Below are 108,371 nucleotides of genomic sequence, written 5' to 3'. Positions count from 1 at the left end.
CTCAAGAACGAGCTGCCGCGCGATCACGCCGTCTACATTCACCTGACGCTTTTGCCGTACATTCCAAGTGCCGGCGAGCTCAAGACAAAACCGACGCAGCACTCGGTCAAGGAGCTGCGCTCGATCGGCATCCAGCCGGACATCCTGCTGTGCCGCACCGACCGTGAAATCCCGAAGGAAGAGCGGCGCAAGCTCGGCCTGTTCTGTAACGTGCGCGAGAGCGCCGTGATCGAGGCGCGCGACGTCGACAACATCTACGCCGTGCCGGAGGCCTATCACGCGGCCGGTCTCGACGACGAGGTGCTGGCCGCGTTCGGCATCACGGCGAAGATTCCGCCGGCGCTGCAGAGCTGGAACGTCATCAACGAGCGCGTTCGCAATCCGGAAGGCGCGGTGACGATCGCGATCGTCGGCAAGTACACCGGCATGAAGGACGCCTACAAATCGCTGATCGAGGCGCTCTCGCATGGCGGCATCGCCAACAAGGTGAAGGTCAATCTCGACTGGATCGAGAGCGAGGTGTTCGAGAACGAGGACCCGGCGCCGTTCCTCGAGCACGTCAACGGCATCCTGGTGCCCGGCGGCTTCGGCCAGCGCGGCGCCGAGGGCAAGATCCGCGCGGCGCAGTTCGCGCGCGAGCGTGACGTGCCGTATTTCGGCATCTGCTTCGGCATGCAGATGGCCGTGATCGAGGCCGCGCGCAATCTGGTCGGCATCGAGGAGGCCAACTCGACCGAGTTCGGCCCGACCAACGAGCCGCTGGTCGGCCTGATGACCGAATGGCTGCGCGGCAACGAGCTCGAGAAGCGCTCGCAGAGCGGCGACCTCGGCGGCACCATGCGGCTCGGCGCCTATCCCGCGGCGCTGAACCGCGGCAGCCGCGTCTCGCAGGTCTATGGCGGCGCGACCGAGATCTCGGAGCGGCACCGCCATCGCTACGAGGTCAACACCGCCTACAAGGACCGCCTCGAGCAGCACGGCCTGCGTTTCTCCGGCATGTCGCCCGATGGCGTGCTGCCGGAGATCGTCGAATACGAGGACCATCCCTGGTTCATCGGCGTCCAGTTCCACCCCGAGCTGAAGTCGCGGCCCTTTGAGCCGCACCCGCTGTTTGCGTCGTTCATCGAGGCGGCAGCGAAGCAGAGCCGGCTGATGTAAGCCGCCGTCAACTGCGCCGTCACACGGCGGCGCAGTCCTTGCTGGCCCGGCGTTCCTTCTTGATCGGTGAGACGCCTGCATCGGCCGCGGGGGTGACGTCGCGCGTGATGAGCTTGTATTGCGGGCGTCGCGTCAGCCGGTAGACCGCGGCAGGCGGCACGTTGAGGATGGCGCGATCGACCAGCGTGGCGCGCAGACCGAGCCGGTCGAGGATCGGCCGCGGCACCGGGCAGCGCATGCCGTAGGTGAATTGATAGAATGCGCCATTGGGACGCATGTAGCTGAATGCGCCGCTGACGATCGATATCACCTTGCGCGGCGACATGTTGAGCAGCGGCAGTCCACTGACCACGGCGCCGACCGGCGCGCCGTCGTACAGCCGTTCCGAGGCCAGCCGCGCGGCGTCCATCCACAGCACGCGCGCGCCGGGAAAGCGGAGCTGCAACAGCCGCATGAAATCCGAACCGTATTCGATCAACGTGAGATCCTGTTGGCGCACGCCGCGCTTCAGCAGCTGATAGGTGAAGGCGCCCGTTCCAGGACCGAGCTCCAGCACCGGACCTGTCTTGGCGCTGATGTCGCGCGTGATCAGTTCGGCGAGCGCTGCGCCCGAGGGCGCGATGGCGCCGACGCGGCCGGGGGCTGCCATCCACGCCGTGAAGAAAGACAGGAGATCATGTGCCATTGGGATTCCCAGCAAAATGTCGCCGCGCCTCGACTCGATTGCGTGGCGCGTTCTCTTCTTTGCGGGGCTTGCATTGCGACAACATTGCGCGATGTTGCTGAAGCCCGTTCGAATTGAATCGGAACGGGCTCCAGACTCTGGTCTGACTCGTTTCCTTCACGCGAACCGATGCCCATCCCGGATCAAGTCCGGGACAGACTTCGCTCGAAAACGCGCTGGCATCACGATGCGAACGGTGCCGGCGGTAATGTGAGACGGAAGCTCGCGCCGCCCGTCGGGCCATCGAGCACGGAGACGTGACCGCCATGCAGTCTTGCGATCTCGCGCACCATGTTGAGGCCCAGGCCGGCGCCGCGATCGAGCGGCGCAAGCCGATAGAACGGATCGAAGATCCGGGTGCGCTCATCCTTCGGAATACCGTCACCTTCATCGGTCACGTCGATGGTCGCGGCGCTGCCGACATGGATGGTGATGGTGCCGCGGCGGCCGCCGTGCTGGATGGCGTTCTGCACGAGATTGGTCAGCGCGCGCTCCAGCGCGGCGCGGTCGCCGATCGTTTCGACCCGATCGGCCGATGTATCGAGCGACAATTCGTAGCCGGCCGCGATGGCGAGCGGCGCGAGGTCGGCGGCGACATTGCGCGCGACCGCGACGAGATCGACGCAGCCGAACGGATTGCGGCACTGGTCGAAACGCTGGATGTCGAGCAGCTGCTCGGCGAGCGTCGCAAGCCGTGCCGCATCCTCGAGCAGGCGGGTTTTCTCCGGCCCTGACGGCAGCGACTCCAGCCGCGTGTTGAGGATCGCGATCGGCGTGCGCAATTCATGCGCGGCATCCGCGACGAAGCGCTGATGACGCGAATAGCCGTCGTCGAGCCGCGTCAGCGCATCGTTGACGGCGCTCACCAGCGGCGCGACCTCGAGCGGCAAATGGTCCGCCGACAGCCGGCTGCCACGCTGGCGGAAATCGATCCGGCGGGCTTCGTCGGCCGTGGAGTCGATGCCCGCAAACGCGCGTCGCACTACCATCGGCGTCGCGATGAAGGTGGCGCACGCCATCAGCAACAGGCCGGGCAGGGCGATGGCAAGGAATGCCAGCGTCGTGGCGAGGGCTGTCTTGACGCTCGACGTCGGCCCTTGCGTGGCTGTGAGCACCTGCACGGGGCCGGCGTCGGAATTGACGCGTTTCAGCCGCGCCGGCGGCTTGCGCGGATCGTCCTCGAACATCTGCCAGCCGAGCCTGGCCTGGCTGATCTGGTCGAGTGCATCGCCGATCTTGGCGAATTCGGGCGGCACTGCGCCTTCCGACAGCGAATGGCCTTGCCGGTCGCGCACCAGGAACCAGAGGTCCGGCGTGTTCTCGCGAAGCTGCTTGAGGTCGGCGGTCGGGCGCAACACCAGATTGCCCTGCGCATCGCGCGCGATCGCGTTCTGCACGATGGAGATGACGTGATCCTCGTCGCGCGGAACGATCAGGAAACCGGTGGCGCACAGCGCGCTGATCAGGCAGACGATCAGCATGGCGAGCAGCAGCGCCTGAAGCGTCACCAGCCGCCAGCTCAGCTTTGAGCGCAGGCAGTAGTGATCAGCCTGTTCGCTCATGATACCTGCTTCAGCAGGTAGCCCACGCCGCGGATGCTGTGGATCTCGACGCCGGCATCGGAGTCGGCGAGCTTGCGCCGCAGCCGCGAGACGTGAGCGTCGAGCGCGTTCGACTGAATCTCGTCCTCGAAATTGTAGACAGCTTCCTCCAGCGTCGCGCGCAGCACGGTGCGGCCCATCCGGCGCAGCAGCGTCTCCAGAACCAGCAGCTCGCGTCGCGGCAGCTCGAGCGGGCGGCCATTGACGCTGGCCTCGCGATGGCTGCAATCGAACGCCATCCGGCCGGCCTTGATGATCTCGAACTGCACGCCGGCGGGACGGCGCAGCACGGCGCGCAGCCGCGCCAACAGCTCCTCGACCGCAAACGGCTTGGCCAGATAATCGTCGGCACCGCTGTCGAGGCCGGTGATGCGGTCGGCGAGATCGCCGCGCGCGGTCAGCACGATAATCGGAACGCCGTCGGCCTTGGCGCGCAGCTTCGGGATCAGCGTGAGGCCGTCGCCGTCGGGGAGCTGGCGGTCGAGCAGGACGGCGCCATGCACGTCGGCGGAAATCGCTTCCTCGGCCTCGGCAAGGGTCGGCACATGATCGACGACCATGTCGTAGCCCTTCAGCGCCTGTGACAGCGCCGCCGCCATTTCGGCCTCGTCTTCAACCAGCAGTATCCGCATGTGCTTTTGGGTCCAGTTCCCGTACGGCCGGTTGTAGGGCAAGTAACATTGCAACAACATTGCGGAAATGGCCGCTTGCGATGAGCAGGGGTGCCATGTTGCCGCCCCCTCAAGACAGTCTGGAACCCGCTGGCTATAACCGCCCGCACAACAGGATCTAGGAGGACTGCCAATGATCTACGAGACCCGCGTCTATCGCTGCCTGCCGGGCCGGCTGCCGGCGCTGCTCAAGCGCTTCGAGACCATCACGCTGAAGCTCTGGGACAAGCACGGCATCAGGCAGGCCGGCTTCTTCACGACGCTGGTCGGCGAATCCAACCAGGACCTGACCTATCTGCTGGCCTGGGAATCGCTCGCCGAACGCGAGAAGAAATGGACCGCGTTCGCGACCGATCCGGAATGGATCGCCGCGCGCGCCAAGACCGAGGAGGACGGCCAGATCGTTCTCACCATCGAAAACCAGCTGTTGGTGCCGACCGCGTTCTCAGCGGTGAAGTGACGCAGGCTGCCGTCATTGCGAGCAGAGCGAAGCAATCCATTGGCACCGCATATGCGAGCGATGGAGTGCTTCGTCGCTGTCGCTCCGCGCAACGACGGCAGGCGAGAGGGTGCTTGCACGATTTCGGAATACTGGAAATATATCCCTGATTTGCCCGACGGGTCAAGGTGCCATGTCGAACGCCGGTAGCCGCCAGCGCCTTTGCATGGGGTTGTTTTCGATATTTTGGCCGCGCGGACCTGCGGTGGCGAGTTTCTCGCCGGCGAGGCACAGTGCGCCATCTGCTGTAGCGGGTCCCGTCCGAAATGCCGCGGCGAAACTATTGCGGGCAGCCCGACGTCTGATCGCCCTCGCGGACCATCGGCTTGCCGTTGATGAAGACGCCGTGGCTGCCTGAAGTGGTCTTGCCGCCGCAATGCGTGCGATCGCCCATCACCACGGCCGGCTTGCCGTTGATCAGGACGTTGGGCACGCCCTCGACGAGCGGACCGCCATTGCTGGTGGTGTCGCCGCTGCGCGCGGCCGGCTTGCCGTTGACGGTGACGCCTGCGGCGCCGCCGGTGACGATGCCGGGTTGGCTGCTGGTCTGGGCGTGCGCCAGGCCCGGCATCGCCGATAGGGCGGTCACAGCTCCGATCACAACCGAGATGCGCATTTCGTTCCTCATGGGAATCCGTTCCGCGACAACTTATAGGAGCGGTTGGGGCAGGATTGTGATAGCACGGCGCACCCACGGCGTCAGCGCAACCCCCTCATCGTGCGGGATGGCTTGATCCCTCCGGCGCGGGATTGCATGGTCGCCGGCAAAAGGATGCAGCATTTTGACAAATCAGGTTTCCGCGCCAGCCGCCGCGCCGATCGTTGCCGTCGGATCGGCGAAATTCGGCAATGCCTTGCCGATCTCGATCATCGCCGGTCCCTGCCAGCTCGAGAGCCGCGCGCATGCGCTCGAAGTGGCGTCCGCGCTGAAGGAGATCGCAGCAAGGCTCAAGATCGGTCTGGTGTACAAGACCTCGTTCGACAAGGCGAACCGCACCAGCGCGTCGGCCGCGCGCGGCATCGGGCTGAAGCAGGCGCTGCCGATCTTCGCCGAGATCCGTTCTTCGCTTGGGCTGCCCGTGCTGACCGACGTGCATGAACCCGACCAGTGCGCTGAGGCGGCGCAGGCGGTCGACGTGCTGCAGATCCCGGCCTTCCTGTGCCGGCAGACGGATCTTCTGCTGGCTGCGGCTGCGACCGGCAAGGTCGTCAACGTCAAGAAGGGTCAGTTCCTGGCGCCATGGGACATGGCGAATGTGGTCAGCAAGATCACCGGCGCCGGCAATGCCAATGTGCTGGTCACCGAGCGCGGCGCGTCGTTCGGCTACAATACGCTGGTGTCCGACATGCGCGCGTTGCCGATCCTGGCGCGCACCACCGGTGCGCCTGTGATCTTCGACGCCACCCATTCGGTGCAGCAGCCGGGCGGCAAAGGCACGTCCTCGGGCGGCGAACGCGAATTCGTGCCGGTGCTGGCGCGCGCCGCGGTCGCGGTCGGCGTTGCCGGCGTGTTCATCGAGACCCATCCCGATCCGGATCACGCGCCGTCCGACGGTCCCAACATGGTGCCGCTCCGCGACTTCGAATTCCTCGTCAAGCGGCTGATGCAGTTCGACGCGCTCGCCAAGACAGCAGCCTGATCGGCGGACAACGACATGACCGCAACGAGCGGCATGCCGCCGGCCCTCAACGTCATCACGCTGGCGACCTTCGCGGCGAGCCTGTCGGTGCGCGCTCTCGATCCGGTGCTGCCGCATGTCGCGGAGGATTTTGGCGTCAGCATCGCGACCGCGGCGAGCTTCGCCGCGGTGTTCGCCTTCACCTTCGCTGCGGTCCAGCCGGCGATCGGCGCCGCCGCCGATTTGTTCGGCAAGGCGCGGTTGATGACGATCTGCCTTGGGCTGCTCGGCGTCGCCAACATCCTCGGCGCACTCTCGACCTCGTTTCCGATGTTGTTCGTGACCCGCATCCTCGCCGGCATCGGCTCGGGCGGCGTGTTTCCGGTGGCGCTGTCGCTGACCAGCGATCTCGTCGGTGCCGACAAGCGGCAGCTTGCGATCGGGCGAACGCTCGCAGGCTCGATGACCGGCAATTTGCTCGGCGCCACGGCCTCCGGTCTGATCGGCGATTTCCTCGGCTGGCGCGGTGTGCTCGCCGTGCTCGGCGGCCTCGTGATCATCGTAGCACTGGCGGTTGCGGCCGGCTTCCGCGGCGCTGCGCTGAACCGTCCGCCGCGCACCAGCCTGAAGGCGCTTCGCCACGGCTATCGCACCATCTTCACCAATCCGAACGCGCGGATCTGCTACTCGGCGGTCTTCATCGAGGGCTGCTGCGTGCTCGGGCTGTTTCCCTTCATCGCCTCGTTCCTGTTCGAACTCGGCGAGACCTCGCTCTCGATCGCCGGTATCGTGATCGCAGGCTTTGCGATCGGCGGATTGCTCTACACGCTGACGGTGGCGCGCCTGCTGCCGTTGATCGGCGTGAGGGGCATGATGGTCGTCGGCGCAGCGCTGGTCGGCATCCAGCTGGTCGGCGTCGCCTTCGGGCCGCACTGGAAGCTGCAGATGGCGGGCCTCCTGGTGATGGGCCTCGGCTTCTACATGATCCATGGCTGCCTGCAGGTGTTCGCCAGCGAGCTGTCGGTCGAGGCGCGCGCCACCGCGCTGTCGCTGCACTCGTTCTTCTTCTTCATGGGGCAGACCGTCGGCCCGATCGCCTATGGCTTCGGCCTGCAACATGCCGGCAAGACCGCGACGCTGGTTTCCGCCGCCGCCGTGATGGTCGTGCTTGGCTTCATCTGCGCGAAATTCCTGAAGCAGCGGCGACCGGCCGACGCCGACCTGCGCCCGGACGTCGAGCCCTAGCGATCCCTCAGGTCGTGGACACACAAGCATCAAGGTATCGTGTCGTTCAGTCGCCTTAGTGCTCGCTATTCAAGCAGTCGCTCCAACGAGGCATATTGACCGATGGTCGCGCGCGATAGATGGACCGTAGACCTCGAGTGCCCACGCTGCGGGAGCATCGACGTGGCTATTCTGTCTCAGGCGGATGGCTATGCCTATGTGAGAGGCGATAGCGGTACGCGCGCCGACCATGTGCCAGCCGGCTTCGCGTGCATTGATCCGGAGATCTGCTGCTTTCAGTGTTTGAAATGCCAGGTGCGGATACCGTGACATCGAATGTCGCCGCAAAGCGGCTTCAACGGTGGTGTTGGCTTCGAAAGAAACATCCGTCGGTGTTCAGACCGGATGTCCACCGCATCGCTTTTGATCGTGGCCCTATCGCTGCCAGCCGGATCGGCGTATGCTTTCCGCATCGCCGCCCGGCCCGTGGCTTCTATCGGTGATGAGAACGCCGGTTGCGCTTTCGCCCCACTCAGGGAGCAGCGCAGCCAAATGATCAGTTTACCTCACATTTCAGTATATTTTTCCTGCGAGAGCTGTGGCGCCACATATGAGGCCTCACAGGATCGCAATGATCGCAGTGGAAAGTTTCACTGCGTTCACTGCGCCAGATTGGTGCATCAATGGTCGGGCACTTTTAGCTATTTGGGCTGGCGATTGTTCCGCACGTCCGCCGAGCTGTCATGATCGGTCATTGCATCCTTTGTGATGACACGCGCTGGGTCTGTGAGACTCACGAGGATCAGCCATGGACAGGTCCCGACGCCTGCACGTGTTGTGGGGCCGGGTCGCCATGTCCTCATTGCCATATGCCTGAAGGCGAGGCGCGGCTGCCGCGAGGCTTTCGCAACATGTTCGACAACGGAGCCGCGTCATGAAAGGCCGTACATCCTGATCTCTCGCGCATTGGATCTCATGCCGGACCGTGGCAACCAATTGGCGTCCAGGTGACGCCTGTGCGCAATCGCCCACTATTGGTCAGCCGTAACCTGCCGGAGGTGCATCCCGACGTCGGCGAGGCTGTACGGCTTGGGAATGAAATGACCGCCGGCCGGGAGGTCGTCGAGGGTTACGTCAGTGGCTGACGTGGCAATGATCGCAATCGGCGGCCAACGATGGCGAACGACATGCGCAAGCCTCAAGCCGTCAATCGAGCCGGGCATCTGGATATCGGTGAAAATCACCCGAATGTCGTCACGCGCTTCAAGAATCGTTATCGCGTCGTCGGCGTTCCTGGCTTCAATGGCGTGGAACCCAGCTTCCTCGACCATGTCGGCGGCCTGCATGCGGATCAGAAAATCGTCTTCGACGACCAGAACAGCCGAGCGTGTCATTGAATGTGCAAGCCCGGCTGTGATTTGCGTGGGACGCAAATTGACCTAGGCTAATCCGGCAGTGGCGGCTCAGTTCCTGTTGATTGCTCAACAATGTCGCTGTCGATCGCCGAGAGGCTTGCGGCTGCACATGAATTCACGTCGGCCTCCAAGTCGTCTTCCGAAAATAAGCGGACGTGGCGAATTCGTGGGTGCTCGGCTTAACCGCGCCCGCGATAAGTCGCGACGCCCTGATCGGGAACCCAGAGACCCTTCGGCAGCCGGCCGGTCTGGAAGAACACGTCGATCGGAATGCCGCCGCGCGGATACCAGTAGCCGCCGATGCGCAGCCATTTCGGCTTGATCTCGTCTGATATCCGCCGGCCGATCATGACCGTGCAATCCTCATGGAATGCGCCGTGGTTGCGGAAGCTCGCGGCGAACAGCTTCAGCGATTTGGATTCCAAGAGCCAGCGGCCCGGCACGTAGTCGATCACCAGATGCGCGAAATCCGGTTGGCCCGTCACCGGGCAGATCGAGGTGAATTCAGGCACGGTGAAGCGTACCAGATAATCGGTGCCAGCCTGCGGATTGGGCACGCGGTCGAGCCGCGCCTTTTCCGGCGCGTCGGGCCATTCCACCGCACGGCCGAGTTGCAGGCCGGGGGAGGTCGTTGATTTGCTGGATTTCTTCGCCATTCGGGGTCTCCGGGGGGTCTCCTAGCCTATGATCGGGCGTCCGTCACCCGGCCTTTTCCCCCTCGATGCATTGCGCTAGAAGCACCGCCATCCGACCCCCTCACTGCCACAAGAGGTACTCATGACTGACATCGTCGACATCATCGGCCGCGAAATCCTGGATAGCCGCGGCAACCCCACGGTCGAGGTCGATGTGGTGCTGGAGGATGGGTCAATCGGCCGTGCGGCGGTGCCGTCGGGCGCGTCCACCGGCGCCCATGAGGCAGTGGAACTGCGCGACGGCGACAAGTCGCGCTATCTTGGCAAGGGCGTGGAAAAGGCGGTTGCCGCCGTCAACGGCGAGATCTTCGAGGCGCTCAGCGACCAGGCCGTCGAGGAGCAGGTCGCGATCGACCAGATCATGATCGAGCTAGACGGCACACCGAACAAGAGCCGGTTAGGGGCCAACGCCATCCTCGGCGTGTCGCTGGCCTGCGCCAAGGCCGCCGCCGAATCCTTCGACATGCCGCTGTATCGTTACGTCGGCGGCACCTCGGCGCGGACGCTGCCGGTGCCGATGATGAACATCATCAATGGCGGCGTGCATGCCGACAACCCGATCGACTTCCAGGAATTCATGATCCTGCCGGTCGGCGCCACGTCGTTCGCCGAGGCGCTGCGTTGCGGTTCGGAAATCTTCCACACGCTGCGCGGCGAGCTGAAGAAGGCCGGCCACAACACCAATGTCGGCGACGAGGGCGGCTTCGCACCGAACCTGCCGTCGGCCGACGCCGCGCTTGAGTTCGTCATGAACGCGATCGGCAAGGCCGGCTACAAAGCGGGCGACGACGTCGTGCTCGGCCTCGACTGCGCCTCCACCGAATTCTTCAAGGAAGGCGCCTACGTCTATGGCGGCGAGAACAAGACCCGCTCGCGTTCGGAGCAGGTGAAGTATCTCGCCGATCTCGTCGCCCGCTATCCGATCGTCACCATCGAGGACGGCATGTCGGAAGACGACATGGACGGCTGGAAGGAGCTGACGGACGCGATCGGCAAGAAGTGCCAGCTGGTCGGCGACGATTTGTTCGTCACCAACGTCACGCGGCTTGCCGACGGCATCAAGAACGGTCGAGGCAATTCGATCCTGGTCAAGGTCAACCAGATCGGCACGCTGACCGAGACGCTTGCGGCGATCGAGATGGCCTACAAGGCCGGCTACACCGCCGTGATGTCGCATCGCTCCGGCGAGACCGAGGACTCCACGATCGCCGACCTCGCGGTCGCCACCAATTGCGGGCAGATCAAGACCGGCTCGCTGGCGCGCTCCGACCGCACCGCCAAGTACAACCAGCTGCTGCGCATCGAGCAGCAGCTCGGCACGCAGGCGAAATACGCAGGCAGGGCGGCCTTGAAGGCGCTGGCCTAGCGCCCCAACTGATCGGGACTGAACAAGACGCAAAAAAGGGAGGTCGGGATGAGTGACGGCAAGAGCGGTCTGCAGCTGCGTTCGCTGCTCAAGAAGGATGGCGAACTGGAATTGTCGCTGGTCAATGTCCCGACCCCCGAGCCCGGTCCCGACGAGGTCGTGGTCCGGGTCGAGGCGACCCCGATCAACCCATCCGACCTCGGGCTCCTGATCGGCCCGGCCAACATGGCGGCGGCAAAGGTCACCGGCAGCAAGGAATTGCCTGTGGTGACCGCGCGCGTGCCGGAAGCGGCATTGCCTGGCCTCGCCGCGCGGCTCGACGAGTCGATGCCGGTCGGCAATGAAGGCGCCGGTGTCGTGATCAGGACAGGCTCGTCGGACGCGGCGAAAGCGCTGATGGGCCGCACCGTCGCGATGATCGGCGGCGCGATGTATGCGCAATACCGCACGCTGCGGGTCAATGAATGCCTGCCGCTGCCCGACGGCACCACGCCGGCGGAAGGCGCGTCCTGCTTCGTCAATCCGCTGACCGCGCTCGGCATGACCGAGACGATGCGGCGCGAGGGGCACAAGGCGCTGGTGCACACGGCGGCGGCGTCGAACCTCGGCCAGATGCTGAACAGGATCTGCCTCAAGGACGGCATCGGCCTCGTCAACATCGTGCGCAACAAGGAGCAGGCCGACATCCTGCACAAGATCGGCGCCAAGCATGTCGTTGATTCCAGCGCGCCCGATTTCATGGACAAGCTCACCGGCGCGCTGGTCGAGACCGGCGCGACCATCGCCTTCGATGCGATCGGCGGCGGCAAGCTCGCGGGCCAGATCCTGGTCGCGATGGAGACCGCGATCAACAAGACTGCCAAGGTCTACAGCCGCTACGGCTCGAACGTGCACAAGCAGGTCTATGTCTATGGCAGCCTCGATACCCGCGAGATCGAGCTGCCGCGCGGCTTCGGCATGGCCTGGGGCATCGGCGGCTGGCTGCTGTTCCCGTTCCTGATGAAGATCGGTCCGGAGGCCGGCAACAAGCTGCGCCAGCGCGTGGTGGCCGAGTTGAAGACGACTTTCGCCAGCCACTACACCAAGGTGGTGTCGCTGCAGGAGACCCTGCAGCTTGACAACATCGCGGTCTACGGCAAGCGCGCGACCGGCGAGAAATTCCTGATCAACCCGAACAAGGGCGCGTAACCAACCGCGTCTACTCGCGCTCGAATGCCAGCTTCCTGGAGCGTTTGTGACGCTCCAGGGCGTGGCCGATCAGGACATCCATCAGCTCGGATTGCGGCAGGCCGCTGGCCTCCCACAGCCGCGGATACATGCTGATGTTGGTGAAGCCGGGCAGGGTGTTCGCCTCGTTCACGAAGGCTTGCTCGCCGTGCAGGAAGAAGTCGATCCGCGCCATGCCCTCGCAGCCGAGCACGCGGAATGTCTTGATGGCGAGCTCCCTGATGGTTTCGGCGACGGCAGCCGGCACGTTGGCCGGCACCTGCAGCAGCGCGCCGTCAGCATCGAGATACTTCGCGTCGTAGGAATAGAAGCCGTGCTTGTCGGACGGAACGATCTCGCCGAGCTGGGAGGCACGGACGCGGCCCTCGGCATCCTCGAGCACGGAGCACTCGACCTCCCGGATCGGCGCGACACCGCGCTCGATCAGGATTTTGGTGTCGAAACGAAACGCCAATCTGCAGCCGGCCTCGAACTCCTCCGCGGTGCGCACCCTCGACACGCCGACCGATGATCCCATGTTGGCGGGCTTGACGAAGACCTCCTGCGATCCGAGGGCGCTGACCGCGTCGTGATAGCTGATGGGAGCGGCGCTCGACATCACGACAAAGGGAACGATCGGCAAGCCCGCTTCGCGCATCAGGCGCTTGGCGATGTCCTTGTCCATGCCGGCCGCCGAACCCATCACGCGCGAGCCGACATAGGCGACATCCGACAATTCCAGCGCGCCCTGCACCGTGCCATCTTCGCCGTTCGGGCCATGCAGGACCGGGAAGACGACATCGAACGCCGGCAATTCCGCTGGTCCCGCCGCCGGTCCCCGAAGCACTACGACGCGGCCCTGTCCGCCCGGCAGCAAAGCGAGTTGCGGTCCCTGGTCGGGAATGGTCAGCGCGCCGCTCCCCGTGCCAACGCCGTTTCCCGCATCGGTGACCACCCAGCGGCCATCGCGGGTGATGCCGATCGCCGTCGCGTCATAGCGATCCGGGTCGAGTGAGCGAAGTACGTTGGCGGCTGATGCCCGCGAAACGTCGTGCTCGGCGGAACGGCCACCGAACAGGATCGCGACCCGGATCTTGCGCTCTGGCATTGTTTGGCCTCTCGACGTCGGCGGGTGATGTGGGAATCCGTGGCAGTATGCTCGGACGAAGATGTCGACAATTTGCTGCGCATGGTCCGGGCCGTCGCTTCGGGACCTCCTGGTTGGGTGAAGCCCGATGTTCAGGCAAATTTCGCGAACACTGCGTTTCCGGAATTGGACGATCCATGCACTTGCATCGTTCTTGGCGTGCCGGTAGGTGAAGTGCACCAGTCTTACGCGTAACCCGAGGGGAATTTTGCAATGGCCTACAACATCGTCACGATCGTCGGCAGTATCCGCAAGCAGAGCTTCTCGCTCAAGATCGCCAAAGCGCTGGCCAAGCTCGCGCCGGCCTCGCTGAATCTCGATGTGACGACCCTCGAGGGCATTTCCTTCTTCAACCAGGACCTCGAGGCGGCGCCGCCGGCGGACTGGCTGGCCTTTCGCGAGAAGTTGCAGAAGTCGAACGGCGTGCTGTTCGTGACGCCCGAATACAACCGCTCGATCCCGGGCGTGCTGAAGAACGCGATCGACGTCGCCTCGCGGCCCTATGGCAAGAGTTCATTCATCGGCAAGCCGGTCGGGATCGTCTCCAACTCGCCGGGCCCGCTCGGCGGGGTCAGCGCGGCGAAGCACCTGCAGAACATCCTGCCGGGCATTTCCGGCCCGATCCTCGGTCAGCCGGAGACCTATCTGAACGGCGTCGGCGACGCCTTCGACGACAAGGGCGAACTGACCAAGGAAGCGCTCAAGACGGTGTTGCAGCAGTACCTTGACGCTTTCGCCGCCTTCGTCGCGAAGCAGAACGGCTGACCCGGCGCCCCGTTCCGATTGAATCGGAGCGGAGCTCCAGGCTGGTTGTTTTGACGGGTTGTCTGCGCGCGAACCGCTATCCATCCCGGATCAAGTCCGGGACAGGCTTCGCTCGAAAACGCTCTGGTTTAGCACTCCGTTAACCGCATGGCCGCATCTTCGCGGCCATGGTTTCCCGCACACGCCTCAAATCGATTCTGACCGGGCTCGCCCTCTACACGCTGGCGGCGCTGATGGTCGGGTATTTCGGCGTCAACGCCTACACCGGCAAATACGGCCTGAACGCGCGGCAGGAACTCGACCAGGAAATCATCGCGCTGACCTCGGAGCTGGCGCGGCTGAAGAAGGAACGGGCCGAAGGCGAGCAGCGCGTGTCGCTGTTGCGGTCGGACCGGGTCGATCCCGACATGCTGGACGAGCGCGCGCGCTTCCAGCTCGACTACGCCAATCCGCGCGATCTCGTTCGGGTCAACAAGGCGAATTGACACCGGCAGTTATTTTCGGACAGCGCTTGTCCGAAAATAACTTGCGCCCGTTCGTCAAATTTCAAAATTGATCGATCAACATCACAAAAATGTCGCGCCACGTTGCAGTGCGGCATAGCAAAATTCCATCGGACGAACGCAATCCTTCCAAGGCGATTTGAGTTGGGTTAGAGAGGGTTCTTAGACTTCTCTCACCCGGAATTGCCATGGCCACACCCAAGAAAACCGTCGCAAAGGAATCAGGGCAGGAGAAGGCTGGCTCTCCCCCGAATTCTCCAGGAAGCAGGAGCTCAAGGCACTGCGGGACATGCTCCTGATCCGACGCTTCGAGGAGAAGGCCGGTCAGCTCTACGGTATGGGTGCGATCGGCGGATTCTGCCATCTCTATATCGGCCAGGAAGCCGTCGTGGTCGGCATGCAGATGGCATTGAAGCAGGGCGACGAGGTCATAACCGGCTACCGCGACCACGGCCACATGCTGGCCTGCGACATGGAAGCCAAGGGCGTGATGGCGGAATTGACCGGACGCCGCGGCGGCTACTCCCGCGGCAAGGGCGGCTCCATGCACATGTTCAGCAAGGAGAAGCATTTCTACGGCGGTCACGGAATCGTGGGCGCACAGGTGTCGCTGGGCACCGGCCTTGCGTTCGCCAACCGCTATCGCGGCAACGATAACGTCAGCGTGACCTATTTCGGCGACGGCGCGGCCAACCAGGGCCAGGTCTACGAAAGCTTCAACATGGCGGAGTTGTGGAAGCTGCCGGTGATCTACGTCATCGAGAACAATCGCTATGCGATGGGCACCGCGGTGTCGCGCGCCTCGGCGCAACAGGACTTCTCCAAGCGCGGCGTCTCCTTCAACATTCCCGGCAAGCAGGTTGACGGCATGGACGTACGTGCGGTCAAGGCCGCCGCCGATGAGGCCACGAGCTGGTGTCGCGGCGGCAATGGTCCGATCATCCTGGAGATGCAGACCTACCGTTACCGCGGCCATTCGATGTCCGATCCGGCGAAGTACCGCACCCGCGAGGAGGTCGAGAAGGTCCGCCACGACCAGGACCCGATCGAGCAGGTGCGCAACCGCTTGCTGGCGGCAGGCGTGAGCGAGCAGGACTTGAAGGCGATCGACGCCGAGGTGCGCGAGATCGTCAACGCAGCCGGCGACTTCGCGCAGCATGATCCGGAGCCCGATCCGTCCGAGCTCTACACCGACATCTACCGCTAACCCCATCCGCGCAGAAGAATCTCAAGACCGATTTCGGGAGCTGATATGCCCATTCAAGTGCTCATGCCTGCGCTGTCGCCCACCATGGAGAAGGGCAACCTTGCCAAATGGCTGAAAAAGGAAGGCGAGACCATCAAGTCCGGTGACGTCATCGCCGAGATCGAGACCGACAAGGCGACGATGGAGGTCGAGGCGACGGACGAGGGCACGCTCGGCAAGATACTGATTCCGGAGGGCACCGCCGACGTTGCGGTGAACACGCCGATCGCCACCATTCTGGCCGACGGCGAAAGCGCCGCCGACCTTGCCAAGGCGCCTGCCGCACCGGCGCCGCAGCCGAAGGCCGCGGAGGCGCCCGCTGCAGAAGCCAAGGCGGAAGCGCCGCAGCCCTCGGCGAAGGCGCCGGCCGCGCCGGTCAGCGAAGCACTGCCCGATCCGGAAATTCCGGCGGGTACCGAGATGGTCACCCAGACCATTCGCGAGGCGCTGCGCGATGCGATGGCCGAGGAGATGCGGCGCGACGGCGACGTCTTCATCATGGGCGAAGAGGTCGCCGAGTATCAGGGTGCCTACAAGGTGACGCAGGGCCTGTTGCAGGAATTCGGCGCCCGGCGCGTGATCGACACGCCGATCACCGAGCACGGCTTTGCCGGCGTCGGCGTCGGCGCAGCGATGGCCGGGCTGAAGCCGATCGTCGAGTTCATGACCTGGAATTTCGCGATGCAGGCGATCGACCAGATCATCAACTCCGCCGCCAAGACGCTGTATATGTCCGGCGGCCAGATGGGATGCTCGATCGTGTTCCGCGGCCCGAACGGCGCCGCCGCGCGCGTCGCCGCCCAGCACAGCCAGGACTACGCCGCCTGGTACTCGCAGATCCCGGGCCTCAAGGTGATCGCGCCGTACTCGGCCGCCGACTACAAGGGCCTGCTCAAGGCCGCGATCCGCGATCCCAATCCGGTGGTCTTCCTCGAGAACGAGATGCTGTACGGCCACACCGGCGAGGTGCCGAAGCTGCCCGATTTCGTGGTGCCGATCGGCAAGGCGCGGATCGCGCGCGCCGGCAAGGACGTCACCATCGTCTCCTGGGCGATGGGCATGTCCTATGCGCTGAAGGCCGCCGATGAACTCGCCAAGGAAGGCATCGAGGCCGAGGTGATCGATCTTCGAACCATCCGTCCGATGGACACCGAGACCATCATCAATTCGGTGAAGAAGACCGGCCGTGCGGTCACGGTGGAGGAGGGCTGGCAGCAGAGCGGCGTCGGCTCCGAGGTCGCCGCCCGCATCATGGAGCATGCCTTCGACTATCTCGATGCGCCGGTCGCGCGCGTCTCGGGCAAGGACGTGCCGATGCCCTATGCCGCGAACCTCGAGAAGCTCGCTCTGCCCTCCGTCGCCGAGGTGGTCGCGGCCGCCAAGGCCGTGTCCTACCGGTAACGCCGATGGCCGGTCCGAAGGAGCAGCCGCTGCCGCCCGACGTGATGGGCCGCGACGACGCCGTCGAGGTGCTGCGCGCCTTCGTCGTCGACGGCGGCCTGTCGATCGCGTTCCAGCGCGCCTTCGAGGAGCCGGACATGTGGGGGCTGATGCTCGTGGACATCGCCCGCCACGCTGCGCGCGCCTATTCGCGCGAGAGCGAATACACCGAAGACGAGGCGCTCGCGCGCATCGTCGAGATGTTCGAAGCCGAAATCGCCCGGCCGACCGACATGGGCCAAACCAAACCGCGGTCGCAACAAGGTCACTGACAATGCCGATCAATATTCTCATGCCCGCGCTGTCGCCGACGATGGAAAAGGGCAACCTCGCCAAGTGGCTCAAGAAAGAGGGCGACAAGGTCAAGTCCGGCGACGTGATCGCGGAGATCGAGACCGACAAGGCGACAATGGAAGTCGAGGCGGTCGACGAAGGCACGATCGCCAGGATCCTGGTGCCCGAAGGCACCCAGGACGTGCCGGTCAACGACGTCATCGCCGTCATGGCCGGTGACGGCGAGGACGTGAAGGCGGCAGCCAGCGCCGGAGCGGGTGCTGCCCCGGCCGCCAAGCCCGCCGAGGCCCCGAAGCCTGCCGCACAGGCCGCGCCTGCCGCGGCTCCCGCACCGGCGGCTGCGCTCGCGCCGCAGCCGGCCGCAGCGCCCGCCGCTGCGCTGCAGGCTGCTGCACCGGCCGCGCAAGCCAATGGCCACGCCCGCGTGTTCTCCTCGCCGCTGGCGCGCCGGCTTGCGAAGGAAGCCGGCATCGATCTCGGCCGCATCACCGGCACCGGCCCGCACGGCCGCGTCATCGCGCGCGACGTCGACGACGCCAAGTCCGGCAAGGGCCTGAGGGCGCCGGCGGCTGCGCCGGCCGCCACAGGTCCCAGCATCGCACCGTCGATGTCCGACAAGCAGATCCTGGCGCTGTTCGAGCCGGGCTCCTACGAAGTCGTGCCGCATGACGGCATGCGCCGCACCATCGCGCAGCGTCTCACCGCCTCGGTGCAGAACGTCCCGCACTTCTATCTCACGATCGACTGCGACATCGGCAAGCTGCTCGCCGCGCGCGAGGAGATCAACGCCGCTGCGCCGAAGGACAAGGAGAAGAAGCCGCTCTACAAGATCTCGGTCAACGACTTCGTCATCAAGGCGATGGCGGTCGCGCTGCAGAAGATCCCGAACTGCAACGTCAGCTGGACCGAGGGCGGCATGCTCAAGCACAAGCATTCCGACGTCGGCGTCGCGGTGGCGATGCCGGGCGGCCTGATCACGCCGATCATCCGCAAGGCCGAGACCAAGACGCTGTCGACCATCTCCAACGAGATGAAGGATTTTGCCGCGCGCGCCCGCGCACGCAAGCTGAAGCCGGAAGAATACCAGGGCGGCACCACCGCGGTGTCGAACCTCGGCATGTACGGCATCAACCACTTCACCGCCGTGATCAACCCGCCGCACGCCTCGATCCTCGCGGTCGGCACCTCGGAGGAACGTCCGGTGGTGCGCGGCGGCAAGATCGAGATCGCGCACATGATGAGCGTGACGCTGTCGTGCGATCACCGCGCGATCGACGGCGCGCTCGGCGCCGAGCTGATCGGCGCTTTCAAGCAGCTGATCGAAAACCCCGTGATGATGATGGTGTGACGGGCATCAGCCATGTACGCGATCTACGGTCCGTACGTCCTGCTCGCCGCCGTTGCCGTCGCGTTGCTCGTCGCGGTCAACCGCGACCTGATTTCGACGATCCAGTTCAGGATCATGATGATCGCCGCCGCCGTGCTGGCGCTGGCGTGGTCGATATTCCTCGGTGCGGTATGGCAGGAGTACGGATAGATGGCCGGCACGGCTCGCACGCGCTGGCCCTGGATCTCGCTGCTGCTGTCGGCCGCACTGGTGTGCAATCCGGTCGGGTTCGATTTCCTGCACTCCGCGTTCTTCGCCGGCGAACTGCTGGCGCGGAACATCGCCCAGCCGATCGTGCTGACGGCCCTGGCCATCATGGCCGTGGCGATCGGGCTCGAATGGCTGGTCAGGTCGTTGATCGCAAGAAGCCGCGCGCGCGGCGTCACAAATTGAGTTGAACGGGAGCCGCCATGGCCGATACATCCTTTGACGTCATCATCATCGGCTCCGGCCCCGGCGGCTACGTGACCGCGATCCGCGCCGCGCAGCTCGGCTTCAAGACCGCGATCGTGGAGAAATCCTATCTCGGCGGCATCTGCCTGAACTGGGGCTGCATCCCGACCAAAGCGCTGCTGCGCTCCGCCGAGATCTATCACTACATGCAGCACGCCAAGGATTACGGGTTGTCGGCCGACAACGTCTCGTTCGATCCGAAGGCGGTGGTGCAGCGCTCGCGCGGGGTCTCGAAGCGCCTCAACGACGGCGTCGGCTTCCTGATGAAGAAGAACAAGGTCACGGTGATCTGGGGCGATGCCACGATCGATGCGCCCGGCAAGATCACGGTGAAGAAGTCGGCGGTCGAGGCGCCGAAGGGCGCCAGCGGCGAGGGCACCTACCAAGCCAAGCACATCATCGTCGCGACCGGCGCGCGGCCGCGCGTGCTGCCCGGGCTCGAGCCCGACAAGAAGCTGATCTGGACCTATTTCGAGGCGATGGTGCCGGAGCGGATGCCGAAATCGCTGCTGGTGGTCGGCTCCGGCGCGATCGGCATCGAGTTCGCCTCGTTCTTCCACACCATGGGCTCTGACGTCACCGTGGTCGAGGTGCTGCCGCAGATCCTGCCCGTCGAGGACGCCGAGATCGCGGGGCTGGCGCGCAAGCGGTTCGAGAAGATGGGCATCAAGATCATGTCCTCGACCAAGGTCACGAAGCTTGAGAAGAAGGCCGACAGCGTGGTCGCGACCATCGACGACGGCAAGGGCCAGCCGCAGGCCAAGGAGTTCGAGCGCGTGATCTCGGCGGTCGGCGTGGTCGGAAACATCGAGAATCTCGGGCTGGAGAAGCTCGGCGTCAAAACCGACCGCGGCTGCATCGTGATCGACGGTCTCGGCAAGACCAACGTCCCCGGCATCTACGCGATCGGCGACGTCGCGGGACCGCCGATGCTTGCGCACAAGGCCGAGCATGAGGGCGTGATCTGCATCGAGGCGATCAAGGGCCTGCATCCGCACCCGATGGACAAGCTGCTGATCCCGGGCTGCACCTACTGCAACCCGCAGGTCGCCTCCGTCGGCCTCACCGAAGCCAAGGCCAAGGAAGACGGCCGCGAGGTCCGCGTCGGCCGCTTCCCGTTCGTCGGTAACGGCAAGGCGATCGCGCTCGGCGAGGACCAGGGCCTCGTCAAGGTGGTGTTCGACAAGAAGACCGGCCAGCTGCTCGGCGCGCACATGATCGGCGCCGAGGTCACCGAGCTGATCCAGGGCTATGTCGTGGCGATGAATCTGGAGACCACGGAGGAGGAATTGATGCACACCGTGTTCCCGCATCCGACCCTGTCGGAAATGATGAAGGAAGCAGTACTCGACGCCTACGGGCGCGTGCTGAATATCTAGTCTCTGCTCCGTCATCCTGAGGCGCTCGCGCAGCGAGCCTCGAAGGATGCACGGCCCGGATCGAGCAGGGGGGCTCGTCGCCCTTCGAGACGCGCTTCGCGCTCCTCAGGGTGACGGGTCTGGCAAAACGAACTCGCAAAGAACAAGAAAGAGCGCATCTCGTGAAAGACAACGACAACCTCACCATCGAACGCCCGACCTTCGTGACCCACCTCGAATGCGCGATGGAGGGCGATCATTATGCGGCCGATCAGGTGCACAACCTCTCGAAGGCCGGCAAGCCGCTCTTGGTGCGCTACGATCTCGCCGGGGTGAAGAAGGCGCTCACGAAAGACGCGCTGGCCGAGCGCCCCGCCGACCTGTGGCGCTACCGCGAACTGTTGCCGGTGCGCAAATGCAAGGACATCGTCAGCCTCGGCGAGGTCACGACGCCGCTGATCCGGCTGCCGAAGCTTTCCGCAAGGCTTGGCGGCGGCGAGATCATCGTCAAGGACGAGGGGCGGCTGCCGACCGGCTCGTTCAAGGCGCGCGGCCTCGTCATGGCGGTCTCGATGGGCAAGGCGCTCGGCATCAAGCACATGGCGATGCCGACCAACGGCAACGCCGGCGCGGCGCTCGCGGCCTACGCGACCTCCTGTGGGATCAAGACCACGATCTTCTGTCCGGCGGATACGCCGGAGGTGAATGTCAGCGAGATCGAGTTGCAGGGCGCGACCGTCTATCGCGTCAACGGCTACATCGACGACTGCGGCAAGATCGTCGGCGAAGGAAAAGCAAAAGTCGGCTGGTTCGATACATCGACCCTGAAGGAGCCGTACCGGATCGAGGGCAAGAAGACGATGGGCCTTGAGCTCGCCGAGCAGCTCGGCTGGGACGTGCCCGATGTGATCTTCTATCCGACCGGTGGCGGCACCGGCCTGATCGGCATGTGGAAGGCGTTCGACGAGCTCGAGAAGATCGGTTTCATCGGTTCGAAACGCCCGCGGATGGTCGCGGTGCAGGCCTCCGGCTGTGCGCCGATGGTGCGCGCCTATGAGGCCGGCACCGAACATGCGGCGCGCTGGGAGGACGCTCACACCATCGCCTCCGGCATCCGCGTGCCGCAGGCGATCGGCGACTTTCTCATCCTGCGCGCGGTGCGCGAGAGCAAGGGATTTGCGATCGCGGTCGACGACGACAAGATCACCGCCGCCCTCAACGAGGTCGCGCGCGAGGAGGGACTGCTGCTGTGCCCCGAGGGGGCAGCGACCTATGCCGCCTACAAGCAGAGCCTTGCCGACGGCCGCGTCACCAAGGCCGACCGCGTGATGCTGTTCAATTGCGCCAGCGGCCTGAAATACCCGCTGCCGCCGGTGACCCGCGCGCTCGACAGGCACAAGCCGATCGACTTCTCGCAGTTCTGACGCCTCGTCCGAGGGGCCATCTTGTTGAAAGGTGGGCCTTCAAAAATGGTACGACAAGGAAGATTGAGGGGGAGCGCGTGATGCGGAAGCTCGTTCTGGCCGTGTTGGCGATGTTGGCGTTCACCGGGAGCGTTTCGGCGGAAACCTGGCCCGCGCACCCGATCACCATCGTCGTGCCGTTCGCCGCCGGCGGTCCGTCGGATGCGATGGCGCGCATCCTCGCCGAGCGCATGAAGCGGTCGCTCGGCGAGGTGGTTCTGATCGAGAACGTGACCGGAGCGGGCGGCTCGCTCGGTGTCGGCCGTGCAGTGCGCGCGGCGCCGGACGGCTACACCGTCTCGTTCGGCCATCTCGGCACCCATGTCGCGAACGGTGCGATCTACAAGCTCGGCTACGACCTCGTCGATGATCTCGAGCCGGTGGTGCTGCTGCCGAGCAATCCGATGATCATCGTCAGCAAGAACGCCGTGCCGGCGAAGTCGCTGAAGGAGCTGTTGGAGTGGCTGAAGTCGCGGCCGGCGCCGCCGACCGCGGGCACCGCCGGCGCCGGCAGCGGCAGCCATATCGCCGGGCTCTATTTCGAGAACGTGTCCGGCATCAAGCTGCAATACGTGCCCTATCGCGGTACCGGGCCGGCGCTGAACGACCTCGTCGCCGGTCAGATCGATATCATCGTCGACCAGACGTCGAACTCGATCAACCAGGTCCGCGCCGGCAACATCCGCGCCTATGCGGTCACCGATTCCAAGCGGGTCGCGAACGCGCCTGAGGTCCCGACGGTCGACGAGGCCGGCCTGCCGGGCTTCCACATGACGCTGTGGTCCGGCCTCTGGGTGCCGAAGGGCACGCCGAAGGAGATCGTGGACAGGCTCAACGTCGCGGCGATCCAGGCGATGAACGATCCTGCCGTGAAGAAGCAGCTTGAAAATCTAGGCTTGCAGATGCCACCAAAGGACCAGCTCAAGCCGGACGCACTCGGCGCCTGGCAGAAGGCGGAGATTGCAAAATGGTGGCCGATGATCAAGGCCGCCAATGTGAAGGTGGATTGAGGGCGGTCCCTCCACGTCGTCCCGGCGAAGGCCGGGACCCATAGCCACCGCTGTGGCTTGTTCGCAAATCGTCGAGCCGATTGCCCCTTACGTCGGCCACGGCGTATGGGTCCCGGCCTTCGCCGGGACGACGCAGCATTATTGCGACGGCATTGTCTGCGCCGGCGCCGCGTTGCTCTCCTGCGTCACGACGCGCTCGCCGCTCTTTGCCGCCAACGCCGTGCCGGCGTCATCGAACCGCGCCTGATAGACCGCGAAATTCTCCATCACGCGCTGGACGTAATTGCGCGTCTCCGAGATCGGAATCCGCTCCACCCAGTCGACCGGATCGACCTTGGGATCGCGCGGGTCGCCATAGGCCTTGATCCAGTCGCGGACGCGGCCGCGGCCGGCGTTGTAGCCGGCAAAGGTCATGATGTGGCAGCCGCGATATTCCGCCAGCAGCGCGCTCAATTCGGCGGCCCCCATCTGCGTGTTGTAGACCGGATCGGAAACCATCCGGCTCCAGTCGTAGCTGACGCCGAAACGCTTGGCGGTGTCGCGGCCCGCTTCGGGCGTCACCTGCATCAGCCCGACGGCGTTGGCCGCCGACTTGTCGCGCTGGTCGAACGCGCTTTCGGTGCGCGCGATCGAGTAGGTCATGCTGCGCCCGATATCGGGGGCGATCGGGGTGTGCTTGGGAATGCCGATGACCGGGAAAGCGTAATGGTCGAAGGCAAAGCCGCGCGCCAGCGCGATCTTGCCGATCTGCAGCATGGTGCGGGCATCGTTGCGGCGGCCGGTGAGCTCGCCGAGGGCCTCGAGCATGCCGACGTCGGCGCTTTCCTCGGCGAGGTCGGCGGCGAAATAGAGCACGATGTCGGGCTCGCCGATCGCATAGAGCATGTCGGCGGCACGCACGCGCTCGTCGGCCGCCATGCTGCCGGCGCTGGCCGCCGGCGAGGGCGCGCGCAGCTCGATGCCGTCACGGCCGAGCCTGGCCAGCGCGAGCTGACCGTAATAGGCGGTCGGGTAGCGCGCCGCGGCCTGGTAGTCGGCCCGCATCGCCACACTGTTGCCGAGCGCCTCGGCGGCGCGGCCGCGCCAATAGGCGGCGCGAGCCAGCACGGTCGGGTTGGTCTGGCCCTCGTCGATCCGTGCGAAATGCGCCGCCGCGGTCCTGGCATCGTCGAGATAGCGCAGCGCGATCCAGCCGCGCATGAAGTGCATGTCGGAGCGGTAATAGGGGTTGTCCGGCGGCGTCGCGGCGCGGATGACGTCATAGGCCGCCTGGTACTCACCCTGGTCGAGCAGCTTGCGGGAGAGGATGCGGCGCTCGCGCCACCACTGGTCGGTGTCCTGCTGCGCCATCGTCTCGGGCGCCGCGGCAATCGTCACGCGCGCCGCATCGTCGATCCTGTTCTTCGCGAGCAGCCACTGGATGCGGCAGAGGGTGTAGCCGAGGTCGCTACGGGCGTCCGCCGGCACGTCGTTGAGCGTGTCCTCGGCCTTGTTGGATTGTCCGCGGACCGCGCCGCAAGCCTTCACAATGGCCAGCTCGTCGCTGCCGAGGTGCTGTGCTGCGCGCCTCGCGCCGGCGAGATCCTTGGCGCCGATCCGCTTGTCCATGCGCGCGCGATGATCGTCGCGCGTCAGCAGGTCCTTGAATGCGTCATAGGCGTCGCTCTCGGTGCGGTCGGACAGGTCTTCCGAGCGCCAGGCCTCGCGTACCAGCCGCGTGGCGCCGTCGCGATCGCCTTCGGCGAGCAGCGTGCGGGCGAGCGCGAATTTGCCCTTGGCGCTGATCGGCTGGTCGAGCGTGAAGCCGTGCACCGTGGCTGGATCACTGCGCTCCTGCCAGATCCGCGCTTCAGCCCGTTTGCGCAACAGCGTGACGCTTGGCCAGTCCGGATTCGCCGTGATGAATGCCGCATAGCGGCTGAACGGTGCATTCGACTCGGAGTGGCGCAGCAGATACCACTCGACGAGCTTCCGCCCGACGGGGTCGGTGATCTTTGCCTGGATATCGGTCGCGTCGCTGGTCTTGCCGCGGCGCGCCGCGATGATCGCGTCCCTGACCGCGGCGAGATCGCCCGACAATTGCGGCCCGGCGGGTTTCTCCGGCTCGGGCGGCTTCGAGGCCTCGGTGGATTTGGACGAAGCGGATTTGGCCTTCGCTGAGTTACGCTTGTCGGCGCCATGCCTGGCATGGCGCCGCTTGCCGGCGGCGCTCTCGCGCGTCGCCTTGGCGCCGTGCGCCTTCTTGTCCCCGTGGCCACTCTTGGCCTGGTGCTGATGATGCGGTTTGGCGCCCGCCTCAAGCGGAAGCAGCGCGAGCACGGTCACCGTGGCGAGGCACGCCAGCGGACGTAGGCAACGGTTCATTCCCTGGCCCCCCTGAAACGATCAGGCACAAACGGAACGCGTCGTACGCGGCACATCCGCCGCAGATTACCAGCACCCTCGATTCTCGAGTATTAACGCTGCCGCAACTCAACAGGGAAAACGCGGCAAAATATGGCATACAGCGTGTGGAACCCTGCGGGAACCGGGGTTTTGCGGGTCCTTTAAAGGGGCCGAGGCGCCAGTTTGACCGGTCCCAGCAGGGATATATTCTCATCAGACGTGCGGCGCGGCGCTTTCTCATATCAAATCTGTTCTTTCAGGCCGGCGCGTCATGACGGCTCGTCTCAGAACCATCCTGGATGGCGGCCGCTATTTCGAGAGCCCGCGCTGGCATCGCGGGCGGCTCTGGTTCGTCGACTGCATGGCGCGGATGCTGCTCAGCATAAGCCCGTCAGGCGAACGCCAGGAGCATGCGGCGGTGAGCGACGACACGCCGTGCGGTCTTGGCGTGCTGCCTGATGGCGACATCGTCGTGCTGACGATGTTCAGGAAGCGGCTGCTGCGGTTTTCCGGCGGCGCGCTGTCGCTGTATGCCGATCTCTCCGGGATCGCGACCGGTACGATCGACGACATGATCGTCGACGGGCAAGGCCGTGCTTACGTCGGCGATCTCGGCTTCAATCTGCCGCCGCCGGAGGGCCGCGGCGCCGTCGGCCGCATCATCCTGGTGATGCCCGACGGCAGCGCCCGCGTCGTCGCCGACGGCTTGCGCTTTCCCAACGGTATTGCCGTCTCCTCCGACCATCGCCGGCTCGTCGTCGCTGAGATGGATGGTGCCGGTCTCGCCGACTACGACATCGCGCCGGACGGCGGCCTGAGCCTTCGCGGGCGGTTCGGTCGCGTCAATGATCCCGACGGCATCTGCCTCGACGGCGAGGGCGCAGTCTGGGTCGCGTCCTTCACCGAAGACGCGTTTGTCCGGATCGATCGCAATGGTGTGGAGCGCGCGCGCATCGCGGTGCCCGGCCGCCGCGCGCTCGCCTGTGCACTCGGCGGCGCGGACCGCAGCACGCTGTTCTGTCTAAGCGCGGAGACGTCCTACGAAGAGCTGCGGAAGGGCAAATCGGTGTCGCGGATCGACGTCGTCGAGGTCGATACTCCGGGCGACGGCTATCCCTAGCCGGGGCGAGATTGCTTCTTCTTTTGCTTCTCTTTCTTCTTCAGTATCTCGGCCTGGCTCCTGAAGGCGCGGGCCAGGGAGCGCATCTGATCGGCGACGATTGCGTCCGCGGTCGCCGATGCGACCCGTTCCGCGGTCTGCGCCTGCTTGCGAACTGCCTTGGCCATTTTCATGAAGGACCCAATTGCGCTGCGTCGTCCTGGTTCCCGCGCCAGCGACCGCATCTTGCGGTCTTGAGTTTTGTTCCTGTTTCGTTCATATTGGGCATTCCGGGAGAATGCCATGGACGCCGAGCGAGACCGCGAAATCATCAGGCTCTGGAATGAGCTCCGCCGGCTGCAGCGCGAGGGACGTCCAACGGCGCTGATGGTCCGCCGGATCGAGAAGGCCTTGGCTGCGAGGGAGCAGAAGGCGGCCTGAAGCTCCGGTTTGACGCGTTTGCTTCAGGCGACCGGTACCTTGTTCGTCCGAAAACGGCTTAGCGTCCGCCGTCCGGCCCCATCACCAGATTGGGCAGCCAGGTCGAGATCTCCGGGAAGAAGCATAGCATCAGCACCGCGAACATCATCAGCAGCACGAAGGGCAGCGTGCCCCAGATCACCTCGCTCAGGGGGATGTCGGGCGCGACGTTGCGGATGACGAAGATGTTGAGCCCTACCGGCGGGTGGATCAGGCCCATCTCCATCACGATGGTCATGACGACGCCGAACCAGATGATGTCGAACTCGGCGGCGCGGAGCGGCGGCAGGATGATCGGCGCGGTCATCAGGATGATCGAGACCGGCGGCAGGAAGAAGCCGAGCACGATCACCATCACGAGGATCGCAAACAACAGCTCCCAGCGCGGCAGGTGCATCGCGACGATCGCCTCCGCCGCCGATTGCGAGATGTGCAAATAGCTCATCACATAGGAATAGAGCAGCGACATGCCGATGATCAGCATCAGCATGGTCGATTCACGAATGGTGGATTTCAGGATCGGCGATAGATCGCTGGGTTTCCACACGCTGTAGATCACGGCGATCAGTCCGAGCGCCAGGAGGCCGCCGAGGCCGGCAGTTTCCGACGGCGTCGCGTAGCCGCCATAGAGCGCGATCATCACGCCCGTTAGCAGCAGCACGAACGGGATCACGCGCGGCAGCGCGCTGAAGCGTTCGGCCATGGTGAACTCGTCGCGCTGCAGGATCGCGGCATCCTTGCCGGTCGCGTCGTAGACGGCGCGGGCCATGGCGTATTCCTTGCGGAACCGGAACACGGCGTAGAGGCCGAACAACGACACCAGCAGCAGTCCGGGGCCGATGCCGGCCAGAAACAGCCGTCCGAGCGATTTCTCGGCGGCGACGGCAAACAGGATCATTGTGATCGAGGGCGGAAGCAGGATGCCGAGCGTGCCGCCGGCGGCGATGATCCCCGCGGCAAAGCCGCCGGAATAGCCGCGCTTGCGCATCTCGGGGATGCCGGCCGAACCGATCGCCGAGCAGGTCGCGGGCGAGGAACCGGCCATCGCCGCGAACAACGCGCAGGCGAACACGTTGGCGACGCCGAGGCCGCCGGGCACGCGGTGCAGCCAGGCATGCAGCGCCGAGTAGAGATCCTGGCCGGCGCGGGATTTGCCGATCGCCGCGCCCTTCAGGATGAACAGCGGGATCGACAGCAGCGTGATCGAGGCCATCTCCTCGTAGACGTTCTGGGTCACCGTATCCAGCGAGGCCGCCGGCATGTAGATCGCCATGAAGGCGACGGCGACCGCACCGAGCGCGAACGCGATCGGCATGCCGGAGAACATCGCAAACAGGGTGGCAAGCCCGTAGGAGACGCCAATACCAAACACGGTCATCGGCGCGCGCCACCGGTCAGCGGAATGAGGATTTGCAGAAGGAGCTGCACGCAGAGCAGCGTCATGCCGAGCGCCATCAGCCCGTAGGGGATGGCGAGCGGCGGCGACCACATCGAGTTGGACACCTGGCCGTCGACATAGGCTTCGTGCGCCAGGGTCCAGGACTTCCAAGCGAAGAAGGTGCAAAACGCGAAGCTTGCGACATCGACCAGCCACAGCCTGATGCCGTTGGCGCGGGCCGAGAGCAGGCCGACGAACGCCTCGATGCTGACATGGCCGCGCTGGCTCTGCACATAGGCCGAGGTCATGAAGGTGGCGCCGACCAGCAGGAACACGGCGGCCTCGTCCTGCCAGTAGTTCGGGCTGTGGAACAAAGCGCGGCCGAGCACGCTGTAGCTCAGGATGACGCAGGCCGCGATCAAGGCCAGCGCGGCGAACACCACGATGATGTTGTTGCAGACGGACAGCGCCCGCCCGAGCAGAGCCACGGGTGCATTGCCGGTGGCCGTGCTTGGGGTTTCGGCTTGATCCGCGACCGGACCATGCATCATGCGGCGACGTCGCTTGCGAGCTTCAGCAGGTTGGCGGCAGTCGTCGTCTTGGCACCATAGTCCTTCCAGGCGGTATCGCGCGCGATGTCGCGCCACTTGCCGACAATGGCGGCGTCGAGCGCGCTGACCTTGGCGCCTGCCTTTTCATAGACCTTGGTGACTTCGGTATCGTCGTCCTGCGCCCCCTTGCGGCCGAACGCCTCGAGCTCGGCGCCGACAGCGAGGATGATGTCCTGCTGGTTCTTCGGCAGCTTGTCGAAGATCGCCTTCGACATCATCAACGGCTCCAGCATGAACCAGTAGGAGGCGCCGGCGCCCGAGGTCAGCGACTTCGCAACTTCCTCGAGGCGGAACGAGATCAGGCTGGTGGAGGAGGTGATGCCGGCATCGCAGGCGCCGGTCTGCATCGCGGCGTAGATCTCGTTTGAGGGCACCGATAGCACGGCGGCGCCGGCGGTCTGCAGCACCATGTCCATCTCGCGCGAGCCGCCGCGCACCTTGAGGCCCTTGGCGTCTTCGGGCGCCACGATCGCCTTGGAGCGGCTGGCGACGCCGCCGGCCTGCCAGACCCAGGAGATCAGCAGAATGCCCTTGTCGGCAAGGAAGTCGCTCAGCGCCTTGCCGACGGGCTCCTTCTTCCAGCGCAGGCCCTGGTCGTAGGTCGTGACCAGGCCCGGCATCAGGCCGATATTGGTTTCCGGCAATTCGCCGCCGGCATAGGGCATCGGATAGAGGCTGAGATCGAGCGCGCCCTTGCGCATCGCCGAGAACTGCGCGTTGGTCTTGATCAGCGAAGAGTTCGGATAGACCTCGGCAGTGAGGTCGCCGCCCGAGCGCTTGGCGACCTCGGCCGCGAACATCCGGCACAGCCTGTCGCGGAAATCGCCCTTGTCGATGGTGCCGCCGGGGAACTGGTGCGAGATCTTCAGCGTGGTCGCGGCATGCGCGGTCCCGACACCCATCCGCAGGACGGCGGGTGCGGCGAGGGCGGAAGCGAGGACGTGGCGACGTGTGAGCATGGTTGTTCCCCTGAAGAGCTTCTTGAGTGGCTGTTAGACCGGCGCGGAGCTTTAGCTTAGCCGGTCTTCGCGTGAAACTTCTCTAGTCTGATAGTTCGAGGCGCCCTGTTAGTGCGGGCCGGCAGGCGGTCGCAAGTCTTGCCGTTGCTGCGGCGCACACTGCGCCGCCGCCCGATCCTCGCGCGATGAGCGATGGGCGTACGCGCCGGGATGCTTCAAGAATTTGTTATTGAAGGTAACAACCGGCGGCGCAAGTGCGTCGAGGAGAGAGCGGCAAGTCGTCGCGCTCACATTCGACCACACAAGGGATCATCATCATGACCACCAAGACCGGCCTCGGCCTTTCCGCCGCGCTGCTCTCGTTCAGCCTCGCGCTTGCGCCCGCCGCCTTCGCTCAGGACAAGATCGGCAAGGACGATGCGATGAAGAAGGAAGGCACGATGTCCAAGGATGCCATGAAGAAGGACGACGGCATGATGAAGAAGGACGACGCCATGAAGAAGGATGGCGGCGCGATGATGAAGAAAGACGACGGCATGAAGAAGAGCTGACCGCCGCCACCGCTCATCCTTCACAGGCCCGCCGCCGTGGCGGGCCTGGTTGCGCCTCAGCGCTTCTTCTTGCCGCGCTCCTTGCGCGCCGCGTAGCGGGCGTCGCGCTTGGCCTTCTGCTCGGCCTCGAGCGCAGCCAGTCGTGCGGTTTCCTCTTCCTTCTCCCGCGCAATGCGGGCGGCCTCGGCTGCGGCGGCCTCTTCCTCGCGGCGCTTCCGTTCGGCCTTCTCGATCTCACGGGCTTCCCTGGCCTTGGCGCGGCGTTCGGCGATAGCCGCGCGCTCCTCGGCCCGTGCCTTCACGGTCGGATCGTCAGCGCCCGGCTGGGTGCGAAACTTGTTGAGGAGGTTTTGCCGCGCCTGCAGGGCCGCTTTCTGGCGGTCGGCAAAACCCGGTTCCTTGAAGCCACTCATAGAGGAAGCCTGCTGCTTTCTGTTCGTTGATGGATGGGGTTCGGTTCGGCGTTCAATAAGTGAATGGCAGCGAAAAGGCCAGTGGTGAACGAGGGGCTGTGGAGCAAAGGAGATATGAGCGGACAGCAAATGGCCGGCGGCGGTGTTTGCGCCCGGCTGGCGACCGGCGTGGTGAGTGGTTGGTCACCGAACCTGCCGACAGGCCTAGCCGCGCTGAAACTGCTCGCGCCGGCCATTGCCGAGCACCTTGGCGACTGTCTCGGCGGTCATCGCGCTCCGGTCCGAGGCGCGCTGCGCTTCCAGCCTGTCGCGCGCCTTTTCGGTGATCAGGTGGCTGATCAGCCGCAATCTGCTGGTCTCGTCGACAGCTTCCGAGAGCAGCTGCCTGTAACGCTGATAATCGTAACTCGCCTGTTGTTCGCTCACCGGCACGCCCCGCACACGCGCTCCACTCAGCGAGCAGTTTTTCGCGAGTCGCGCGAGCCCGCAATGGAATTGCAGGGCCGATCGCTGCGGGCGCGCATTTCGTTGTGCGACTGTTGCAGAATTGATCGCACGCAACCGTGCAAACGGTCATGATGCGGGCGATAGCAAGAGGGAACCGAAGCGGCCATGAGCGAATCCGAAGACGGAGGCAACCGCCGCGGGGCGCTGATCGGACTGCTGGTCGCGGTGGTCATGCTCGCGGTCGGTCTCTGGCTTGCGCATGACCTGACGGCGGCGAGCAAGATGCAGGACTGCCTGATGTCGGGCCGGACCAACTGTAATGTGATCGAGCCGGCGCGCTGACCCTGCCTTGCGGCAGTGCAATATCGCTCCCACATCGAGCCCAAAGACTCGGGCTGAACCGTTTGGTCCCGGTTGTGACTGCGGTCACACGCGGGCAGGCGGGCTGCCTCGACTCCCAGAGATCGGCGGGAACCAAGGCCATGATGTCTAAGCTGTGGTCCGGAACGGGCGCGGCACTGGCCGCCGCAGCCGCGGCGGGTGTCGTTTTGGTAGCGTATCTATCCCTGACGCTGGCGTCGCCAGAACCGGTGTCGAGCGCGGCGCTCGGGCCGGCTTGGCAATGCAGCCGGGTGGCTTTCGTGCTGACCACCTGCACGCGGGCGGACGAGGATGAACAAGAGGCCAGGGCTGAGCGCGAGGTCAAGGCTGAGCGTGAGGTCAAGACCGAGGGCGAGGTCAAGACGATCCCGGTGCGGGCCAAGGACGATTGTCCGCCGGAACCCTAGCATTCTTTGTTTCTGAGGTATCGCCTTCACGCTGACGGCTACCCACTTCGCGCGAGAGCGCTCCGGCCGGGCCGCGGCCGTATTTCAAACTATTTCTTGGTGGCGCCACGCGGCTTGATGGAGAGGCCAAGGCGCATCGCCATCTTCTTGATTCGCTCCGGCGAACGGCCGGTCGCCTTCACGACCTCCTCCAGCGACTTGGAGGAGCGCGCTAATTCCATCAGTCGTCGGTCCTCCTTGAACGACCACCGCGGCTTTCGGGCCATCTTGTTGGTATCCTTGTGCATTGCTGGGCAACAAAGCCGCCAGGCGGGGTCGCCTGACGGCCTTGCCGGTGTGGGCCCGGACCTTGGGGAAATGTCCGGTGGATAAGCAATACTGCTTCCGGATCAGGTCGCAATTGAAACCGAAATTTAACCTAACCTATCAAGGTTACTTGCAAGGATACTTGGTTGGATAGAGCGTGGCAGGAGGCCTTATGCGCAAGGTCGCCATTTTGAGTGCCGCAGCATTTTTACTGTCCGGTTGCTGGTCCGACCCGGAGGTCACGGGATCGACCAACAGCTGCGCGGCCAATCTTTACAGCCAGTACAATCCCAAGGTCATGGATCAGTGCGTCAATGCCTGCATCAAGTGTGACCATGGCAACGTCACGACCTGCACGACCTCCTGTACGCTGAAGGGCGCGCGGTAACCGATCCGCGCACTCACCGACGCGAACAGGGGCCGGCGGTCGCATGCGCGCGCGTTCGCGTGATCGCGCGGCGTCGCGATATTGGCGCGCCTTGCGCAGCGTGATGAACGCCGTTATCGCGTCTGGTCAGCGGCGCCATCGCCGAGCCGGAAACCAAAAAGCGTGGAGCAGAGCGCGATGAGCGGGCCTTCCTATGTCGCGGTCGATTGGGGCACCAGCAGCTTCCGGCTCTGGCTGATGAGCGCTGGCGGCGAGGTGTTCGGCGAACGGCGCAGCGCCGAGGGCATGACGGTGGCCGCCAGGGCCGGCTTTGTGTCGGTGCTGCAATCGCATCTCGACGCGCTGGGCGCGGCGGCCAACCTGCCGGTCGTGATCTGCGGCATGGCCGGCGCGCGGCAGGGCTGGGTCGAGGCCGGCTATGTCGACACACCGGCGCATCTCTCCGATATCCTCAAAGGCGCCGTCGTGGTCAGCGGGCAGCCGCGCGATATCCGCATCCTGCCTGGGATTGCACAGCGCGATGCTGCGGCCCCTGACGTGATGCGTGGCGAGGAAACCCAGTTGCTCGGCGCGCTCGGTCTGGATGGGCCGGGTGAGGCCCTCGTTTGCATGCCGGGAACCCATTCCAAATGGGTGCGCCTGCGCGGTGGAACGGTCGAGCGCTTTGCGACCTTCATGACCGGCGAGTTGTTCAGCGTGGTTGCGCGCGACACCATTCTGTCGCATGCCGTCGCCGGTGCGGAAGAGGCCGTTGATACCGATGCGTTCCGCTCTGCTGTCATCGAGGCGTTCGCAACGCCGGCGCTATCGGCCAATTTGCTGTTTCGGGTGCGATCCCGGCAGTTGCTGTTCGGCGGCAGCGCGCAGGCGGCCCGTGAGACGATCTCCGGCACGTTGATCGGTGCCGAGCTCGCGGCCGGCCTTGCGGAGCGGAGGCGAGCGACGCCGGTTACGCTGATTGCATCGGGCCGGCTGCAACGGCTCTATCGGATCGCGCTCGAAAGCCTTTCGATTCCGCTCAACGTGATGGATGCGGAGGAGGCGGTTCGCCGTGGCCTCGCCGGCGCCGCGGCGGCGATCTGGACCAATTGAGGGATCAACGCATGAGCATTCCGTTTCCTCCGATGAAGCGTCCGCTGGTCGCGATCCTGCGCGGCGTCAAGCCGGACGAGGCCTTGGGCATCGTGAGCGCGCTGCTCGAGGCTGATATGACCGCGATCGAGATTCCGCTGAACTCGCCCGAGCCGTTCCGTTCGATCGAGATTGCAGCGAAGCGGGCGCCTGCTGATGTCCTGATCGGCGCCGGCACGGTGCTGACCGCGGAAGACGTCGATCGTCTCCATGACGCCGGCGGACGCCTCATGGTGTCGCCGAACGTCGATGTCGACGTGTTGGCGCGCGCGCAGCACCACGCGATGATCACGATGCCCGGTGTGTTCTCGCCGACGGAAGCGCTGCTCGCCGCACGCGCGGGCGCCTCGAGCCTGAAGTTCTTTCCGGCAAGCGTGCTCGGCGCTTCCGGCATCTCGGCGATCCGCGCCGTGCTGCCGCCGGATGTGATGCTCGCCGCGGTCGGCGGCGTCTCGGACCAGAATTTCGCGGAATACGTGAAGGCGGGCATTCGCGCCTTCGGTCTCGGCAGCAGCCTCTACAAGCCGGGCATGACGGCCGCCGATGTTGCGGTCAGGGCGAAAGTCACGATCGAGGCCTATGACAGGGCCGTGCAGGGCGCGAGCTAGGCCCGGTCCGTAATTCTTGACCGCGGGCTAATCGTCGCGCTTTCCGCCGTCGATCACCCTGAATAGCGGGGCTGCCTCGCGAGGATTCTCGAGCAGCTCTTCGACCATGGCGATCGCGGCCGCGACGTATTTCCCGGTCGCGGCGTCCAGCGGCCGTTCGGCTTCGTCTGCCAGCGCGAGCTTGGCGCCTTCGAGCAGTTTGCGGGTGCGGATGGCGGACTCGTCGCCGGAGGTCAGGGCGGCGCGCGCGATCGATCGCAGCACGAACAGCTCGCCCTCCAGCCGCAGCAGGCGGTCGTTCAGCTTGCTCAGCACAGTATTCAGGTTCCGCATGTCGTCCTCTCCGGGCGTTGGACCCGTCTTCCATACACGGTCATTCCTGACGAAATTCTTGTGCCGGCCACACACCATTTGGTTTGTTGAACGGCGTCGCCGGCCGCCTCATGTTTCCGGCGGCCCTGGCTCGCGCTGTCGTCCGGCGGAGCGATTTGTGGATCACGGCGAATAGCACTAGTAGAGTGTCCGCGGTCCGGCGGCCCCGGCCGGGTGCCGTGGGCGCATCCGCTTCATTTAGGAACGACGAAGGAACGCATATGAAGATTGCCGTCGAAACGATCGTTGCCGCGCCGATCGCAGATGTCTGGCGCGCCTACACCACGCCCGACGACATCAAGCAGTGGAATGCGGCCTCCGACGATTGGCACACCACTGCTGCGACCGTGGACCTGCGCGCCGGTGGCGCATTCTCGTCGCGGATGGAAGCCAAGGACGGCAGCATGGGGTTCGATTTCGCCGGCACTTACACCAAGGTCGAGGCACCCCGGCTGCTCGAATATGCGTTCGGCGACCGCACCGCGCAGGTCGCGTTCACGCCTGAGGCGGGAGGCGTCAAGCTGCAGGTCAGCTTCGACGGCGAGGATACCCATTCGGTCGAGCAGCAGCGCGGCGGCTGGCAGGCGATCCTGGATAATTTCAAGCGCTACGTCGAGGCAAAGCAGCGGTCCTGATCCGGCCACTGGAAGCGACGTGATCGATGCAGCAAGGGTCTGGCAGCTTGTGCTGCCAGCGAGACTGCAACCAAGCGCAAGCGGATCGACCAGATGCTGGAAGAATTGAGAGCCGGCGGGGTCTATATGAGAATGGCGCATCGGCCGAGCAAACGGGCGAGGTGATCGTTCTCTCGGCGCGATCGCGAAGGTCGTCAGGAGCAAATGCGATGCGTTGTGTCTTGGCACTTGGCCTACTGGTCATCCTGTGTGTGTCTGCGAGCGCCGCAACACGGCGTCACTCCCACACACGCCAACCCGCAACCGTTCGTTCGCTCACGTCTGCAACGCCGTCGGCGCGCTTCGCCGTTCCTGGCTGGAGCGACGAGGCGACGCGGCAATGGCTCGACCGCGCGTCGGAAAATGCCGGCCGAGGCGGATAGTGCGGTAGCCCCTTGGCGCCATACTCAATCGGCGTCGTCCTCCTCGGTTCCCCGAGAGTTCGATGCCGAGCGCCCGCTGTATTGCCGGGGAACGCTCGCGGCCCTTCTCGTGCTCACGCCTTCGCTTTCACGTAGTTCCTTCCGCGCGCGCCGTGCGGTTCGCATCGCTCGCTTGATGTTTGAATCATGCGAGTCCTCGTCGAAGAAGAGGACGATCTCGCAGCTTGGGCACTGACGCGAGTAACCGTTCTGCAGCCGCTTGGCGCGATCACGAAAGACGTTCTTGCAGCGAGTGCAACGGATCTGGACGGAGTCTTCCATATCGATCCCAAAATATCGACGAACAATGAGCGCGGTGGCAACCGCTTTGAGGAAGCAATTCCAGATTAAGAAATCACGAAACACGCCGCCCAAGATCGCTGCGAGAATCGGAACCTGCAACGTGGCGAACAGAATACGTTCGGCATCTCAAGCGCCGTCGGAACTTTGTTCACGCACGGAGAACTACGGAATCGTTTCGTGCGCTGAATGATAAAGAACAAGACGCGGTCTCAGAGCAGACTGTGCGCCTCAAAAAAGAAAAGCCTCAGCGCGTGGGCCGCGCTGAGGCCAAGTTGACACTTTGGTCGTGAGGCACCGTCACCAGCGCCTCGGTGCTTAACCTACCTTTGTTTCTCTGCAGCCAAATAGCCCATATGGGCCATGATCGTTGGCACAGAACGTGCAGAGTTGGAGCTGTCAGGATTTTGCATCACCTTCCTGGGGCTAGGAGCAGCGCCGTCCGCCTATATTTCAAGCGGGCGGCGTTGTGCATTTCGGCAGCCGGTACGTGGCTTCGATCAGGATCAGCGATCCATCGGCCGAATTTCCAGGCTCTCGATCTTGACCGGCGGAGTCGAGAAAGCATCCTCGTTCAACGGAAGCAGCGTGATCGGAGTATTCGTGCCGCCGGTGAGGACATTGTCGCCCGCGCCGCTTTCGTGCGCGTAACTGCCGGCGAGTTGGTCGAGCCCGAGCCACGGCACTGGCGCCATCACCTTCCAGATCAGTGCGACTTCCTCGTCGCCGATGAAAATGCCGAGGTTGGGAATGGCTGCGACGTAACGACTGTCCGGTGCGCTATCGGCATGCAGCACGCAATCGAGATTGGTCACCGCGCCGAGGACGAAGCCGGTGTCGGGGCCGCCGCGACACGCGAGCGTTCCGGCCTGCACCTGTTGTGCCTCAGCGGTTGCGATGGGTGTGGCGAGAACTGCCGCGCCCCACACCGCAACGATGACCCAATGACCCGTTGTACGCATGGCACTGTACAACGCGAATGGACGCGCAATCGGTCCACGCTCTCGCGCGCGGCCTTCGTTGGTGGTTAAGAGAACCTTAGAATTGGGGTCGCTAACGAAACTACGCCGCCGGGCTCGAAATGAATTGTCCCGACGGCGGTCTGTTTCAACCTGGGCCCGCAATCCCAGTGATGTTCTGTCTGCAAGACCGGCGCCAAGGTTCGAGGACCCCGTATTCATACGGGCGTTAGCGTCTCGCGACAGTCTGGTGTTGGCTGCTGACCTTCTTGTGCCCCGGCGGAGGTCCGATTGTCACCCAGACCACCGCGGCAATCACCATTGCCGTCAGGATGGCGCCGACCAAGGGCTGATCGTTGTCCATGCTCCGCGCCTGTTCAGATATGTTGCTCGAGCTTCCGCATCTCCTGCAGGCGAGCCAGGCAGAAATCCCGGTACAATTCGTTGATGAAATCCCACATGACCGAATCCCCTTTTGGTGCAATGACGGGACGCTACCCCGGCTTTGTTTCCGGCCGGCTTCGCGGCTTCCGGAAAATGGCTTCATCGAGGGGGAGTGGCGATCCCGGCAGGATTCGAACCTGCAACCCGCGGAGTAGAAACAAGCAGGTCGCAGACCTGAAATCCGCCACTCGCCAATGCTTTAGCCCGCACTGCCAGCCGGGTTCGGGGATTTTTCCGGGGGGCTGCTGTCGGGCGGCGCACCAATGGCGGCATTTAGCGCCGCGAGGGCGACCCGCCGCCAAAAGGCGCGCTGCTGCTCGGTGTAGAACTGGGGATCATAAAACCTCCCCCCGTTCGCCAGCTCTGCTATTGCAGCCGCAGCTAAGTCGACTTGTTCGGTGTTGAGGGGGGGACGTCGGCAGTTCAAGCGAACCCTGTCTTCCGGTTCGGTTTTCTTCGACAAACGCTGGTGTGTCGATGCCAACGCCCCGCCTTCCGTTGCATGGGGAGGAACGGGAAGCGGCACGGTGATGGTATAGGTCCAGAGGGGGAGGGGCGCGCTCGGCCGCCAGCCTGATCCGGCCAACCTTGCGGCCGTCATGGATCACACGAAGTGGTTCTCGAACTTGTCGCCGGCTATGGCGATTGGGCTCAGGAAGAGATCCAAATCGCTATTACTTTGGCAGCCTCGGCTGGACTTCGGGCTCTAGTTCGGCACACCCTATCTCGTTGCAATTGAGAGAGACGTATCCGCCTATTGCAGAGCTGCTGTCTGAGCGGCGTTCGCCAGACACCCTGTTGATTTCGCCGCGCTGATAGATTTTGACAACATGGGGCTCGCGCACAATCGTCACCAGTCCATAGGTGTCGTTTGTCCCATCTTTTGACTCGATGGTCACTTTTGATACCCCTGGCGCCAAGCCAGTGAAGGCGATGACGTGATCGCTCTTGGGAATCGCCGTCACAAGCAGATCGTCATCAAGACGGACGGCGCTGACCTGGCGTTTGAAATAGACCTGCGTGGTGTCTCTAAACTTCAGGATAATATTGCCGTTTTCCGGTGCTGGAACAACCTCTTGGGTGAGCACGTCTGCACTCGTTGTTGGACCTAGCCGCTCTCGCGGTGGCGGCCCCTTGGGGAGTTTTTCGTCCCTGTCCTGCGCCGAGGTGGGCCCTGCGCACGACAGCGCGAAAACAGTCAGAAGCATCGCGGATTTAAGAAGTCTCATTGTAAAATCCCCAAAATAATGACCCAACATGGCACAAAAGGGGATGAAATGCCAGTGCCGGCTGGGATCAAGCCGACCCCCTAATCTTTATGGCAAACAAGGCGGCGAGGTTGTTCAGGGCCGACCTCTGACATCAAATACGCAGGCTCTCGCCGTTGCCGGAAGAGACGTTCGGCCATGTCTCCATCGCATCGCTTGATCTTCGTCACGTAGTCGCACCACTCATTCGGGCGGGGCGGACGAACCCTTGAATCTTGGTCAGGGCATGGCCTTTGATCGAACATGAACTCTTCTGCAAAAGCATTACCCGATAACAACAATGCTGCCGCTAAGATGAACAGCTTCATCGAAATTCCTCCCTGAAATGGAAGAACGCTACCACAACTATTCGTCGAGCAATAGGATCGATAGGATAAGGGCAACACCCGCGCGGCCCTGCCGGTTCTCACGCGCGGTATGTCACTTAGTTGCCGCTTTCCTTCTCGCTCCTTTTCGGCTGATGCTGCTCGAGCAGCTCGCGCTGGCGCTGCTGCGCCTCCGCCGTGCGCTCCATCGCTGCGCGGACATCGTCGACGGTCGCGCCCGTGTAGAATTCGGAGGTGATAGCAATGGTGGAATGGCCGAGCAGTTCCTGCACAATGCGCAGATTGCCGGTCGCGCGCAGCGTCCGCATGCCCGTCGTGTGGCGCAGGTCATGAATGCGGGCGTTCACGCCGGCCTTTTCCCATTTTCGTTTTTTGTTTGAGGCGAAGCCGGTCGCAGTGATCGGGTAGCGCTGGCCCTTGACCAGGTCGCCGAGTTTGCGGCCTTTCCTGGTGCGATTTTTCCAGGTGCGCTGCGCCTTGTAGGTGAACACATACTCCGGATGGTGGCCGCGCCGGCGCCAAAGGATCGCATACGATTCGCGCGAGAGTGGAATGATCCGCGGTTCGTCACCTTTCGTTACGACGCTGATCGTGCCGAGCTCGAAATTGACCTGCGGCCATTTCAGGAGGAGGTTTTGCCGGCGCAAGCCAGTGATGATCGCGAACTGGCGCAGCTCGGCAAAGTCAAAGCCCTCAGTCTCGTCGAGGCGGCGCTCCTCGCTCGGTAGCAGCTCGCGGACCGGGCGTTTTTTCTGTTTCAAGCGGTGCTTTTTCCAGGTCGGCTCGCTCGGTAGGATCGCGTTCCAGTTCTCTTTCGCCCGCCGCATCACGCGGCGCAGCAGATCCAGTGTGCGATTGACCGTCGAGGGGGTGATCTGCCGATAAAGGATTCTCGCTCTGCCGTTCTCGACGATAGTGCGATCGCGCCGGCGATCCTTCCGGCGCTCGGCGACGAGGTTCGCGACCGTGTCGTCGATAATGTCCTGCAGCAGCGTCTTGCCGCCGATGATTTCGACGATGCGATCGAGCGCGGATTTGATCTTGAGGTCGGCCAGGTTCTGGCCGTGTTCATCCCACCAGCGTTCGCAGGCGCGCTGGAGCGTCAGCGGTCCTCGGCGGGCGGCAAGCCAGCCGGCGACGAGCTCGCGGGCGCGGTCCTTTTCCTCCGCCTCGGCTGCACGCGCGTCACTCTCGCTCTCGCACCCGGTTGACCCGGAAAAGCGATAACCTTTGATCTGGAAATCGAAGTGCCAGAATGGGCTTTTGGCGGGGCGATAGACGGACATGGCGTTGTATCCTCGAGCGCCTGCAGGAAAGCCTCGACGTCCGAACGGGTGAAGACGCGGCGGGGCTTGATACGGCCTTTGCCTTTGATGCGGCAGGTCAGTTTTTCGTCGGCAATATGCCGCGCGATCGTGGTCCGGTCCATCGGCATCAGACGCGCGAGCTGGGGGACGTCGATCAATGCGAAGGCGGAGAAATGCGCGTCGAGCGCCTGCGGTAGCGCCGTCATGGTGCGGCCTTTGCTTTGCGTTGCAGGCGATCGTCGACTATCTCGGCCAGGCCGCGGGCGACCAGACGGGCTGCGGTGTCGTCGCGCAGGGTGCGGGCGCCGAGCCGCCAGCCGCCGCGCGGGCGGCGGACGAAATGATGGCCGAGAGCGAGCAGGCGGAGTGTGACAGGCTGTCCCGAAATGGCGCTGCTTCGCGCGATGCGTGCGCGGGGCGGAATTGCAACAGGTTGCGGAACCGCGCCGCCTGAATCTTCTGGTTGCATAGGGGCGGGAGCGACCTTGTCGCTCAATTCACACCCGTAAGTTTGCGGAATAGGCATCTAGTTGATTGTCCAAATAGAAACATTCGCGTTTCCGGCGAGCGTGACCGGAGGGCAACAACAATCACAAAACGTGAATAGACGCAACGCAGACATTTACAGTCTGTGAATGCTTTTGGAAAAACAACAATGAAAACACTTATGTCGAGCCGTCCGCGGTCGTCGGAGGCAAACCGTCACCTTGCTTTGCAGCTCGCGATCCAGCTGCCTGATTCTACCGACGACGCGCGCCAGGTCGTCGACGAGCTCGCCGTCCTGCTCGAAAGCTACATGACGCAGCCGGGACCTCGGCCGCTCTGGGAGCGGCAGGTCATGGCGCTCGATCCGCCGTACCAGGCCGGGCCGGCGCTGTTCTGGACCGTGGCGCTATTTTTGCTGACGATGCCGATCGTCACGGCACTGGTCGCGCTGGTTGGCGTCCAGGCGGTCGAGATCCCTTTCATGGTGCCGCTGGCAGCCGGTTGCTCGATCGTGTTCGGCCGCCGTTATGGCGTCCTGGTCGGCGCCCTGGCGGCGCTCGCGCATAATTTGCTGATCGTGCCGCCCGCGCTGGAGCTGTCGATGCCGACCGCGCTCGAGCTCGTCTTTGGTGGTTGCTATGCCGGTGCGGCGATCATTGTGCCGACCATTGCCAAATACGCGGCGGCGCTGCGGGCTGCGGCTATGAGCGCTTGCGTGCGGCTCGCTCCAGCGTCTGGATCGCCGTCGCCAGGTTAACCGGCAGATCGGATGCCATGCCGCGATAGATCCAATTGAGGCCGACGCCGGTCGCCTTGCAGACCTTGAGCGCGGCGTCGATCGTGATGCGTCGGCCGCCTGTCTCGTAATTATTCCATTGCGGCGCGTCGATCCCGACCAGGCGGCACCAGGCCGCCTGGTTTAATTTCATCGCCTCGCGCGTCCGCTTGAGGCGATGCGCAACTGCCTCGTTACTCTCGGGATTTTGGTCTGCTGATGTTGCCGCCATGACGGGCGGCAATGTCGCCGATGCTGCCAACATTTACCATTTACCCAATGTGAACAGTTTGGACATTCACAATACGTGAAGTATGGTCCGGACGTCATGAATGATTCGCGGTTCAAAAAGCTCGGCACTGCAGCCGAGGTCGTCGACGCGGTCGGCGGCACCTTCAAGGCTGCGGAAATTGCTGAATGCAAACCGCCGGCGATCTCCAACGCGATCGCGCGCGGCCGGCTGCCTTCTCCGACATTTCTGATTTTCGACGCCGAGCTCGCCGAGCGCGGTTTCAAGGCGCCGCCGGAGCTCTGGGGCATCCGGTCGCCTCGTCGCAAACGTCGCTAACGGTTTTTCGCACAGGGGCAACATGGGGCGAGAGGCTACACAAGTTCCGGCCGGGAGCGCAAAAAAGCGGACCGGCCAACTGGCCGGACAAAAACGGCCAGCTGGCCGGACGATCGCGCCGGCGATGCAGGTTTTCCGCCGGCTTTTCCCGCATCAGACCGCGGCCGAGCTCGCGATCCGAACCGGGGCCGAGATCCGCCATTGCGAGCGCTGCCTCGCCGGCGACCGGGATCTCGGCAGCGCCTTTCAAGCCAAGCTGCTGCAGTCCGACGTCGGCGACAAGATCCTCGACGCGATCATGGGCGAGGCGCGGCCGGCTTGGTGGGTCGGATTCAAAAAGCAGCTCGAGCTCTCGAAACTGGTCAAGGCGCAGGCCGAGCTCGGCCGGCAGATCGAGTCCATGCAGCGCGGCATGGCGGATTAACGGGGCAAACCATGGGGCATGACACACTCGCCGGCGTCGACGTCAACGATCTGCGCTTTCTCATCATGATGGGCTGCGTTCTGCTCGTCGCCGCCTTCGCTGCGGTCGGCGCCGCGATGCAACCTTTCCTCGATCGTCGCCGTGACGCCGGCGCCGGCTTCCGTTGGACGCGCCGATGACCAGGACACCGGCCGCAGAAACCCGCGCGACGACGATCGCCAAAGACCAGCTGAAATCGATCATCGAGCGCGTCGAGCGCCTGATCGAGGAAAAAAAGACGATCGCCGACGACATCAGCGACGTCTACGCCGAGGCCAAGGGCAACGGCTTCGACGTCAAGGCGCTGCGCGCGATCATCAAGATGCGCCAACAGGACCCGATCGAGCGCGAGGCGCATGAGACGATCCTCGATACCTACATGCAGGCGCTGGGGATGCTGTGATGCACGGTTCTTTCGCGAGCGTCCGGCCAAGTGAATCCATCTCGATCGAGCGGCTACTCGACTCCGGGCTGACGCCTTGGCGCCGGATCATTCTGTCGGCGCGCGATAATATCTGGTCGCTGGTCGACGCCTGCGATTACGACTGGCTGTCGAGAAATACCTGGAATGTGTCTTGGGGCTCGCGCACGCCATGGCAGCTTTACGCAAAGCGCAACGTCGGGCCGGATCGGGCGACCCTGCGTCAACATCGCGAGATCAAGATCGTCCGCGATCCGCGCTCCGAGAGGTTCATGCGGACGCATCACGTCGACCACGGCAACGGGCAAACGCTCGATAACCGCGACGACAATCTCTCCTGGTGCACTCACAAGCAGAACATGAAGAACCGCCGGCCGCGCGCGGCGATCCCTTCGCTCGAGCAGATCGTGCTCGAGCTGATGCGCGTTCATGACATCCCGTTTCCGCAGGAGGTTCCGTTTTGACCGACGTTCCCGCATCCGATGGCATGGGGCTGACCGCCCGTATGGTCGACGCGTTGAAAGCGATCACTGAATTTGTCGGTCGCCATGGAGCGATGCCGACGCGCCGCGCGCTGGCCGACGTGATGGGCTGTAATCCGAACAACGCCAACCGCCTGATGGATAGCCTGGTCGAGCGGGGTGAGCTGTCGGCCGTGACGCGGCGCGGCTGGGTCGCGGTTGCTGGTTTCGGCCGCGACGGCGTCCTGATCTCGGTCCGGCCGCATATCGCGGCGCGGCTCGCGGCCTATTGCGCGGCGAACGGCGAGAAGGTGACGGCCGTCGCCGATGACGCGATCCAGCTGCATCTCGACCAGCTCGAGGGCGACGTCGCGACTGTCGTGCCCTGCGGCGACGGCGTCGCCATTGTCGTCGACGACGAGGAGGGCGCCGCGTCGTGACCGAGCTCGTTCGATATGAAGCGGCGCGCAAGGCGCTGGCCGAGGCCGTCGCGGTCGACGAGGTCCAGGAGATCCGCAGCCAGGCCGAGGCGATGCGCCACTATGCGCGCCAAGCGAAGGACCGCGACCTCGAGATCCAGGCGGCGCAGCTGCGTTTCCGCGCCGAGCGGCGCCTCGGCGAGATGATTGTCGCGCAAAAGGAAACGGTCGGACTCAATACCGGATCGCGCGGCCAGCTGCGCGGCCGGAACGTTTCTGGCGGTTCGGTCTCGGAACAGCCAGAAGATGACCGGCCAACGCTGGCCGAGGCTGGGATCGACCGCAAACTGTCATCCAAGGCGCAGCGCCTGGCCGCAATGCCGGCGGCCGAATTCGAGGCGGCGCTCGATCGTCACCAGGAAGAAATGCGCGCCGGCGTCGCCCGTGTCGCGATGGACCTGGCAAAGGTCGGCGCCGAGGAAAAGGGTAGGGAGCATCGCCGCAACGTGGCGCAAGCGCTCTCTGACGCCTCGGCTCTGCAGCCGACCGGCCGTAAATACCCGATCATTTACGCTGATCCGCCGTGGCATCGAAACCAGGGCGTCACCAGCCGCTCCTACGAGAACCATTATCCGACCATGCCGTGGTCGGAGATCTGCGATTTGCCGGTGAAGGACATGGTCCTGCCGGATGCCTGGCTGTTTCTCTGGATTCCGCGCGCGCACCTGCTCGCCTGGCACGAGGCCGAGATCGAGGCGACGGATCTGCGGACCGGCGAGGTCATCAAGGTCCGTGCGCAGATGCCGCTCGCCTCGGCGGTGGCGCTGTCATGGGGCTTTGACTCCTACTCGACCGCGTTCGTCTGGACGAAAAACGACGAGGAGCATCCGACCGAGGCCGGCGGCGCCGTCCTGGTGCGTGACCAGGACGAGCTGCTGCTGCTGTTCAAGCGGGGGAAGGGCCTTCCGAAACCGGGGAGCGGCGAAAAGTTCGGCTCCAACCATCGTGAGCGCTCGAGGCCGCTCGGTCATTCGCGCAAGCCGGAGCATTACCGGCGCATGATCGCCGCCATGAGCGGCGGAGTGCCGGCACTCGAGCTGTTTGCGCGCGTCGACGCTGAGCATCCGCTGCCGCCTGGCTGGGATGCATGGGGCAACCAGGCGGCGACAGCTGCGCTCGACGAGACTGCGGCGCGCGTCGCGGCCTTTTGCGCCGATGGTCCCGCCTGGGTGACGCGCGACGAGGTCATCGCGGCCGACCGTGCCGCGCTAGAGCAATTCAATTCCCAAGCGATCGCCGGCGAGAGCTCGGCGCCTGACGGGGCGCCGGCGGGTGTAGAACCGCCGCGCGATCGGACTGCCGATGGTCGGTCATCGGACGAGGCCGCAACGGGTAGCCATAGCGCTGCGGCCTCACAGTTAGCGGACGCCGGAGCTCACGCCGGCGATCGTCCAGCCCTTTCGGCCGATGTTGCCTCGTCGCCGATCGGGAAAGTCGTTTCGAGCGTCGCCGTTGCCGGCCGCGCCGATACAGCCGAGCCGCCGGCGAACCGACCTGGACGCGACATTCTCGACGACGGGCTCGATATCCCGGAATTTCTGCGCCGGACGCCGAAGCCGGCGCCGGATCTCGTCGTCTCGCAAACCGAAATGGATCTCGCGCGTATCGACCGCGCGCCGACCGAGGTCGTCGACGATCGTCTGCAAACGCGGTTGCCGCTGACCGAGGACGAGCTCGATATGCAGGCCGCGTTGCTCGCGATCGACGCCGGCGCGCGGATCGACGGCGACATGGTCCGGCATCTGGTCGGCGCAGGTTTCGCGCATTGCTCAACGTCGAGCGTCAAGGTCAGCGACGCCGGCCGCGAATTCCTGGCGCAGCTCGTCACGTCGCCGGCGCCGGCCGAAGCCGGTCGCGCGCCACAAATCGGAGGGTGAACGGATGGACGTTGGAGCTCATGCCGGCGGCTGCCTGATCTGGGCCTATCTGATTATCTTGGTCCTCGGCGTGACCGCGATCGTTTGTCTTAGCGGTGCGCTGTGACCGACAAAGTCGCTCTATTCCGGCAGATCGCCGCGGTCGAGAACGAGATCAAGGATCGCGGCGCCGGCGCGCGGTCGAGGCTCGATCGCTCGGCGTCGCAGCGTCAATGCGACGGCCTCGAGGCTGGCGCGAAAACGCTGCGCTGGCTGCTGCAGAACGCGGCGCGCATTGCCGCAGCGGCGCCGCTGCCGGCTTGCGCCATTTCGATGACCAGGCAGGTCACTGCCGTCGAGACCGAGCTCAAGGATCGCCGCAGCGGCGCGCGCAGCAAGCTGAGCTCGGCGGCGGCCGCTTATCAACGCGACGGCCTCGAGGCCGCGGCGAATACGCTGCGCTGGTTGCAGCAAAACGAGGCGAGCATCAGGGGAGCATTGCGGCAATGAAGCAAACGAAACTGGCATCACTGGCAGAGAGCGCGATCAACGTCTTGGTTGGTTTCGGCATCAGCCTTGCCGCGCAGGTCTATTTCCTGCCGCTGCTTGGCGTCACGGTCTCGATCGGCCAGAACGTTATGTTTGCGCTAATCATGACCGCGATCTCGATCTGCAGGTCGTATCTGCTGCGCCGGCTATTTGAGGCGCTGCATATCCGCCGACCGCTGTCGCCGTTCGTGCAAGCTGTTATCGCCGAACGCTTTCGCCAGGTCGAGCGCGAGGGTTGGTCGACCGAGCATGACGACGGATACGATCGCGGCACGCTGGGCCGGGCTGGCGCTGCGTTCATTCTGCACGCCGGCACGGAATCGCCTGCGGTCCCTCACGAATGGCCCTGGACGCGCGAATGGTGGAAGCCGGCCGGCTATCGTCGCGACCTGGTCCGCGGCGTCGCATTGGCGATCGCCGAGGGCGAGCGGTTCGATCGCAACAGGAATCCGACCGGAGTGCCGGCGCGCTTGAGGCGACCGCTCGCGACGCAGGAGCAGCGGCAATGACGCAGCTCGAGATCGCCGCGATCGCGGTCGGCGCGTTCGCGCTGTTCATGTTCGGCTATTCGCTCGGTTGGATGCAGCGCGGTCGGCTCGGCCGGCGTGACGATGCGCGCGATACGGCTTGGCTGCCGGGCGAGCGTCTTGAGCGGATCGCCGGCGATGCCGCTGGCGAGGATCATCTCGAGGCGCGCTTTCGGAGGGCTTCCTAATGAAGGTCTCCGCAGATCGGGGCAATCCTGATTTCTGGCCGCTGCATTTTTCTGGCCCGTCGCCGACCGTGTTTCTTGACGGTCGCGAGGTCAGCAACGTCCGATATGCCGACGACGAGGCCGGCATGATCGAGGTCTTTCAATTCACCAAGAGCAATGCCGCGATGGTTTGCGCGTGCGGCGAATTCGCCTTGTCCCGGCTGCTGTTCGGTGAGGTCGCTATTCTCGGACGGCGGCGCGCATGAGCTCGACGCGGCACAAGTGGGGCGAGAAAATCCGATTTCCGCTCAAGACCGAGCAGCAATGCGTCCGCTGCGACATGGTCAAGGTCGGCCGGCGCGAGGGCGGTCCTGCGGGCTATTGGGACGAGTTCTGGCGCGACGAGGAGCGCATCCATTGCACGGCGACGCCGCCCTGTGATGCGCGGCGTGAGGCGGTTGCAGTTGCGGCGGCCTGACGCGATCGTGTGCTGCCTGGCTGGCGAAGGGCCGGAGGCGATGATTCTGGCCGAGGTCATCTGCCAGCTGGTCGTCAAGGGCGCGGAGCTCGGCGAGCTCGAGGAATACGAGATCCCGGATCGCGACGCGATCGCCGCCGGCGCAGTCAATCCGCCGCGGCTCAAGCGCCTCGGTTTCCGTCGCGAGTGGCTCGAGCGGCTCGGCGTCGCGATCGAGCGCGACGCGATCTCACGGCTCTCGGCGCAGGACATCGTTTTCCGTCTGCTGCAGCCGCGACCGTGAATTTTCAGTGTTCTGTTGCGTCAGCGTTTTCCCGAATTCTCTTGGTTAGGAAGTTAAGATGACCGCGAAAAGGCGGGCGCGACGCATTGCCTCGGACGAGGCCACGGCATGGGCGCGCAATCTCGAGCTGGGCAATCCTTACGCAAAGAGCGTGCTGCGCGCGCTCGGCGAGTATGTCGACGGCGATGGCATCTGCTGGGTCGGCATTCCGTCGCTGGCGGGGGATTGCGATCTGTCGCAGGACACGGTTCGACGGCGGCTCGCCTGGCTCGAGGAGATCGGCGCGATCGGTCGGACGCCGCAATGGCTCGATGAGAACGGCCGCCGCAATGGTGATGGTCGTGGCAAGCGCACCACGGATCTGATCCGGCTGCTGGTCGACGCGGATATCGACGCGATCGAGGCGCGCGCCGCCGGGCGCAACGTCGACGAAAATCAAGTAAATTCAAGGCCGATTAGCCCTAGCTGGCAGCAAGGGCTAAATTCCGGCGCCGACGACGTTAGCCCTCGGCCAGCACTAGGCCAGCCCTCGCAATACAGCCAGGGCCTAGACTCTTCTGAACCTGAACCGGAGAATCCCCCTAAGTCCCCCTCCGGGGGATTTCCGGATGATCGCGAGACGATCGAGGAAAGTGAACCTGTCGAGTTCGCATCGGTATTCGAGAGCTACGTCGGGCATGAGATCATGCGGCGCGACCTGGCGCTCGAGGAGTTCCGCCTCCTGACGCAGGAGGATCGCGCCTGGTGCGGCCATGCCGTCCCGCTCTACATGGCGAAACTGCGCGAGCTCAAACAGCGTCGGCCGCTGAATTTTCATCTTTGGGTGCGGACGCGCGGGTTTCGGGAATTCCCGGCGCCCGGCGCTGCGCCGGCCAAGGCGGCGCCTCCGCAACGGCGGTTCGTGCAAGGCGACGAGCTCAAGGGCTTGGCAGTGGCGATGCAGATCGCCGAGCGGCGCGAGCTGCGCATCATTCGCGATCAGGATCTCGGCGAGGGCGTCTGGACGCAGCTCGGGCCGCAGGCTGACCTGTCGGCGATGGCCGCGTTTGCCGGCGCCGACCGCGAGTCCTGGCAGGTCGTCGACCTCGGGACGCCGCAGTTTGCCGCCTGGCGCGATCGGCTGGCGCTCTGGACCGGCGCCGAGCCGCAGGCCGAGCGGATCTTCCTCGAGCCGTTTGATCCGAACGTTCACGGCATCTCGTCGTCGAATCCGAATTTCCGTTTGAGGAAGTCAAAGCAGGGCTTTCGCGTGCCGGCGTCGTGGCCGCCGCGGCGCGATGGGACGTGGCAAGTCGCAGGGGAGAGCGAATGAACATGCAATACCGCAAGGGGCAGATCGTCGGATATGTCGAGGCCAGCGGTCGGCTGGCCGTGCCGGCGATGCCCGACAGCTGGCACGTTCTGCAGGTCATGCCTGGGCGTGACGCGAAGGTCATCAAGGCTTTCGCCGAGCGCTGCATCAGCGGATGGTCGCCGATCGTTGTTCATTTCGTCCAGCGGGGCAACGGGCAGCAGGCGCGCCGTCCGCATCTTGGGCGCCGGATCGAAAAGGCGTTTCTGCCGGGCCTGATCTTTTTGCCTGATTTCGAGCTCAGCCGGCTCGGCGAGATCCGCAGCATCCCCGACGTCGACAATCTCCTCAACTTCGGAGAGCTGCGGTCCTGGCTCAACGCGACCGAGATGCAGCTGCTGCGCGATATCGTCAAGATCGAGAACCTGCTGCCGTCGCGCCGCCGTTGGGCGCTTGCGCAGCTGTTCCTGAAATACGGGTTCATTAGCGTTGCGCAGGCCGAGGACAAAACCAAACTGCGGGTTGGTCGGCAGATACGTGTCGCCGATGGCGTGTTCTCCGGCTTACGCGGACTGATCGAGCGAATTGACTCAAATGGACGACTCAGTGCCTACGTCGGTGACGGAAAGCACGGCGTCAAGGTAAGCGGTTTGACCGAGGCGCAGATCGAGCTGATCGACTAATTCGCGGTGCGGTGCATTCGCGGCAGCTCGGCTAAAAGTGCGGAGCCTGATTCCAGGCGGACGCGCGCAGCGCGCCTCAACCATCACCAGATCAAACGCCGATCGCAGTTGCTGCGGTCGGCGTTTTCATTTACATAGGTTGTGCGGTAGCGCCTTGCGCTGTCGCTGCCCTCCTTGGGCGTTTCCTCCCTAGACTTGAGGCCGATCATCGCAAGGTGGTCGGCCTTTCCTTTTGGTGATGACGCAGCCGCCTTGGAAAGCCTGGTACAAGTTAGCCCGCTGGCGAGCGCTGCGCCTGCGCATCTTCCTGCGCGATCTCTACACCTGCCAGCGCAAGGGCTGCGGCAGGGTCGAGCCGAACACGTCGCTGCTGGTCTGCGATCACGTCATCCCGCATCGTGGCGATGAACGCCTGTTCTGGGATAAGGTTAACCTGCAGACGCTCTGCAAGTCGTGCCACGACAGCGTCAAGCAGGCCGAGGAGCAGGCGAGCCTGCACACACGCGGCGTTTGGGATTGAAGGGGTAGGGGGTGGGCAATTCCTTCGCGGATGCCTCTCCACAGACCGGCCCATCTCACACTGACGGTTTTTTTTCATCATGGCCGAAGTTTTCGACCTGTTCGGCGATCCTGTGCCGGCCAACTGGGGCGGCCGTGGTCGGCCGGAGCATGTCGCCAATCAGCAAAACCGGAATCGCGTCAGCCTGTTAGTCGCGCTCGGTTGGAGCAACGCGCGGATTGCGTCGGCGCTTTTCATCACGCAACCGACGCTGCGGAAGCATTATTTTTCAGAGCTCAAGTTTCGGGACGTTGCACGCGACCGGCTGGTCGCGCAGGTCGGCGTAAAACTGATGGACGGCGTCAACGCCGGAAACGTCTCGGCGATCCGGGAATTCCAGAAGTATCTCGAGCGCAACGACCTGATGATGTACGGCCAGACGCAGCAGCCGGCGAAAGCCTCGGCGGCTGAAAAGCCGGCACCAGCCGAGAAGGTCGGCAAGAAAGCCGCAGCGATCGCCGCCGCGCAGCAGCCTGATGCCGGCACACCGCTCGGCGAGCTGATGGCGCGGCGCCAACAGGCCGTTACCTCGCACTGATGATCCTTTCGAGCGAAAACGCCGCGCCGCCGACCTCGCCGGAGATGTGGGATTTGTCCTGCGTCGATTGGGCCGATCGCATGCGCGAGGGCCGGTCGCTTGTGCCGGATCTGCCGCTGTTTGCCGCCGAGGCCGACATCGCGCAGGCGTTCTATGACGAGCTGCAGCTGCCGGACGTGCCAGGCGCGCCGAAAATGCGGACCGCGTCGGGGCAATGGTTTCGCGATATCGTCCGCGCGACGTTCGGCAGCTGGGACCCGCAAAATCAGGTTCGCTACATCCGCGATATCCTGGCATTGGTTCCGAAAGGCTCCTCGAAAACGACCAACGCCGCAGCGCTGCTGATCGTCGCGATGTTGATGAATTTTCGGCCGCGCGGAACCGCGCTGTTTGTCGGTCCGACTCAGGCGATCTCGGATCGCGCTTATGAGCAGGCGGTCGGCATGATCGAGGAGTCGCCGGATCTGCGCCGGCGGTTTCGGCCTCGCGACCATATCAAAACGATCGAGGACCTGGTCACCAAGTCCGAGGCGCAGGTCAAAACCTTCGATCTCAAGATCCTGACCGGCGCGATGGGCCTGTTTTTCGTACTGCTCGACGAGCTGCATGTCCTCGGCAGAAGCGCATCGGCGGCAAAGGTGCTGCGCCAGATCCGCGGCGGCCTCGACAAGACGCCGGAGGGCGTTTTGGTGATGACGACCACGCAAAGCGACGACATTCCGGCCGGCGTGTTCAAATCCGAGCTGAAATTTGCGCGCAACGTGCGGGACGGCAAGTATCGCGGCCGGATCATCCGGCCGATGTTGCCCATCCTGTACGAATTTCCGCCGGATATCGCGTCGCTGACGCGCGAGGAGCGGTCCGCCGGCGTCGAGGAGCGATGGAAAGATCCGGCGAACTGGCCGATGGTGATGCCGAACCTCGGCCGCTCGATCCATCTGCCGTCGCTGCGCGCCGATTGGGAAAGCGAGCGCGAAAAGGGCGAGGACGCGATCAAGGTCTGGGCCTCGCAGCACCTCAATATCGAGATCGGCGTCGGCATCAATAACGAGGGATGGCGCGGCGCCGACTATTGGGAGGGCGCCGTCGACGAGACCCTGACGCTCGAGACCCTGCTCGAGCGCTCCGAGGTCGTGACGATCGGAATCGACGGCGGCGGCCTGGACGACCTGCTCGGCCTGGCCGTCATCGGCCGCGATCGCAAGACGCGCGAATGGTTGTCCTGGTATCGGGCATGGGCCAACCCGAAAGTGCTCGAGATCCGCAAAGACATCGCGGCGCAGCTGCAGGATTTTTCCGACGCGGGCGAGATCTCGATTTGCCCGGTCCCGCAAGACGTCCTCGAGCTCGCGATGATTGTCGCGCAGATCATCGCGTCGGGCCTGTTGCCGGAGAAAAACGCGATCGGCATCGATCCGAACAACGCCGCGGCGATTATCGAGGCGCTGGTCGGGGTCGGGGTGACCGACGACATGATCCGCCGGCTGCTGCAGGGACCGGCGCTTGCGCCGGCCATGTACGGACTCGAGCGCAAATTGTCTGACGGCACGTTCTGGCACGGCGGCATGCTGCTGATGGCCTTCGTTCTGGGAAACGCAAAGGTCGAGCAGCGCGGCAACTCCGTGATGGTGACGAAAGCCGTCTCCGGCCGCGCAAAAATCGATCCGCTGGTCGCGTTGTTTCAGGCCGCGATCCTCATGAGTTGGAATCCCTCGGCCGGCAGGCTCGTGACCGGCGCTGATATCCTGACGGTGATCTGATGGGAATGTTGAGGAGCGGGCTGGGCTCGGCGTTCCGCGCGGTCGCCAATGCGTTCGATCCTGGCGCGCCGCGCGACATGGCCGATCCCCAATATTGGGCGGATTTTGGCGGTCGCATGTCGCTCGCCGGCGTCGACGTCACGGACAGCAACGTCAGCCAGCTCGACGCTGTCCAGGCCGTGCGTCACGGCCTTTCGTCGGCCATGAAATCGCTGCCGGCGTCGGTCTACCGGCGCGGCGCAAACGGCGCGCGCGAGGCGCTGCCGGATCATCCTGTCACCAGGTTATTTGCGGCCAACCCGAACGCTCGCCAGACGCCGGCGGAGCTCGTCGGCGAGCTCGCCTGGAACGTGTCCTACTATCGGAATTCCTATTGCGCGATCCTGCCGCCGGGCGATCCTCGCGCATCGGAATATTACGCTGTCGGCGGCCTCGAATGGCTGCATCCGCGGCGCTTGGCGATGGTCGAGCGTGGCATCGACGGGCGCTTGTATTACACGTTCAATCCGCCGCCGACGATCGTCCAGGGCGCGCAGCTCAAGCAGACGACCTATCGTGACGACGAGCTCTGGCATATCCGGTCGAATCCGTTGCGCGAGGATGGCTTGCTCGGCGAGCCCATTTTTCATAGCGCGAGGCACGTCTTTGCGCGTGCGATCGCCGTCCATGACTACGGTGACCTCTGGTTCAAGAACAACGGCCAGTCCGGCGGCACGCTCGAGCATCCCGGCGTGTTCAAGGACAAGGAAGATCGAAACCAGTTTCTCGAAAACTGGCGCGCTGCCGGGACCGGGATGAATCGGCACAAGGATCGGCTGCTGACGCATGGCGTCAAATATAACCCGATCAAGGTGACGAATTCGGAGGCGCAGCTGCTCGAGACCGAGGACGCCGCCGACACTGCGGTTTTCGGCCTTTGGAGCTATCCGCTGCATCGCGCATCGCGGCTCAAGCGCGCGACAAACAACAACGTCGAGCAGCAGTCGCTAGACTTCGTTGTGGGGTGCGTGGCGCCGCTCGCGATCGAGCTCGAGCAGGGCGTCGAGCGGGATCTGCTGCTGGACAACGAAAACGGCGATCTGTTTTTCGAGTTCAACTTTTTCGGGCTGCTGCGCGGCGACCTGCTGAATCGTTATAGGGCCTATCTGATCGGCCGCCAGGGCGAATGGCTGTCCGCGAATGACATCCTGCGATTTGAAAACATGTCGCCGCGGACCGATCTCGGCGGCAATGAGTACAAAAACCCGCTGACAAAGGACTCCGCCGGCGGCACGCAGAGTGGCGACGACAAGGCTGGCGGCAGCGGCGGCTCGAGCTCTCCAAACGAGGACGGCAACGATGATTAAGATGGAAACCGCGACGCCGGATCTGCGCCAGGTCCTGACGCAGATCTCGTCAATCGACGCCCTGGTCGCGCTCGAGGTGTCGGCGCTCGCCGATTGCCTGGCGCGCGCCGAGCAGCGCCAGGCGCTCGTCGCAGCCGCGGCTGCGCAGGCCTCAAGCTCGGCGAGCAAGATCGCGCTGGTCTCGGTCGCCGGCGGACTGACGCCGCGCGGCAGCTGGTTCGGCTCGAGCCTGTCCGGCATTACCGCGCAGGTCACGCGCGCTGCCGATGACCAGGACGTCGCCGGCATCGTCCTCGACGTCGACAGTCCCGGCGGAACGGTCTCGGCGACCGTCGAGGCCGCAAATGCTGTCGCCGCTGCAGCGACTAAGAAACCCGTCGTCGCAGTCGCGAATACCCTCGCGGCCTCGGCCGCCTATTGGATCGCTTCGCAGGCCGGCGAGCTGGTGATGACGCCGTCCGCCGACGTCGGCTCGATCGGCGCGATGATTATGCATCAGGATATTTCCGGCTGGCTCGACCAGGTCGGGATCAAGATGACGATCGTCCGCTCGGAGCAATCGCCAAATAAGAACGAGGCGCATCCGTTTGCGCCTCTGTCGGACGAGGCGAGGGCTTATCTGCAGGGCCGCGCAAACGAGGCCGGCGCCGATTTCGTCAGGGCGGTCGCGAGCGGCCGGCGCGTGACGCGGGCGAAAGTCCGCGATGAATTCGGCCAGGGCCGCATGGTCGGCGCGCGCGAGGCCGTCGCCCGGGGCATGGCCGACCGGATCGCGACGCTCGACCAGGTCATCGGCAGCATGCTGCAGCAGCGCTCGCCGCGGCCGAGCGCGCGCCGGCGATCGGCGTTGGTGTTCGATTAAGGCGAGTCACAATCTGGGTCGTCCGCGCATAGGCGTGGAGCAGACATCTCTCGAGCAGTTCAAAATGCCCCCAATTGACCCCAAAGGCGATGCCGCCGTTCGCCGAGAGGATGTTTCGAACTTTCATAGCAATTTCCCTAGCTGCGTCGATCAAATCACCGAGATATAAAGCAGATTGAGGAGCGGCGGCGCGCCTGCGTGTCAAAGGCCGACCAGCTAGGCGACTGACTTGAGCGTGATTGGCACAAACTGCATATCTGCGGCAGACCTTCATTCTCAGGCGTTGATGACGGTGGGTGCGAAGCCGTCCAAGTATCGCGGTCAAACGTAACCATTTACGAAAGCCGGCTTTTCCTGCACGATACATTATCGACCTCTAGTTGATGCGTTGAAAGCAATCGCTGCCGATCGCCTAGCACTTTTGGACTAGTGTGCGGGAGTTAACGATGCTCGTCAGGGTCAAATCACCGAACTGCCAATCAGTTGACGGACACCTAGCGGCCCTCGCCGGCCAGCGAGTCCTCTCAAGTGAGTTCAATTATCGCAAAGAGGCTGAGCTTTTCGGGGAGGGAGAAGACGCTGAGTACGTCTACCAGATCATCTTCGGAGCAGTGCGGACTTATAAGCTGCTCCCCGATGGTCGCCGCCAGATTAATTCCTTCCATCTGATCGGGGACATGTTCGGATTCGAGAACGGCGCAACCCATCGCTTCACTGCCGAGGCGATTGTTGAAACCAAAGTTCGCATAATGCGAAGACGCGGCCTTCTTGATGCGATGGTAAACGAACCGGAATGCATGACGAATCTGCTCAGGCTGACTACTCTCAACCTTGAGCACGCTGAGAACCATATGCTTCTTCTGGGGCGAAAGAGTTCCCTGGAGAAGGTGGCCGCGTTCCTGATTGAAATGGACGACCGGCTGGTTCATCCGGATGAACTGACCTTGCCGATGGGTCGTCGCGATATAGCCGATTATCTCGGACTGAAACTGGAAACTGTGTCGCGCGCACTGTCAACCATGCGAGACAGAGGAATACTCCGATTCAACGAGTTGACACATAGGCACGTCGTTCTGATGGACCGCGAAGGACTCGCAAAACTGGACGGTTGAATTCAAGGGCGAGTATCGCGGGGCGGGGTCGCTCTCTCGAAGATCTCGCCTCAATCGGCGATATTCTCTCGTTTCGCCTGCCTGTGGCCCAAAACAGACCGATCGATCAGGGTCTGCGATTCCTTTGATCCGGCCAGACCGGACGATCACCAGGCAGGCGCAAACGTCGTTTGACCAGATCAGCGCCTCCGGCGTCTTGCGGTCGATCACGACTGGGTTTGCTCGGTAACGGGAACGTGAGCAATGCCCCTGCTGTACGTCTGGCCGCGTTGATCTACGTCAATCCCGCGTGAAGCATACGCTCACTGGGTAAAGGATGGGGTGGGTCCTCAAAACGGAGAAGAGCCCATGAAACATCTAAGAACGGTAGCGCTTGCAGCTTCTGCCTTCGGTTGTGCAGCACTGTTCTCCTTTGGTTGGGCCGAGCAAGGCGGCATCTCACTGTCAGTCGAGAGTGCTCAGGCGCGGGTTGGCCGCCCGCTAACCCCCGTGAGCGTTGCGGGCGTTGCGCGTCGTCACAACCGACGGGCGGCCTACTACGGCGCAGGTGTTGTCGGAGCAGGCGTTGCAGCGGTTGGCACGGGCGCCGCGATCGCGGCCACTGCTGTGCCTAACGCTTGGGGAAACGACAGTTGGGGCGGCGCTTATGCAGCCCAAACGGATCCTCACTTTGGACAAGCTCACTACGTCCACAGGGCTTACCCCGGATATAGCCCCTACTACGGTTATTCCGGATGGGATGATTACTCGGCGCGTAACGGCATTAAATGCACACCGGGTGGCACAATCAAACTTGACGACGGTCAGATGTATTTCTGCCAGTAGACGCTCCACGTACGCATCGCGGAGGCGGCCGAGAAAGCCGCCTTCTAGCGAGCGGCTCGGACGCGGGAGTGTTTGGCACCGCGTGGGCTGTCGCGAGGGTGCAATGATGTTTCGCCACGAACTTATCCATTGACCTAGATCAACACTCCACCGGTCTATCAGATTGCCTATAGCGGTGATCGACAAATAGGCACGCAGACCGGCCAGCGTTTGCCATTCACGCGGCGTGACAACAAGGAGTAGGTGCAATGAGAGCTTTCTCAATTCTCGGACTGCTGTTTGCAGCAATGGTGCTGGCGACGGTTCCGGTCTCGCCGCAGGTGACATCGCGTGGCGTGGAGTTAAGCGTTGATCAAGCGCAGGCCTACACTTACCGGCGCGCTCGCGTGACTGCGCGTCGTGTCGACCGTCGCGCGTACCGCCATACGCGTCGCGCCGTGCGGCGGGGTGTCTATTAACGGAGCGCGATGGGCGATGGCGCGGGCAGAGTGAGCGAGGAACCGGTTCCATCGCCGCCATGTGGCTCGATAGACGACGTCGCTGGACGAGCCGAGGTCAATGTTTCGGGGATGCACCGGAGCGACCGGCATGCCACTGGTGGCATATTTCTGGAAGGTCGGAGCAGTGTTGCTCGCACTGCTCCTTGTTGCAGATTATTGGCTGCCAAGGGCCCCGACCGTCGATCAGGCGGCTGCGGACCGGCCGATCATACGCATCCATTCAGATCGCAAATGGCCCGAGCTTGTTGTCTTCGATACCCGATCGCCGATGATCGTCGCCGCTGCGCCCGTGGCCGAGGCGACCGACGTCTCAACTTCGTCGGATGTGGCCGAACCGCCCGTTACCGTCGCACGGAGCCCAACAGTGGCGAACTCTTTCGCGATGCATCCGAAACTGGATACACGCACGCCTGAAACCATCGATCGCAAGCGACAACGCAAGATGTTGCACGTTGCGGCTCGACCGAGGCGAAACGCCCAGCCGCCGATTCTTCTGGCGGCACGGCGAGGGCAATTCCGCTGGTTCTGGTGATCGTCGCCCGATCGCACCTGTATCTCGCTCAACCTTTCATTCATCGACAAGCCAAGCCTGGATGCGGGACGACGGTATGAGTTGCCGGGGCACGTGCGGATTGATCGTGCCCGCAAATACAGAGAGATCTTGGTCGAGCTTTGCACGAACGAATGCCTTGGCCTCTGCTTCCGTAGCGAAAGTCCTTGTTTCCCGGGGGCTTCGCGGCTTCGGCAGCGTGCCGCGTTTACGAGGTTCAAAAGTGACATACCAAGTCGGCGTCATCGCACGCACCAACTAATCGCCCTACCTAATCGGTCTGTTATTTGGCGCGATCACGAAGCTCGTTGATCTGAATCAAGATCGCGGTTCAACCATTGCCGACCGCCGAGGTCGATTTCCCGTTTCAGTTCCTGAGTTGCTCGACCCGCGCCATCGCCTGGACTAGCGGGAACGCGGGCTCTTTCTCCGTCCAGGCAAACCCCACAACCAACCAGGAGTCACTGATCCATGCGAGTGGACATCAAGCAGCTGCGCCAGGCCCGCGCCAACAAGGCAAAGGACGGCAAAACCGCGCTCGAGCAGCTCAACGCGCTGCAGGGCAAGGCTACTCTGACCGAGGCCGAGACCACGCAGGTCGGCGAGCTCGAGACCAAGGTCGACGCGCTCGAGGCCGAGGTCGCCGAGCTCGACAAGCAGATCGCCGCCGAGGAAAAAAAGCTGCGCCGGACGGCGCTGTTCGGCTCCTCGACCGCGCTCGGCGGCCCTGCGCTGGCGACCGTCGTCAACGATATCAATCCGGAGCGGACCGGCGGTTTCCGCAGCGTCGCGGAATTCGCGGTTTCGGTCCGCAACGCCATGACGGGCGGCGGCCTTGATCCGCGTCTCGGCGCGGCGCCGACCAATTTCCAGCAGAACCAGGGCGGCAACGGCGAGGGCTTCCTGGTGCCGACCGAGTATCGCGAACAGATCTGGGCGCTCGTTTTCGACGACCAGAACCTGCTCGGCTTCTGCAATCCGGAGCCGACGCAGGGCAACTCGATCGCGATCGCAAAGGACGAGACCACGCCGTGGGGCGCGTCCGGCGTCCAGGCGGCCTGGCGCTCCGAGGGCACGCAGCTGATCGCGACCAAGGCGGCGATGACCGGCGAGATCATCCAGCTGCATGAGCTCTACGCCTTCGTGCTGGCCTCGCAGGAGGTCCTCGACGATGCGCCGCGGTTGCAGAACCGCATCTTCAACCAGGCCGCAAACGCGATCCGCTGGAAGGCGTTTGAGGCGGTCATGACTGGCGACGGCAAGGGCAAGCCGCTCGGCTTCATGAATGCGCCGTCGCTGGTGACCGTCTCGAAGGAAGCAGGCCAGGCGGCCGATACGATCAACGTCGCGAACGTCCTCAAGATGTATTCGCGTCTGCTGCGGATGGGTGGACGGCCGATGTGGCTCGGCAATTCCGACATTCTGCCGCAGGTAGGTCAGCTGACGATCGGCAACGTGCCGGCCTGGTTGCCGCTGAATCAGCCGCTCGCCGGCGCGCCGGATGGCGGCGTTTTCCTCGGCCGTCCGCTGATCTTCAACGAGCACAGTGCCACGCTCGGCGACCTCGGCGATCTGACCTGCGTCGACCTCTCGGGCTATGCGCTCGCGACCAAGGCCGGCGGCGGCATCGATTTCGCCGCCTCGATCCATCTGTTTTTTGACTACAACCTGGCGGCCTTCCGCTGGATCTTCCGGATGGGCGGTCAGCCTTATCTGTCGGCGCCGGTCGCGCCGGCCAAGGGCGCTAACACCAAGTCGCATTTCGTCGCGCTCGAGGCGCGCTGATCGAGCTCGGCGAGCTCGTCGGACAATGACGGCGCGCCGGCCTGACCTGGCCGGCGCGAGTAACGCCGCGTTTCAGTTTCCCGAAACCATGAGGAGTGCAGATGCACACCAATCTCAAGCCGTCGCAGCGCGTCAGCGTTGTCGACTCGATCAACCCGCAATCCTCCGCTGCCGCGCTGACCACGGGCTGGATCGATGCCGGCAAGTTCCACAACTATATGGCCGTCATCTCGGTCGGCGCGCTCGGCGCTGCGGCGACCGTCGACGCCAAGATCCAGCAGGCGACCTCGGCCGCCGGCGCCGGTGCAAAGGACATCGTCGGCAAGGCGATCACGCAGCTCACGAAAGCCGGCGCGGACGATAACAAGCAGGTCCTGGTCAACCTCAAGCAGGAGGACCTCGACATCAACAACGGCTTTGGTTTCTTCCAGGTGTCAGTGACGCCTGCGGTCGCCGCGAGCCTGGTCGGCTGCTCTGTACTCGGTTTCGATGCGCGGTACGGGTTCGCAACCGACAATGATGCGGCAACCGTCGACGAGGTCGTCGGCTGATCCGCGAGCGCCTCGGCCGCACCAGGCCGAGGCGCCTCTTTCCCTTTCCGGCAGGGCTTCCCGACATGCTCCGCATCTCCCAGCGTCCGGCGGGCTATCCCGTCACACTCGACGAGGCCAAGGCGCAGCTGCGCGTCTCGAGCACGAAAAACGACGCTTTGATCTCAGGCCTGATCGGCGCAGCAACGGGGCACTGTGAGGCCCTGGTCCAGCGCGCTTTCGTGCCGCGGACGTTCCAATGGGTGCTGCCGTGCTGGCGGCCTGTGATCGAGATCCCGATCGCGCCGGTCACCTATGATGCGATCCATTCGATTAAGTATGTCGATTGGGCGACCGAGACGCAGCAGACGCTCGATCCCGCGAGCTATGTCGTGCAAACCGCGGGCGATAGTGTCCGCATCTTCCCGAAATTCGGCATGTCCTGGCCGCTCGCGTTCTCGCATGCGCCGGAGCCGATCGTTATCGAATTCGACGCCGGTTACGAGGATCTCGAGGATCTGCCGGCGATCGTCAAAACCTGCATCCTGTTGCAGATCCGGCATCTCTACAGCATCGGCGAGACAAATCCCGCGCTGGTGCGCGATCTCGTCATCGGCGTCAGCGACAAGGCCTGGCAATTGTCGCCAGACGTCAAGACGCTGATCCCTGACGCGGTTTCGCTGCTCATGCTGTCGGAGGTCTGGTGATGGCCGATCGCGTGCTCAAGGCGCCGCGCAACGCGCGGACGCTGCTGTTCTGGCCGGCCAAGGCGCCGGCGGAGGTCGTCGAGCGCGGTTTCGATTGGTTCGACGTTCTGCTCTCGCCGGCCGAGCGCGCGCGCCTCGCCGCCGGCGAGACCGTGACGCCGGCAGACGGCATCAAGGCCTCGAGCTACGTGCTGCCGCAGGGCATCGTCGCGAGCGCCTCGAGCAACACGGCGACCGTCGCGCTGGTGACGTTGACCGGCGGCGAGCTCGGCCGCGTCTACAGCATCGCAAACCGGATCGAGACCGCGAAGGGGCAGCAGCTCGAGCGCGTCGTCAAGCTGCGCATTCGCGCGAAATGAGCGCGCGATGGACCGCGTCACGGCGCTGGTCGCGATCGCGCATCTGAAATTGCGGCTCGAGCTGCTCGAGCGGCATCCGGAGATCCTGGAGGGAATCGACATGATCGACATCAAACGGCCGATCGAGCTCGCTGGCATGCGCTCGCGCCTGGCGCGGGCAAGGAAGCTCGAGACGGATATCGGCGTCACGGGCCAGCGCTATGATCGCGTGCTCGACAAGATCGACGAGCAGCATAAGGCGCTGCAGGGCCACGCCGGCGAGCTCGAGAACAACTCGGCGCAGCTCGAGCAGCTGCTCGGCAGCATGATCGCGGGGGACAATGGCGGCCCAAACGATGGCGAGGCCGGCTCGAGCGGCTCCGAGGTCGGCCAGGTCATCACCAGCAAGGTTGACGGCCAGTGACGCCGGACGAGTCCCTCGACCAGCATATCCGCGCGCTCGAGGAGAACGGCGAGACCGTCCTGGTCCGGCGTTACGCCGGCGTCGGACCGGCGCGCGCCGTCGCGAAAGAGGCGGCGGCCCTGGCGAAGGTCAAGGGCTATCAGCCGGCGGAGATTGTCGGCGAGATCCGCCAGGGCGACCGGCATGTCATCCTGTTGAATGATCCCTCGGCGGCAGTGCCGGACGGCAAGGTTGCCTTGTCGACCATGCTGCCGCTGACGGATCGAGATTTCCTGGTGATCGCCGGCGCCGAGGTCAGCATCATGGGCGTTGACGACGCGACCAGGCGCGTCCAGGGCCAGATCATCGCTTTCGAGATTCAGGTCCGTGGCTGATGGGCAAGGTATTCGACGAGGCCGACTATCAGCGCAGGCTCGACGCCGCGCGCAATGGGATCTCGACCAGTGAGGAGGCCCGGTTCGTCATCACGGGCGACCTGGCCGGCCTCAACGCGCGCAAGGCGTTCCAGGAGGCGAAAGAGCGCGCGCTGCAAAAGGCGCGGGCCAAAATGCTGCAGCGTATCGACCAGGAGATGACCGATCTCGACCGCGACGGCGTTTTGCCGACAGAGGTCGAGGAGATCGTCACAGGCCCGCATGACGAGCTCGTCTCGGTCGATGGCTGATGCGAATCGTTTTTCGCTACCTGGCGATGCAGGACATCGTCGATTTTGCGATCGAGACGCTGCGGCAGCGATCGCCGGTCGGATCTGTCGACGATCCGCATCCCGGTCTCTACCGCGATAGCCACACGGTTTTCCTAAATGGTCATGTCGTCAGCGACGTTTCGGCATTCCGGCGCGGCGACCAGATCAATATCTCCAACCCGGTCCCTTACGCGCGCAAGATCGAGATCGGCCGGATGAAAATGAAGGTCGAGCCGAAGGTCTACCAAGAAACTGCGCTGCTCGTCGCTGCGCGGTTCGGCAATCGCGCCGCGGTGAAATTTACGTTCATGCCGGTCCGGTTCGGTGACGTCGCGGCCTATGCCGCCTTCTCGCAGCAGATCAAGGCCGGCCGGCGCCACATGTCGGACAAGGCGCGCCAGGACTGGCTCGTCCGGCAGCCGGCCCTCGAGATCCGGGCACGCTAGAGGTTATTCCATGGCTGATTATGCCGGCGCCGTCGCCGCGATGCGGGCGCGCTATGTAGACGGCTTGACGGCGGCGCCGAGCTCGTTCCAGAATGAGGATCCGCCGCAAACACCCTGGCCGCCGCAGGGCACGCCCTGGTGCTATTTCGAGGTCGTCGAGACCCTGCGGCGCAAGCGCGGCGTCGGCACGCCAGGCAACCAGACCTGGCTAATCACGGGCAACATCTTCGTGCATGTATTCGTGCCTAAGGGCTACGGGTTCGCCGCGCATCTCGCGCTCGCCGGCCAGGCCGGTGACCTCTTCAAGGATGCGACGTTCTACAACGCCGAGCCCGGCGCCTGCGTGCGCTGCTGGGACGAGAACGGCGAGGGGCCGACCGTCCAGGGCGGCGACAGCGCCTCCGACGACGGCAACTGGTTCGGCCTGGTCGTCGTGATTCCTTTCCAGTTCTTTTTCATCGGCTGATCCAAACGGGAGACTGATCGCATGGTCTATCAAAGCAATTCCGCCGGCCGCGTCGCCTACAAGGCGCAGGCTGGCCTCGGCCAGATCGCCGCGGGCGGCGCCGGCGCTACTGTGCTGCCGATCTCCGGCGGTCCAGGTGCCAAGCTATCGAAAGCTGCCACGGAATCGCAGACGATCCGCAACGACGGCATGTCGATCCGCGGCCGTCACGGCACGCAGAAAACCTCGTCGAGCTACAACGCTGAAATGTGGCTCGGCTCGCATGACGCGATCCTCGAGGCGATCATGCGCGGCACTTGGGATGCGGCGCCCCTTAGCAAGACGCAGGCCGATTTCACGTCATTGACGACGGCCGCGGACGGCATCGTTTTCGCCAACGGCTCGCCGATCGACATGGGCTTTAAGGTTGGCGATATCATCCGCGCCACCAATCTGCCGGACGCCGGCAACAATGCTCGCAATCTGCGGATCTCCGCGCTCTCCGCGAACAAGATCACGGTGCCGGAGACGCTGATCGCCAATGCAGCGCCGGATACGAATTGCACGATCACGCGGCCAGGCAAGCGCCTGGTCAACCCGGCCGCGCTGGTCCGGCGCTATTTCGGGATCGAGGAATTCGAGAGCGACATCGGCAAGGCGACCGTCCTCGACGATTTCGTCTGGGGCACGGGCAAATTCTCGATGGCACCGAACGGGATCATCACGTTCGATCCCGGCGGCATCGGGACCGGCAAGATCCGGCCATTGGAGGCCGCATACTTCACCAACCCGTCGGAGACGGCCGGGACGCCGTTCGCCGTCGTCGACGCGACGATCCGGCTCGGCGGCGTCGACCTGGTCGAGCTGACCTCGTTCGATCTGTCGCTGGATATCCAGCCGAGCGCGCCGGATGCGTTCGGCTCCGGCAACATCAAGTATGCGCCGGACGTGTTCACGGGGCCGCTGCGGGTTTCGCTCAACCTGACCATGCTGCGCAAGGATCTGCAGCTGCTGGCCGATTTCGTCAGCGAAACGCAGTATTCCCTCAACATCCTGGCCGTCGACAACATGAGCGAGCCGAAAGACTTCATGTCGATCACGGTGCCGAATTTCACGCTCGGCGGCGTCGATCCCTCGGCGCTCTCCAAGCAAGGCGGAGGTCGCACGCAGACGATCACGGTCCCGCCGGCGCTGGTCGGCATCGATACCTCGGCGACCGGCAATAACAGCATGATCTCGTTCCAGACTACCGCAGCGTAGCGTTTGAGTGATCGGCGCCGACCATAGGCCGATGGAATGTTCTCGCGAGAACCGGCCGCAGGGTTGTCGGACCCTGCGGCCAACCTTTCCGACAAAAGGCACCCGACATGACTGAATCAACTGCAATCCTCGATCTCTCCGCGCATTTGCCCGTCGACACGTTCAAGTTGCAGATCCGCAAGCCTGGCACGGATACGCCGATCGGCTGGGTGATCGAGCTCGCCGGACCTGCGCATCCGCAGACGATCGCGCTCAACAATGAATCGACCCGCGACGCGATCGAGAAGGAGAAGGCGATCGAGTTCGCGCAGGTCAACGGCCGCAAATGGAAAACCGAGGATGAAACGGTGGCCGATCGGCGCCGGCAGAACGTAACAAAGGTTTGCCGCCGGATCGTCGGCTGGTCGCCGAATCCAACGTTCACGACGGTTTCGCCAGATCCCATCCCGTTCATGCTCGAGAGCGCAGTCAATCTGTTCCTGCGGCCGGAGCTCGGCAGTTTCTTCGTCCAGGTCACTGAGTACCTGACGAGCGAGCGGGCTTTTACGAGGCCCTCAAGTCAGACTTGAGGGCATACGCCGAGCGCAGTTTCCTGCTGTCCTCGAGGGCCGGCGACGCCGGCGAGACCTATCGCCAGGTCCTCGAGGGCCTCCTGCTAAGGACGCGCGATCCAAAGCGCAGGGCCGAACGGGAAGCGATCCTCAAGGTCCCGCCGATGCCGGCGGGGCTGCTCTATCTCTGGCGCATCTATGACCGGATGCGCCGGCGCAAAGGCGGCAACGGTTTCGCGCTGTCGCCGCTGGAATGGCAGGACATCGACGCTTTCCTGCGTCGGACGCAAACCGACCTGGCTCCATGGGAGCTCGAGATCATCGAAATGTTGGATGATCTCTATCTGGTCGATTACTCAAAACTGCAGGTGGATTGATGGCCGACCAGGTCGTGACCGAGCTCGTTATCGACGCGAATACGCAAGGCGCGGCCGATTACGAGCGGGCAATGGACAGTGCCGCCGGCGCCGCGCAACGCGGCACGGATGCGGCGACGGATTTTAACGTCGGCCTGATCGAGCTCGGCGCCGGTGCGGTCGCTGCGGCGGCGACGGTCAACAAGGCGCTGGATTATGTCGTCAGCTTTAACAAGTCGCTCGCCGACATGGGGGCGCTTGCCGATCGCGTCGGCCTGTCGCTCAAGGATCTGCAGGGCGTCCAGTTCGGCGGCCAGATCGCAGGGCTGACCGAAAGCCAGATCAATGCGGGGCTGGAAAAGTCGGCGCAGCTGCTCAACGACGCGCAGCGCAACGCTAATTCACTGTCGAAAGAGTTCGATGCCAACGGCATCAGCCTGCGCAATGCCAACGGGCAGCTGATTAGCCAGAACCAGCTGCTGCAGATCGCGGCCGACCTGGTCAGCCGTGCACGCAGTCCGCAGGACGCGATCGCGATCGCGCAGATGCTTGGCTTTACCAAGGAATGGGTGCCGCTGTTGCAGCAGGGTGCCGGCGCGATGGCGGATCTCGGCAACCAGGCGCAGGCTGCCGGCGCCGTCATCGACGACGAGACGGTCAAGCGCGCCTCCGATTTCGATGCGGAATGGCGCAAGAGCTCGGTCCAATGGTCGCTCTACATGAAAGCAGCGTTCGCGGATCTGCTGCCGTTCCTGGATGACCTGATCGAGCGGGCGGCGAAATTCATCAAGTCGATCGACCGGGACGCGATCGAGAAGGCGGCAAACGAGCAGCTCGACGCCCTGTCCGGCGCTGTCGGCGGCCCTGGCACAAACCAGACGGTCGGCATCAGGATCGGGATCACGCCGGAAACCGAGCGCGCCCTGTCGGATTTCAAGAATGCGTCGGTTTTCTCGCTCGACTTCTGGGAATCGGCCGGCCGCATCCTGAGCTCGTCGGTCGAGCGCATCAGGCCAGAGGATATCAAGTGGTACGCCGGGACGGGCTCCTCGATCACCGACACCAGTAACGCGCAGAACGAGTTCGCCTGGCAGGGGCAGGCAGCGTCGCTCAAGTCGATGCAGGCGGGCCTGGCCGGGCTGCAGTTCGGCCGGCCGTCCAATGTGGCGGCGCGGGGCGATGTGGCCGCAGATCCCGTCGATCGCGCCATCAACTCGCTGCGGAAGCATACCGAGACGCAGGAGGCCGATACCAGGGCGGTCGGGCTCGGCGATGCCGCGCTCGCGTCGTTCCGCGCGACGGCCGCCGAGACGTCGGCAGTGCAGGCCAATAACGGCAAGGAAACGGCGGCGCAGGCCGCGCAGTTCGCCGCGCTGCGCGATCGCGCGGCTGCTGCCGCCGACGCCCTGGCGCGCGCCAAGGTAAGCTCGCAAATCGATTTCAGCAGCAAGACGGCGTTCCTGTCGTCGGACGACGTCGCGATCGCCTCGCAGCTCAAGGGGATCTATGGAAACGACGTGCCGGCCGCGCTGGACAGCACCTATGCGGCGGCGATCCGCACCAACAATGCCTTTAAGGGGATCGCGTCCTCGATCGAGGGCGACCTGGTCAACGGCCTGACCGATATCACGACGGGCGCCAAGTCGGCCGGCCAGGGCTTTACCGATATGTCGAATGCGATCGTCAAGGCGATCGAGCAGATGATTATCAAGATCACGATCGTCGAGCCGCTGATGCGGTCACTGCAGTCGGCTGCCGGCGGCCTCGGCCTGTTCTCGCTTGGCGGCGCGTCGGCCGGCGGCGCGACGTCGTCGACCGGCTTTAGCGGCGGCCTCGGCGGCCTCTACCACACGGGCGGCATCATTGGCTCCGAGCCGACGTCGATGCGTTATATCCATTCGACCTATTTCGATGATGCGCCGCGCTTCCACACTGGCGGCATCGCCGGCGACGAGGTCCCGATCATCGCCAAGCGCGGCGAGGGCGTCTTTACGCCTGGTCAAATGGCCGCGCTCGGTGCCGGTGGGGGCGGAGGCACGCCGCCGCAGGTCACCATCAACAATTACACGGATGCGACGCCGAGCGTCGAGCAGGCGCCGAACGGCGACATCACGGTTACGCTGCGCAAGATGGTCGACGGCGCGGTCGGGGACTCGCTGTCGACCGGCACTGGTCGGCGCGTGCTCGGCGACCAGTACGGCGTCAAACCGTTCACGGGGCAATAATCCAATGGCGTTGCCAGCATTCCCGATCGCAAACGCCGTCATCCTCAAAGAGGGTTTCGGTCTGCAGCGCATGCGTGATCCGATCGCGACCGATATGGAGCAGGGCAACACGCGCCAGCGTCCGCGACCTGGCGACAATGTCGGCACGGTGACGCAGACGGTGCGCTTCTATGCGGCCGACTATGACACGTTCGTCGAGTGGGTTAAGACGACCCTCAACCTCGGAACGGCGCGCTTTACCATCGACGTCTGGCTCGGAACGTCGCTGGCGAACAAGGTCTGCCAGTTCATCAAGCCGGGCACTTCCCTGATCGCGAGCTGGCCGAATCCGGGGCAGGTCGACGTCCGCATGACGCTGCGGGTTTACGACGTCTAGCCATGCCGACGCACAATGAAGCGCTGCTCGAGGCCTATGCCTCCTGTCCGCCTAGCGCGCGGATCTATTACACGCTCGAGCTCTGGCAGTCGTCGTTTGACCAGCCGGCGCGGGTTGTCGCCAATGTCGGCGACGATATGGCCTTTGGGCTCGAGGCGGGCGCGCCGCGCAACGCCGGCGAGACCGTGACATTCATCGCGTGTCCGTTCCAGGCCGGCTATCCCGAGCAGAAGGAAGGTCAGCCGCCGTCGACCACGATCAAGATCGACAACGTCAACCGCGAGCTGGTGCCGAAGATCCGCGCGGCGCAGGGGACGCGCGAATATATCCAGGTGCTTTATCGCGAGTACCTCGGCAGCGACCTGACCGAGCCGGCCTATGGGCCGATCGAATTCGAGCTGCGCAGCGTGCAGATGGTCGGCGCATCGCTGACCGGGACGGTCATGGTCAAAAACCTGCAGAACAAGCGGTTTCCGAGGCTGACCAGGAATTACGATTATGTGCAGTTTCCATCCTTACTGGCTTAAGGTGCCGAAGTCCGCCTTACCTTCACAAAGCCACCTTGCACAAGGTATCGTCGAATGTCAGCCTTGGGCCACTTCCGGGCTCATGCACCTTAAACAAGGGCTCACTCGATCGGCAGGCCTTGGTGTCTATCGAACGGTCCCAATCAGTAATTGCACCCTTTGGAACGGTTCCAACGCAACCGGGGAAGCGGCTTTCCACCCTAAGCTCCCCTGCCATCCTGTTTGCCGATCACGCAGCGCCATCCCGCAAGGCGTTCGGCCGGGTGCTCCTTCATCCACGCAGCGAGTTCCGGCGCACCCATCAGGCAGGACTGCATCGAGACGTCTGAGGTGGTAAAGGTCTGCTCGTGGCAATTTGCCGGAGAGGAGAGATTGCAGAGCACGGCGATGATCCTGATCACGGCTGGAGAGCCCCATCGCTGCGATGAGCATTTGCCCGGATGATCTTGATGGCCTTGGCCACCGTGCGCGGATTCAGGCCTAGCGCGTGGATCACTTCCTTCTTCTTGCAGCCGAGATTGCATTCGAGGTAGCCGCGCACACGCTCGACGTTGAATGCCTCCAGCTCCTTGGAGCCGGGGCGCAGGTTCAGCGCTTCAATGGTACAGAATTCGGGGGACGTGTTTGAAGATGCCCACCCGGTCATGCACGCCATTCGACGTTCATCGCTAGCAGCCGATCGTGAGAATGCTTTGGCCGCATCAACATGCGAAGCAGCTTTCTCAGCTCGCCGCTCGTAGTCGTCGGCAAGGGCCCTAATCTGACCCGCACTCGTGGAGTCGGTCATGGTTTGGGCTGCGCGGAGCAAAGTCCATGCTGTCTCTAAATATGCCTTGCCTCGTTGTGAGACCTCGACCATCACAAAGTCCTCGCGCGGTGCTCTAGCAGCTGGTTGAAGGTGACCCGGAGCCAACCCACCCAATTGCGGTCACTTTCCCTGCGAGCTCTGAATCGATCGGCGCACTTCTTGGAACAAAGAGGCGTTCGCCACGAGTAGTGCCGGACGAGACCGAACTTGCCATCACAAACTGCGCATCGCGCGGCACTGCCAGATTTAATGCTTTCGGAGCAATTGAGCATTGTAGTCTCCTCTTGGCCTTATCGCAGCTGTTCGCCGATCATCCTTTTTCACTGTCGCACTTGATGAGCCTGTGCGCCTTTCCAAACGCATGGAGCCTAAGACGGTCACGATCAACAGCTCAACTGAACGTAGGTTATCGTCCGGCATCTAGAGGGGTGAACGGAACGATACGAAGGTTTAGGGCGCCCCCCTTTCCTCAATGGTCCAAAAAGGCGCCCTTGGCGGTCAAGCTGACCGACGTCCGCTCTTTCTCAATGAGCTGACCTACCGTCGGGTTATCCGCCCAGCCGTTTGGAAGGCAACAGGCTCTTGTCCATTGATCGTTCGTCATTCCTGTCGCCGCTGATCGGCGAGCCATGGGCCTGGCAGTCCCGCAACTGCTGGGATTTCGCCTGCCATGTGCAACGCGAGCTGTTCAGCCGCGAGCTGCCGCGCGTTGCAGTGCCGGTTGGCTTTTCCGAGCGCTGGGTGCTCGAGGAGATCGCCGGGCATCCGGAGCGCGCGCTGTGGCGCGAGGCGCCGCAAGGGCCCGGCGGCCTGGTGACGGCCGCGGACGGCGCCCTGGTGCTGATGGCGCGGCTGCGCTTTCCCGCGCATATCGGCGTCTGGATGCAGCCCGAGGCACGCGTCATTCACTGCGACGGCAAGACCGGCGTTGCCTTTGAGACCGTCCTGGCGCTGCGCCAGATGGGCTGGAAAAAGCTTTCCTTCTTCGAGCCAAGGTAACATGCACAGATCTGTCAAACGATTGCGGGCGCCGGAAGTCGGCGCACCGCGGCCGCGCGCTCGCCTTGCGCGGCGCAGTACCGCCGCGCGCCAGCCGGTGCTGCATCTGGTGATGCCTGGCCTCGAGGTCGGCCGCGCCGAGCCGCGCCCGCGGGAGACCGTCACGGCTTTCCTGCGGCGTACCGGCTGGGCAAAGCACGATCGGGAATTCGGCTGGCAGTTCAAGAAGGGCCTTCCGACCGTCCTCGAGATCAATGGCGAGGCCGTGCTGCGCAAGGATTGGCGGTCGCGTCGTATCGGATCGGCCGACGCGGTTCGCTTCATGTCCTATCCGCTCGGCGGAAATGGCGGCGGCAACGCCGTCAAGCAGGTCATCGGCCTGGTCGCGCTGGTCGCGGTCTCGGCGTTCGCCATCTGGGCCGGACCCGCGCTGTTCGGAGCTGGAACGTTTGGCGCCTATGCCACGACGGCGGCGATCGGCGTCGGCGGCTCGCTGCTCGTCAACGCCCTGGTGGCGCCAAAAGCCGGCGCGACCAATACGCCATCGGCGACGCAGGACCAGATCTATTCGGTTGCAGCGCAGGGCAACGTCGCCAAGCTCGGCCAGCCGCTGCCGGTCTGGTACGGCCGCGTGAAGGACTATCCGGATTTCGCCGCGACGCCTTGGGGCGAATTCGTCGGCAATGACCAGTACCTCAACGTGCTGCTGTCGCCGACCATGGGCAGCATGGAATATGAGGCGATTTATGTCGACGACACGGTCCTGTGGGACTCGACCAACGGGATCTCGGCGACCTTTCCAGGCGCGCAGATCGCCTTCTATGAGCCGGGCGCTACGGTCACCCTGTTCCCGACTAATGTCGACCAGTCCTCCGAGGTGTCCGGCCAGCAGCTGCCCGATGGCAGCGGCACGGCCGGCGGCTTCTTCGTGGCGCCGAGCGCCACGACCTCCGGCGCCTGGCTCGGCCCGTTCGCGGCCAATCCGCCTGGCACGCTGGCGCAGTCGCTCGCGGTCGACTTCGTCCTGCCAGGCGGCTGCGCCACCTTCAACCAGGGCGCCAACGGCGCAAAGATCGGCTACGCCCGCATTCCGCTGACCGCGGAATATTGCCCGATCAACGACGCCGGCGCGCAGATCGGCGCGTTTCAGCCGCTGTTCTCCGGCGTATTCCTGTACGGCAGCACCAGCCCGATCCGCGACAGTCGCAAGGTCGACGTCCCGCCGGGCCGCTATGCCGTGCGCTTTCGCCGCGATGACGCGGCCTTCAGCACGGAGCTCGGCACCAACCAGGCTATATGGGCCGGTCTGCGCTCGTTCCTGCAGGGCAACAATTCGTTTCCCGACGTCTCGACCGTCGCGATCCGCCTCCTGGCCTCGCAGTCAACGCAGGGCGCTTACAAGTTCGGCGTGCTCGGCACCCGCAAGTTGCTGGTGTGGAACGGCTCGAATTTCGTGCTGCAGGCGACGCGCAACCCGGCATGGGCGTTTCTCGACGCCGCGACTAGCGCGCAATATGGCTCCGGCCTGCCGATCTCAAAGGTCGACTTCAACGCGGTCATGAACCACGCGATCGGCTGCGCCAATCGCGGCGACATGTTCGATTATCGCTTTACGACTGCGGTCGCGGTGCCGGATGCGCTCGACAAGATCCTGACGCCGTCAAGGGCGCGGCACTTCTGGCTTGGCGACACGATCTCAATCGTACGCGACGAATGGCGCGACGTCCCGACCATGATGCTCAGCGATCGCGAGATCGTGCGGGATTCAATGCAGGTCTCGTTCCAGATGCTGGGCGAGGAAGATCCCGACGCCGTCATCGTCGAATATCTCGACGAGGAAACCTGGCTGCCGGCGCAGGTGCAGTATCCGCCGAACGCCATTGGGTTCACTGCGACATCCGCCGAGACCAAGCGCGTCGACGGCATCGTGAACCGTGACCAGGCGTTCCGCGAATGTGCCTTCTACTACCTGCAATCGATCTACCGGCGCGAGACAGTGCAGCTCGACGTCGAATACGAGGGTAGGGCGATCACGTATGGTTCCGTGGTGCGGGTGCAATCCGCGCTGCCGATGGCCTATGGCTATGGCGGCGCCGTTGTGGCTGTCGCAGGCCGCACGCTGACGCTCAATCCCGCGCCTGGCTGGGACGGCGGCCCGACCTATATTCGCTTGCGGCAGGCCAACGGCAAATCGTTCGGCCCGATCCTGTGCACCGAAGGCGCAGACGCGTCGCAGGCCGTGCTTGATGCCGGCAGCCTGGCCGCGGCGCAGACCGCACAGGCGACGACGCTCGCGGCCGTCCTGGCCCGCGAGGATGGCGGCGAAGATCCGTCCTTCGAGATCGGCAGCGGTGATAACCAGTCGCGGCTTTGCGTCGTGCTCAATGGCGCGCCGAACGGCGATCAGTGCACGCTGGGCCTGGTCGTCGACGACCAGCGCGTCCATGCCACCGATCTCGGCAACCCTCCGGTGCTGCCGAGCCCGCAGTTTCCGAGCAACGACAAGGTGCCGCTGATTGCCGGCCTCAATGCCAGCTTCGGGCAGGGCACGGCCGAGCCGATGCTGTCGGCAAGTTGGTTCCCGGCCGCCGGCGCGCTCTACTACATTGCCGATGTCTCCTATGACGCCGGCGCGTCCTGGGCGCAGGTCTATGAGGGCGCGGCCAACCAGTTCGACCAGGTCGTGCAGAACGCGGCGCTCCGGCTGCGCGTCCAGGCCGTCAACGCGGCCTTGCGCGGTCCCTATTCGACGGTCGACCTCGAGGCACCGACGATCGTCATTTCGGACGGCGCGGTCGCGCTGAAATCGCTGCAGGAGGGCATCAAATACGCCGTTACGACCCTGCAGCAGCAGCACGCGCAGGACATCGCGGATCTCGAGACCGCGATGTCCGACCAGATGCGGCAGGTCGCGGCGCGGATCACCCTTGCCAAGCAGGCGGGCAACCAGCAGGCCTGGGACCAGTTGCAGCAGGTCGAGAACCTGGTCCAGGTGACGGCGGACGGCATCAACGCGTCGGTCGACGACGTCCGGACCGTTGCCTATGACACCCAGACCGCGTTCGCCGACTACAAGGTCACGGTTGCCGCTCAATTCGGCGACCTCAATGCCTCCGTGACGGAGCAGGCGACCGCGATTGCGACGCTGGACGGCATCGTCGGCGCGCGCTGGGGTATCAGCATCAATGTCAACGGCGTTGTGACCGGCAGTATCCGCCTCGACGGCGGTGCTAATTGGTCGGCCTTCGTGGTCCAGTCCGACAAATTCCAGGTCCAGCTCAACGGCTATAACGGCGGTGCGGCGATTCCGGTGTTCACGGTCGGCACGCTCAACGGCCAGCCGGCGGTCGGCATCGCCGCAAATGTCTATCTCGACGGCAGCATCTTCACCCGCATGATCGGCGCCGGCCAGGTGACGGCCATCAACATTCAGACCGGCGCGATCACGTCCGACAGCGGCGTGATCGGTGCGCTCAGCGTCAAGAGCCTCAGCATCGGCGACAACGCGATCATTACGCCGATCGTGCAGGGCGTCAGTGCGATCGGCGTCGGCGGTTCAACGACGGTCATCGTGGGGACCACGCTGTCGCTCGACACCACCGGGTTGGCCGGCAAGACGATGACGCTCTACTTGAATTGCCCGCTTGTGGTCTATGAGTCGGGCAGTATCGCATCCTCATGCACGTTCACCGCTTCGCTCAACGGCGTTGTGGTCTCGCAGTATGCCTTCTCCGGCCAGAACGTCTCTTTCACGCCGACGCTTTCGGGGTCAGTCCAGGTCACGGCAACGGGCGGCGTGATGGCGATTCCTGTCAGCGTGACGATGAGCAATCCGGGCTTCTGGGGCGTCGCGTCCGGTTCGATGTTTGTGATGGCGGCAAAGCGATGACGATCATTCACTTTTGCATTGCGACCGGCTACATCCGGTCGTGGGGAAATGCCGAGCCGATCGACGGCAAGAGCAATTTTCCCGATCATGAGATCCTGCGGACCGCAGACGATCGCGACATCGATCCGCTCGAGCATATGGTCGACGTCGCGCTGGTCGGTCCGTTTCAGAAGCCGGAGGACGTGATCGTCGCGCGACCCGCGGCCGAAAAGCGCGCGCTTCTGATCGAGCGGCTTGCGCTCGCGATCGTGCTCGCGGTTTCCGCGGAGCTGGCGTCGACGGATCAATACATGGTGCCGGATCGGCCGGTCGCGAACCGCGATGCATGGGCCGCGTTCCGCCAGGCGCTCCGCGACCTTTCCAATCTGCCTGACGCGCCGGCGATGGCGCGCAATTGGCCGGCCCGGCCCGATGCTGGCGCCGCGCCGTCGCAGATCCTCGACCTGTTGGCGCAGATCGATGCGCTCGCACCAAGCTGATCTCGGAGAAACCGACCCATGCCGAACCTGATCTATGCAACCGGCACCGTAGCCATCGGCGCCGGCGCGGTTTCCGTTGCCGGCGCCGGCGGCCCGCTCTGGGCGTCGAACGTACAGCAATTCGATAAGCTGCTCGTCGACGGTTTCGCCGGCGTCGACATCCTTGGCGTGACCGATGACACGCATCTCGTCATCGCCAAATGGCCGTTTGCAGCGGTGCCGGCCGGGACAAAGTACCAGATCCTGCAGACCAGTCCGCTGCGCTTCAATGGCGCGCAAAACTCGGCCGAGGTCATCCGCCTGACCGGCGCGCTCGAGGCCGATGGGTTCTACATCTTCGTGCGCGCCGACCAGGCCGGTCCCGATCCGTCCAAGGGCGACGAGGGGCAATATGCGCGGCAGCCGGCGACTGGGAAGGAGTGGTACAAGAGCGGCGGCGTGTGGACGTTTGTCGGCGTGTCGAAGCCGCTCGGAGATCCGGCGCCTTACGATAACGCGCGCGTCTATAGCCTGATGGACGTCGCGACCGCGAACGGCTCCAGCTATGTCTGGATCAACGCGACGCCTGGCTCCGGTCACGCGCCGCCTGATCCGACCTATTGGGTGCTGCTCGCCAGCAAGGGCGATACAGGCGCGACGGGGCCGCTGCCGTGGCTGCAAACTGTGGCATGGGCGACCGGCCAAAATTACGTTGTCGGTCCGCCGGCGTCGATCGTCGTGCACCCGATCAACAAAAATATCTATCAGTGCGTCGTGCCGCATCTGTCGGGTACCTTCGCAACCGACCTGGCGGCCGGCAAATGGCTGCTTATCGGTCAGAGTGCAACGGAGGCGACGAGCGCGACCGCGCTGGCGATCGGCACGGGAACGAAAGTGTTCTCGGCGGTCACGGGGTTTTCGTATCAGAACGGCGTCCGTCTGCGCGCATCGTCGAATGCCTCGCCGTCGAACTGGATGGAGGGCGTTTGTCTCTACGATCCCCTTGCGCAGATCATCACGATGACGGCCGACAAAGCGAACGGCGCCGGCACGTTCGGCGACTGGAATTTCAACCGCGTCGGTCAGCCCGGCGCGGGCGATCTGACGTCGAGCCTCAATCTTGCCGAGTTGACGAACAAGCCAGCTGCGGTGGTCAATCTCGGGATTCCGCCATTGCTGCGCGGGCTGCCCCTGGCAGGATTGAAGATCACGTCGACGGGCATTGCCAGTTTCAGCGTTTCGGCTGGCGTGGCGTGTGACCGCAATCAACTCGATATGATCACGCTCGGCGCTCCGATCTCAAAAGCGGGAGGGGCTTGGAACGTCGGCAACGGCAACGGCGGTCTCGATACCGGCGCGATGGCTACCGGGCTCTATCATGTATTCGTAATCAGAAACCCGACCGGTTCAGGTTCGATCGATGTTCTTTATTCGTTGAGCGCGACCGCGCCGACACTGCCGGGCGGTTATACGCAATTCCGTCGCATCGGCGCCGTCTACTGGAACGGCAGCGTATTTCTGCAAATCCTGCAGCGGGGGCGCGAGTTCTGGTGGCCGGGAATTGCTTTGGACATGGATACCGCGCTCGGAACGACGCTGCAAACCTTCGCGCTTGGCAGCGTTCCGCCCGGTGTGCAGGTGCAAGCGATTCTGACGGTGATCGGCTGGGCTACGGCCATAAACACTCAATGGTGGGTCCACGACGTTGCGGCCGTCGACGCCGCTCCGAATTACGCCAACGGCGCGACGGGGGGCGAAGTCACCTCAGCCTCCATGGGTGGCTTCGCTGAAATTCGCGTTTGGACTGATACGTCACGACGGATTGCGGCGCGAGCATCAGCGGCGGGGGTCACGCTCCGTATCATCACGCGCGGTTGGTATGATCCGTTCGAATAGGAGAGGGCAGCATGGGATTTGTAGAGCGAAACAGCGATGGCGCCATTGTTGGATGGTTTGCTTGTCAGCAGCCGGCGCCGATCGTGACCGAGCAGGTCGCGGATGATGACCCGGCCGTCATGGCGTTTTTGAATCCGCCGGCGCCGGTGCCGGCCTCCTGCACCAAGCTCGGCCTGAAACGGGCCTTTGACGAGCTCGGCACATGGGCCGCGGTCAAGGCCGCGATCGCGGCGGACGCGAATGTCCAGGAGGAGTGGGATCTCGCGACCGAGCTCCGGCGAGCTGATCCCCTGGTGCAAAACATGATCGCGGTCCTCGGCCTCTCCGAGGCGCAGGTCGACCAGCTCCTCATTCGCGCAAACGCCCTGGTCTGACCGGTTCGCTATGGCCCAGAGCGGGCCAAACTGATCGCCCCAAACTAGTTTGGAGTACCTCAGGTTGGTGGTAAGCGCGAATTTCTCCGCACCTTTTGCTTTTGAGAGTCCTGATGCATGAGGTGTCCACCAAAATAGGTGGACACCTTGTGATGAGCGACGATGATCAGAAACTGCGGGTCAGGCTTGTCGGCCGGAACGGTCGCCGGCGCTACGAGGCGGCATCGAAAGAGCGTCTTGTCGCGGCCTGCCTTGAGCCTGGGGTTTCGGTATCGAGGCTTGCACTCGAACATGGGGTCAACGCGAACCTCCTTCGGAAGTGGATCAAGAAGCACAGCGCGACCAGGTCGCTGCCGCCGTCCTCACGCCCGGCGTTCATCCCGGTTCAGCTTGAGGGGAAGTCCGAGCGGGACCTGTCGCGAAAAGACAGCGTGGCGACGGTTGATTTGCCGGCTTACGATGAAGTGCGTGGTTCGGAACCCAAAGGGACTCCAGCTTTTTGTTCTCCGGCCAAAGTGAGCGTGTCGCTGCCGAATGGCGTGAAGCTCGCGCTGGAATGCGGCGATGTGGATGCATTGACGGCGATCATCGGAGCGCTGGGCGATGACCTGCAGGTCTATCTGCACCGTGAGCCGATCGACTTCCGGGCTGGCATCAACAGCCTTGCGGTCCTGGTCCAGGAGACGATGGCGCTCGATCCATTCACTCCGGCGGTTTTTGCGTTCTGCAATCGCCGTTGCGACCGGATGAAGCTTCTGTTCTTCGATCGGTCCGGCTTTGTACTGGTCCTGAAGCGGCTGACCGAAGACAGGTTCCGATGGCCGCGCCGCCAGGAGGCGATCGTCACGCTGACGACGGAGCAATTGCACTGGATCCTTGACGGCATCGATATCGATGCGATGGTCCGCCATCCGGTGCGGCAATATCAGGTTGCCGGCTGAGCTCTCGAGTTGAGCGGTTGACGCGTCGGTACGGTTCAGATTCAAGAATTCGATGAATCGAACCGGCGATCCGAGTGTTGAAGTGCTGTTGGCACGCATTGCTGCGCTGCAGGCGGAGAACCATCAACTCGCCGACCGCGTCGCCAAGCTCGAGGAAGAACTGGCGCTGGCACGCCTGCATCGTTTTGCGCCGCGCAGCGAAAAGCATGTTGATCGTCTCTTCAATGAAGCCGAGCAGGCCTCCGATGAGGAGGACGCCGGCAGTGAAACGAACAATATCGCCGAACTTCCGGACACGGGCTTGCCACCCGTCGAAAACACAATGGGAAAGAAGCGCGGCCGCAAGCCGCTGCCGGGGAACCTACCTCGTGAGCGCGTCGAGTATGACCTGTCCGACGATCAGAAGGCGTGTCCTTGCTGCCGTGGCCAGATGCATCGCATGGGCGAGGCTGTCACCGAGCAACTTCATATCGAGGTGAAGGCGAAGGTTTTACAGAATGTGCGCTTCAAATATGCGTGCCGCCATTGCGATCGCACCGGGATCCACGCCCCTGTCGTGACCGCGCCGATGCCGCCGCAACCATTGCCGGGCAGCGTTGCCACGCCCTCGACGCTGGCGTTCGCGCTGGTTCACAAATATGTCGATGGCACGCCGCTCTACCGCCTGGCGCAGGCCTTCGAACGTGCAGGTGTTCCTGTCAGCCGCGGCGCTTTGGGCCACTGGGTGATTGGCTCGAGCGAGAAGCATCTGCATCGCATCTACGACGCCCTGAAGCTGCGGCTCAGATCACAACCTCTCATCCATGGCGACGAGACAACGGTTCAGGTCCTCAAGGAGAAGGACAAACGGGCCACCAGCACATCGTACATGTGGGCTTATCGCAGCGGCAAGGGCAGCCACGAGCCGATCGTTCTTCTGGATTATCAGCCGGGCCGCGGCCAAATCCACCCGCAAGCCTTCCTCGGCGATTACCGTGGCATTGTAATGAGTGACGGCTATACCGCATGGCGCACGCTGGAAGGGGCCACCCACATTGGATGCATGGCCCACTCCCGGCGGCGCTTTGTCGATGCCCTCAAAGCCAGGAAGAAGGGCGGCGGTCCGCCCGAGCAAGCGCTGCGGTTCTTTGAACAGCTCTACCGGGTTGAAAGGCGGGCGTGGGACGGAATACCGGAGAAGGGTGAAACACAGGCCTACTGCATTCGCCGCTTCCGCCAGCAACATAGTGTCCCCATCCTCAATGCTCTCAAAGTATGGCTCGATGACATGGCCCCGAAGGTCTTGCCTGACAGCAAGCTCGGCGACGCCGTATCCTACACCCGAAACCAATGGGAATATCTGACGCGCTACACCGGGGACGGCAGCATGCCGATTGACAACAATCTTCTGGAGCGCGACATCAGGGTTTTTGCAACTGGCAGGAAGAGTTGGTTGTTCAGCGATACCGTGGACGGAGCCAAGGCCAGTGCCGTCGTCTATAGCCTGATGCTGACCTGCCGCGCCTCACGTGTCGAGCCGTTAGCGTGGTTGCGCCACGTCCTCACCGAATTGCCTCAGCGCGCCGGCGACGCCGATATTACAGACCTGCTGCCCTTCAACTTCCACAAAGCCGCCACTGCCTGAACGGCTCGGTATCGCCCGATACCAGGGCAATCCATCAAAACCGCCGGCGTGCGAAGAAAATCGCGCTTACGGTTGGTGGGCCTTTCTCAAAAGGTGCCCGCTTGCCAAGCCCAGGTTCCGGGCGTCCTAGTAAGTTCCATAGGTTCCTCCTATCGGAGATGGGCGATGCCCGCGTATCAAGCATACGTCTTGGGCAAAGACGGACACATCAAACAGCGCCTCGATTTAAGTTGTCCCGACGACGATATGGCCAAGGAACGGGCCAGATCGCTAGTAGACGGCCGCACCATCGAGCTGTGGAAGTCCGACCGCAAGCTAGCGACATTCGAGCCCAATGATCCGATGAAAGCCGGAACCCTCATTGGCTGGCTTAAGAGCTGCCTTCGGCCGCCGAATTAAGGCCACCTCAGAGGGTATTCGGCCCGCCATACCTGCCACTCAAGATCAAGCGGTCCGTAGCGTCGATTGCTCCAACGAGCAGGTCGGCCAACTGCTGATACGGGCGAACGCCCTGGCGTGACCGGGCCGCGTTTCTTCATTCCACAAAAGGATTATCCACGATGACCAACGCAGCGGTTTCTGCGAGCGCTATCGATTTGCATGGAATCTCCCGTGCGACCTTTGACCTGATAGTCAGCGCCGAGGTCACCAGCCCGCCCTGGTATTCAAAGCATCTGCGCGGCGCGACCTGGCCCGGCGAACAGTCCGGCGTGACGATCGGCTGCGGCTATGACGTCGGCCAGACGACGCGGCAGCAGTTCATGGCCGATTGGTCCGGCAAGATCCCGGATGCAATGTTGAAGGCGCTGGCGAAGTGCTGCGGCGTCACGGGGCTGGCGGCGGAAATGCTGGCGCGCAGGCTGCGCGGCATCGTCGACATCCCTTGGGACGTCGCGCTCGAGGTTTTCTCGAGCCACGACATTCCGCGCTATCTGGCGATCTGCCGGCGGCTGCTGCCAGGCTTCGACGAGCTCTCGCCGGATTGTAAAGGCGTCATCCTCTCGATCGCCTTCAACCGCGACGCCGGCGGCTTCAACAAGCCGGGACCGCGCTGGTCGGAGATGCGCCAGATCAAGGGCGCGATCGGCAGCGGCGAGCTCGCCAAGATCCCTGGCCTGATCCGCTCGATGAAACGGCTCTGGCCCGACAGCAAGGGCTTGCGCATTCGCCGCGACGACGAGGCGGCGCTGTTCGAGCACGGCCTCGCAACGTCGCATCCGCATGAGCATGCCAAGCTGGCGACGACGCCGGCGCCGGTCGATCCGGAGGCCGTCGCGTATGTGCAGGGGCGGCTGCGCGAGCTCGGCTATTACGACGTCGGCCAGGTCGACGGCGAGCCATCGCCGCAGGGGCGGACCGAGGGAATGATCCTGGCCTACCGCAACGCGCGCGGCCTGCCGCTGACGCCTGCGATCGACGACCAGCTGATCGCCGAGCTCGGCAAGCCGCAGGCGCCTCGGCCGGTCGCCGAGACGCGAGCGACGGCGACCGTCGAGGATCTCCGCGACGAGGGCTCGCAGACCATCGCGCTGACCGATCGCGCCAAGGGATGGGCCGGCAAGATCTTCGGCAGCTCGAGCGGCCTCGGTGGCGCCGGCGTGCTCGCCTGGCTCACGGACCGCGCGACGCAGGTCTCGGCCGCAAAGGACGCGGTCGGCGCTCTCGGCCTCACGCCTGGCGCGATCCAGGCGATCGCGATCGGGGTCGCGGCCCTGGTGGTCGTCGCCGGCGTCGGCGTCCTGGTGTGGTTCGTGGCCGACCAGCTCGAGCGGCGCCGCCTGGCTGACTATCGCGCGGGAAAACACGCATGAGCTGGATCATCGCAATCGTCATGCGCCTGGCGGGCCTCGCCGGCGTCAGCCTGTCGCCCTTTGCCGCCGGCGCGCTATTCGCCGGCGGCCTGGCCGTCGTCGCGGGCGGCGCTGCGATCGCCGGCGGCGCGCATCTCTACAACGCCGGCTTTAGCTCGGCGGATGCCAAATGCGAGGCGGCGCAGGTCGCCGCGCAGAATGCGCAATTGCAGGCGCGCCTCGCCGAGAAGGATCGCCAGCTCGTTTTCGCCAACGCTTTGCAGCAGCGCGACGCCAAGCGCGCTGCGGCGGCCGAGGCGCAGATCCAGTCTAACCAGGGGGCAATCGATGCAACGCCGGCTAATACTAACAAGTGTTTTACTCGCGACATGTCTCGCCGGGTGCGTGGGGTCCGGTAGCGTCGACAAGCTGCAGCCTCCGCCTCCGGACGCGCCGAACATTCCGGCGCTGCCGGCGGACGTTGCGGCCTGCGAGCGCGCGCCGGTCGATACGCCTGACCGCGAGCTCGACGCCGGCGAGATCGAGCGGCTCTGGAAAACCGACCGCGCGGCGCTGGCAAAGGTCAATGCCTGCCTGCGTCGCGCCGTCTGCCAATACCAGGACGTTCGCGAGGGCATCGGCCGCGTCGAGGGCGTGGCCTGCGAGAGCTCGCCGCCGGCGGATGTGCCGGCGCACGGTTTCAGCCTGTTCAAGCGAAAGAAGGTGCAATGAGCGGCGACGAAACAGCCAGCGTAAATGCTGCCTTGCTTCAAATGGCCGCCAAGATCGGCGGGCTCGAGTCGACCGTCTCGACGCTGCTGCAGACCTGGCAGCGGATGGAAGAGAAAGCCTCGGAGGGCCGCAAGGATCTGCATCAAAAGGTCGAGGCGCTAAGGGCCGACGTCACGACGATGGGCGCGCAGATCTCGACGGCGACCAAAGACATCGCCGAGATGAAGCCGACCGTCCAGGCCGTCCAGACTGTGCAAGTGCAGGCGACCGGCGTGCGCAATGCCAGCCGCTGGCTATACTGGGTCGCTGTCGGTCTGAGCGGCGGCGTTGGCTGGGTTATTACCAATTTTGTCGACATTCACTTCAAGCACTGATGTTTCAGCCCCAACCCATGATTGACAATATTTGGCAATGCTACGGCATCATTGAGTAATTCCGTACCGGCCGCCGAGTGTCATTCGATGCCAAGTTGCGGAGCGATTTGTTGGACTAGGAACTCAGAGCCAGCCTTTGTAAGATGGATGATGTCTCTTGCCGTGATAGATCCATTGACAGAGGCCAAACATTCGTCACCACGGCACAAGGCCCTTCTTACGGACACGTATTGGACACCCAACTCGCCGGCTATGACGCTCATGGTCCTGTCGCCTGCGTCGCTATCGACATACTGCGAGGTCCACTCGGGAATGATTTTTCCGTTGCGCCTAAAGTAGTTCACCGCGGCATTGGGGAGGCCACCGCGCCAAGCGGGGGCCGGTCCTAGAATTATGATGCGCGGAACGCCGGCTTCGCGAAGGGCGTCTATGGTTGGCTTAGTGGTTTCAATCCGATCGTCAACGTCCCAGGTGGCGTGAAGCACTACGACGTCAGGCTTTACCTCGGAAATGCGACGCACGATCTCCGCGTTCTTTTCGATGCAGTAATGGTTGGCAGAACGCGCCGGAACTAGCAACGGATGGCATGAGCTTACGGTAAGCTGCGATATTCCGAACTCGTGGTCTTGTTGCAGCTTTCTAAACCCGGGAATTAGCGCTGAGGCCGTCGAGTCTCCCCAAATTGCGATTAACGGCCGCTTTCTCTCAGAACAGTTCCGAAAATTTCCGTCCTCTCCGTCGAGCAGCATGCACTCGTGTACACGCCATGCACCCACGCCATCAGCTGCGCTAAGCATCGCTTGGAGTTCGGCAGGCAAATCTGTTGGCTTCACGAGGGCAGCATATAGGCCGAGTGCTCCGGCCGCCGCCATAGCGGCGCCGATCGGCAACACTCGGGATCGGCGACGTAGAGGCCGCTCAATCGCAAAATAAGTCAGCACCGAAAGAGCGGAAGCCAACACAACGGCGATAAACCCGAGAGTGTCGTTGAGTGGCCGGAAAAGGTAACCTTGCAGAAATACGAGGACGGGCCAGTGCCACAGATACAAGGAATAGCTGATCAGCCCGACGCCGACGAACGGGCGAAGCGAAAGGATGCGATTTACGGTCGATCCTTGGGACGCAATCAAGAGCGACGCACCGGCGACGGGGAGTGCCGCAGCCCAGCCGGGGAACGTCATCTTGTCGGTGAATAGAAAGAACGAGGCTTCAATAGCGACAAGCCCTACAATCGCTGTTGCCTCTTTTGCGGCCCTCGGCTGTTCGGGGACGAACGTTAGCAGTGCCCCCGCCATCAGCTCCCAAGCGCGCGTAAACGGCAGAAAGAACGCCGCTGCAGGGTGATTGGCGACCAGCGCTAGATTGAGGACGAACGACGCCGCAAGGCCGATCGCCGCCGCTACGGGCATTCTGCGTCGTGGCAACGCCAACAAGATCAGAGGCCACGCAAGATAAAACTGTTCCTCAATGCCGAGAGACCAGAGGTGCAGAAGCGGCTTTAGGTGTGCGTCGACGTCAAAATAGTTGACTTCGGACAGCAACATCAGGTTGGCCGCGAATAGCGCGCTCGCAACTGCGTTCTTTCCGAGTGAATGCAGCTCGTTTGGCAGGAGAAGGCGCAGGCCCACGAATACAGTCGCGGCCAAAACGACGATTAGCGCCGGAAAGATCCGCCGTATTCGCCTTTCGTAGAACGCCGCGATGCTGAACGTCTTGTCGTGCAGCTCCGACGTCACAATGCCGGTAATGAGGTATCCGGAGATGACAAAGAAGATGTCGACGCCGACGAACCCGCCGGGCAGCGCACCGGGAAATGCGTGAAACAAGATCACGGCCGAAACCGCAACGGCTCTCAAGCCGTCAATGTCGGGGCGATAGGCCGCTTTCATGGGCTCCCTATAACACGCCCGTAGGATGATCGCGCAAGCCCGCGGAACTTTGGCGACAGATCAAAGCATCCACTAACTGCTCCGCGGTAGCCCTTTCCGAGAACGGAATTCCTCTCGGGAACGGGTGCCATGTGAAGCTCGTCAGCAACATCAACGCATATCGCCGCCGGCATGGTCGGCGCATCGCGATTGAACAGGCCGTGTTCTGGAGCGCCGTCGGCGGTCTCCTGCTGATCTGGCCGCACCTGTCGGACGCTCTCCCAACCGGAACCTTCGTCGCCGGCGGCATCCTGCTGTCCGTCGCCAACGGGGTGGCGATCTATCTCAAGCGGCCGGGGGCTAACTAATGGCGGTTACGCGAAAACATGTCGGGTTGTCTGCGGCCGGCGCCGTCCTGGCTGGCGTTCTTGTCTCTCATTGGGAGGGCATGAACCTTGTAGCGGAGCATCTGCCCTTTGATCCGCCAGGCGTCGTCACGGTCTGCGGCGGCATCACCAATTACGATTGGCCGTGGCTCAAGGTGGGGATGAAATTCACCAAGGAGCAATGTCAAGAAGAGCTTTCGCACGTCGCGGAGCGCTACGCCGACAAGGTGGTGGTGTGCGTTCCGTCGCTGCCGACCATGCCACCGCACCGTCAAGCGGCCGTTGCCTCGTTTGCCGTCAACAATGGTCCGACAAAATTTGCGGGACGTCGATCGGCCGCGATCTGAACGCCGGCCGGGTGCAACAGGCCAGCTTCAAGGTGAGTGCGGCGTCGCCAGTGGCGACGATCTCAGGGCAGGGAACTCTAAAATAGATCGGGGTTCGACCGACTGAGCACTAGCGGAGCGCGCGAACTACCGTTAGCGCTCTAGGAATGTTTCGGAATATTACCACGTATCGCGCGGACATTGATGGGCTGCGCGCTTTTGCTGTCGCTACGGTGGTGTTTTACCACGCCTTTCCGGCCGCCATGCCGGGGGGCTTTGTCGGCGTGGATGTGTTTTTCGTTATTTCTGGATTTCTCATATCGTCAATTTTGATTAGCGATATGAACGAACATCGGTTTTCGTTCTTCGGCTTCTACGGCCGGCGCGCCCGCCGGATATTCCCTGCTCTAGCCGCGTGCCTGGTCGTAACCTTGGCCTATGGGTATGTCGCGCTTACTCCCTCGGAATTGGCACAACTCGGCAAGCATGTCTTTTTCGGCGCCGGCTTCCTCTCCAATATCGCTCTTTGGTCAGAGGCAGGCTATTTCGATACCGCCGCGATCTACAAGCCGCTTTTGCATCTCTGGTCGCTCGGGATCGAAGAGCAGTTCTATATTCTTTGGCCCATGCTGCTGTGGGTCGCCCTCCGCATCAAGGCGAACATCGCGCGGCTATTCGCGGTCCTGTTCGTTGTCTCGTTTGCGGTCAACATCGTGCTGTCCACCATCAACCTCTCGGATGATTTCTATCTGCCGATCTCTCGGTTTTGGGAGCTGATGGCGGGCGGCGGCCTGGCGGTGTTTGGCCGAAGCGCTCAGACCCTGCGCGGTCGGTTCATTGGGTCGTTTGCAGGTGCGGCCGCGCTGTTGTGCTCCGTGGTTCTTTTTACGCCCGGACTGCGCTTTCCCGGATGGTATGCGTTGTTGCCCGTCGCCGGCGCGACCGCGCTGATCTTTGCCGGGCCCAATGCGCCCTTAAATCGAACTGTTCTTTCCAGCCGTGCCTTTGTGGCCGTAGGGCTCATCAGTTACCCGCTCTATCTCTGGCATTGGCCGCTAATCTCCTATGCCTACATTGTCCGCCTGGGAAAACCGCCGACGCCGTTGATGGGGCTCGCAATCGTGGTCGCGAGCGTTGTTCTTGCGTGGCTGACGTACCGGTTTGTTGAATGCCCTGTGCGCTTCGGAGCAGTACGCCGGCGCAACACCGTGCTGCCCGCTACTGTTCTGGCGCTGGTGGGGATCTGCGGCGCGGTCGTCTGGGCCGGGAAGGGCTTCCCGGAACGCTTCGCGCGCTTGCCCGGTGTCGATATCCAGAAGATCGGCGCGGCGCGGCTCGATGCTGATTTTAAGCCAACCGCTGGCATGGCGTTAACGGAACACGACTGGACGTTGATTGCGCGTCTAGGAAGCGGGGAGCGAAAGGTGGCATTCGGCGGCGATAGTCTGCTGTTTCATTTTGGACCGCGTGCGCAACAGCTCTCTGATGACGGGCGGCTGGCGGCAACTGCTTTTTTCGTCACTGGACCGCGCTGCCCGCCGGTGCCCGGTGTGATCCAAGAGGACAAGTTTTCCGGATGTGGCGATCTGACAGGCAAACTGCTTGATCTGGTGCGTAGGGAAAAGGTCGCTTCCGTCGTGCTGGGCGCGGCGTGGTCAGGCTATAGCGCCCAAGGAATGTATATCGAGCGCGATGGAAAGCGGCTCCCACTGACAACGCGCGAGGGACAGGACGCCTTTTACGCGAGTCTTGAGCGGTTCGTGAGTCTGTTGAGGTCCGAGGGAGCTGTCGTTTACTTGGTTCTCGGGTTGCCGTCCGGCGCGCTCTTCGACCCTCGAAACATGGTTGCGCGTAGCATCGGCGGATTCCGGGTTTCGCCGAGCGTTGACGCTGTGGTTCGTGTGTCTGAATTGCGGGTTGTGCTGGCGGACACTGACGCGCGACTAAATGCGATCGGGGCGCGCACCGGGGCCGTGACGCTCGATCCGTTCCCAGATATCTGCGGTACGGGCTCGGAGTGCTCGCCGCTATTCGGCGCCGGGGAGCCCAAATTTTCGGATCAGTCTCATCTGCGGCCGGCGTTCGTGCGCGAGAATTTGCATTTCCTCGACGGTCTTTTGGAATGACCGTTCACCGCAGCATCACCCAGGCCACAACAGACGCCTATGGCGGTAAGCGCGATCGCCAGCGCGATGGCGCTCCACCAGCATGATGCCGAGGATCGCTCCCATTTACGCCATCGCCTTCAGAAGCTGCATCGGCGCCGGGACGTTCATGCCAGGCGCAAGCGCGATCAGCTCAATATACTTCCGCTTCAGGTCGAGGCCGTGACCGTCGCCATATTTCGGCTTCTTGGTATCGTGGCCCATTAGCTCGTCCTTCAGCTCGTCGGGCGTCTCGACGCTGCGCAGTCGGTCCTTGAAGCCGTGCCGCAGCGAGTAAAGCGTGTGGGCCTCCGTCTCGCGCAGGTTGTGGTCGGAGAAATACGCGTTCACCGCGGCCGACAAGGTGTCGCCCTTGTCGCGGTAGTGCGGGAAGCCATCGGGGAACTGCCGCATGGCTTCGAGCGAGATCCCGACCAGGGGGATGTCGCGATCTGAGAAAGCCGTCTTGAGGACGCGATCGTCCGGCCGCACGCGGATGAACGGAATCGGTCCGTCGAGCACGATGTGCTTGCGGCGCAGGTTGATGATCTCGCTCGGCCGGGCGCCGGTGTTGACCATAACCATAATTACCGCGCGTTCCTCGTCGTTCATGGTCTCGAGTGCGCCGGCCGCCAAAAGCCGGTTGACGATCCACCAAGGCGAGAAGGGCGGCCGAGGCCGCGACGCATCGCCCTCGAGCCTGGCGCCAGCGAACACGCGATCCAGGTTGAGCCTGTGACGTTTGGAGACGGCCGAGAGCATGCCTGTGATGTGCGTCAGGTTGCGATTGGCCGTCGCGGCCAGGACCTCACCGTCGACAACGCGCTCGGTCCAGTGGTCGGTAAATTTCAGGACGTCATCGCGCGTCAGCCGAGTAATGGCCTTGTCGCCGATCACCGTGATCAGCAGCTCTATCGCGCGCTTCTTGCCGTTTTTCCATTTTTTGAACTGACCGGCCGACATCTTTGCGATCGTCGTTTTCTTAGCGACCTCGAACTCATCGCAGAGGCCGGACAGCATGATCTCGGGCAGGTCGACGCCTCCGAGAGTCGCCGCGGCCGTGGCAGGGTCATGCCGCCGATCACCCACCGCGAGGGCATCGATCCGGCGGAGGATCTCCGCGAGGGCCTCCCGGGCGACGTCATCGACCGGCTTGTAGGTGAGCTGCAGGGCCTGCGCCCGCTGCCGGGCGTCCTCGAGCGCGACGATTGCGTCCCGCGTTCCCTGGCCTGCGGCCGCCCTCCAGGACGCCTCAAGGTCGATATTGAGCTGGTCAGCGATCCGGCCGGCGCGGATGCCCGACCGGTCGTCAGCGACACGGATCTTGGTCGACTGTTTGACGATCCCGCGAGGGTCGACCGCAGTAAACTCGGGTGGCACCCGCCGCACGAAATGCCAGTACCCTTTTCGCTTGGTGAGACGTTCCGGCATCGGACCCTGTTGGACGTTTTGTTGCACGCCAGCATCCAAGGAGTGGCGGTCGGAAGTCAATAAATTACGAATTATCCCGAGATATCAACACCATCGCCGAGGAGCCCGCGCGCGCTGCTAGGGAGCGCCATCGGCGCCAAACCGGAAATCCAGCAGACGCGAGCGAATTATCGCGCAGGCGTACGCCTTGCCATGCGGCTCGGCGGACTGTGAACAACGGCACAATCACCGCAATCCGCCACGATTTCGCAACCCTTTGTAAAGCCCGCGGCGATAGGCGTGAGGCTGGGGATGATGTGATGGCTTTAGGGTCCAAGAAGCGCGAAACGCGCAAATCGCTGCGTCAATCCGGCTGGATCACGCTCGACGGCGGATTCGCCGCGCGGCCGTGCGTGGTCGAGGACATGTCCTCGTCGGGCGCAAAAATCACCGTGCAGGACAACAACACGCTGCCGGCCAAGCTGCGGCTGGCGTTTTCGCGCGACGCTCGCACCGGGCGCGCCTGCGAAGTGGTCTGGCGCGAGGGCAAGACGTTCGGCGTCAGATTCGTGCGCTAGCCTGATCCGGCCGCGCGCGATAAAAGGCCGGATGCGCAAGACCTGCTTCGCCGTCATCGCCGTCCTGCTTCCCGCCGCTGCGTTCGCGCAAGCCGGCGACCGGCGCAATTTCCAGACGCCGCCCGATGCCGGCAAAACCCTGCCGTCGAAATCCGCGACGCGGAGCAATCCCTGCTCGTCGTACGGGCCGGGCTTCGTCAAGGTCGAGGGCTCCGACACCTGCGTGAGGTTAGGTGGCGCCATCAGTGTCGGTGCGGGGGTGTCCAGCGGCCGCTGAGCGGCTTGCTGCTCACGACATCGGCGGCGCGACGATGCGCACGAAGGCCGGCCGCTGCGCGATCTCGCCGAACCAGCGTTCGAGATGGGGCAGCTCCGGCTTCGTGACACCTTCGACACCGAACCAGCGCCGCGCAAAGGCGCCGAGTGCGATGTCGGCGATCGTGAACTGATCGCCCTCGACGTAGCGGCGGCTTGCAAGCTGCGCCTCGACGACGCGCCACACCACGCCCGCGGCATCGGCGTCCTTCTGGAGCTGGACCATGTCGCGCTTGTCCGGCGCCGTGCGCACCAGTCCCCAGAACAGCGGGCGCTCGACCGGTTGCAGCGTCGACAGCGTCCAGTCGAGCCAGCGGTCAATGGCGGCGCGCGCCTTCGGCGCCTGCGGATAGACCGGCGAACTCTTGCCATAGGCCAGGCAGAGATAGCGCATCACCGAATTGGATTCCCACAGCACATAGTCGCCGTCGACCAGCGTCGGAACGCGGCCATTCGGATTCATCGCGAGATAGTCCGCCTGATCGTTCTTGCCGAACTGCATGCCGGCATCGATGCGATGATAGGGCAGGTCAAGCTCGGTAAGACACCAGAGCACTTTCTGCACATTGACCGAATTTGGCCGGCCCCAGATCGTCAGTTGCGGCTTGCTGTCCATCACGCGTTTCTTTCCGCTGTCGTGCTTTGCGCGCGTTCTTAGCCGAACCGTCAGGGAAAAGCGCGGGGTGAATTGTACCGAGCGCAAAAAAAGAGGCTCCGCCGCGATGCGGCAGAGCCTCGTCGATATCAGTCAAAGCGCAGTCAGTGACCGAACAGTAACCACAGCACGATGATCACCGGGATCGGCACACCCAACAGCCAAAGCAAAAGTCCTTTTCCCATCTCCTCGCCTCCTCGCATTCGTGTGAGGAGGCAACGTCAACTGCAGCGTCATGTTCCTCGCGATCGCTCCGCGCTTCACCGATGGAGAAGCGCGGATAGGAACGTGCGCGCCAGCGCGGCGTTTACCAGTGCCCGGTGTTCGGCATCGAGGCCCATGGCTCGGCCGGCGCCTTCGGATCGCCCTTCTGCAGGATCTCGATCGAGTGCAAGTCGGGCGAACGCACGAACGCCATGTTGCCGTCGCGCGGCGGACGATTGATGGTGACGCCCATCTTCATCAGCTTCTCACAGGTCGCGTAGATGTCGTCGACCTCGTAGGCGAGATGGCCGAAATGGCGGTCCTCGCCGTATTTCTCCTCGTCCCAATTGTAGGTCAGTTCGACCAGCGGCGCGCCGCGGGTCTGCGGCTGCGACTTGAGCAGATGGAGGTCTTCCTCGGCGCAGAGGAACACCAGCGTGAAGCGGCCCTTGTCATTGTCGATGCGGCGCACTTCCTTCAGCCCCAGCGCGTCCCGATAGAATTTCATCGCGACATCGAGATTGCGGACGCGCAGCATGGTGTGCAGATAGCGCATTTTCTTGTCCTCCTGGGAATTCAGAGATTTTGTTTTGGCTCGGGCGAGACGCACCAAGAAATAGCAGCAAAACGCAGCGCGGGGCAGGGGTCTGCACGACTTTTGCGACCGCTCCGGGCGGCTGCGTTCTCAAGCTTTCGCGAGCCTTCGCATTGAGCGACTGCGACACGCTCATGCCGCGCGCGATACGGGAAAGCCCCGCCCAGGAAAATTCTGGAACGGGGCTTTCGTGGTCGAGCCTTGGAGGCACGGCCCTCTATCTCATCGAATGCCCATCACTGCCAATCAAGGACGCGCGAGGTTGGACCTCCTCTAAAAAAGCAAACCCCGCGAGTGGACTCGCGAGGTCTGATGCCGGCCGGCCTTGGGGAGATCGTGCCGGCAACCAGCCATCTCACGGTGCGCGCGCCGGCAAGTTCCAGCATGCCCGAAAATAGAAAGCCCCGCAGGCTGGATGCGGGGCTTTCCCAGTTGACGGACTGGGGATCTCTCAGGGCGTGAGCCGTCAACTGTTGGGGACCAAACTTAAAGTTGAATTTGTAAAATGCAACAGCGCCGCGTAGACGGAATATGCTCGTCCCACAGCGCTGCGCCAAACGCTGGGCCCTGAAATCCCCAGCGCAGTTTTGTCTTGCCGCTGCGTAAAAGGTTCAAAGGAAAAGCCCGGGGAGCGCGGATTTGCGGGGGCGTTCAGGGCCAGCCTGGCGGTGGGCCCCGGATCACGCGCGATGTGCGCCGGCGCGCGCCGCCGCGCGTGCAATGCAAACGCCGTTGGCCGGTTGCGAACTCACACCTTGATGTCGAGAATGGTCTCGACGGCATCGCGGTCGGCCTTGTTCTTGGCGGCAAAGACGTCGAGCACATCCTCGCTGATGATGCGCGGCTGCTCCTTCGCCGTTTGATCGACGACGAGCTGCACCCTGGCTTGCGTCACTTCGACAGGTACGGGGTAAACGAGCATCGCTCCCTCCCTCCGGCCATCGAACCCTGTCAGGGCTTTCTTAACGATTTGTAAGCGCGTGGACCCGCGCTTTCGGTTCGAATCGGCGGCCGGGCGGTATCGGCCCCGCTCGCCTGCCGCCCGGCTTGGCGCCATACTGCGGGCCTTTGGGACCGGACGGCGCGATCGATGAGGAACGGGCTCTATTCGATCCATATCCATATGATGGACGGCGTGCGGGGCCGCGACAGCGGCGTCCTGATCCTGCGCGATGGTCTGCTGATCGGCGGTGGGCCGCATTTCTGGTCGATCGGGGCCTACACGGCCGGCGAGGGCACCTGGAAGGGGTATCTCAGGACCAACCAGCATTCCCCGTTTTCCGACCCGTTCGCCCGACCGCTGTTCGCCGGCCAGGAGGTGACGAGCGGCTTCTCCGGCACTTTCAGCGGTGACGAGGCCGAAGTGTTCGGGACCGTGCTGGTCGGAACCCGCAGCCTGAGCTTCCGGGCCACCTTGAAAAGGCTGGCCGACGCCTGATTGCGGCAAGGCTGTGGACGAGTGCGCAGCAAGCTTCGCATTCTGTTTGGCAAATCGACCTGTTGCGGTTGTGGATTTGCTGCGGACAAGCGCGGGATATCGTTGTGGATGGATGTCGCGACAAATGAGGCATCCGAACGCCGCCCTACCGGGCCACCGCTAACCCTACCGGGTTAGGTTAAGGGCAATATCGCGTTGTCACCACCTGAGATTGCAGTAGGGATGGTTGCAGGTGACCGCCATGATGCCATCGTTCCATAGCGCTGACAGACCGACCCACCGGCGCGTGATGGTGGTGGGCTTGCTGTTCTGTTCTGCCTTTGTGGCGATCAGCTTCTGGCTTCGGCCGCAGCCGGAGAGTGGCAAGGTCCTCGTGAAGGCGGACCGGCTGGTCCGCACGGCGGGAGAGGCGCGGAGGTCAAACTAGAGCAAATCAAACTGGGGGAGATCAAACCGAAATCGGCAAGCCGAGCCGCGGCCCGGCGCTTAGTCCGGCAGCTTCCCGTTCGGATGCTTGTGATACATCGCGATGCCGATAAAGCCGGCAAAGCCCATCACATTCAGCAGTAGTTCCATCCACGCCGGCATCGATGCCAACCTCGCTCACGGTAATTGTAATCCTTGAGGTTGTGTTTTTGTTCCCGCGCTAACCGATGGTAGCTTTGCGCATTAGCATGGCTGCGGAACCGGAACACCGGGCCCCGGGACCCGCCATCGCTGCAACCATCCCATTGAGCTGGCGTTACCCTTGCGGACTTACGTGAGGAGGTTGCGATGAGAAAGGTATTGGCAGTTTTGGCAACGGTCACGACGGTCGGCGCAACGATGATCAGTGCGCCGGCGCAGGCGCGTCATATCGGTCCTGGCCTGGCTTTCGGTCTGGCTGCCGGCGCACTCGCCGCGGGCGCTGCCGCCGCGTATGGTCCCTACTACTACGGGCCCGGCTACTATCCCGGCTATTATTACGGCCCGCGCTACTATGGCTACTACGGCCCTGGTCCCTACGCGTACTATCGCCCGTATTATCGGCACCACTACTATCGCCACTACTGGTAGCGGCGACGAGCCCGGAGCATATCGCTCCGGGCTTTCTCAACTGCGCGCCATGGTGTGATCGCGCGGATGCGCGTTGGCATCGATCGTCCGGCGAGCGCACGCGGTCGGCGCGGCATCAGGCGGTCTTGCGCTGCAATCCACTCCAGACATTACCGAGCGTGTTGTCGTAATATTCCTGGCGATCGCGCTCGAACTTCTGCTGCGTCGCGCGGAAGCTGGCAACGCGTGCGACGATCTCTTCGCGCTCGCGCGCGGCACTGTCTTTCTGATCGGCCATTGCCCATCCTCTTCGTCATGGTCCTATCCCCGCCGCGCATTGGCATCAGTGAATTGGGCGTCAATGCGGAGCAGGCTTTGCAGGATTGTGATGAAGCCAAGGCAGCCGAAAAGGCAGCGCAACAGCGACGAGCCTGACGCGCCGGCGGAGCAGGTCGCCAACGTAACCCGATCACGGCGGCCTCACCGCCGATCGCTCGCGTGATTGGTTGAGCTCGCAATCGCGCCGACCATGCTATAGTCGCGGCCGGCCAACCGGATCATCCCCAGTGATTGCAAAGGATCTACGTAGCGGCGTCGAGCGGCTCGGCAACATGGTTGCCGAGGCATCGTCGATCGTGCCCTTCACCGGGGCGGGTATTTCCACCGAGTGCGGCATTCCCGACTTCCGCTCGCCTGGCGGGCTGTGGACGCGCAACCGGCCGATCCCGTTCGACGAGTTCGTGGCCAGTCAGGAAGCGCGCGACGAGTCATGGCGTCGGCGCTTGGCAATGGAACCGACATTTGCGGCCGCCAAGCCGGGGCGCGGGCATCGTGCGCTCGCGTCGCTTTACCGGGCCGGCAAGGTTCCCGGCATCATTACCCAAAACATCGACAATCTGCATCAGGCGTCGGGCTTCAAGGCCGATGACGTCATCGAGCTGCACGGCAATACCACCTACGCCCGCTGCATCGGTTGCGGCAAGGACTACGACCTCGCGTCGGTGAAGCTGCACTTCGACAAGAACGGCGCTGCGCCCGACTGCGCGGAGTGCGGCGATCCGGTGAAGACTGCGACGATCTCGTTCGGGCAGTCGATGCCCGAGGATGCGATGCGTCGCGCGGCGGAACTCGCAAGGCACTGCGACCTGTTCCTGGCGATCGGCTCATCGCTGGTGGTCTGGCCCGCTGCAGGCTTTCCGATGATGGCGAAGGAGAGCGGCGCGCGGCTCGTGATCATCAACAACGAGCCGACCGATCAGGACGACATCGCCGACCTGGTGATCCGGCATGACATCGGCGACACGCTTGGTCCATTCGTAGGCAATTGACGCCTGATTGATTCGCGGCTGTGCAAGCCTGTTCATAGTTCCGCAAGAATCGTTTTTTAGCTATGCCCGGCAAGCGGGAGTGTTATCTTTTGGTTGAGAGATTCGCGCAGCGTCCAGATGATTTGTCCAAGTGAGTTGGTCATGGAGAGCAGCGTGTACAGGGTGCGCCGCAACGTCGGCGCTCTGCATTTGATGTGTGGGGTCCGGGGTCATGGGGTCGGACGGATTTGAGTCCAAGAAGCTCGGCGGACCGCCGATAGGCGGAGTTGGGCAAAGCAGGATTGCACAAGGCGAGTACGGCAGCGCGCCGCGCGATCCGGCGATGGATGCCTTCTCCGGTCTCGGCGACGCCGCGGCCAACCTCGTCGAAGTCTCCGGCGTCATCAAATGGTTCGACGCCTCGAAAGGCTACGGCTTCATCGTCCCCGACAATGGCTGGCCCGACATCCTGCTGCACGTGACGGTGCTGCGGCGCGACGGCCATCAGACCGCCTATGAGGGCGCGCGGCTCGTCGTCGAGTGCGTGCAGCGCGCGAAGGGCTACCAGGCCTTCCGCATCGTTTCGATGGACGAGTCGGCCGCGATCCATCCGGCGCAGATGCTGCCGCCGCGAACCCATGTCACCGTGACCGCGACCAGCGGGCTCGAGCGTGCACAGGTCAAGTGGTTCAACCGGCTGCGCGGCTTCGGCTTCGTGACTTGCGGGGAGGGCACGCCCGACATCTTCGTGCACATGGAGACGCTGCGCCGCTTCGGCATGACCGAGCTGCGCCCCGGCCAGTACGTGCTGGTGCGGTTCGGGCCCGGCTCCAAGGGCATGATGGCCGCCGAGATCCACCCGGAGACCGGTCCATCGGCGCTGTCGTCGCACTGAGCCCCGAGTTGGACTCCCTGACGGAAACGTGAGCCGCCGGCGAGCCGCCAGGGCTCTGGCATTTGCCGCAATCATCGGGTTAGGGTCCGCCGGAAAACCTTCCCCGGTGTGAGTATTTGTCGATGGATTTCGATCGCATGGTTGGGCGGCTTCGCCCGTGGCTCGTGGCCTCCCTCATCATGACGTTCGGCGCGCTGCTGGCCCCGGCCGCGCAGGCTGCCAGCGTCCAGCCGCTCGAGATCGTCACCAAGTCAGGCGTGCATGTCTTCTCCGTCGAAATGGCGACCACCGAGCAGGAGAAGGAGACCGGCCTGATGTACCGGAAGGAGCTCGCGGACGGCAAAGGCATGCTGTTCGACTTCACGCCGGAGCAGGAAGTGTCGATGTGGATGAAGAACACCTACATCTCGCTCGACATGATCTTCATCCGCGCCGACGGCCGCATCCTGCGGATCGCCGAAAACACGGAGCCGATGTCGACCAAGATCATTCCGTCGCGGGGGCTCGCCAGGGGCGTTCTCGAGGTGATTGCCGGCACTGCGCAGAAATACGGCATCCAGCCCGGCGACCGGGTCGGCCACCCGCTGTTCGGCGGCCACTAGCTCTCTGTTCCCAGCGGTTTCTGGGCGGGAAACCGTTGCCGATCTCCCGGCCGGAAGTCGCGCACCGGTGCCTTGCTGGCGCTGGCTGAAGCGTGTATCCACGGGGCTTCTCGGAAATGTCGGGGTATAGCGCAGCCTGGTAGCGCGGCAGTTTTGGGTACTGCAGGTCGTTGGTTCGAATCCAGCTGCCCCGACCATTTAAATCAAAGACTTGATAGGTTTTTCGAGGCTTTTTACGTCCCGGATTTTGCGTCTGGGAAGGGCATGGAAGGAAGAGGGCGGCGTCTTGGACGAGTCCGTCGAACTTACCCGACATGCTCTCGCTGATCAGGCCTGCCAATGTGTGAGATCCGAAACAGCCGGTAGTGAGCGACAAGCGCATCACGACGCTCCGCTGATCCACAAATCGCGGTCAGTTTTCATCCTGAAAGAGCAAGCGCGGGACCGAAACCCCGCGCTCCGCTCGTCGCAACTTCAGCCGCCCGGGCGCTGACCAGATCAACGAGCCGGCGGGTTGTAGCGATCCAAGATCACGGTTCTTGAGCCGCTCTCCGACGGTCGCGGGATGGCGTCGTCGAATTTGTGATAGCGGTCAAATTGCTGCTGCTCATCGCGCAGATGTGGCGCTTCGGCGGACGCGTAAGCTCTATTTGCACCGTTCCAGTGATCAAATCCCGACACGACGCAACCCCGTCTTGATTCAGATGCAGGTGGGTTAGCATCGTTGGGAGGGTATCTCTGTATCGCCGTGGCAACACCACCAGCAATCCGCGCGACATGAGGACACGGATTGTTTCTGTGGCTCTCCGTGCGTGAACAGGCACGGGTAACCACGCTTCGGCCGGGATGTCTTGCCTGACGCAACAACGCCGCCTGGACGGAATATGGATCGTCCAGACGGCGTCGCCGAATACTGGGCCCTGAAATCCCCAGTGCCCATGGGTCGTCCCCGTGTGAAATAGGTTCAACGTTGCGGCGCCTTGCCGCTGTCGCAACAGGGGCACGCCCTGATCTCGAGCGGATGTGGCTTGCCGACGGTGCGCGCGGACTGGCAGGTTGGCTCAGCCTGACAAGACCAATCCGCGAGGAGGCACCATGGCGCGCAGACTGATCGATATCTCCGTTCCCCTGCAGAACGACGTTCCGGCCGATCCGCCGGGCAATCACCCGACCATCCAGTATATCGACCATCAGCAAGGGCTGCCGCGCATGCTGCAGTTCTTCGATGGGCTGAAGGCTGCGGATCTGCCTGACGGGCAGGGCTGGGCCGTCGAGCAGGTCTCGCTCTCCACGCACAACGGCACGCATCTCGATGCGCCCTGGCATTTCCATCCGACCATGAACCGCGGCGAGCGCTCTTGGACCATCGACGAGGTGCCGCTGGAATGGTGCTTCCAGCCCGGCGTCAAGCTCGACTTCCGCCATCTGCCTGACGGCTACGTCGCGACCGCAGGCGATGTCGAAGCCGAGCTGAAGCGGATCGGCCATACGCTGTCGCCGCTCGAGATCGTCGTCGTCAACACCAGCGCCGGCGCGAAATATGGCCAGGCCGACTACGTCAATTCGGGCTGTGGCATGGGCTATGAGGCGACGATGTATCTGCTCGAGCGCGGTGTGCGGCTGACCGGCATCGACGGCTGGAGCTGGGACGCGCCGTTCGTCTTCACCGCGAAGAGATACGCCGAGACCAGGGACGCCAGCCTGATCTGGGAAGGCCACAAGGCCGGACGCCACATCGGCTACTGCCACATCGAGAAGCTGCACAATCTCGAGCAGCTGCCGGCGACCGGGTTCATGGTGTCGTGCTTCCCGGTGAAGATCGAGCGCGCGTCGGCGGGGTGGACGAGGGCGGTCGCGATCCTCGACGATTAGGCGCCTTCGGGCTGTTCCGCCCAGTTCGGGAACCCGTGGACATGCTGTGCATTACGGCAGGTTGTTGCGGCATGGCTACAGCCAGAGGCAGCCGAATCTGCTCTTATGCACGTCGTAGATGCATTGGGTGATCGGGCCGGCGGCTCGTCCTCGCGTCCCGATTTCTGAAGCGTTCTCTCCCGTGACTAGAGCCCCGGCGTCTCCCGGGGCTCTTTCTTGCGTGCCGCAGGTGAGCCGCGCCGCAGCAAGTGAATCAAGCCCCAAAAGAAAATCAGGTGCGCCGGAACCGACGCACCTGATTGATGTCTTCAATATCGCTTGTATCGGCCGTCGGTTGTTACCAGCGGCAAACGCGAACACCACGCGGGGTCCACCAGCAACGGGGACCGACGTAACCGCCGTAGTAGCCATAGCCGCGGCCATAACCATATCCGCGACCATAACCCCATCCGCGTCCGCGACCCCAGCCGCCGCCGCGTCCGCGCCATTGCGCCTGCGCAGACGACGTGGTGGCGCCGACCAGGATGGCAGAGGTGCTTGCGACATAGACGAACAACAAAGCGACTGCTGCGAGGCAACGAGTCAGGATATTGTAGCGTTTAGTCATTCCGAAGATCTCCAGTCACTTCCAAACATCTGAACTGATGCTGGCTGTCTCGCTTAGACGCGCGACACCGGCATCCGGTTCGAGCATGCTAAGACAATATTTTCACTAAGGTTCTTGCGAGCTTTAACGACTCTATTGAGACCAACAGGTAAGGTCAAGTTACGTTCCCGCCTGCAAAGGATGATGTGGTTGCTACACTCATCTTGTCGTTCATCCGCCGTTCATTCTGTTCATCTTGCATTGCGCCGATGTGATTTGTGCATCGCAGAAGCAGAGATTTGCGAGCCGCGGAAAATGCCGTCGAGAACTTGAAGTCGACACGATCATGTTCTCTGAGCGTTTCAGAATCCTCCCCGAAGAGTGCCCATGCCGAAACAACACACCTACGTCCTTGGTCTCAACGTCTACGACCATGACGTGAGCGCCTGCCTGCTCCGTGACGGCGCGATCGCCTATGCGATCTCCAAGGAGCGCATCACCCGCGAGAAGCACGCCTCCGGCTTCTATAAGGAAGTCATCGACTACTGCCTGTCCGCCGAGGGCATCACGCTCGACGACGTCGATCTGGTGGTGCGCAACAGCTACATCCTGCCGGTGCCCGAGATGGAGGAGCGGATGCTCCACCAGGACATGCCGGGCTTCCTGCCGATCGCCGAGCGGAACGAGGCGATCAAGCATCCGCTGTTTCGCGCGAAGTCCGACAAGGTGGTGTCGATCTCGCATCACCTCGCGCATGCCTATAGCGCGTTCGCGGTGTCGCCGTTCAGGGACGGCGTCGTGATGATTGTCGACGGCGTCGGCAACTATCAGGCCGACGCGATGGAAACCTATCCGCAGGATGGGGCATCGCCGCTCGCCCGCGAGTCCGAGAGTTACTACAGGTTCGACGATACAAAGCTCGAATGCCTGAAGAAGGTCTTTATGGAGCCGGCGCGCGGTCTCTTGTCGGACGAGTTCTACAACATGCCGGGTCTCGGCGCGCTGTACAGCCGGGTCTCGACCTATGTGTTCGGCGACTGGAACAAGTGCGGCGAGCTGATGGGGCTTGCACCCTATGGCCGCCGCGAGCAGGTCGGCCATCTGCTTGAAATGAAGGACGGCACGCTGCACGTGCCGTTCTGGGGCGAGGAGAACCGGCAGCCCTTCGTGCTCGACAGCGGCAGCTGGGACAAGAGCCCGACGATGCGGCACTGGGAGGACATCGCCTGGCGGGTGCAGGACGACACCGAGAACGTGCTGCTGGCGCGGGCGCGCTGGCTGCGCGAGAGTACCGGCGCCAAGAACCTCTGCATCGCCGGCGGCGTCGCGCTCAACTGCGTCGCGAACGGGCGCATCGCACGCGAGGCGGGCTTCGAAAATGTCTGGATCCAGCCCGCCGCCGGCGACGACGGCATCGCCATCGGCTGCGCCTATTACGGCTGGCTGGAGATCCTCAAGCAGCGCCGCGCCTTCGTGATGGAGCATGCCTATGTCGGCCGGCGCTACAGCGACGCCGAGGTCGCGGCCGCGCTGCAGAGCTTCCTGGTCCGCATCCAGGTCGACGCGAAGCGCAGCGACAATATCTGTCGCGATACCGCGAAGCTGCTCGCCGACCAGCGCGTGATCGGCTGGTTTCAGGGGCCTTCTGAATTCGGTCCGCGCGCGCTGGGCAACCGCAGCCTGATCGCCGATCCGCGCAAGGCCGAGATGAAGGACATCCTCAACAGCCGCGTCAAGCACCGCCAGGCCTTCCGGCCGTTCGCGCCGATCGTGCTGGCCGAGCGCATGAAGGAGATCTTCGAGGGCGAGGAGGACTCACCCTATATGCTGATCGCCAAGCCGGTGCGCCCCGAATGGCGCGACAAGATCCCGGCGATCGTGCATGTCGATGGCTCGGCGCGGGTGCAGAGCGTGCGGGAGGAAACCAACCCGGTGCTCTATCGCCTGCTGAAGGAGTTCGAGGCGCTGACCGGTGTGCCGGTGCTGATCAACACCTCGTTCAACGTCAAGGGCGAGCCGATCATCGAGACGCCGCAGGACGCGGTGAGCTGCTTCCTCACCACCGGGATCGACAACCTCGTGCTGCACGACACGCTGGTGTCGAAGACCAAAATGCACAAGGTCGTCACGCCTGTCATGACGACGTTCGGCGACGTCGCCACCATCGTCTCCTCGACCACGCAGGACGGCAGCCGCGGCGGCTGATCACAGTCCTCCAGGCAAGCTTGTCACGGCGGATCGAGGACTATCCGGCAGGGGGCGGTTCCATGCCGCGCCCCAGCCCGAACTGGCCGACCGGTCCCTCGACGTGAATGTCGAGCCCGGTCATCTTCGCGAACAGATCGATATTGGTGGTGCCGATCGCACAGCCGCCGAGGCCCAAATCCGTCGCCACCAGGTACAGCGTTTGGGTCAGGACGCCGACATCCTTCAGGATGAGCGCATAGGCGATGGCGCTGTACTTCCAAGAGATCCGGCCAAATCGCGCGGCGATCGTGATCAGGACCTGCGGTGGAGACGGCGCGTCCATAGCAAATCCCGCGCTTTGCAACATGGCCTCGAATTGTTGTGGGCGAACGTCGATGGCCGCCAACGCATGCGCATCGGCGTCGTAGTGATAGAAACCTGGCGTCAGGCCGTCGCAATTCGCGACTGCCAGATAGAGCTCAAGCTCGTAGGCGCTGCCCGCTGCCGGATACGGCCTGCTGGTATATTCGATATCGGGACCATCGTCGGCAAACTCCAGCCGCCCGCTCCATTTCGCCCGGACCCGCGCGACGTTGTTCAGCAACGTCGAAAGTTCAGCCAATGTGATAGGCTTGTGATCGTCGAATTCGCGCGTCGAATGCCGGTCATGCAGCAGTTGTTCCAGCGGCGAGGCGATGCGGTCGGATTCCGGCAGCTTGATGCGCTTACCGGGCCAGGCGGGTCGGATCGCGGGGAGCGGCGCAATCAGGCCGGTGTGCGGATAGAGGCCACCCAGCGGACTGGCCTGTCGGCCTTCCGTGCTGCGAGCATGGAACAGCAAATCGTGAAAATCCCAGAGCACGAGGCTGTCATCGCCTTCCGCCTTTCGCAGCGCATCGCGTTGTGCCGCGTCGATCTCGATCAGGATTTGGCAGTCCAGCAGCAGCGCAAGCAATGCAGGGCCCGGATAGCTATCCAGACGCCGGATGCGGCTGATCTTCTGAGGACTGGCAAGGATGGTCAGCAGAGCCGCAATCCGCGCATCATGGATCCTCAACAGTGCGCCGGCCCGCGGTGATTCCAGAATCATCTCGGTGCCGCGCCGCCGAAGATAGGCGAAGCGCGACAGCACGACTGTTGCCGCATCGTCGAGCTTTGCCGCTCGCGGCCAGTAATCAGGGGTCTGCGGCTCGATCGTGACGAGATCATTAGCGTCGCCCGGACGCGCCAAGCGATATTCCAGCAGTCCGCGGCGTGCCAATTGCCGCATCAGGCGCTCGACCTCTCGCTCGACCGCATCGCCTTCAGAGCGCGGAAGCGGCAGGCCCACCCGCAGTTCGAGGGCGCGTTCCGCTGCGGCTGCGCTGAACGTTCCCAGAGGCTCCGAATAGCCTTCGACATGGGCCGCTATGCTCCCGTCAGGTTGCGCTTCGAGCGCTACGAGCGGGTTGAGCCGAACCAAGACAACCGGCGGCGTGGTGCGTGGCGATTTCTTTTTCTGGTACTTTTTGCTGGGCGCGCGCACGCCGGTATCACCTCAAGTGTGCGGGAGGAATGGCGTCAACTCGCTTTCCAGCGATGGCCGATCGCGCAATCCGAGCTTGACGGGCACATCATAGAGCCGCCCCGGCGCGAAGCGGCGATAGAAATGGCGCATTCCGGGAACGATGACCCGGACCACCGGTACCTCGACGTCGGGCCGCGTTTGGTCGAGGACGAGGAAGTCGAGACCCGCGCGCGCCGCGATGTCAACGCAGGCATCCACCTGTGCGCGGGTATTGTCGAGCGGCACGTCTGCCGCGACGGCCGGCGGGATGACGGGATTGGCACTTGGAATCAGGAACGGATATTCGTCGAGCCGCAGCGGATTGACGCCATCGAGGCTCGGCTTCTCGCCGCTGCCACCACCCATCAGACCGATGGAGAGGAACTGATTCAACTCGGTCAACGACCGCAGCACCGCGATACGCGGATCGAAGTGAGCGCCCGAGCCAAACTCGATGTTTTCCTGACCGTTCTGCATCCAATGCACGATCGCGACATAGGTCGGGACGCCGAGATCGCTGGTGATATCCAGCACCCAGAGCCGCCGGCCCGTTTCCTCGAGTTGGGTCTTCAGATCGCGGACGTAGGAATCGTCGAACTGGTTCAGGTCGACCGCAGCCCGTTGCGACCGGTTGTACCACCAGATCGCATAGGCGTCGCGCTCCATCAATTCGAGGAAGCCCTGCACGATGGCTTCCTCGCGGGTATTGCCGGCAGCGCAGCCGTTGGAATCAGCGGCGAAGGCCGCCGGACCCTGATAGAAGAAATACAGGAGGCTGGTCGGAATCTGCCTGAACCGCTTGTCGCGCAACGACCAGACGGGTGACCATTCGATTTTCGCGGACGGATCAAACGGCTCGGGGGCGGGCTGGGTGTGGTGTGAGTCGTGGGGATTCGGCACGGCGCTGCCGCGGTACTGCTCGTCGCTGAAGAGCAGGATGTCGTTGGGACGGATTGCGTCGCCAGGGGGGAAGTCGGCGAAGCGTTTTCGGGCCCGGATCTCATCACCCTGGAAAATCCCCGAATATCGCTCGATTGCTTCCATCAGAGCGCTGGCCTCGCCTTGCTCGGCCGTGCTGCCCTTGCCGAAACTGCCGCCGCTCAGCCCGGCGCGGAGCTGATCCACGTTCTGCGCCGGCGCGGAGAAGTTATGTTGGGCATAGAAATTGGTGTTCATCGGCAGATCGACTTCGATCCGCTCCAGCCGCGTCACCACACCGGTGAGGGGGCTGACATGCTTCTTGAACCGCGCCACTGTGGCGCGGGACGAGACGGTGCGATAGCCGCCACTGGTCATGATCAGCTTGGCGCCGGGTCCCAATTCGACCGGTTGTGGTGACCGCCGCGGGTTTTGCAGTTTCTTGTTGCCGCAGGTTGGGCATTGCGGGCGGGCTGCCACGTAGTGTTTTGCAATGGTCGAGCCCAGCAGGTCGAGACTGACGATGTGATTGCGCAGATCGGTGCGGAAGCCGCTCGCGATCGCCTTGGCGACTTCAACCGCCGCAAAGTGGATGGCGCTCTGTCCAACGGTGTGCTGTGCGAGCGCAGAAACCGCGACCCGCCGCGCCGCGCCGCGATCAAGGAAGCCCTTGACCTCGCGGTTGCGGATCATCCGGTCGTACAGGCAGGTCCAGCATGCGGTCTCGCCCGGGTTGAAGATGGGGCCGATCAGGGGAAATACCCCGGAGGGCTGCATCAGCAACCAGGCTGATCCGTCGGACACGTGCTGCAGGTTGCGTTCGGCGAGCCGCCGATCGAGATAGTCGTTCACCAACGTAACCGTAAGGTCGGGCGATGTCTTGACGACGCGGACGCCCAGCTCCTGCAGGGCCTTGCTCAATTCGGCCGCGCCCCTGACGTCGATCGTCTCAAGTCGAACGCGGCAGTTGTGAAGGTTTTGCTCGGCTATCGCGTCGGGAAGGCCCAGGCTCGCCCAAAGCCCCGCCGCGGCGGTGCCGGGACCTGGCGATTTCGCGATCACATAGCGGCGGTCGAGCAGTCGCTTGATGGCTTCATTGACCTTGTCGGGCGGAAACTTTCGCCCGAGCTTGTCCGTGAGCTTGGCGACGCTGCATCCATTTGCACCGATTGCCGACGCCAGCGTGCAATAGAGCTCGCCATGGAGAAAGAACTTTCGATCTTCGGAATAGAGGCAGACAACATCCGGAGGCAGCACGTAGGCCGTGAAATTCGGTGCGAACTGCAGAACGTCGTTGTTGGCGCGCTGGGTGGATTTGCCTGGCAAAGAGTCTCGTTCCTGTGCAGCTTGTGGGTCGATCATTGAAGCGGGCGAGGCGCTGGCCTCGACACGTCCGCGTCGTTGCCCGAAGCGAGCCGCGCAACGATACGGACACAATACAAATTTGGCCGGGTCGACGTGTGTCGGACCCGGCCATGACGATCGAGGTGTGTCAACGCGATGCTGTTTCGACTAGCAGACGCGGCAGGCGCCCCACGACAGACAGCAGCCGCCACCGCAACCCGCGCAGCCACCGCAGCGGCAGGCACGGCAGCCACGGCAACCGCGACAGCCACGGCAACCTCGGCAGCCGCCGCATCCGCGCCACGCGACCTGGACGCCGGCTCCGATGTCTTCCTTGTCGAACAGGTGGAACGTCGCCAGGCTGACGTCGGCGATTTCTTCTTCGCCGAGTGTGATGGCTTGCGTCGGTCCGTACTTCTGAATCTGCGGCGCGTCTGCTGCCGGAACGGCGGATGCGGACGCCCCCCCCACCAGCGAGAAAGTCAATCCGGCTGCACCCAAAGCGGGCACAGCGGCCTTGGTCACACGCTTGCTGGTCACACGCTTGGTCTTGGGGGCTTGCTTCACTCGCGGCATGCTCGCATCCTCCATTCTTGACGTGTTGTCGATTTCAACTCTCGTGTAATTGTACAATTCGTCGCAGCTGCATGCAAGGCGCGCTGCGCGCACACTCTCGCGAGGCGCTAACGTGCATCAAGTAATGTCGTTCATCTTCGTTCTCGGGTTCATCTTGATGAACGCGATTATTGGGCCTGCCCTGTCGCTCAGGCGCGATCGTTGACGATGCGGGAATTTGCATGCTGCACTGCGGTTGTCCTGACGCCGAAGCGAGGGATCGGCATGGCTGATGATGGTGCGAGCTTCGCTTGGTATGAGCTGCTGACCACGGACGTGGGAGGAGCGAGTGCCTTTTACGGCAACGTTCTCGGCTGGGTGACGAAGGATGCGTCCATACCCGGGATTTCTTACAAATTGTTCATGTCGGGCGAGCTTACCCGAAGCGGTCTGATGGAGTTGCCGGAGGAGGGTATACGCCAGGGCGCAACCCCGCGATGGATTGGTTATGTCGGTGTCGACGACATGGATCTTGCCGTTCACCGAATGCTAGAACGTGGTGGCTCCGTCTACGTGCCGCCGACCGGCACCAATATCGGCCGCATCTCGATCGTCGCCGACCCGCAGCGGGCGACGTTCGGATTGCTTAGCGGATCAAGGATCGCTCGGCCCGCGGTTGAAGGCCCCGATGCCCCTGGGCGGGTCGGCTGGCATGAACTGCTGGCTGCCGATTGGAGAAAGGCCTTTGGTTTCTACAGCGAGGTTTTTGGCTGGCGACAGGCCGACAGCGACTTCGCCGGCGCCGAGTCCTATCAAGTGTTCTCTGCTGGTGGGCAGACCATCGGTGGAATCTTCAACAAGCGTCCGCTCGAACCGATCGCGTTCTGGCTTTACTATTTCAACGTCGACGACGTCGACGCAGCCATCGTGCGAGTCAGGGCCGGTGGCGGACGGGTCTACGAGGGGCCGCTGGAACTGCCGAACGGCAGTTGGATCGTCCGCTGCCTTGATCCGCAGGGCGCCACGTTTGCGCTGGAGGGAGCGCGCAGCTCCGATAGCATCGCGAAGGCGCCGGCGGCCGAGTATCGCTGGACCACCACCTGGGATGGGTTCACTTCACAGGGCAGGTGGCGAAGCGGTCAGCCGGGAGGCAAAGGGCGGCGGCCGGGCAAATGACGCGCTCTGTTACCCAGCCTTTGCCGGTGCCGCAGGCTTCTGCGCTGGCGGCTTGATCGGCTTGTCCTGCCGCTTCGACCACGAGATGTAATAGGCCACGATCGTCATGATCGCGATGCCGGAGATGCTGACGAAGATCTGCGCGAACAGCGAGCCCGAACTCATCGAGAGTTCGAAATGTCCGACAAAGGACAGGAACACGCCGACGCAGAACACCGCGAGCGACTGCTGGCCGCAGACGATCAGGGGATCGAACACCTTCCACTCCAGCGCCGACCAATCCTTCGGGACGAAGCGGATCACCAGCACCGTGATCACCACGAAGTGCAGGAAGCGATAGGGCGCTAGGTTGGTCTTGTCGTTCGGGTTGAACGTGGAATAGAGCCATTCCGGGAACATCGCGCCGAAGTCCGGGAAGCGGCCGGCCATCGTCATGATCAGGGCGAAGATCATATAGGCGATGCAGAACCACAGCGTGTAGCGCGAATTGATGATGTGCATGTTCGCGCGTGCGCCGCCCATCGCGCACCACGAGCCGAACACGAACAGCACCTGCCAGGCGAACGGATTGAAGTACCAGGTCCCGGCCGGGTAGGCGGGCAGGTTCCAGCCCATGTGCCGCGACACCAGCCACAGCGCGAGCGAGGCCAGCATGGTCCAGTTCGGCTGCCGCAGCATGAACCACAGCACCGGCGGGAACAGGCCCATCAGCACGATGTAGAGCGGCAGCACGTCGAGATTGACCGGCTTGAACTTCAGGAACAGGCCCTGACGCAGCGTCTCGGTGGCGTTGTCGACGAGGCCCGCGACATTGAACTCGTTGATGATCTCGGAATCGCCGAAGCGCAGCGCCAGATAGCTGATCGAGGCGATGTAGATCACGAAAAGGATGATGTGGGCGACATAGAGCTGCCAGACCCGCTTGGTCAGCCTTGTGGCGCCGACGATGAAGCCGCGCTCGAGCATCATGCGGGCATAGACGAAGGATGCGGTGTAGCCGGAGATGAAGACGAACAGGTCCGCGGCATCGCTGAAGCCGTAATTCCGGGTCGTGATCCAGTTCACGATATTGTCGGGGATGTGATCGAGGTAGATCGCCCAGTTCGCGATCCCGCGGAACAGGTCGAGCCGGAGGTCACGTCCTTTGTCGGGCAGGTGAGCGTGGATTTCCATGGGGCGCCGCTTCCTCGAGATGATGCTGTCGAGAAGGCCGCGCCGCGGGCCCAAGGGGCTCCAAACCGAAGCCCCCGAGGCCAGATTGTCACAGCGCGGTAGAATGACTATACCGGTCCGGCGAAGGCTCCCTCCGAGATCGAGGAATCACCGATCAGATCGTTGAAAGGTGTCTCTATACTATCCCGGCGGTTTCCTTCAAATCGCTTCCATATCGCACATCCCACGGGGCCGACCATCCATGACCGCACGCATTTTTAAGCCCGCCAAAAACGCGATGCAATCGGGACGTGCCAAGACCAAAGAGTGGCAACTCG

127 protein-coding genes, 1 tRNA gene and 2 pseudogenes (2 of these 130 cut by a window edge) are annotated in these 108,371 nt (G+C 63.6%); 95 read left to right on the top strand and 35 right to left on the bottom strand.

Going from position 1 to position 108,371, the window contains the following annotated elements; all coding sequences use genetic code 11:
* On the top strand, window positions 1–1,158 hold the 3' portion of the coding sequence (locus HU230_RS14485) for a CTP synthase (RefSeq protein ID WP_076857637.1). The gene continues 474 nt to the left of window position 1, outside the view; the window shows 1,158 of its 1,632 coding nt (coding positions 475–1,632); its start codon lies beyond the left edge, outside the window; it ends in the stop codon at window positions 1,156–1,158.
* A gap of 19 nt (window positions 1,159–1,177) precedes the next feature.
* On the opposite strand, the gene HU230_RS14480 is transcribed toward HU230_RS14485, so the two are convergent.
* The 3 genes from HU230_RS14480 to HU230_RS14470 form a co-directional block, all read right to left on the bottom strand.
* Window positions 1,178–1,843 carry a class I SAM-dependent methyltransferase gene (locus tag HU230_RS14480; protein ID WP_176531083.1) on the bottom strand — a complete coding sequence of 222 codons (666 nt, stop codon included), beginning with the start codon at window positions 1,841–1,843 and terminating at the stop codon, window positions 1,178–1,180.
* A gap of 221 nt (window positions 1,844–2,064) precedes the next feature.
* Entirely contained in the window at window positions 2,065–3,444 is a 1,380-nt protein-coding gene (locus tag HU230_RS14475) for a sensor histidine kinase (RefSeq protein ID WP_176531084.1), read from the bottom strand.
* Window positions 3,441–4,115: a response regulator transcription factor gene (locus HU230_RS14470; RefSeq protein WP_176531085.1), complete on the bottom strand. Its 675-nt coding sequence runs from the start codon at window positions 4,113–4,115 to the stop codon at window positions 3,441–3,443. The genes HU230_RS14475 and HU230_RS14470 overlap by 4 nt, the downstream gene beginning before the upstream one ends.
* 172 nt (window positions 4,116–4,287) lie before the next feature.
* Between HU230_RS14470 and HU230_RS14465 the strand changes: the two genes are divergently transcribed.
* Window positions 4,288–4,614, top strand: coding sequence for an NIPSNAP family protein (locus tag HU230_RS14465; RefSeq protein WP_050626418.1), 327 nt, complete (start codon window positions 4,288–4,290; stop codon window positions 4,612–4,614).
* Between the two features lie 319 nt (window positions 4,615–4,933).
* Here HU230_RS14465 and HU230_RS14460 read toward each other — a convergent pair whose 3' ends face one another.
* Window positions 4,934–5,269 carry a PAAR domain-containing protein gene (locus HU230_RS14460; protein WP_176531086.1) on the bottom strand — a complete coding sequence of 112 codons (336 nt, stop codon included), beginning with the start codon at window positions 5,267–5,269 and terminating at the stop codon, window positions 4,934–4,936.
* Window positions 5,270–5,435: 166 nt separating this feature from the next.
* On the opposite strand from HU230_RS14460, the gene kdsA reads away from it, so the two are divergent.
* Window positions 5,436–6,293 (top strand): 3-deoxy-8-phosphooctulonate synthase, encoded by an 858-nt coding sequence (gene kdsA, locus HU230_RS14455; protein WP_176531087.1) that lies wholly within the window; start codon window positions 5,436–5,438, stop codon window positions 6,291–6,293.
* A gap of 15 nt (window positions 6,294–6,308) precedes the next feature.
* On the top strand, window positions 6,309–7,517 hold the full coding sequence (locus HU230_RS14450; RefSeq protein ID WP_176531088.1) for an MFS transporter: 1,209 nt from the start codon (window positions 6,309–6,311) through the stop codon (window positions 7,515–7,517).
* A 1,010-nt stretch (window positions 7,518–8,527) separates the two neighbouring features.
* On the opposite strand, the gene HU230_RS14445 is transcribed toward HU230_RS14450, so the two are convergent.
* On the bottom strand, window positions 8,528–8,890 hold the full coding sequence (locus tag HU230_RS14445) for a response regulator (protein ID WP_176531089.1): 363 nt from the start codon (window positions 8,888–8,890) through the stop codon (window positions 8,528–8,530).
* A gap of 200 nt (window positions 8,891–9,090) precedes the next feature.
* The gene (gene queF / locus HU230_RS14440) at window positions 9,091–9,567 is read right to left on the bottom strand and encodes a preQ(1) synthase (protein ID WP_097676339.1); all 477 of its coding nucleotides are present in this window, start codon (window positions 9,565–9,567) and stop codon (window positions 9,091–9,093) included.
* A gap of 121 nt (window positions 9,568–9,688) precedes the next feature.
* On the opposite strand from queF, the gene eno reads away from it, so the two are divergent.
* On the top strand, window positions 9,689–10,972 hold the full coding sequence (gene eno, locus HU230_RS14435) for a phosphopyruvate hydratase (protein WP_176531090.1): 1,284 nt from the start codon (window positions 9,689–9,691) through the stop codon (window positions 10,970–10,972).
* Window positions 10,973–11,020: 48 nt separating this feature from the next.
* Window positions 11,021–12,160 (top strand): zinc-binding dehydrogenase, encoded by a 1,140-nt coding sequence (locus tag HU230_RS14430; RefSeq protein ID WP_176531091.1) that lies wholly within the window; start codon window positions 11,021–11,023, stop codon window positions 12,158–12,160.
* 10 nt (window positions 12,161–12,170) lie between these two features.
* Here the strand turns inward: HU230_RS14430 and HU230_RS14425 are convergent, their stop codons facing one another.
* Complete coding sequence (locus HU230_RS14425) at window positions 12,171–13,286, bottom strand: D-alanine--D-alanine ligase family protein (protein WP_176531092.1); 1,116 nt, start codon at window positions 13,284–13,286, stop codon at window positions 12,171–12,173.
* Between the two features lie 252 nt (window positions 13,287–13,538).
* Between HU230_RS14425 and HU230_RS14420 the strand changes: the two genes are divergently transcribed.
* The 11 genes and pseudogenes from HU230_RS14420 (at window position 13,539) to HU230_RS14370 (ending at window position 23,244) form a co-directional block, all read left to right on the top strand.
* The gene (locus HU230_RS14420; protein WP_176531093.1) at window positions 13,539–14,090 is read left to right on the top strand and encodes an NADPH-dependent FMN reductase; all 552 of its coding nucleotides are present in this window, start codon (window positions 13,539–13,541) and stop codon (window positions 14,088–14,090) included.
* A 167-nt stretch (window positions 14,091–14,257) separates the two neighbouring features.
* Complete coding sequence (locus tag HU230_RS14415) at window positions 14,258–14,575, top strand: FtsB family cell division protein (protein ID WP_176531094.1); 318 nt, start codon at window positions 14,258–14,260, stop codon at window positions 14,573–14,575.
* 206 nt (window positions 14,576–14,781) lie between these two features.
* A pseudogene (gene pdhA, locus HU230_RS14410) lies at window positions 14,782–15,800 on the top strand (pyruvate dehydrogenase (acetyl-transferring) E1 component subunit alpha).
* A 45-nt stretch (window positions 15,801–15,845) separates the two neighbouring features.
* On the top strand, window positions 15,846–17,240 hold the full coding sequence (locus HU230_RS14405; RefSeq protein WP_176531096.1) for a pyruvate dehydrogenase complex E1 component subunit beta: 1,395 nt from the start codon (window positions 15,846–15,848) through the stop codon (window positions 17,238–17,240).
* 5 nt (window positions 17,241–17,245) lie between these two features.
* Window positions 17,246–17,551, top strand: coding sequence for a DUF5076 domain-containing protein (locus HU230_RS14400; RefSeq protein WP_021079261.1), 306 nt, complete (start codon window positions 17,246–17,248; stop codon window positions 17,549–17,551).
* A gap of 2 nt (window positions 17,552–17,553) precedes the next feature.
* Window positions 17,554–18,921, top strand: coding sequence for a pyruvate dehydrogenase complex dihydrolipoamide acetyltransferase (locus HU230_RS14395; RefSeq protein WP_176531097.1), 1,368 nt, complete (start codon window positions 17,554–17,556; stop codon window positions 18,919–18,921).
* A 12-nt stretch (window positions 18,922–18,933) separates the two neighbouring features.
* Entirely contained in the window at window positions 18,934–19,110 is a 177-nt protein-coding gene (locus HU230_RS14390; RefSeq protein ID WP_176531098.1) for a hypothetical protein, read from the top strand.
* Window positions 19,111–19,353: a hypothetical protein gene (locus tag HU230_RS14385; protein ID WP_176531099.1), complete on the top strand. Its 243-nt coding sequence runs from the start codon at window positions 19,111–19,113 to the stop codon at window positions 19,351–19,353.
* Window positions 19,354–19,370: 17 nt separating this feature from the next.
* Window positions 19,371–20,792, top strand: a complete 1,422-nt coding sequence (gene lpdA, locus HU230_RS14380; RefSeq protein WP_176531100.1) for a dihydrolipoyl dehydrogenase — start codon at window positions 19,371–19,373, stop codon at window positions 20,790–20,792.
* 161 nt (window positions 20,793–20,953) lie between these two features.
* Window positions 20,954–22,195, top strand: a complete 1,242-nt coding sequence (locus HU230_RS14375; RefSeq protein WP_176531101.1) for a threonine synthase — start codon at window positions 20,954–20,956, stop codon at window positions 22,193–22,195.
* Between the two features lie 80 nt (window positions 22,196–22,275).
* Window positions 22,276–23,244 carry a tripartite tricarboxylate transporter substrate binding protein BugD gene (locus HU230_RS14370; RefSeq protein WP_176531102.1) on the top strand — a complete coding sequence of 323 codons (969 nt, stop codon included), beginning with the start codon at window positions 22,276–22,278 and terminating at the stop codon, window positions 23,242–23,244.
* 138 nt (window positions 23,245–23,382) lie between these two features.
* On the opposite strand, the gene HU230_RS14365 is transcribed toward HU230_RS14370, so the two are convergent.
* Window positions 23,383–25,608, bottom strand: coding sequence for a lytic transglycosylase domain-containing protein (locus HU230_RS14365; protein ID WP_176531103.1), 2,226 nt, complete (start codon window positions 25,606–25,608; stop codon window positions 23,383–23,385).
* Window positions 25,609–25,900: 292 nt separating this feature from the next.
* Here HU230_RS14365 and HU230_RS14360 point away from each other — a divergent pair, with 292 nt between their 5' ends.
* Window positions 25,901–26,749 carry an SMP-30/gluconolactonase/LRE family protein gene (locus tag HU230_RS14360; protein WP_176531104.1) on the top strand — a complete coding sequence of 283 codons (849 nt, stop codon included), beginning with the start codon at window positions 25,901–25,903 and terminating at the stop codon, window positions 26,747–26,749.
* Here the strand turns inward: HU230_RS14360 and HU230_RS14355 are convergent.
* The gene (locus HU230_RS14355; protein ID WP_176528440.1) at window positions 26,746–26,922 is read right to left on the bottom strand and encodes a hypothetical protein; all 177 of its coding nucleotides are present in this window, start codon (window positions 26,920–26,922) and stop codon (window positions 26,746–26,748) included. The genes HU230_RS14360 and HU230_RS14355 overlap by 4 nt on opposite strands.
* A gap of 109 nt (window positions 26,923–27,031) precedes the next feature.
* On the opposite strand from HU230_RS14355, the gene HU230_RS14350 reads away from it, so the two are divergent.
* Window positions 27,032–27,169 (top strand): hypothetical protein, encoded by a 138-nt coding sequence (locus HU230_RS14350; protein ID WP_176531105.1) that lies wholly within the window; start codon window positions 27,032–27,034, stop codon window positions 27,167–27,169.
* 58 nt (window positions 27,170–27,227) lie between these two features.
* Here the strand turns inward: HU230_RS14350 and HU230_RS14345 are convergent, their stop codons facing one another.
* Genes HU230_RS14345 through HU230_RS14335 form a run of 3 tightly spaced genes read right to left on the bottom strand, consistent with a single transcriptional unit; the run spans window position 27,228 to window position 30,156 of the window.
* A complete protein-coding gene (locus HU230_RS14345; RefSeq protein WP_176531106.1) occupies window positions 27,228–28,586 on the bottom strand; it encodes a TRAP transporter large permease in 1,359 nt (452 codons plus the stop codon).
* On the bottom strand, window positions 28,583–29,137 hold the full coding sequence (locus HU230_RS14340) for a TRAP transporter small permease (RefSeq protein ID WP_176531107.1): 555 nt from the start codon (window positions 29,135–29,137) through the stop codon (window positions 28,583–28,585). Before HU230_RS14340 ends, HU230_RS14345 begins: the two co-directional genes overlap by 4 nt.
* Entirely contained in the window at window positions 29,134–30,156 is a 1,023-nt protein-coding gene (locus HU230_RS14335) for a TRAP transporter substrate-binding protein (protein ID WP_176531108.1), read from the bottom strand. The genes HU230_RS14340 and HU230_RS14335 overlap by 4 nt, the downstream gene beginning before the upstream one ends.
* A 317-nt stretch (window positions 30,157–30,473) precedes the next feature.
* On the opposite strand from HU230_RS14335, the gene HU230_RS14330 reads away from it, so the two are divergent.
* Entirely contained in the window at window positions 30,474–30,707 is a 234-nt protein-coding gene (locus HU230_RS14330; protein ID WP_176531109.1) for a pentapeptide MXKDX repeat protein, read from the top strand.
* A gap of 56 nt (window positions 30,708–30,763) precedes the next feature.
* On the opposite strand, the gene HU230_RS14325 is transcribed toward HU230_RS14330, so the two are convergent.
* Entirely contained in the window at window positions 30,764–31,120 is a 357-nt protein-coding gene (locus HU230_RS14325) for a DUF6481 family protein (protein ID WP_173642888.1), read from the bottom strand.
* A 204-nt stretch (window positions 31,121–31,324) separates the two neighbouring features.
* Window positions 31,325–31,546, bottom strand: a complete 222-nt coding sequence (locus tag HU230_RS14320; RefSeq protein ID WP_176531110.1) for a hypothetical protein — start codon at window positions 31,544–31,546, stop codon at window positions 31,325–31,327.
* Between the two features lie 186 nt (window positions 31,547–31,732).
* Between HU230_RS14320 and HU230_RS14315 the strand changes: the two genes are divergently transcribed.
* Window positions 31,733–31,909 carry a hypothetical protein gene (locus HU230_RS14315; RefSeq protein ID WP_171947595.1) on the top strand — a complete coding sequence of 59 codons (177 nt, stop codon included), beginning with the start codon at window positions 31,733–31,735 and terminating at the stop codon, window positions 31,907–31,909.
* Between the two features lie 140 nt (window positions 31,910–32,049).
* The gene (locus HU230_RS14310) at window positions 32,050–32,355 is read left to right on the top strand and encodes a hypothetical protein (RefSeq protein ID WP_176531111.1); all 306 of its coding nucleotides are present in this window, start codon (window positions 32,050–32,052) and stop codon (window positions 32,353–32,355) included.
* An 89-nt stretch (window positions 32,356–32,444) separates the two neighbouring features.
* On the opposite strand, the gene HU230_RS43615 is transcribed toward HU230_RS14310, so the two are convergent.
* Window positions 32,445–32,576 (bottom strand): hypothetical protein, encoded by a 132-nt coding sequence (locus HU230_RS43615; protein WP_275948980.1) that lies wholly within the window; start codon window positions 32,574–32,576, stop codon window positions 32,445–32,447.
* A 257-nt stretch (window positions 32,577–32,833) separates the two neighbouring features.
* Here HU230_RS43615 and HU230_RS14305 point away from each other — a divergent pair, with 257 nt between their 5' ends.
* From HU230_RS14305 to HU230_RS14295, 3 genes are all read left to right on the top strand, one after another.
* Complete coding sequence (locus HU230_RS14305) at window positions 32,834–33,049, top strand: hypothetical protein (RefSeq protein ID WP_050402491.1); 216 nt, start codon at window positions 32,834–32,836, stop codon at window positions 33,047–33,049.
* Window positions 33,050–33,226: 177 nt separating this feature from the next.
* The gene (locus HU230_RS14300) at window positions 33,227–34,141 is read left to right on the top strand and encodes a 2-dehydro-3-deoxygalactonokinase (RefSeq protein ID WP_176531112.1); all 915 of its coding nucleotides are present in this window, start codon (window positions 33,227–33,229) and stop codon (window positions 34,139–34,141) included.
* Window positions 34,142–34,152: 11 nt separating this feature from the next.
* Complete coding sequence (locus tag HU230_RS14295) at window positions 34,153–34,788, top strand: 2-dehydro-3-deoxy-6-phosphogalactonate aldolase (protein ID WP_176531113.1); 636 nt, start codon at window positions 34,153–34,155, stop codon at window positions 34,786–34,788.
* 27 nt (window positions 34,789–34,815) lie between these two features.
* Here HU230_RS14295 and HU230_RS14290 read toward each other — a convergent pair whose 3' ends face one another.
* Window positions 34,816–35,121 (bottom strand): hypothetical protein, encoded by a 306-nt coding sequence (locus HU230_RS14290; protein WP_092114532.1) that lies wholly within the window; start codon window positions 35,119–35,121, stop codon window positions 34,816–34,818.
* Window positions 35,122–35,381: 260 nt separating this feature from the next.
* On the opposite strand from HU230_RS14290, the gene HU230_RS14285 reads away from it, so the two are divergent.
* Window positions 35,382–35,795 (top strand): SRPBCC family protein, encoded by a 414-nt coding sequence (locus tag HU230_RS14285; RefSeq protein ID WP_176531114.1) that lies wholly within the window; start codon window positions 35,382–35,384, stop codon window positions 35,793–35,795.
* A gap of 608 nt (window positions 35,796–36,403) precedes the next feature.
* Window positions 36,404–36,607: a hypothetical protein gene (locus HU230_RS14280; protein ID WP_176531115.1), complete on the top strand. Its 204-nt coding sequence runs from the start codon at window positions 36,404–36,406 to the stop codon at window positions 36,605–36,607.
* A 455-nt stretch (window positions 36,608–37,062) separates the two neighbouring features.
* Here the strand turns inward: HU230_RS14280 and HU230_RS14275 are convergent, their stop codons facing one another.
* From HU230_RS14275 to HU230_RS14255, 5 genes are all read right to left on the bottom strand, one after another.
* Window positions 37,063–37,518: a DUF992 domain-containing protein gene (locus tag HU230_RS14275; RefSeq protein ID WP_176531116.1), complete on the bottom strand. Its 456-nt coding sequence runs from the start codon at window positions 37,516–37,518 to the stop codon at window positions 37,063–37,065.
* 1,115 nt (window positions 37,519–38,633) lie between these two features.
* Entirely contained in the window at window positions 38,634–39,188 is a 555-nt protein-coding gene (locus tag HU230_RS14270) for a hypothetical protein (protein WP_176531117.1), read from the bottom strand.
* Between the two features lie 80 nt (window positions 39,189–39,268).
* A complete protein-coding gene (locus tag HU230_RS14265) occupies window positions 39,269–39,535 on the bottom strand; it encodes a hypothetical protein (protein ID WP_176531118.1) in 267 nt (88 codons plus the stop codon).
* Between the two features lie 116 nt (window positions 39,536–39,651).
* Window positions 39,652–40,839: a tyrosine-type recombinase/integrase gene (locus HU230_RS14260; RefSeq protein ID WP_176531119.1), complete on the bottom strand. Its 1,188-nt coding sequence runs from the start codon at window positions 40,837–40,839 to the stop codon at window positions 39,652–39,654.
* Between the two features lie 223 nt (window positions 40,840–41,062).
* Window positions 41,063–41,356 (bottom strand): hypothetical protein, encoded by a 294-nt coding sequence (locus tag HU230_RS14255; protein WP_210284696.1) that lies wholly within the window; start codon window positions 41,354–41,356, stop codon window positions 41,063–41,065.
* A 159-nt stretch (window positions 41,357–41,515) separates the two neighbouring features.
* On the opposite strand from HU230_RS14255, the gene HU230_RS14250 reads away from it, so the two are divergent.
* Window positions 41,516–42,103 (top strand): hypothetical protein, encoded by a 588-nt coding sequence (locus tag HU230_RS14250; protein ID WP_176531120.1) that lies wholly within the window; start codon window positions 41,516–41,518, stop codon window positions 42,101–42,103.
* Here the strand turns inward: HU230_RS14250 and HU230_RS14245 are convergent.
* On the bottom strand, window positions 42,048–42,275 hold the full coding sequence (locus HU230_RS14245) for a helix-turn-helix domain-containing protein (RefSeq protein ID WP_234633872.1): 228 nt from the start codon (window positions 42,273–42,275) through the stop codon (window positions 42,048–42,050). The two genes, HU230_RS14250 and HU230_RS14245, sit on opposite strands and share 56 nt — an antisense overlap.
* A 174-nt stretch (window positions 42,276–42,449) precedes the next feature.
* Between HU230_RS14245 and HU230_RS14240 the strand changes: the two genes are divergently transcribed.
* The 37 genes from HU230_RS14240 to HU230_RS14055 all read left to right on the top strand — a co-directional run bounded on the left by HU230_RS14240 (window position 42,450) and on the right by HU230_RS14055 (window position 69,054).
* Entirely contained in the window at window positions 42,450–42,689 is a 240-nt protein-coding gene (locus tag HU230_RS14240; protein WP_176531122.1) for a hypothetical protein, read from the top strand.
* 124 nt (window positions 42,690–42,813) lie between these two features.
* Window positions 42,814–43,113: a hypothetical protein gene (locus tag HU230_RS14235; protein ID WP_029083913.1), complete on the top strand. Its 300-nt coding sequence runs from the start codon at window positions 42,814–42,816 to the stop codon at window positions 43,111–43,113.
* Window positions 43,114–43,124: 11 nt separating this feature from the next.
* Complete coding sequence (locus HU230_RS14230) at window positions 43,125–43,292, top strand: hypothetical protein (protein WP_176531123.1); 168 nt, start codon at window positions 43,125–43,127, stop codon at window positions 43,290–43,292.
* Entirely contained in the window at window positions 43,289–43,555 is a 267-nt protein-coding gene (locus HU230_RS14225) for a DUF2312 domain-containing protein (RefSeq protein WP_176531124.1), read from the top strand. The genes HU230_RS14230 and HU230_RS14225 overlap by 4 nt, the downstream gene beginning before the upstream one ends.
* Window positions 43,555–44,037, top strand: coding sequence for an HNH endonuclease (locus HU230_RS14220; RefSeq protein WP_173642935.1), 483 nt, complete (start codon window positions 43,555–43,557; stop codon window positions 44,035–44,037). Before HU230_RS14225 ends, HU230_RS14220 begins: the two co-directional genes overlap by 1 nt.
* Window positions 44,034–44,474, top strand: coding sequence for a LexA family transcriptional regulator (locus tag HU230_RS14215; protein WP_224924435.1), 441 nt, complete (start codon window positions 44,034–44,036; stop codon window positions 44,472–44,474). Before HU230_RS14220 ends, HU230_RS14215 begins: the two co-directional genes overlap by 4 nt.
* Window positions 44,471–46,390 carry a methyltransferase-A70 family protein gene (locus tag HU230_RS14210; RefSeq protein ID WP_176531125.1) on the top strand — a complete coding sequence of 640 codons (1,920 nt, stop codon included), beginning with the start codon at window positions 44,471–44,473 and terminating at the stop codon, window positions 46,388–46,390. Before HU230_RS14215 ends, HU230_RS14210 begins: the two co-directional genes overlap by 4 nt.
* Before the next feature lie 102 nt (window positions 46,391–46,492).
* A complete protein-coding gene (locus tag HU230_RS14205) occupies window positions 46,493–46,879 on the top strand; it encodes a hypothetical protein (protein ID WP_176531126.1) in 387 nt (128 codons plus the stop codon).
* Window positions 46,876–47,427, top strand: coding sequence for a DUF7220 family protein (locus tag HU230_RS14200; protein WP_176531127.1), 552 nt, complete (start codon window positions 46,876–46,878; stop codon window positions 47,425–47,427). Before HU230_RS14205 ends, HU230_RS14200 begins: the two co-directional genes overlap by 4 nt.
* The gene (locus HU230_RS14195) at window positions 47,424–47,633 is read left to right on the top strand and encodes a hypothetical protein (RefSeq protein WP_176531128.1); all 210 of its coding nucleotides are present in this window, start codon (window positions 47,424–47,426) and stop codon (window positions 47,631–47,633) included. The genes HU230_RS14200 and HU230_RS14195 overlap by 4 nt, the downstream gene beginning before the upstream one ends.
* Complete coding sequence (locus HU230_RS14190) at window positions 47,633–47,878, top strand: hypothetical protein (RefSeq protein WP_176531129.1); 246 nt, start codon at window positions 47,633–47,635, stop codon at window positions 47,876–47,878. Before HU230_RS14195 ends, HU230_RS14190 begins: the two co-directional genes overlap by 1 nt.
* On the top strand, window positions 47,875–48,090 hold the full coding sequence (locus HU230_RS14185) for a hypothetical protein (RefSeq protein WP_176531130.1): 216 nt from the start codon (window positions 47,875–47,877) through the stop codon (window positions 48,088–48,090). The genes HU230_RS14190 and HU230_RS14185 overlap by 4 nt, the downstream gene beginning before the upstream one ends.
* Entirely contained in the window at window positions 48,077–48,373 is a 297-nt protein-coding gene (locus HU230_RS14180; protein WP_176531131.1) for a hypothetical protein, read from the top strand. The genes HU230_RS14185 and HU230_RS14180 overlap by 14 nt, the downstream gene beginning before the upstream one ends.
* A 58-nt stretch (window positions 48,374–48,431) precedes the next feature.
* A complete protein-coding gene (locus HU230_RS14175; RefSeq protein ID WP_176531132.1) occupies window positions 48,432–49,685 on the top strand; it encodes a helix-turn-helix domain-containing protein in 1,254 nt (417 codons plus the stop codon).
* A 2-nt stretch (window positions 49,686–49,687) separates the two neighbouring features.
* Complete coding sequence (nusG, locus tag HU230_RS14170) at window positions 49,688–50,347, top strand: transcription termination/antitermination protein NusG (RefSeq protein ID WP_176531133.1); 660 nt, start codon at window positions 49,688–49,690, stop codon at window positions 50,345–50,347.
* A gap of 238 nt (window positions 50,348–50,585) precedes the next feature.
* Window positions 50,586–50,867 (top strand): HNH endonuclease, encoded by a 282-nt coding sequence (locus HU230_RS14165; protein WP_176531134.1) that lies wholly within the window; start codon window positions 50,586–50,588, stop codon window positions 50,865–50,867.
* Window positions 50,868–50,946: 79 nt separating this feature from the next.
* Entirely contained in the window at window positions 50,947–51,444 is a 498-nt protein-coding gene (locus tag HU230_RS14160) for a hypothetical protein (RefSeq protein WP_176531135.1), read from the top strand.
* On the top strand, window positions 51,444–53,204 hold the full coding sequence (locus tag HU230_RS14155) for a terminase TerL endonuclease subunit (RefSeq protein WP_224943219.1): 1,761 nt from the start codon (window positions 51,444–51,446) through the stop codon (window positions 53,202–53,204). Before HU230_RS14160 ends, HU230_RS14155 begins: the two co-directional genes overlap by 1 nt.
* Window positions 53,204–54,550 (top strand): phage portal protein, encoded by a 1,347-nt coding sequence (locus tag HU230_RS14150; protein WP_176531136.1) that lies wholly within the window; start codon window positions 53,204–53,206, stop codon window positions 54,548–54,550. The genes HU230_RS14155 and HU230_RS14150 overlap by 1 nt, the downstream gene beginning before the upstream one ends.
* On the top strand, window positions 54,543–55,412 hold the full coding sequence (locus HU230_RS14145) for a S49 family peptidase (RefSeq protein ID WP_224943272.1): 870 nt from the start codon (window positions 54,543–54,545) through the stop codon (window positions 55,410–55,412). The genes HU230_RS14150 and HU230_RS14145 overlap by 8 nt, the downstream gene beginning before the upstream one ends.
* Window positions 55,413–55,858: 446 nt before the next feature.
* Complete coding sequence (locus HU230_RS14140) at window positions 55,859–56,524, top strand: helix-turn-helix domain-containing protein (RefSeq protein WP_176531137.1); 666 nt, start codon at window positions 55,859–55,861, stop codon at window positions 56,522–56,524.
* Between the two features lie 1,413 nt (window positions 56,525–57,937).
* Window positions 57,938–58,381 carry a hypothetical protein gene (locus HU230_RS14135; RefSeq protein ID WP_176531138.1) on the top strand — a complete coding sequence of 148 codons (444 nt, stop codon included), beginning with the start codon at window positions 57,938–57,940 and terminating at the stop codon, window positions 58,379–58,381.
* Window positions 58,382–58,870: 489 nt separating this feature from the next.
* Window positions 58,871–60,184: a phage major capsid protein gene (locus HU230_RS14125; protein ID WP_176531139.1), complete on the top strand. Its 1,314-nt coding sequence runs from the start codon at window positions 58,871–58,873 to the stop codon at window positions 60,182–60,184.
* Between the two features lie 101 nt (window positions 60,185–60,285).
* Window positions 60,286–60,735, top strand: a complete 450-nt coding sequence (locus HU230_RS14120; RefSeq protein ID WP_176531140.1) for a hypothetical protein — start codon at window positions 60,286–60,288, stop codon at window positions 60,733–60,735.
* 65 nt (window positions 60,736–60,800) lie between these two features.
* Window positions 60,801–61,421, top strand: a complete 621-nt coding sequence (locus HU230_RS14115; RefSeq protein ID WP_176531141.1) for a head-tail connector protein — start codon at window positions 60,801–60,803, stop codon at window positions 61,419–61,421.
* Complete coding sequence (locus HU230_RS14110; protein ID WP_176531142.1) at window positions 61,421–61,780, top strand: phage fiber-tail adaptor protein; 360 nt, start codon at window positions 61,421–61,423, stop codon at window positions 61,778–61,780. Before HU230_RS14115 ends, HU230_RS14110 begins: the two co-directional genes overlap by 1 nt.
* Window positions 61,781–61,787: 7 nt before the next feature.
* Window positions 61,788–62,183 (top strand): hypothetical protein, encoded by a 396-nt coding sequence (locus tag HU230_RS14105; RefSeq protein WP_176531143.1) that lies wholly within the window; start codon window positions 61,788–61,790, stop codon window positions 62,181–62,183.
* On the top strand, window positions 62,180–62,557 hold the full coding sequence (locus HU230_RS14100; protein ID WP_176531144.1) for a hypothetical protein: 378 nt from the start codon (window positions 62,180–62,182) through the stop codon (window positions 62,555–62,557). The genes HU230_RS14105 and HU230_RS14100 overlap by 4 nt, the downstream gene beginning before the upstream one ends.
* Window positions 62,557–62,847, top strand: a complete 291-nt coding sequence (locus HU230_RS14095) for a hypothetical protein (protein ID WP_176531145.1) — start codon at window positions 62,557–62,559, stop codon at window positions 62,845–62,847. The genes HU230_RS14100 and HU230_RS14095 overlap by 1 nt, the downstream gene beginning before the upstream one ends.
* A complete protein-coding gene (locus HU230_RS14090) occupies window positions 62,847–63,314 on the top strand; it encodes a hypothetical protein (protein WP_176531146.1) in 468 nt (155 codons plus the stop codon). Before HU230_RS14095 ends, HU230_RS14090 begins: the two co-directional genes overlap by 1 nt.
* A 10-nt stretch (window positions 63,315–63,324) precedes the next feature.
* Window positions 63,325–63,780 (top strand): hypothetical protein, encoded by a 456-nt coding sequence (locus HU230_RS14085; RefSeq protein ID WP_176531147.1) that lies wholly within the window; start codon window positions 63,325–63,327, stop codon window positions 63,778–63,780.
* 21 nt (window positions 63,781–63,801) lie between these two features.
* Entirely contained in the window at window positions 63,802–65,019 is a 1,218-nt protein-coding gene (locus HU230_RS14080; RefSeq protein ID WP_173642957.1) for a phage tail tube protein, read from the top strand.
* A gap of 107 nt (window positions 65,020–65,126) precedes the next feature.
* The gene (locus HU230_RS14075; RefSeq protein WP_166295042.1) at window positions 65,127–65,588 is read left to right on the top strand and encodes a hypothetical protein; all 462 of its coding nucleotides are present in this window, start codon (window positions 65,127–65,129) and stop codon (window positions 65,586–65,588) included.
* A complete protein-coding gene (locus tag HU230_RS14070; protein ID WP_224943270.1) occupies window positions 65,585–65,947 on the top strand; it encodes a phage tail assembly chaperone in 363 nt (120 codons plus the stop codon). Before HU230_RS14075 ends, HU230_RS14070 begins: the two co-directional genes overlap by 4 nt.
* Window positions 65,947–68,151, top strand: a complete 2,205-nt coding sequence (locus HU230_RS14065) for a hypothetical protein (protein WP_176531148.1) — start codon at window positions 65,947–65,949, stop codon at window positions 68,149–68,151. The genes HU230_RS14070 and HU230_RS14065 overlap by 1 nt, the downstream gene beginning before the upstream one ends.
* A 4-nt stretch (window positions 68,152–68,155) precedes the next feature.
* Window positions 68,156–68,527: a hypothetical protein gene (locus HU230_RS14060; RefSeq protein WP_176531149.1), complete on the top strand. Its 372-nt coding sequence runs from the start codon at window positions 68,156–68,158 to the stop codon at window positions 68,525–68,527.
* 2 nt (window positions 68,528–68,529) lie between these two features.
* Window positions 68,530–69,054, top strand: coding sequence for a DUF1833 family protein (locus HU230_RS14055; RefSeq protein WP_176531150.1), 525 nt, complete (start codon window positions 68,530–68,532; stop codon window positions 69,052–69,054).
* A gap of 200 nt (window positions 69,055–69,254) precedes the next feature.
* On the opposite strand, the gene HU230_RS14050 is transcribed toward HU230_RS14055, so the two are convergent.
* Both HU230_RS14050 and HU230_RS14045 read right to left on the bottom strand, forming a co-directional pair.
* Window positions 69,255–69,455: a hypothetical protein gene (locus HU230_RS14050; protein ID WP_173642961.1), complete on the bottom strand. Its 201-nt coding sequence runs from the start codon at window positions 69,453–69,455 to the stop codon at window positions 69,255–69,257.
* Window positions 69,452–69,841: a hypothetical protein gene (locus HU230_RS14045; protein ID WP_176531151.1), complete on the bottom strand. Its 390-nt coding sequence runs from the start codon at window positions 69,839–69,841 to the stop codon at window positions 69,452–69,454. The genes HU230_RS14050 and HU230_RS14045 overlap by 4 nt, the downstream gene beginning before the upstream one ends.
* Before the next feature lie 603 nt (window positions 69,842–70,444).
* Between HU230_RS14045 and HU230_RS14040 the strand changes: the two genes are divergently transcribed.
* The 13 genes and pseudogenes from HU230_RS14040 to HU230_RS13980 all read left to right on the top strand — a co-directional run bounded on the left by HU230_RS14040 (window position 70,445) and on the right by HU230_RS13980 (window position 82,939).
* Window positions 70,445–70,861, top strand: coding sequence for a hypothetical protein (locus HU230_RS14040; RefSeq protein WP_176531152.1), 417 nt, complete (start codon window positions 70,445–70,447; stop codon window positions 70,859–70,861).
* 1 nt (window position 70,862) lies between these two features.
* Window positions 70,863–74,750, top strand: a complete 3,888-nt coding sequence (locus tag HU230_RS14035; protein WP_176531153.1) for a host specificity factor TipJ family phage tail protein — start codon at window positions 70,863–70,865, stop codon at window positions 74,748–74,750.
* Entirely contained in the window at window positions 74,747–75,229 is a 483-nt protein-coding gene (locus HU230_RS14030; protein WP_176531154.1) for a phage tail assembly chaperone, read from the top strand. The genes HU230_RS14035 and HU230_RS14030 overlap by 4 nt, the downstream gene beginning before the upstream one ends.
* An 18-nt stretch (window positions 75,230–75,247) precedes the next feature.
* Complete coding sequence (locus HU230_RS14025) at window positions 75,248–77,104, top strand: hypothetical protein (protein WP_176531155.1); 1,857 nt, start codon at window positions 75,248–75,250, stop codon at window positions 77,102–77,104.
* An 83-nt stretch (window positions 77,105–77,187) separates the two neighbouring features.
* On the top strand, window positions 77,188–77,478 hold the full coding sequence (locus HU230_RS14020) for a hypothetical protein (RefSeq protein WP_176531156.1): 291 nt from the start codon (window positions 77,188–77,190) through the stop codon (window positions 77,476–77,478).
* A 152-nt stretch (window positions 77,479–77,630) separates the two neighbouring features.
* Window positions 77,631–78,080, top strand: a pseudogene (tnpA, locus tag HU230_RS14015) (IS66-like element accessory protein TnpA); the annotation flags it as partial.
* A complete protein-coding gene (tnpB, locus tag HU230_RS14010; protein WP_224944155.1) occupies window positions 78,054–78,419 on the top strand; it encodes an IS66 family insertion sequence element accessory protein TnpB in 366 nt (121 codons plus the stop codon). The pseudogene tnpA and the gene tnpB, both read left to right, overlap by 27 nt.
* 52 nt (window positions 78,420–78,471) lie before the next feature.
* Window positions 78,472–80,043, top strand: a complete 1,572-nt coding sequence (gene tnpC / locus HU230_RS14005; RefSeq protein ID WP_166213725.1) for an IS66 family transposase — start codon at window positions 78,472–78,474, stop codon at window positions 80,041–80,043.
* A gap of 165 nt (window positions 80,044–80,208) precedes the next feature.
* A complete protein-coding gene (locus tag HU230_RS14000) occupies window positions 80,209–80,442 on the top strand; it encodes a hypothetical protein (protein WP_176531158.1) in 234 nt (77 codons plus the stop codon).
* Between the two features lie 161 nt (window positions 80,443–80,603).
* Window positions 80,604–81,854 carry a lysozyme family protein gene (locus tag HU230_RS13995; protein WP_176531159.1) on the top strand — a complete coding sequence of 417 codons (1,251 nt, stop codon included), beginning with the start codon at window positions 80,604–80,606 and terminating at the stop codon, window positions 81,852–81,854.
* Window positions 81,851–82,252, top strand: coding sequence for a hypothetical protein (locus tag HU230_RS13990; RefSeq protein WP_176531160.1), 402 nt, complete (start codon window positions 81,851–81,853; stop codon window positions 82,250–82,252). The genes HU230_RS13995 and HU230_RS13990 overlap by 4 nt, the downstream gene beginning before the upstream one ends.
* Window positions 82,239–82,565: a hypothetical protein gene (locus HU230_RS13985; RefSeq protein ID WP_176531161.1), complete on the top strand. Its 327-nt coding sequence runs from the start codon at window positions 82,239–82,241 to the stop codon at window positions 82,563–82,565. The genes HU230_RS13990 and HU230_RS13985 overlap by 14 nt, the downstream gene beginning before the upstream one ends.
* Window positions 82,562–82,939: a DUF1515 family protein gene (locus HU230_RS13980; RefSeq protein ID WP_176531162.1), complete on the top strand. Its 378-nt coding sequence runs from the start codon at window positions 82,562–82,564 to the stop codon at window positions 82,937–82,939. The genes HU230_RS13985 and HU230_RS13980 overlap by 4 nt, the downstream gene beginning before the upstream one ends.
* An 80-nt stretch (window positions 82,940–83,019) precedes the next feature.
* Here HU230_RS13980 and HU230_RS13975 read toward each other — a convergent pair whose 3' ends face one another.
* Window positions 83,020–84,828 (bottom strand): acyltransferase family protein, encoded by a 1,809-nt coding sequence (locus HU230_RS13975; RefSeq protein ID WP_176531163.1) that lies wholly within the window; start codon window positions 84,826–84,828, stop codon window positions 83,020–83,022.
* Between the two features lie 131 nt (window positions 84,829–84,959).
* On the opposite strand from HU230_RS13975, the gene HU230_RS13970 reads away from it, so the two are divergent.
* The 3 genes from HU230_RS13970 to HU230_RS13960 all read left to right on the top strand — a co-directional run bounded on the left by HU230_RS13970 (window position 84,960) and on the right by HU230_RS13960 (window position 87,645).
* Window positions 84,960–85,175, top strand: coding sequence for a hypothetical protein (locus tag HU230_RS13970; protein ID WP_176531164.1), 216 nt, complete (start codon window positions 84,960–84,962; stop codon window positions 85,173–85,175).
* Window positions 85,175–85,540 carry a glycoside hydrolase family protein gene (locus tag HU230_RS13965; RefSeq protein ID WP_176531165.1) on the top strand — a complete coding sequence of 122 codons (366 nt, stop codon included), beginning with the start codon at window positions 85,175–85,177 and terminating at the stop codon, window positions 85,538–85,540. Before HU230_RS13970 ends, HU230_RS13965 begins: the two co-directional genes overlap by 1 nt.
* Window positions 85,541–85,686: 146 nt before the next feature.
* Window positions 85,687–87,645: an acyltransferase family protein gene (locus HU230_RS13960; RefSeq protein ID WP_176531166.1), complete on the top strand. Its 1,959-nt coding sequence runs from the start codon at window positions 85,687–85,689 to the stop codon at window positions 87,643–87,645.
* Between the two features lie 105 nt (window positions 87,646–87,750).
* On the opposite strand, the gene HU230_RS13955 is transcribed toward HU230_RS13960, so the two are convergent.
* The gene (locus tag HU230_RS13955; protein ID WP_224943268.1) at window positions 87,751–89,121 is read right to left on the bottom strand and encodes a site-specific integrase; all 1,371 of its coding nucleotides are present in this window, start codon (window positions 89,119–89,121) and stop codon (window positions 87,751–87,753) included.
* A gap of 272 nt (window positions 89,122–89,393) precedes the next feature.
* On the opposite strand from HU230_RS13955, the gene HU230_RS13950 reads away from it, so the two are divergent.
* Both HU230_RS13950 and HU230_RS13945 read left to right on the top strand, forming a co-directional pair.
* Window positions 89,394–89,651: a PilZ domain-containing protein gene (locus tag HU230_RS13950; protein ID WP_176531167.1), complete on the top strand. Its 258-nt coding sequence runs from the start codon at window positions 89,394–89,396 to the stop codon at window positions 89,649–89,651.
* Between the two features lie 31 nt (window positions 89,652–89,682).
* On the top strand, window positions 89,683–89,928 hold the full coding sequence (locus HU230_RS13945; protein ID WP_176531168.1) for a hypothetical protein: 246 nt from the start codon (window positions 89,683–89,685) through the stop codon (window positions 89,926–89,928).
* 12 nt (window positions 89,929–89,940) lie between these two features.
* On the opposite strand, the gene HU230_RS13940 is transcribed toward HU230_RS13945, so the two are convergent.
* The 3 genes from HU230_RS13940 to HU230_RS13930 form a co-directional block, all read right to left on the bottom strand.
* The gene (locus HU230_RS13940) at window positions 89,941–90,582 is read right to left on the bottom strand and encodes a glutathione S-transferase family protein (protein WP_176531169.1); all 642 of its coding nucleotides are present in this window, start codon (window positions 90,580–90,582) and stop codon (window positions 89,941–89,943) included.
* 346 nt (window positions 90,583–90,928) lie between these two features.
* Window positions 90,929–91,381: a VOC family protein gene (locus HU230_RS13935; protein WP_176531170.1), complete on the bottom strand. Its 453-nt coding sequence runs from the start codon at window positions 91,379–91,381 to the stop codon at window positions 90,929–90,931.
* A gap of 787 nt (window positions 91,382–92,168) precedes the next feature.
* Window positions 92,169–92,342 (bottom strand): hypothetical protein, encoded by a 174-nt coding sequence (locus HU230_RS13930; protein WP_171947558.1) that lies wholly within the window; start codon window positions 92,340–92,342, stop codon window positions 92,169–92,171.
* Between the two features lie 168 nt (window positions 92,343–92,510).
* Between HU230_RS13930 and HU230_RS13925 the strand changes: the two genes are divergently transcribed.
* The 3 genes from HU230_RS13925 (at window position 92,511) to HU230_RS13915 (ending at window position 93,914) form a co-directional block, all read left to right on the top strand.
* On the top strand, window positions 92,511–92,858 hold the full coding sequence (locus HU230_RS13925) for a GrlR family regulatory protein (protein ID WP_176531171.1): 348 nt from the start codon (window positions 92,511–92,513) through the stop codon (window positions 92,856–92,858).
* Window positions 92,859–93,099: 241 nt separating this feature from the next.
* A complete protein-coding gene (locus tag HU230_RS13920; RefSeq protein ID WP_224944152.1) occupies window positions 93,100–93,285 on the top strand; it encodes a hypothetical protein in 186 nt (61 codons plus the stop codon).
* Window positions 93,286–93,632: 347 nt separating this feature from the next.
* Window positions 93,633–93,914, top strand: a complete 282-nt coding sequence (locus tag HU230_RS13915; RefSeq protein ID WP_176531172.1) for a hypothetical protein — start codon at window positions 93,633–93,635, stop codon at window positions 93,912–93,914.
* Between the two features lie 115 nt (window positions 93,915–94,029).
* Here HU230_RS13915 and HU230_RS13910 read toward each other — a convergent pair whose 3' ends face one another.
* Entirely contained in the window at window positions 94,030–94,191 is a 162-nt protein-coding gene (locus HU230_RS13910; protein WP_176531173.1) for a hypothetical protein, read from the bottom strand.
* A 268-nt stretch (window positions 94,192–94,459) separates the two neighbouring features.
* Between HU230_RS13910 and HU230_RS13905 the strand changes: the two genes are divergently transcribed.
* The 5 genes from HU230_RS13905 to HU230_RS13885 all read left to right on the top strand — a co-directional run bounded on the left by HU230_RS13905 (window position 94,460) and on the right by HU230_RS13885 (window position 98,569).
* Window positions 94,460–95,221 (top strand): SIR2 family NAD-dependent protein deacylase, encoded by a 762-nt coding sequence (locus HU230_RS13905; RefSeq protein WP_176531174.1) that lies wholly within the window; start codon window positions 94,460–94,462, stop codon window positions 95,219–95,221.
* 211 nt (window positions 95,222–95,432) lie between these two features.
* On the top strand, window positions 95,433–96,095 hold the full coding sequence (locus tag HU230_RS13900) for a cold-shock protein (protein ID WP_176531175.1): 663 nt from the start codon (window positions 95,433–95,435) through the stop codon (window positions 96,093–96,095).
* A gap of 122 nt (window positions 96,096–96,217) precedes the next feature.
* A complete protein-coding gene (locus HU230_RS13895) occupies window positions 96,218–96,697 on the top strand; it encodes a DUF192 domain-containing protein (protein WP_176531176.1) in 480 nt (159 codons plus the stop codon).
* Between the two features lie 120 nt (window positions 96,698–96,817).
* A tRNA-Pro gene (locus HU230_RS13890) sits at window positions 96,818–96,894 on the top strand.
* An 898-nt stretch (window positions 96,895–97,792) separates the two neighbouring features.
* Complete coding sequence (locus HU230_RS13885) at window positions 97,793–98,569, top strand: cyclase family protein (RefSeq protein WP_176531177.1); 777 nt, start codon at window positions 97,793–97,795, stop codon at window positions 98,567–98,569.
* Window positions 98,570–98,906: 337 nt separating this feature from the next.
* Here the strand turns inward: HU230_RS13885 and HU230_RS13880 are convergent, their stop codons facing one another.
* The gene (locus HU230_RS13880) at window positions 98,907–99,176 is read right to left on the bottom strand and encodes a hypothetical protein (RefSeq protein ID WP_176531178.1); all 270 of its coding nucleotides are present in this window, start codon (window positions 99,174–99,176) and stop codon (window positions 98,907–98,909) included.
* Window positions 99,177–99,542: 366 nt separating this feature from the next.
* Between HU230_RS13880 and HU230_RS13875 the strand changes: the two genes are divergently transcribed.
* Window positions 99,543–101,360 carry a carbamoyltransferase family protein gene (locus tag HU230_RS13875; protein WP_176531179.1) on the top strand — a complete coding sequence of 606 codons (1,818 nt, stop codon included), beginning with the start codon at window positions 99,543–99,545 and terminating at the stop codon, window positions 101,358–101,360.
* A gap of 40 nt (window positions 101,361–101,400) precedes the next feature.
* Here HU230_RS13875 and HU230_RS13870 read toward each other — a convergent pair whose 3' ends face one another.
* A complete protein-coding gene (locus HU230_RS13870; protein ID WP_224943266.1) occupies window positions 101,401–102,867 on the bottom strand; it encodes a SagB/ThcOx family dehydrogenase in 1,467 nt (488 codons plus the stop codon).
* A gap of 12 nt (window positions 102,868–102,879) precedes the next feature.
* On the bottom strand, window positions 102,880–104,727 hold the full coding sequence (locus tag HU230_RS13865) for a TOMM precursor leader peptide-binding protein (RefSeq protein WP_224943265.1): 1,848 nt from the start codon (window positions 104,725–104,727) through the stop codon (window positions 102,880–102,882).
* Between the two features lie 48 nt (window positions 104,728–104,775).
* Between HU230_RS13865 and HU230_RS13860 the strand changes: the two genes are divergently transcribed.
* The gene (locus HU230_RS13860) at window positions 104,776–105,171 is read left to right on the top strand and encodes a hypothetical protein (protein WP_224924412.1); all 396 of its coding nucleotides are present in this window, start codon (window positions 104,776–104,778) and stop codon (window positions 105,169–105,171) included.
* 147 nt (window positions 105,172–105,318) lie between these two features.
* On the opposite strand, the gene HU230_RS13855 is transcribed toward HU230_RS13860, so the two are convergent.
* Window positions 105,319–105,726, bottom strand: a complete 408-nt coding sequence (locus tag HU230_RS13855) for a hypothetical protein (protein ID WP_176531181.1) — start codon at window positions 105,724–105,726, stop codon at window positions 105,319–105,321.
* A gap of 264 nt (window positions 105,727–105,990) precedes the next feature.
* On the opposite strand from HU230_RS13855, the gene HU230_RS13850 reads away from it, so the two are divergent.
* Window positions 105,991–106,881 carry a VOC family protein gene (locus HU230_RS13850; protein ID WP_176531182.1) on the top strand — a complete coding sequence of 297 codons (891 nt, stop codon included), beginning with the start codon at window positions 105,991–105,993 and terminating at the stop codon, window positions 106,879–106,881.
* 9 nt (window positions 106,882–106,890) lie between these two features.
* Here the strand turns inward: HU230_RS13850 and HU230_RS13845 are convergent, their stop codons facing one another.
* A complete protein-coding gene (locus HU230_RS13845; RefSeq protein WP_176531183.1) occupies window positions 106,891–108,054 on the bottom strand; it encodes an OpgC domain-containing protein in 1,164 nt (387 codons plus the stop codon).
* A 241-nt stretch (window positions 108,055–108,295) separates the two neighbouring features.
* On the opposite strand from HU230_RS13845, the gene HU230_RS13840 reads away from it, so the two are divergent.
* A protein-coding gene (locus HU230_RS13840; RefSeq protein ID WP_092113947.1) for an ETC complex I subunit crosses the window boundary here: on the top strand, window positions 108,296–108,371 show its 5' portion. It continues 230 nt past the right edge of the window; only the first 76 of its 306 coding nucleotides appear in the window; it begins with the start codon at window positions 108,296–108,298; its stop codon lies off the right edge, out of view.

It is taken from the genome of Bradyrhizobium quebecense (assembly GCF_013373795.3).
GTDB classification, from domain to species: domain Bacteria; phylum Pseudomonadota; class Alphaproteobacteria; order Rhizobiales; family Xanthobacteraceae; genus Bradyrhizobium; species Bradyrhizobium quebecense.
Note: the sequence above shows the minus strand (reverse complement) of the source record. Positions and strands in the feature narration are given on the sequence as shown.

Bases quoted from the DNA above. Each gene is read 5' to 3' on its own strand.
- HU230_RS14190 (WP_176531129.1), top strand. From the start codon at position 47,633: ATGAAGGTCTCCGCAGATCGGGGCAATCCTGATTTCTGGCCGCTGCAT.
- HU230_RS14075 (WP_166295042.1), top strand. From the start codon at position 65,127: ATGACTGAATCAACTGCAATCCTCGATCTCTCCGCGCATTTGCCCGTC.
- HU230_RS13925 (WP_176531171.1), top strand. From the start codon at position 92,511: ATGAGGAACGGGCTCTATTCGATCCATATCCATATGATGGACGGCGTG.
- HU230_RS14110 (WP_176531142.1), top strand. From the start codon at position 61,421: ATGGCCGATCGCGTGCTCAAGGCGCCGCGCAACGCGCGGACGCTGCTG.
- HU230_RS13920 (WP_224944152.1), top strand. From the start codon at position 93,100: ATGATGCCATCGTTCCATAGCGCTGACAGACCGACCCACCGGCGCGTG.
- HU230_RS14230 (WP_176531123.1), top strand. From the start codon at position 43,125: ATGGGGCATGACACACTCGCCGGCGTCGACGTCAACGATCTGCGCTTT.
- HU230_RS14095 (WP_176531145.1), top strand. From the start codon at position 62,557: ATGGGCAAGGTATTCGACGAGGCCGACTATCAGCGCAGGCTCGACGCC.
- HU230_RS14060 (WP_176531149.1), top strand. From the start codon at position 68,156: ATGGCGTTGCCAGCATTCCCGATCGCAAACGCCGTCATCCTCAAAGAG.
- HU230_RS14245 (WP_234633872.1), bottom strand. From the start codon at position 42,275: ATGAAATTAAACCAGGCGGCCTGGTGCCGCCTGGTCGGGATCGACGCG.
- HU230_RS14305 (WP_050402491.1), top strand. From the start codon at position 32,834: ATGCGCAAGGTCGCCATTTTGAGTGCCGCAGCATTTTTACTGTCCGGT.
- HU230_RS14030 (WP_176531154.1), top strand. From the start codon at position 74,747: ATGACGATCATTCACTTTTGCATTGCGACCGGCTACATCCGGTCGTGG.
- HU230_RS14295 (WP_176531113.1), top strand. From the start codon at position 34,153: ATGAGCATTCCGTTTCCTCCGATGAAGCGTCCGCTGGTCGCGATCCTG.
- HU230_RS14140 (WP_176531137.1), top strand. From the start codon at position 55,859: ATGCTCGTCAGGGTCAAATCACCGAACTGCCAATCAGTTGACGGACAC.
- HU230_RS14475 (WP_176531084.1), bottom strand. From the start codon at position 3,444: ATGAGCGAACAGGCTGATCACTACTGCCTGCGCTCAAAGCTGAGCTGG.
- HU230_RS14115 (WP_176531141.1), top strand. From the start codon at position 60,801: ATGCTCCGCATCTCCCAGCGTCCGGCGGGCTATCCCGTCACACTCGAC.
- HU230_RS14395 (WP_176531097.1), top strand. From the start codon at position 17,554: ATGCCGATCAATATTCTCATGCCCGCGCTGTCGCCGACGATGGAAAAG.
- nusG (WP_176531133.1), top strand. From the start codon at position 49,688: ATGCAATACCGCAAGGGGCAGATCGTCGGATATGTCGAGGCCAGCGGT.
- HU230_RS13990 (WP_176531160.1), top strand. From the start codon at position 81,851: ATGAGCTGGATCATCGCAATCGTCATGCGCCTGGCGGGCCTCGCCGGC.
- HU230_RS14195 (WP_176531128.1), top strand. From the start codon at position 47,424: ATGACGCAGCTCGAGATCGCCGCGATCGCGGTCGGCGCGTTCGCGCTG.
- HU230_RS13850 (WP_176531182.1), top strand. From the start codon at position 105,991: ATGGCTGATGATGGTGCGAGCTTCGCTTGGTATGAGCTGCTGACCACG.
- HU230_RS14090 (WP_176531146.1), top strand. From the start codon at position 62,847: ATGCGAATCGTTTTTCGCTACCTGGCGATGCAGGACATCGTCGATTTT.
- HU230_RS14000 (WP_176531158.1), top strand. From the start codon at position 80,209: ATGCCCGCGTATCAAGCATACGTCTTGGGCAAAGACGGACACATCAAA.
- HU230_RS14240 (WP_176531122.1), top strand. From the start codon at position 42,450: ATGAATGATTCGCGGTTCAAAAAGCTCGGCACTGCAGCCGAGGTCGTC.
- HU230_RS13930 (WP_171947558.1), bottom strand. From the start codon at position 92,342: ATGCTCGTTTACCCCGTACCTGTCGAAGTGACGCAAGCCAGGGTGCAG.
- HU230_RS14105 (WP_176531143.1), top strand. From the start codon at position 61,788: ATGGACCGCGTCACGGCGCTGGTCGCGATCGCGCATCTGAAATTGCGG.
- HU230_RS14265 (WP_176531118.1), bottom strand. From the start codon at position 39,535: ATGAAGCTGTTCATCTTAGCGGCAGCATTGTTGTTATCGGGTAATGCT.
- HU230_RS13885 (WP_176531177.1), top strand. From the start codon at position 97,793: ATGGCGCGCAGACTGATCGATATCTCCGTTCCCCTGCAGAACGACGTT.
- HU230_RS14250 (WP_176531120.1), top strand. From the start codon at position 41,516: ATGAAAACACTTATGTCGAGCCGTCCGCGGTCGTCGGAGGCAAACCGT.
- HU230_RS14270 (WP_176531117.1), bottom strand. From the start codon at position 39,188: ATGAGACTTCTTAAATCCGCGATGCTTCTGACTGTTTTCGCGCTGTCG.
- HU230_RS14185 (WP_176531130.1), top strand. From the start codon at position 47,875: ATGAGCTCGACGCGGCACAAGTGGGGCGAGAAAATCCGATTTCCGCTC.
- HU230_RS13940 (WP_176531169.1), bottom strand. From the start codon at position 90,582: ATGGACAGCAAGCCGCAACTGACGATCTGGGGCCGGCCAAATTCGGTC.
- HU230_RS14300 (WP_176531112.1), top strand. From the start codon at position 33,227: ATGAGCGGGCCTTCCTATGTCGCGGTCGATTGGGGCACCAGCAGCTTC.
- HU230_RS13895 (WP_176531176.1), top strand. From the start codon at position 96,218: ATGGATTTCGATCGCATGGTTGGGCGGCTTCGCCCGTGGCTCGTGGCC.
- HU230_RS14080 (WP_173642957.1), top strand. From the start codon at position 63,802: ATGGTCTATCAAAGCAATTCCGCCGGCCGCGTCGCCTACAAGGCGCAG.
- HU230_RS14310 (WP_176531111.1), top strand. From the start codon at position 32,050: ATGATGTCTAAGCTGTGGTCCGGAACGGGCGCGGCACTGGCCGCCGCA.
- HU230_RS14125 (WP_176531139.1), top strand. From the start codon at position 58,871: ATGCGAGTGGACATCAAGCAGCTGCGCCAGGCCCGCGCCAACAAGGCA.
- HU230_RS14225 (WP_176531124.1), top strand. From the start codon at position 43,289: ATGACCAGGACACCGGCCGCAGAAACCCGCGCGACGACGATCGCCAAA.
- HU230_RS14045 (WP_176531151.1), bottom strand. From the start codon at position 69,841: ATGACCGACTCCACGAGTGCGGGTCAGATTAGGGCCCTTGCCGACGAC.
- HU230_RS14460 (WP_176531086.1), bottom strand. From the start codon at position 5,269: ATGCGCATCTCGGTTGTGATCGGAGCTGTGACCGCCCTATCGGCGATG.
- HU230_RS13915 (WP_176531172.1), top strand. From the start codon at position 93,633: ATGAGAAAGGTATTGGCAGTTTTGGCAACGGTCACGACGGTCGGCGCA.
- HU230_RS14155 (WP_224943219.1), top strand. From the start codon at position 51,444: ATGATCCTTTCGAGCGAAAACGCCGCGCCGCCGACCTCGCCGGAGATG.
- HU230_RS14480 (WP_176531083.1), bottom strand. From the start codon at position 1,843: ATGGCACATGATCTCCTGTCTTTCTTCACGGCGTGGATGGCAGCCCCC.
- HU230_RS14415 (WP_176531094.1), top strand. From the start codon at position 14,258: ATGGTTTCCCGCACACGCCTCAAATCGATTCTGACCGGGCTCGCCCTC.
- HU230_RS13845 (WP_176531183.1), bottom strand. From the start codon at position 108,054: ATGGAAATCCACGCTCACCTGCCCGACAAAGGACGTGACCTCCGGCTC.
- HU230_RS14465 (WP_050626418.1), top strand. From the start codon at position 4,288: ATGATCTACGAGACCCGCGTCTATCGCTGCCTGCCGGGCCGGCTGCCG.
- HU230_RS13910 (WP_176531173.1), bottom strand. From the start codon at position 94,191: ATGGCCGATCAGAAAGACAGTGCCGCGCGCGAGCGCGAAGAGATCGTC.
- HU230_RS14120 (WP_176531140.1), top strand. From the start codon at position 60,286: ATGCACACCAATCTCAAGCCGTCGCAGCGCGTCAGCGTTGTCGACTCG.
- HU230_RS13900 (WP_176531175.1), top strand. From the start codon at position 95,433: ATGGGGTCGGACGGATTTGAGTCCAAGAAGCTCGGCGGACCGCCGATA.
- HU230_RS14085 (WP_176531147.1), top strand. From the start codon at position 63,325: ATGGCTGATTATGCCGGCGCCGTCGCCGCGATGCGGGCGCGCTATGTA.
- HU230_RS14370 (WP_176531102.1), top strand. From the start codon at position 22,276: ATGCGGAAGCTCGTTCTGGCCGTGTTGGCGATGTTGGCGTTCACCGGG.
- HU230_RS13980 (WP_176531162.1), top strand. From the start codon at position 82,562: ATGAGCGGCGACGAAACAGCCAGCGTAAATGCTGCCTTGCTTCAAATG.
- HU230_RS14280 (WP_176531115.1), top strand. From the start codon at position 36,404: ATGCGAGTCCTCGTCGAAGAAGAGGACGATCTCGCAGCTTGGGCACTG.
- HU230_RS14330 (WP_176531109.1), top strand. From the start codon at position 30,474: ATGACCACCAAGACCGGCCTCGGCCTTTCCGCCGCGCTGCTCTCGTTC.
- HU230_RS14145 (WP_224943272.1), top strand. From the start codon at position 54,543: ATGATTAAGATGGAAACCGCGACGCCGGATCTGCGCCAGGTCCTGACG.
- queF (WP_097676339.1), bottom strand. From the start codon at position 9,567: ATGGCGAAGAAATCCAGCAAATCAACGACCTCCCCCGGCCTGCAACTC.
- HU230_RS14340 (WP_176531107.1), bottom strand. From the start codon at position 29,137: ATGATGCATGGTCCGGTCGCGGATCAAGCCGAAACCCCAAGCACGGCC.
- HU230_RS13975 (WP_176531163.1), bottom strand. From the start codon at position 84,828: ATGAAAGCGGCCTATCGCCCCGACATTGACGGCTTGAGAGCCGTTGCG.
- HU230_RS14290 (WP_092114532.1), bottom strand. From the start codon at position 35,121: ATGCGGAACCTGAATACTGTGCTGAGCAAGCTGAACGACCGCCTGCTG.
- HU230_RS14260 (WP_176531119.1), bottom strand. From the start codon at position 40,839: ATGTCCGTCTATCGCCCCGCCAAAAGCCCATTCTGGCACTTCGATTTC.
- HU230_RS14150 (WP_176531136.1), top strand. From the start codon at position 53,204: ATGGGAATGTTGAGGAGCGGGCTGGGCTCGGCGTTCCGCGCGGTCGCC.
- HU230_RS14220 (WP_173642935.1), top strand. From the start codon at position 43,555: ATGCACGGTTCTTTCGCGAGCGTCCGGCCAAGTGAATCCATCTCGATC.
- tnpC (WP_166213725.1), top strand. From the start codon at position 78,472: ATGAATCGAACCGGCGATCCGAGTGTTGAAGTGCTGTTGGCACGCATT.
- HU230_RS13965 (WP_176531165.1), top strand. From the start codon at position 85,175: ATGGCGGTTACGCGAAAACATGTCGGGTTGTCTGCGGCCGGCGCCGTC.
- HU230_RS13960 (WP_176531166.1), top strand. From the start codon at position 85,687: ATGTTTCGGAATATTACCACGTATCGCGCGGACATTGATGGGCTGCGC.
- HU230_RS14360 (WP_176531104.1), top strand. From the start codon at position 25,901: ATGACGGCTCGTCTCAGAACCATCCTGGATGGCGGCCGCTATTTCGAG.
- HU230_RS13945 (WP_176531168.1), top strand. From the start codon at position 89,683: ATGCGCAAGACCTGCTTCGCCGTCATCGCCGTCCTGCTTCCCGCCGCT.
- HU230_RS14470 (WP_176531085.1), bottom strand. From the start codon at position 4,115: ATGCGGATACTGCTGGTTGAAGACGAGGCCGAAATGGCGGCGGCGCTG.
- HU230_RS14135 (WP_176531138.1), top strand. From the start codon at position 57,938: ATGCCACTGGTGGCATATTTCTGGAAGGTCGGAGCAGTGTTGCTCGCA.
- HU230_RS43615 (WP_275948980.1), bottom strand. From the start codon at position 32,576: ATGGAATTAGCGCGCTCCTCCAAGTCGCTGGAGGAGGTCGTGAAGGCG.
- HU230_RS14400 (WP_021079261.1), top strand. From the start codon at position 17,246: ATGGCCGGTCCGAAGGAGCAGCCGCTGCCGCCCGACGTGATGGGCCGC.
- HU230_RS14065 (WP_176531148.1), top strand. From the start codon at position 65,947: ATGGCCGACCAGGTCGTGACCGAGCTCGTTATCGACGCGAATACGCAA.
- HU230_RS14355 (WP_176528440.1), bottom strand. From the start codon at position 26,922: ATGAAAATGGCCAAGGCAGTTCGCAAGCAGGCGCAGACCGCGGAACGG.
- lpdA (WP_176531100.1), top strand. From the start codon at position 19,371: ATGGCCGATACATCCTTTGACGTCATCATCATCGGCTCCGGCCCCGGC.
- HU230_RS14035 (WP_176531153.1), top strand. From the start codon at position 70,863: ATGCACAGATCTGTCAAACGATTGCGGGCGCCGGAAGTCGGCGCACCG.
- HU230_RS14160 (WP_176531135.1), top strand. From the start codon at position 50,947: ATGGCCGAAGTTTTCGACCTGTTCGGCGATCCTGTGCCGGCCAACTGG.
- HU230_RS14425 (WP_176531092.1), bottom strand. From the start codon at position 13,286: ATGCCAGAGCGCAAGATCCGGGTCGCGATCCTGTTCGGTGGCCGTTCC.
- HU230_RS13855 (WP_176531181.1), bottom strand. From the start codon at position 105,726: ATGCCGCGAGTGAAGCAAGCCCCCAAGACCAAGCGTGTGACCAGCAAG.
- HU230_RS14175 (WP_176531132.1), top strand. From the start codon at position 48,432: ATGACCGCGAAAAGGCGGGCGCGACGCATTGCCTCGGACGAGGCCACG.
- HU230_RS14315 (WP_171947595.1), top strand. From the start codon at position 31,733: ATGAGCGAATCCGAAGACGGAGGCAACCGCCGCGGGGCGCTGATCGGA.
- HU230_RS14200 (WP_176531127.1), top strand. From the start codon at position 46,876: ATGAAGCAAACGAAACTGGCATCACTGGCAGAGAGCGCGATCAACGTC.
- HU230_RS14405 (WP_176531096.1), top strand. From the start codon at position 15,846: ATGCCCATTCAAGTGCTCATGCCTGCGCTGTCGCCCACCATGGAGAAG.
- HU230_RS14345 (WP_176531106.1), bottom strand. From the start codon at position 28,586: ATGACCGTGTTTGGTATTGGCGTCTCCTACGGGCTTGCCACCCTGTTT.
- HU230_RS14335 (WP_176531108.1), bottom strand. From the start codon at position 30,156: ATGCTCACACGTCGCCACGTCCTCGCTTCCGCCCTCGCCGCACCCGCC.
- HU230_RS14235 (WP_029083913.1), top strand. From the start codon at position 42,814: ATGCAGGTTTTCCGCCGGCTTTTCCCGCATCAGACCGCGGCCGAGCTC.
- HU230_RS14165 (WP_176531134.1), top strand. From the start codon at position 50,586: ATGACGCAGCCGCCTTGGAAAGCCTGGTACAAGTTAGCCCGCTGGCGA.
- HU230_RS13875 (WP_176531179.1), top strand. From the start codon at position 99,543: ATGCCGAAACAACACACCTACGTCCTTGGTCTCAACGTCTACGACCAT.
- HU230_RS14450 (WP_176531088.1), top strand. From the start codon at position 6,309: ATGACCGCAACGAGCGGCATGCCGCCGGCCCTCAACGTCATCACGCTG.
- eno (WP_176531090.1), top strand. From the start codon at position 9,689: ATGACTGACATCGTCGACATCATCGGCCGCGAAATCCTGGATAGCCGC.
- HU230_RS13995 (WP_176531159.1), top strand. From the start codon at position 80,604: ATGACCAACGCAGCGGTTTCTGCGAGCGCTATCGATTTGCATGGAATC.
- HU230_RS14365 (WP_176531103.1), bottom strand. From the start codon at position 25,608: ATGAACCGTTGCCTACGTCCGCTGGCGTGCCTCGCCACGGTGACCGTG.
- HU230_RS14325 (WP_173642888.1), bottom strand. From the start codon at position 31,120: ATGAGTGGCTTCAAGGAACCGGGTTTTGCCGACCGCCAGAAAGCGGCC.
- HU230_RS14055 (WP_176531150.1), top strand. From the start codon at position 68,530: ATGCCGACGCACAATGAAGCGCTGCTCGAGGCCTATGCCTCCTGTCCG.
- HU230_RS13935 (WP_176531170.1), bottom strand. From the start codon at position 91,381: ATGCGCTATCTGCACACCATGCTGCGCGTCCGCAATCTCGATGTCGCG.
- HU230_RS14025 (WP_176531155.1), top strand. From the start codon at position 75,248: ATGCCGAACCTGATCTATGCAACCGGCACCGTAGCCATCGGCGCCGGC.
- HU230_RS14390 (WP_176531098.1), top strand. From the start codon at position 18,934: ATGTACGCGATCTACGGTCCGTACGTCCTGCTCGCCGCCGTTGCCGTC.
- HU230_RS13880 (WP_176531178.1), bottom strand. From the start codon at position 99,176: ATGACTAAACGCTACAATATCCTGACTCGTTGCCTCGCAGCAGTCGCT.
- HU230_RS14385 (WP_176531099.1), top strand. From the start codon at position 19,111: ATGGCCGGCACGGCTCGCACGCGCTGGCCCTGGATCTCGCTGCTGCTG.
- HU230_RS14275 (WP_176531116.1), bottom strand. From the start codon at position 37,518: ATGCGTACAACGGGTCATTGGGTCATCGTTGCGGTGTGGGGCGCGGCA.
- HU230_RS14350 (WP_176531105.1), top strand. From the start codon at position 27,032: ATGGACGCCGAGCGAGACCGCGAAATCATCAGGCTCTGGAATGAGCTC.
- HU230_RS14430 (WP_176531091.1), top strand. From the start codon at position 11,021: ATGAGTGACGGCAAGAGCGGTCTGCAGCTGCGTTCGCTGCTCAAGAAG.
- HU230_RS14445 (WP_176531089.1), bottom strand. From the start codon at position 8,890: ATGACACGCTCGGCTGTTCTGGTCGTCGAAGACGATTTTCTGATCCGC.
- HU230_RS14285 (WP_176531114.1), top strand. From the start codon at position 35,382: ATGAAGATTGCCGTCGAAACGATCGTTGCCGCGCCGATCGCAGATGTC.
- HU230_RS14420 (WP_176531093.1), top strand. From the start codon at position 13,539: ATGGCCTACAACATCGTCACGATCGTCGGCAGTATCCGCAAGCAGAGC.
- HU230_RS13950 (WP_176531167.1), top strand. From the start codon at position 89,394: ATGGCTTTAGGGTCCAAGAAGCGCGAAACGCGCAAATCGCTGCGTCAA.